The sequence below is a fragment of the Cupriavidus sp. IDO genome (assembly GCF_000812465.1).
In the GTDB taxonomy this organism is placed as follows: Bacteria; Pseudomonadota; Gammaproteobacteria; order Burkholderiales; family Burkholderiaceae; genus Cupriavidus.
Genome location: NZ_JWMA01000106.1, coordinates 1 through 109,402 on the forward strand (window position 1 = coordinate 1; position 109,402 = coordinate 109,402).

Sequence of the window (109,402 nt, forward strand, 5' to 3'; positions counted from 1 at the left end):
GGCGGGAACCATCCGGCAGCGTGATTGCGATCATCTTGCTCTCTCCAGGTGTCCGCCCGCCGGCATTGCGCGCCGTGGCAGGCGAATCGAACTGCATCTTTGTGGCGCCGGCCCCGCACGAGGCGCGGCACCGGCAACGGACTTGGGTCGCCCGCACCGAGCGGGCAGCTTATCAGCAGCCGACCAGGCGACAGACGAAAAAAAACGCGGCCAAGGCCGCGTTTTTCTGTTCAAACCGGATTCAACCGGATCGAAGGCGCACCTCGACTACTGTCGCTGATCAGCGGGAGTAGTTCGCGGTGTCATGACCATGATGCCCTTCCGTTCCTTGTGAGATTGAATCGGATTTGCCGCACTTCGATTTTTATACTGCTTTACTGCAATTCGTTGGTAGGCTCGATTGGACTCGAACCAACGACCCCCACCATGTCAAGGTGGTGCTCTAACCAGCTGAGCTACGAGCCTAGCGAAGCCGCAAGTATAGCATCACTTTCTTTTTGCCTGCAACACCCCTTGCACGTCCTCGATGATCGACAGCGCCCGTTGCAGCTGTGTGGCCTCGGAGACCTCTGCCGTGAACTGCATGCGCGCCACGCCCTTGCTCGACAGCGTCTTCACGCCGGTGACGTTGATCTTCTCGCGCGACAGCACTTCGGAGATATCCCGCAGCAGCCCTTGCCGGTCGATGGCTTCGACGTGGATGTCCACCGGATAGACCGCATCGCTCTTCTTGCCCCACTCGGTCTGGATCACGCGCTCGGGCGCGCGGGCCGAGAGCTGCTGGAAGGTATGGCAGTTGCGGCGGTGAATCGACACCCCACGGCCGCGCGTGACGAAACCGACGATCTCGTCGGGCGGCGCCGGCTTGCAGCAGCGCGACATCTGCGTCATCAGCGAATCCACCCCCACCACCAGCACGCCGCTCTTGGCGCCGCGCGCCACGCTGGTGGCACGGCTCTTCTTGGTGACGGCGTCCTCTTCGCTGACCAGCGCCTGCGCTTCGCCCTCGGGATGGCGCAGCGCGTGCTCGACATGGCGCAGGCTGAACTCTTCCTTGGCGACGGCGGCGAACAGGTCGTCCGGCGTCTTGAAGCCCAGCCGCGTGGCGAGGTCGTCGAGGTTGACGGCGGTCTTGCCCTCGCGCTGCAGCGTCTTGTCGATCAGGGCCCGGCCCTGGGCGATGGTTTCCTGCGAGTCGAGCGCGTTGAACCATGCCCTCACCTTGGCTCGCGCACGGCTGCTGGCGAGGTAGCCCAATTCCGTGTTGAGCCAGTCGCGCGACGGACCGCCCTGCTTGACCGCGATGATCTCGACGGTCTGACCATTCTTCAGCGGCGTATTGAGCGGCACCATGGTGCCGTCCACGCGCGCGCCGCGGCAGCGATGGCCGAGGTCGCTGTGCAGGTAGTAGGCAAAGTCCACCGGCGTTGCGCCCTGCGGCAGCGCCACCACGCGCGCCTGCGGCGTCAGCACGTAGATGTGGTCATCGATCGCCGCATGCTTGAGCTGCTCCCACGGCGACTCGTCGTGCGCCACGCTGTGGTCCGCATCGTCCTTCCACGCCAGCAGCTGGCGCAGCCACGCAATCTTCTCGTCATAGCGCTCGCTGGCCGAGAACTGCCCCGCGTAGCCCTTGGAGCCGGCCTCCTTGTAGCGCCAGTGCGCCGCCACGCCGTACTCGGCGAAGTGGTGCATTTCGTGGGTACGGATCTGCACCTCGAAGGCACGCCCGTCGTCGCCGATCACCACCGTGTGCAGCGATTTGTAGCCGTTGGACTTGGGCCGCGAGATGTAGTCGTCGAACTCGCGCGGAATCGGCTGCCAGATGTGGTGCACGATGCCGAGCACCGTGTAGCAGTCCTTGATGTCGTCCACGATCACACGGAACGCCCGCACGTCGTACAGGTCGGCAAAATCCAGCTCCTTGCCGCGCATCTTCTTCCAGATGCTGTAGATGTGCTTGGGCCGTCCGCTGACTTCGGCATGGATCCCGGCGGCAGACAGCTCCGATTGCAGGCGGGAAATCGCGCTGGCGATATAGCCTTCGCGCTCGATCCGCTTTTCGTCGAGCAGCCGCGCGATGCGCTTGTAGGTATCGGGCTGCTCGAAGCGGAAGGCCAGGTCCTCCAGCTCCCACTTCATCTGCCAGATACCGAGGCGGTTCGCCAGCGGCGCGTAGATGTCGAGCGTTTCGCGCGCGATGCCGGGCAGCGGCTCGCGCTTGGCCTGCGCCAGCCAGCGCAGCGACTGCAGGCGCGAAGCCAGCCGCACCAGCACCACGCGGATATCCTGCGCAAACGCCAGCAGCATCTTGCGCAGCGCTTCCACCTGCTCGTGGCGGGCCTGCGCCTCGTTCTTGGAAGGCTCCGGCGTGTCGGCATGGCCGCCGGCGATGGCGCCGATGCGCAGCAACTGCCGGACACCCTTCACCAGCCGCGCCACGTCCTCGCCGAAGCTCGCCTCGATGTCGGGCTCCGAGTCCGGCACGAACTCGGCCAGCGGAAACAGGCAGGCCGCCGCGCGCGCGGCATCGTCCACGCGCAGGCCATCCAGGATGCGCAGCATCCCTTCGGCGTGCGAGAGCACGCTCTCCCCGGTGGGCAGCGCGGCATCGGCGGCGCGCTCGCGCACGTATGCCAGCGCGCGGTCGACCAGATCGGCATCGGGAATGCCGGCGATCCGCCCAGTTACGTCGGTCGACGTCACCATGTCACAACGCCCTTCTCAGTTGAGCGCAGCGGTCACCACCACTTCGATCAGGTAATCGGGATTGGCCAGGCGCGCTTCGACGGTGGCGCGCGGCGGCGTGTTGCCTTGCGGCACCCAGGCGTCCCACACCTCGTTCATCTCGCCGATCTGGTCCACGTTGGTCAGGAAGATCTGGCACGACAGGATGCGCGTCTTGTCGCTGCCGGCCTCGGCCAGCAGGCGATCGATATGACCGAGCACTTCGCGGGTTTGGCCGCGGATATCGGCCTTGGGATCCGCCTCGGGCACCTGACCGGCGAGGTAGACCACGCCGTTGTAGACCGCGTATTCGGAAAGGCGCTTGCCCACGTGGGCGCGCTTCAGTTCATTGGTACTCATGACAATGCTTCTATAACCGGTTAAGGCACAGCCGCCGCAGCCCTCTGCCGCTCACACACCGCCCAGGAAGAACTGGCGGGCAATGGCAATCTGCGCCGGATCGACAAACGTCGGAGCATGCCCGACGTCGGGAATCTCCACGGAACTTACATGCTTGCCCCGCGCGACCATTTCAGCCACGGTATCGCGCAGCAGCAGATCGGACTGGGCCCCGCGCACCACCAGCACCGGTGCCTCGATCGACTCGAACAGGTGCCACAGCGCCGCTTCGCCTGCGACAACCATCTCCGGCGTGGTCTTGCGAAACGGCACCGCCAGCGCGGGATCGTAATGCAAGCCCCATTCCAGGCCCTCGCTGCCTTGCACGGGCTTGAGGATGGCGGCATTCAGTTCGCGCCACTGCTCCGGCGTGTGCCGGCCGAACGATGCACTGATGGTCTGCAGGTACGCCAGCCCTTCCTCGAAGGTCTTGAACCGCACCGGCAGCCCGAGGTAGGCACCAATGCGCTCCACCGCGGACGGCGCAATGCGCGGGCCCACGTCGTTGAGCAGCAGCTTGCGCACCGGCGACTTCGGCAGCCCGGCAAGGCTCATGCCGATCAGGCCGCCCATCGAGGTGCCGAACCAGTCCACCTGCTCCACGTTCAGCCGCGCAATCAGCGTGACCATGTCGGCCACGTACTGCGGCACGACATAGCTGTTCGGGTCGCCGAGCCATTCCGAGCGGCCGCGCCCGGCCACGTCGGGGCACACCACGCGGTATTCGCCGCACAGGGCCTGGGCCACGCTGTCGAAATCGCGGCCGGTGCGGGTCAGGCCGTGCACGCACATCAGCACGCGCGGATTGGCCGGGTCGCCCCACTCGTGATAGGCCATGCGGTGCAGGCCTGCGGAACTGATGCACTGAACGAAGCCGAGGCGCGGACTGGCAGACATCTGAACTCCCTGACGAACCGGCACGCCGGGCAGCGTTACGGTGGATTGAGCAAAGCTGGATTGTACGCCGCAGCGGTTACAATGCCACAGCACGCTTTACGCACTCCCGCCTGCGTTAATCCAGCGTATGCCGCGCCCTCTGCGCGCGGTCTCGCGCATCCTGGCAACGAAGGCGCATCAGACCGGCCGGGCCGTGTCCGGCCAAACCAATCTCTCGACGGAGGCTTACATGCTCAAAGGCAAGACGGCACTGGTGACTGGCTCGACCAGCGGTATCGGACTCGGCATCGCGCAGGCGCTGGCCGCGCAGGGCGCCAACATCATCGTCAACGGTTTTGGTGATGTGGACGCCGCAAAGCAGCAGATCGCGCAGGCCGGCGCAGGCATCAAGGTGGGCTATCACGGCGCCGACATGAGCAAGTCCGCCGAGATCGAGGACATGATGCGCTACGCCGACAGCGATTTCGGCGGCGCCGACATCCTGGTCAACAATGCCGGCATCCAGTTTGTCGCCAATATCGAGGATTTCCCGCCCGAGCGCTGGGACGCCATCATCGCCATCAACCTGACCTCGGCCTTCCACACCACGCGCCTGGCCCTGCCCGGCATGAAGCAGAAGAACTGGGGCCGGATCATCAACGTTGCCTCCACGCACGGCCTGGTGGCTTCCGCGCAGAAGTCGGCCTATGTGGCCGCCAAGCACGGCATCGTCGGCTTCACCAAGGTCACCGCGCTGGAAACCGCGCTGACCGGTGTGACCGCCAACGCAATCTGCCCGGGCTGGGTGCTGACGCCGCTGGTGCAGAAGCAGGTGGAGGCGCGCGCCCAGAAGGAAGGCATTCCGGTCGAGCAAGCCAAGCATGAACTGGTCATCGAAAAGCAGCCCTCCGGCCAGTTCGTGACGCCGGAAGAACTGGGCGCGCTGGCAGTGTTCCTGTCCAGCGAAGCGGCCCGCCAGGTGCGCGGCGCGATCTGGAACATGGACGGCGGCTGGGTGGCGCAGTAAGGGCCTGGGACGCAACGAAAAATGCCCCGCCGGCGCAAACCGGCGGGGCATTGTCTTTTCCGCGAACCGGCAGTCGCTTACAGCAGCGGCGCGCCGGTCTTGCTCTGGATTTCCTCGCGGCTCACGCCCGGGGCGGTTTCGACCAGCTTCAGGCCGGCCTCGGTCACGTCGATCACGCCCAGGTCGGTGATGATGCGGTTGACCACGCCCACGCCGGTCAGCGGCAGGTTGCACGCCTTGAGGATCTTGATGTCCTCGGTGCCGTCCTTCTTCTTGGCGGTGTGTTCCATCAGGACCACCACACGGCCGACGCCGGCCACCAGGTCCATCGCGCCGCCCATGCCCTTGACCATCTTGCCCGGGATCATCCAGTTGGCCAGGTCACCCTTTTCGCTGACCTGCATCGCGCCCAGGATGGCCAGGTTGATGTGGCCGCCGCGGATCATCGCGAACGAATCCGCCGACGAGAAGATCGACGAACCCGGCAGCGTCGTCACGGTCTGCTTGCCGGCGTTGATCATGTCGGCGTCGACTTCGGCCTCAGTCGGGAAAGGGCCGATGCCCAGCAAGCCGTTTTCCGACTGCAGCCACACTTCCATGCCTTCCGGCACCCAGTTGGCCACCAGCGTCGGCAGGCCGATGCCCAGGTTGACGTAGAAACCGTCCTGCAGCTCGGCCGCGGCGCGCGCGGCCATTTCGTCACGTGTCCATGCCATGATGATTCTCCTTAGCTGGCCGCGCGCACGGTGCGCTGCTCGATGCGTTTCTCGGGATTGGCGTTCAGCACCAGGCGCTTCACGAAGATGCCGGCCAGGTGGATTTCGTCCGGGTCCAGTTCCCCGGTCTCGACGATCTGCTCGACCTCGGCGATGGTGACCTTGCCGGCCATGGCGCACATCGGATTGAAGTTGCGGGCCGTGCGGCGGAAGATCAGGTTGCCGGACTTGTCGGCCTTCCAGGCCTTGACCAGCGCCACGTCAGCGGTCAGAGAACGCTCCATCACGTAATTCTGGCCGTCGAATTCGCGGATTTCCTTGCCTTCGGCCACGATGGTGCCCACACCAGTCTTGGTGAAGAAGGCCGGGATGCCCGAGCCGCCGGCGCGCAGCTTCTCGGCCAGCGTGCCCTGCGGGGTGAATTCGAGCTCGAGTTCGCCCGCCAGGTACTGGCGCTCGAATTCCTTGTTCTCGCCCACGTAGGACGAGATCATTTTCTTGATCTGGCGCGTGGCCAGCAGCTGGCCCAGGCCGAAGCCGTCGACGCCGGCGTTGTTGGAAATGCAGGTGAGCTGTTTGGCGCCGCTGTCGCGCAGCGCGGCGATCAGCGCCTCGGGGATGCCGCACAGGCCGAAACCGCCAACGGCGATCGTCTGGCCGTCGCGGACGACGCCTGCAAGCGCTTCTGCGGCGCTGGCGTAGACCTTGTTCATGCTTCGCTCCTTCCTCGGTAGTTCCCTGTCGCTCTTCCCGCCGCCGGGTGTGCGGCGGGCGACGCAAGGAAATTGTAACGGTACAATCGGCGGCAGGCGCCGCTCTCTCGTCCGACCGACAGCATACGCAAGCCGGGGCGGCTACGCCATTACGTAAAAATACATAAGTGAGATGCCTGCCATCGACTACCAGACCGCTTTCCAGCTCGCCCCCGTGGGGCTGGTGCTGTCACGCGAACGCATGATCGAGGACTGCAACGACGAGGTCTGCCGCATCTTCGGCACCACGCGGCAGGCGCTGATCGGCGAATCGTTCCAGGTGCTCTACCCCACCGCCGACGAATTCGAGCGCACCGGCGCGCGCATCGCGCCGATCATGAACAAGCGCGGCATGTACTCGGACGAACGGATCATGAAGCGAGCCGGCGGCGAACTGTTCTGGTGCCACGTCACTGGCCGCGCGCTGGACCGGTCGCAGCCGCTCGGTGCCGGCATCTGGACGTTCGAGGATCTGTCGCAGAAGCGCCAGGTCACTGCGGAGCTGACGGCGCGCGAGCGCGATATCGCGGCGCAGCTGGTGGAAGGGAAAACCAGCAAGCAGATCGGCAAGCTGCTGGCGATCAGCCCGCGCACGGTCGACATATACCGGGCGCGGCTGATGAAGAAGTACGGGGCGAGTACGTCGGTCGACCTGGTGCAGCGGCTGGTCAACCACTGAACCTCGCAAGGCGTCAGCCCTCGATGATTGCGCGGATCTCCGGCGGCACCGGCACTGACTTCTCCTGCGTATAGTCGCACCACACCACCTTGGCGCCGCCTTCGGCCCAGACCACGTCGGGCAGGTCGGTGCGGCGGATTTCCATGCGGGTCTCGAAGCTGGTGCGGCCGAGTTGTCCGGCATACACGCGGCACTCGATGTCGCCCGGATAGCGCAGCTGGCGCAAAAACGTCATATGGGCATTGATGATGACCGGGCCCTGCCCGCGCGCATCCTTGCCGCCACGGCCGAGCGACGCAAACCACTCAATGCGCGCCTGCTCCAGGTACTGGAAATAGACGGTGTTGTTGACATGGCCCATGGCATCCATGTCGCCCCAACGGATCGGCATGAGTACCGTATAGACGTGCTTCATCGCAGCCTCCAAAGCATCAGGCCCGCCCAAACCGGCGGGCCTGTTTCTTGACTCAGCGCTTGGCGATCGCGCCTTCGGCCTTGGTCACCAGTTCGGTGCCGATCTGCTTCTTCCACTTGTCGTAGACCTTGGTGGTCGCCTTGCGGAAGGTGTCGTGCTCGGCAGGCGTCAGGTGCGTGACCTTCACGCCATGCGCCTCCATGTCCTTCCAGGCGGGCGCGCCCGGCTCGGCCAGACCCTTGCGGGCCAGGGCGATTTCTTGCTTGCCGGCGTCGATGGCGGCCTGCTTCACGATCTCGCGGTCGGCCGGCGTCCAGCTTTCCCAGATCTGCTTGTTGACCACGAAGATCAGCGGGTCAGCCACATAGCCCCAGGTGGTGACGAACTTCTGGCCCACCGTGTACAGCTTGGCGGCGGCGAACACCGACTGCGGGTTCTCCTGGCCGTCGACGGCGCCGGAGGCCATGGCCGGCTGCGCATCCGCCCAGCTCATCTGCGTCGGGTTGGCGCCCAGTGCGTTGAAGGTCTCGATGTAGAGCGGCGAGCCGACTACGCGCAGCTTCATGCCCTTGAGGTCTTCCGGCTTGCGGATTTCGCGCTTGGAGTTCGACACCTCGCGGAAGCCGTTCTCGCCCCAGGCCAGCGGCACCACGCCAGCCTTTTCCAGCGTCGTGAAGATCGACTTGCCGACCTCGCCCTGCGTCAGGGCATCCAGCGCCTTGTAGTCGGGCATCAGGAACGGCAGCGAGAACAGGTTCAGTTCCCTGACCTGCGGCGACCAGTTGATGGTCGAACCGACCGCCATGTCGATCACGCCCTGGCGGATCGCCGAGAATTCGCGGGTCTGGTCACCGGCCACCAGCGAGGTGCCCGGATAGAGCTTGATATTGATGCGGCCGTTGGTGCGCTGCTTCACCAGGTCGGCCCAGATCTCGCCGCCCTTGCCCCACGGGAAGGCCGGGCCGAGCACCAGCGACATCTTGTACTCGGGCTTGTAGGTCTGGGCCATCACGCCGGCGGGGGCGAAGGCGGAAGCGGCAATGGCGGCTGCCGTGGCAAGCATCAGGGCACGACGTTTCATGGAAGTCATCTCCTCTCGGGAATCGTAAGTTCTTGTTTGTGAATGCGGGAAATCAGTAGCCAAGGTAGTCCGGCAGCCAGGTCGCCAGCGGCGGATAGGCCAGCACCATCAGCATGGCGACAAACATCGCCAGCAGCATCCAGATCACCCAGGGCACGGTCTCTTCCATGCGCACGCGGGCGATCCGGCACGACACCATCAGGTTCACGGCCAGCGGCGGCGTGAACTGACCGAGCGCCACCTTCAGCGTCAGCACTACGCCGAACCACACCGGGTTCCAGTGGAAGGCGTTGGCGATCGGCAGCAGCAGCGGCACGAAGATAAGGAAGATCGAAATGCCGTCGAGGAACATGCCTACTGTCATCAGCAACAGCACGATAAGCGCCAGCACGCCATACTCGCCCAGCCCGGAATTGGCGATAGCATGGGCAAGCGGGTCGATCACGCCGAGCGTGGACAGTGCATAGGCAAAGATGCCGGCCAGCGCCACCACCAGCAGGATCACCGCCGAGGTCTCGGCCGCTTCCTGGAAGATCGTGAACAGGTCGCGCATGCCGATGCTGCGGTAGATCACCATGCCGACGAACAGGCCGTACACCACCGCCACCACGGCGGCTTCGGTCGGCGTGAACCAGCCGGCGCGCATGCCGCCCAGGATCAGGAACGGCGCCACCAGGCCCCAGGCCGCTTCGCGCAGGCTCTTCCAGAACGGCGGACGCGGCAAGGCAGCCTCGATCGCGCCCATATTGTGCTTGCGCGCCAGCCAGACCGCCGGGACGATCAGCGCCACGCCGGCCAGGATCCCCGGAATCATGCCCGCGGCGAACAGCGCCGGCACCGATGCGCCGGGCACCAGCACGCTGTAGATGATGAACGCGACCGAAGGCGGGATCAGGATGTCGGTGGCAGCCGCTGCGCCGACCACGGCGGCGCTGTACGAGCCCGGATAGCCGGCACGCGACATCGCCGCGATCATCACGCCGCCCACCGCCGCCGCATTGGCGGGGCCGGAGCCGGAAATGCCGCCCAGGAACATCGCTACCAGGATCGCCACCAGCGGCAGCATGCCGGGACCGCGGCCGACGATGGCGATGGCAAATGTCACCAGCCGCTGCGCCACGCCCGAGCGGTCGAAGATCGATCCGACCAGTACGAACATCGGGATCGCCAGCAGCGGGTACTTGGCCAGCCCCGCGTAGAAATTCTGCGGTACGGCCAGCAGGCCGAACATCTGGGTATCGAGATTGGACAGGCCGATCGCGACCAGGCCGCCCAGGCCCAGCGACACGCCGATGGGCACGCCCAGCAGCATCAGGCCAATGAAGACCACGAACAGGATGATGGCAACCAGGGTCATTGCGCCTGCTCCGCCGTCTTGCCCGACTTGCCCGCATGCAGCCCCCTGAGCGCGCGCATGTTGCGCACCATCAGCCCGAACGCGCGCAGCGCGATGGCCGCCGACAGCACCGGCAGCCAGACCGAATACCACCAGCTCGGCACGCCGATCCCCGGCGAGGTCTCGCCAAATGTGTATTCATCCCACGTAATACGCGCGCCCAGCACCGCCAGCGCAATGAACATCACCGCCACGCCCAGCGCCGACAGGATCGCCAGGCGCTTCTGCCTGGCCTCGCTGCCACGCTCGAAGAAGAACTCGATGCGGATATTGCGGTCGCGCGCCACCGCGGCGCTGCCGGCAACCAGCGCCAGCACGATCATCAGGAAGACCGAGAACTCCTCGGTCCAGGCAAACGATTCGTCGGTGAAATAGCGGACCACCACGTTGGCGAAGGTGATGCCGACCAGCAGCACCATCACGATCACGCCAATCCAGTCCTCGATGCGGGGCGAAACCCGGAATTCGGCGTCCTGCGCCTCGTCGCCAGCCTGCGGGATCACCACCGACTCGACGACGTGTTGCGGCACGGCGTTGCGCCGTGCCTCTTGTTCTTGCTCCATCTCCCCGGCCTCCGGTCCGGGCCGCTCGGGCCAAAGGGCCGCCGCGGCGTTTTTGTTTTGTATGTAAAGACTTAATCAGAAGACATGCGGATTATGCCAAGACTAGGGCACAGCGCATCAAATTTTCTTTGCCGGGACTGGAAGCCACGCTCGAATGCCCGCCCAAGGGGACCGGATACGCCCTGGCAAGCGACGGTAACGCCCTGCCGCGCGCTTCTGGCGCGCAGGCGGACGCAAGCGGCATGGCGCCGCTGGCACAGCTCAGACCATGCCGTCGTCGGCCGTGATGACTGCGCCGTTGATGAACTGCGACTGGTCGGATGCCAGCAGCAACAGCAGCCCATCAATATCCTCCGGCTTGCCCAGGCGCTTGCGTGGCAGCATCTGGATCAGCTTCTGGCCGGCGTCGGTATCCCAGTGGTGGTGGTTGATGTCGGTATCGATATAGCCCGGGCAGATCGCATTGACGTTGATGCCGTGGCGCGCCCATTCCAGCGCCATGGCCTTGGTCATGTGCACCACGGCGGCCTTGCTCATGCAGTACACGCCGATCTGCGACAGCACCTTGAGTCCGGCCACCGAGGCGATATTGACGATGCGCGCCTGCGGCAGCGGATTGCCGTTCTTCTCGGCGCCCTTGGCGCGCGCGATCATGCGCTTGGCCACTTCCTGCGCGACGAAGAAGGCGCCGCGGGTGTTGGTATCGAAGACGAAATCGAAGTCCTCGGCGGTCACCTCGGTCAGCTTCTGCGTGGTCGAGACGCCCGAGTTGTTGACCAGGATATCGATGGCGCCGGCCTCGGTTTCCGCGTGCGCAACCGCTGCGCGGATGCTGTCCGGGTCGGTCACGTCAAGCCGCACGACATGCGCGCTGCCCCCGTCTGCCTCGATCGCGGCGCGCAACTCCTTGAGGCGCTCGGTACGGCGCGAAGCCAGTACGACCTTGGCGCCGGCCGCGGCCAGCACGGTTGCAAAACGCGAGCCCAGCCCGCTCGAGGCACCGGTCACCAGCGCGACCTTGCCTTCCAGATTGATCGACAAACCCATGATTACCTCTTGTGCGGGAGGCCCTCCAGCCTAACGGAGAGCAGAAGGCAGCATATTAGAAAAAAGAACGACCGTTCCAAAAAAATCCTTGCCTGAGGGTGACGAGTCCCGGACAATGCCGGAGATTCTAAGAACTTGGCCCGCAAAGGGAAAGAGGGAAAACGAGCGCTCCAGCGCCTTTTCCGACCTTCCCCGGCACTCTCCGCCACCTGCACCGGTTCCGCAAGAACGATCACCGCATTTCCCACAATTGCAAGCAAGCTGCCAAGAAATAGAGGGCTAGAGACAATGGATCAGCAACAACTCCTGGAGCAGTTCGGGCCACGCGAGGCCATGGAATATGACGTGGTCATCGTCGGCGGCGGCCCCGCCGGCCTGGCAACGGCCATCCGCCTGAAGCAACTCGCGCAGGAGAAAGGCGCCGACGTCAACGTGTGCGTGCTGGAAAAGGGCTCTGAGCCCGGGGCACACATCCTGTCGGGCGCCATCATGGATCCGCGCGCCCTCAATGAACTGTTGCCGAACTGGCAGGAACTGGGCGCGCCGCTGAACCAGCCGGTTACCGAGGACAAGTTCCTGTTCCTCAACGAAACCGGCTCCAGGGGCACCCCGCCCGCGCTGCTGCCGGAATGCTTCCACAACGAAGGCAACTACATCGTCAGCCTGTCCAACTTCGTGCGCTGGCTGGGCCAGCAGGCCGAAGCGCTGGGCGTGGAGATCTTCCCCGGCTTCCCGGCCGCCGAAGTGCTCTACAACGAAGACGGCTCGGTCAAGGGCGTGGCGACCGGCAACATGGGCATCAACAAGGAAGGCGAGCCCACCGAGAACTTCCAGCTTGGCATGGAGCTGCACGCCAAGTACACGATCTTCGCCGAAGGCGCGCGCGGCCACCTGGGCAAGCAGCTGATTGAGAAGTTCGGCCTGGATGCCGGCAAGGACCCGCAAAGCTACGGCATCGGCCTGAAGGAACTGTGGGAAATCGACCCGGCCAGGCACAAGCCCGGCCTGGTGGTACACACCGCCGGCTGGCCGCTCGACCCGGCCACCTACGGCGGCTCGTTCCTGTACCACATGGAAGACAACAAGGTGGCGGTGGGCTTCGTGGTCGGTCTCGACTACACCAACCCGTGGCTGTCGCCGTTCGAGGAATTCCAGCGCTTCAAGACCCACCCCGAGATCCGCCAGTATTTCGAGGGCGGCAAGCGCATCAGCTATGGCGCGCGCGCCATCACCGCGGGCGGCCTGCTGTCGCTGCCCAAGACCGTGTTCCCGGGCGGCGCGCTGGTCGGCTGCGACGCCGGCTACCTGAACGCCTCGCGCATCAAGGGCAGCCACGCCGCCATCAAGACCGGCATGCTGGCCGCCGAGGCCGCCTATGACGCGCTGCAGGCCGGCCGTCAGCACGACGAGCTGGCCGCCTACCCGGCCGCGTTCGAGCAGAGCTGGCTGCACAAGGAACTGCTGCAGGCCAAGAACTTCAAGCAGTGGTTCAAGAAGGGCCGCACCACGGCCACGCTGATGACCGGCATCGAGCAGTGGCTGCTGCCCAAGCTGGGCATCCGCAACCCGCCCTGGACCATCCATCGCGTGAAGCCGGACCACGTGTACCTGAAGCCGGCCGCCGAGTGCGAGAAGATCGCCTACCCGAAGCCGGACGGCAAGCTGACGTTCGACCGCCTCAGCTCGGTCTTCATCAGCAACACCAACCACGAAGAAAACCAGCCCGCCCACCTGACGCTGAAGGACGCGAGCGTGCCGGTCAATATCAACTGGGAAAAGTACGCCGGCCCCGAAAGCCGCTACTGCCCGGCCGGCGTGTACGAGTTCGTGCAGAACGAGGAAGGCAAGGAGCGCCTGCAGATCAACGCGCAGAACTGCGTGCATTGCAAGACCTGCGACATCAAGGACCCGACGCAGAACATCGTGTGGGTCACGCCGGAAGGTGGCGGTGGCCCGAACTATGTGGGCATGTAAGACCTGACTGCCAGCGGATGGCATAAAAAAACGGCACCGTTAATCCGGTGCCGTTTTTCTTTTGGGCAGCCGCCCGCCGCTTAATGGCTCACCGGCTTTGGCGCGTAGGGATCGGGCGTCGCCATTGGGATCAGCGGATAGTGTTTCAGGCTGGCATTGAAGCCACCGATACTCTTGTTTTGCTGAGCCGCAGCATGCCAGCGGCTGCTACACCGATAACCGCGCGTTCGACAGCAACTGCTCGTAGACGAACAGCTGCAACAGTGTCAGCTCGCGTTCGCCCAGCACATCGAAAGCCACGCCAAACGAGGGAAAATTGGAGTCTTCCTGGCCGGCGGCACTTGGCGCGACGCGCACCCAGCCGTCGAGGGTGACCTCGCTGTCGAACGATGCGGTACGCATTTTGAAGCGCAGCTGCACGCGGCTGCCGGGGGCTGGTGCGGGCGCCGTGGTCTGCACCAGTGCGCCGCCGGTACTGATATCGGACAGCAGCGCCAGCCGCGCCACGGCGGTGTCGTCGTCCTGCGCTTCCGTGCCCCCCGCCACCTCTGCCTCCGGCTGGGTCAGGTATGCCGCCAGCCGCGTCTGCACGCGCTCGGCCTTGCGCACTGGCGTGCGCTGCTGCGACACCGGCGCCGACAGCACCAGATAGCGGAACGGACTGCGGCAGACCGCCGTGATCGTCGACGTGAAACTGTGAATGGCCTGTCCCGAAAAGCCGCGCAGCAGCAGCGTATCGCCGGCCTGTATGGGCAGGTCGCGGCCGGCAAGCTGCGGCCACGTGACGAACATCCCGTGCTCGACAAAGCCGATCAGGCGGCTGGCGGCAGCACGCGACGCATCGCCCTCGTGCTTGATATGCAGCAGGGTGCCGACCTGCAGGCCAACCGGGCCGGCGGGCGCGCACTGGTCGTCGCAGGCATCGGCGCCGTCATCTTCCCGGCAGACGGCGCCATGGTGGAACACCAGTGCCAGGTCCCGCGCGTCGGGAATGACATTGCCACTGCCGAGCATCAGGTTGCCGTCGCCGTCGAGCAGCGACCAGGGCAGCGGGTGCCCGACTGGAAGATCGTTGGGAGTGAGCTGGATCATGGCTGTTTGCATAGGACCTCGGCGTGGCAACCAGGCGGACGTGGCAGGCTCACGACGGACTGGCGGGGAGTATCCGCCACCTGCATTCGGTTCTTATCGGCTGGCTTGCGCGGAAATTGAGCAAAAAACGATGGAATGTGGTCGCGATGTGTAGCACGCAGCCCTTGCGGCTATCTTGACGAACCGCAACACAACAGCCAGAATGCACCAAAGCTGTCTGACAGCTTGACATATATACCCAGATGAACACCCTGCCTCGCCCCGCCTCGCTCGCCAGCCGCATTGCCCAGGCATTGCATGAGCACATCATCGCCGGCCGCTATGGCGCTGGCGCGCGCCTGCCCGCCGAGGCAAGCCTGGCCGACTCATTTGGCGTGAGCCGCCCGATCGTGCGCGAAGCGATTGCCCAGCTGAAGGCCGACGGCGTGGTGATCACGCGCAAGGGTTCAGGCGCCTACGTCTCGGAAACGCCCGGCGGGCAAGCCTGGCGTGTTGCCAGTGCCCCGGACGGCGGGCCAAGCCTGGCCCAGCTGTTCGAGTTGCGCATGGTGGTCGAGAGCGCCTGCGCCGAAATGGCGGCAATGCGCCGGACCGAGGCCGACCTGCAAGCCATCCGGGCGACGCTGACGGCCATGCAGCAGCAAGCGCAGGACTTCGCCAGCGCGGCCGCGGCGGACATCGCGTTCCACCATGCCATCGCGCAGGCGGCGCATAACCCCTGCTTTACCGGACTGACGGATTTCGTCGGCCAGCAACTGCTGGCGGCACGGCAGCGCGCCTGGGAGAACTCCGCGCGGCTCTCGGCGGCCAATGGCACCGCGCGTGCGGCCGACACCGAGCACGCAGTCCTGGTGGAAGCCATCGCCACCGGCGATGCCATTGCGGCGCGAGAGGCCGCGCGACGCCATCTCGCAGCCGCGGCTGCGCGCATGGGCCTCGCGCTGGCCTGAACAATCATCAACCAAAAGAAGAGAAGGCAATGGAGAACGTGGATTGCGTGGTCATCGGCGCCGGTGTGGTCGGACTGGCGGTGGCGCGGGAACTGGCCCTGCAGGGCCGCGAAGTCATCATCCTGGAGGCCGAGAACGCCTTCGGCACCATCACCAGCGCACGCAACAGCGAAGTCATCCACGCCGGCATCTACTACCCGGCCGGCTCGCTCAAGGCGGAACTGTGCGTGCGCGGCAAGGCGAAGCTGTATGACTACTGCGCGTCGCACCATATCGCCCACCAGCGCTGCGGCAAGCTGATCGTGGCGACCAGCGAGGCGCAGGTGGCCACGCTCGACGGCATCCGCGCCAAGGCGGCTGCCAACGGTGTCGATGACCTGCAATTCCTGACCCGCGCCGAAGCCCAGGCGCTTGAGCCAAATCTCCAGTGCCACGCCGCCCTGCTTTCTCCATCGACCGGCATTGTCGACAGCCACGGACTGATGACCGCCCTGCTGGGCGACGCCGAGAACGCAGGCGCCATGCTGGCCGTGCAGTCCCCGGTGCTGAATGGCGCGGTGACGCCTGAAGGCATCCGGCTGGAGGTTGGCAATGAGGATGGCGGCAGCACCACGCTGCTTGCAAAGACCGTGGTGAATTCCGCGGGCCTGACGGCGCCGGAACTGGCGCGCCGCATCGACGGCATGCCCGAGGCACATATCCCGCCCCAGTACTACGCCAAGGGCTGCTACTTCACGCTGGCCGGGCGCGCACCGTTCTCGCGGCTGGTGTACCCCGTGCCGGAAGCGGCCGGGCTAGGCGTGCACCTGACGATCGACCTGGGCGGACAGGCGCGCTTCGGTCCCAACGTGCGCTGGATCGACGACATCGAGTACAGCGTCGATCCGGCCGATGCCGATGGTTTCTATGAAGAAGTTCGCCGCTACTGGCCCGGACTGGCCGACGGCGCGCTGCAGCCCGGCTATGCCGGCATCCGCCCGAAGATCAGCGGGCCGCACGAGGTTGCGGCGGATTTCCGCATCGACGGCCCGGCCCTCCACGGCGTGCCGGGGCTGGTTCACCTGTTCGGCATCGAATCGCCGGGGCTGACTTCGTCGCTGGCGATCGCGGAGCTTGTCGCTGCCGCGCTGTCCTGAGCGGCGCCGGGCGCGGGCCGCTCGCCGCGGAAACTCATGATGGCGCAAACGGCGCCGGCCGCCGCGGCGGCAGAGGCCAGTCCGAAGGTATGGGCCGGCGCCAGCGCATTCCAGGTCCAGCCCATCACCAGCCCGCCCAGCGTGCCGCCCACGCCATAGGAAATGCCCGTGTAGAGCGCCTGTCCGCGCCCCTGCAGTGGGCCGGCAAACCAGTGCTGTAGCCGCTTCAGGCTGGCACTGTGATGTGCGGCAAAGGTCGCCGCATGCAGCACCTGCACCAGCGCCATCAGCCACACGAGCCGCGGGAAGTAGCCGGTCAGCCCGAAACGCAGCGCCGCCAGCACGAAGGTGCCGGCCAGGATGGTCCGCAACGTGTAGCGTGCGAACAGCAGGCCCTGGTAGTAGAAGAAGACAATTTCCGCCACCACGCCGATCGTCCACATCACGCCGATCGAGAACTTGCTGTAGCCCAGCCGCTCCAGGTACAGCGAATAGAAGACGTACAGCGCGGCATGCGCAAACATCATCAGGAAGGCTGATGCCAGGAACCACGCCACATCGGGCCGGCGCACCAGCGGCAGCGCGCGCGGCGGGTGCACGCGCGGGCCTTCGTCAGGTGCGTCGCGCATGCTGTGGACCACCAGGGCGAGGATTGCCAGCATTGCGCTCGCCAGCCACGGGAAAGCCAGCATGCCGGCATGCTCGAACAGGGCCCCGCCGCCAAGCACCGCGGCGATAAAGCCGGCCGAGCCGAACATGCGGATGCGGCCGTAGCTGTGGTCGAAGGCGCCGTAGCGGCGCAAGGTTGAGATCGTCAGCGCATCGCCGAGCGGCGACATGGCGCTGGTGATCAGGCTGAGCATGAGCATCATCGCCATCATGCCGCTGTAGCTGTCGACGCCCGGCACCATCAGGAAGGCAAACAGCGAAGTCAGCGCGCTCAGGCGCAGGATGCGCACGCGCGTGTGCAGCACATCGGAAAGCCAGCCCCACAGATAGGGGCCGACGATGCGGGCAACCTGGAAGCTGGCCATCAGCACGCCGATCTGCACCGGCGAGAAACCGCGGCCCGCAAAATAGAGGCTTACATACGGCGAGATGACGCCAACATAGCCGTAGTAGCCGAGATAGAACAGGCCAAAGCGGCCGTATTCAGGCCGGGAAGCGCGCGGCGCGCCGGCCTCCGGGGCGAGGCCCAACTCAGCGCGGCTGAGCGCCTGCCTGCGCCGGGATGCGCGGCGTATCCACCTTCACGTCGCCGCATTGCGCGCGATGGCGCAGCGCGTGGTCCATCAGCACCAGCGCGAGCATGGCTTCGGCGATCGGCGTGGCGCGGATGCCCACGCACGGATCGTGACGGCCGAAGGTCTCCACCGTGGCGGCATTGCCGGCCTTGTCGATGGACTCGCGCGGCGTGCGGATGCTGGAAGTCGGCTTGATCGCCAGCGACACCGTGACGTCCTGGCCGGTGGAAATGCCACCCAGCACGCCGCCGGCGTTGTTGGTACGGAAGCCGTCGGCGGTCAGCTCGTCCCCATGCACGCTGCCGCGCTGCGCGACGCTGGCGAAGCCTGCGCCGATCTCCACGCCCTTGACGGCATTGATGCCCATCATCGCGTGGGCGATATCGGCATCGAGCCTGTCGTACAGCGGCTCGCCCAGCCCGACCGGCACGCCGCTGGCCACCACGTCAATGCGCGCGCCGACCGAATCGCCGTCGCGGCGCAGCGCGTCCATATAGGTTTCCAGTTCGGGAACGATGTCGGCATTCGGCGCGAAGAACGGGTTCTCCGGCACATGCGACCAGTCGATAAACGGCACTTCGATTTCACCGAGCTGCGACATGTAGCCACGGATCTCGGTGCCGTATTGCTCGCGCAGCCACTTCTTCGCCACCGCCGCGGCCGCCACCACCGGCGCCGTCAGCCGCGCCGACGAGCGGCCGCCGCCGCGATGGTCGCGGATGCCGTACTTTTGCCAGTAAGTGTAGTCGGCGTGGCCCGGCCGGAAGGTCTCGACGATATTGCCGTAGTCCTTGCTGCGCTGGTCGGTGTTGCGGATCATGAGGCAGATCGGCGTGCCGGTGGTCTTGCCCTCGAACACGCCGGACAGGATTTCGACCTGGTCGGCTTCCTGGCGCTGCGTCACGTGGCGCGAGGTGCCGGGCTTGCGGCGGTCCAGGTCGATCTGGATATCGGCTTCGGTCAGCGCCATGCCCGGCGGGCAGCCATCCACCACCGCGCCGATGGCGGGGCCGTGCGATTCGCCGAAGGTAGTGACAGTGAAGAGCAGGCCAAGGGTATTGCCGGACATGATGGAAACCGCACAGGAATTGGGGACGGCCTCCATTGTAAGGCCAATGCCCGCCCAGAGGGCCGCCCGGCGCGGTCAGGCGGCTTGTGCCTGCGCCGCCATGTCCGGATAGAATTCGGCCCGCATCCGCTCCATATACGCCACCAGGTTGGCATGGCCTTCCGCCGCGGTGCGGATCGGGGTGTCGAATACGGGGCACAGCAGGCTGCCGCCGAAGGCAAACAGCGTCGCGTCGGCCCCGCACGGCTTGTCGCCCATGAGGTAGCGCTTGTCGCCCAGGATGTCGCAGACCGAAGTCACGCCCTTGTTGGCGAGCGCCACCAGCTCCTCCTCGTTGTGCCGGCCAAGGCCCTGCCCCCACAGGGTCTTCTTCACCTTGTAGCGCACCAGCCGCTCGGCCAGCCCGCGCACCGGCGCCGGCACGCCGCGGAAGAACTGCGCCGGGCCCTTCTCGAAATTGCCCGGATCAAGCCAGCGCACCCGCGCCACTGCCCAGTACAGGTGGTCCTCCATCAGCTTCTCGGCGGCCCAGGCGATGCCGCGCTCGGCGGGAGTCAGGCCCGCATCGAAGTCGATGTGGTAGGTCTTCTCGATATGCCAGCGGATCATGGTGGAATCCGCCACGATCCGTCCCATGTCGTCCAGGTACGGCAGCTTGCCCTTGGGCGCGCGCCGCAGGCTGCCGCGCCGGGTCTGGTATGGCAGGCCCGCCAGCTTGAGCAGCATCTCCGCCTTGGTGACGAACGGGCTGGCATCGGGCAGCCCGAAGGCCGCGCCAAACGTATATAGCGTAATCATGAAGTCCGCCTCCTAGCGCCAGTCGCCACGCAACGTGCACACCATCTGCTGCAGCCCTTCCGGCGTGGCCTGCTCGGGTGGCACCGGCTCGCCGACCACCAGCTCCAGCCGGTTGAGGATGCCGCGCCGGAACGGCCGCGACATGGCCGCCCCGCCCTTGCGCGAGAAGAAGCTGCCCCACAGCCCGCGCAGGGCCATCGGCACCACGGGCACGGGCGTGCGCCGGATGATCTGCTGCACGCCCTGCTTGAACGGGTTGATCTCGCCGTTCTCGGTGATCTTGCCTTCCGGGAAGATGCAGACAAGGTCGCCGTCGCGCAGCGCGTCCGCCACGCTGTCGTAGGCTCGCTCGAGCATGGCCGGATCTTCGTGCGCGGGCGCGATCGGAATCGCCTTGGCCTGGCGGAAGAACCACGACAGGAACGGCACCTTGAAGATACGGTGATCCATCACGAAACGCACCGGCCGCGGGCTGGCGGCCATCAGCACCACCGCATCGGCAAAGCTGACGTGGTTGCACACCAGCACCGCGGCGCCCTCGGCCGGAATCCGCTCGGCATTGATGCGGCGCAGCCGGTAGACCGTATGCACCAGAATCCACGCGATAAAGCGCAGCAGGAACTCCGGCACCAGCGAATAGATATAGATCGCGACGAATGCATTCAGCAATCCGACGACCAGAAACAACTGCGGAATGGTATAGCCGGCCTGCGTCAGCGCCACACCCAGCAGCGAAGCTCCAATCATGAAGAAGCTGTTCAGGATGTTGTTGGCCGCGATAATGCGCGCCCGGTGAGTGGGCGCGCTGCGGCTCTGGATCAGTGCGTAGAGCGGCACGCTGTAGAACCCGCCGAACATCGCCAGCAGGAACAGGTCGGCCAGCACGCGCCAGTGGCGCGGCTCCGTGACGAAGGCGCCGACACCGCTCAGCCCGGCCGCGCTCTGGCCGTGGCTGGCAAGGTACAGGTCGACGGCGAATACCGTCATGCCGATCGAGCCGAACGGCACCAGGCCGATTTCCACGTGGCGGCCGGACAAGCGCTCGCACAGCAGCGAGCCCGTGCCAATGCCCAGCGAGAACACTGCCAGCAACAGCGTCACGACGTTCTGGTCGCCGCCCAGCACGTCCTTGGCAAAGCTGAAGAACGAGGTCAGGAAGGTCGCGCCGAGGAACCACAGCCACGAGATGCCCAGCAGGCTGAGAAACACCGTGCGGTTCTCGCGCGCCAGCATCAGGTTGCGCCAGGTCTCGGAGAACGGATTCCAGTTGATGCGCAGATCCGGCTGGGGCGCGGGCGACACCGGCACGCGCGACGACACCAGCCGCCCCGCCACCGCCAGCACGACGCAGGCCACACCGACATACAGCGGACCGACCACCTTGCCGCCGAGCGTCAGCCCCGCCAGCTCGCCGCCCAGCAGCGTGCCGAGCAGGATGGCGACGAAGGTGCCCATTTCGACCAGCCCGTTGCCGCCCACCAGTTCGGTTTCATCGAGGTGCTGCGGAAGGTAGGCGAACTTGACCGGCCCGAACAGCGTGGAATGCAGCCCCATCATGAAGGTGCCCAGGTACAGCAGCGTGGCGCTGTGCCAGGCAAACCCCGCCAGGCCGAGCACCATGATGACGATTTCCAGCGTCTTGACCAGCCGGATCAGGCGCGACTTCTCGATCTTGTCGGCGATCTGCCCGCTGGTGGCAGAAAACAGCAGGAACGGCGCGATGAAGATGGCCGAGATCAGGAAAGCGGCGCTCCTGGCGTCCACGCCCTCGAACAGCGCCGTGTGGTATGTCACCAGCGAGGTGAAGGCGACCTTGAAGACGTTGTCGTTCATCGCCCCCAGGAACTGGGTCCAGAAAAACGGGGCGAAACGGCGCGCGCCGAGCAGGCGGAACTGGCTGTGTTGGCTCATGTAGGCAGGCTTGCAGGTCCAGGAACCCGGCATTCTGCCGGAGTGACGTCCCGGCCGCCATCATGCCATCTCCGCCCGGCCACGCGGAAGCATTCGAGGAATCTGTCCAGAGGAGGCGGCCCGGCGCCGCCCGGGATGCTCAGTCGGCCCGCTCTTCCGGCCAGTCGCGGATATAGGCCTTGAGCATCTTGTTCTCGAAGCTCTGCTCTTCCACTACCGCCTTGGCGACGTCGTAGAACGAGATCACGCCCATCAGGGTGCGGTTGTCGAGCACCGGCAGGTAGCGGGTGTGACGCTCAAGCATCATGCGGCGCACCTCGTTGACGTCGGTCTCCATGGTGCAGGTCAACGGCGCGTCGTCCATCACCTTGCGGATCCCGACGGTGCCCAGCGTGCCGCCGCTGCGCGAGAGCGTTTCAATGATCTCGCGGAAGGTCAGCATGCCGACCAGGTCGCCGTATTCCATCACCACCAGGGAGCCGATGTCGTGCTCGGCCATGGTATTGACTGCCAGCAGCAATGACGTATCCGGCGTCACGGTGTAGAGCGTATTGCCCTTGATCTGCAGGATGTCGCTGACTTTCATGATGGTCTCCGCTACCAGTACTGAAGGCACCGCTTCCGGATCACTATGAATCCGGGGGGCGCGATGCCAATGTCTAATCGTTCTGTGGCTCTCAGGGTGTGCGGGCAGCGCATGCCCGTGCGCCGATGCTAGCCCAAACCGCCCGCAGAAGTAAAGCACAGGCCGGTTTCCGGCCATGCCGGCCCCGCCGCGGGGCACGCGATGCTACGATGCTGGCCGGAGACAACTCTTAGCTGAAATGCCATGTCCGGTACCCGTTTCGACACGTTGGCGCTGCATGCCGGCGCCGCGCCCGACCCCGCCACCGGGGCACGGGCCACGCCTATCCACCTGACCACCTCCTTCGTCTTCCGCGACAGCGAGCACGCCGCTTCGCTGTTCAACATGGAACGCGCCGGCCACGTCTACTCGCGCATTTCGAACCCGACGGTTGCAGTCCTGGAAGAGCGCGTCGCCGCCCTAGAGAACGGCGCGGGCGCGATCGCCACGGCCTCCGGGCAGGCCGCGCTGCACCTGGCGGTCGCCACGCTGATGGGTGCCGGCTCGCACATTGTCGCCTCCTCGGCCCTGTACGGCGGCTCGCATAATCTGCTGCATTACACGCTGCGCCGCTTCGGCATTGAGACCACCTTCGTCAAGGCGCGCGACATCGATGCCTGGCGCGCCGCGATCCGGCCGAATACCCGGCTGCTGTTCGGCGAGACGCTCGGCAACCCCGGCCTGGACGTGCTCGATATCCCGACGCTGGCCCAGCTTGGCCAGGAAAGCGGCATTCCGCTGCTGGTCGATTCGACTTTCACCACGCCTTACCTGCTGCGCCCGTTCGACCACGGCGCCGGCCTGCTCTATCACTCGGCCACCAAGTTCCTGGGCGGTCACGGCACCACCATCGGCGGCGTCCTGGTGGAAGGCGGCACCTTCGACTTCGAGGCTTCGGGGCGCTTCCCGGAACTGTCAGAGCCGTATGAAGGCTTCCACAACATGGTGTTCACCGAAGAAAGCACAGTCGCGCCCTTCTTGCTGCGCGCCCGCCGCGAAGGCCTGCGCGACTTCGGCGCCTGCATGAACCCGATGGCCGCCTGGCAACTGCTGCAGGGCGTGGAAACGCTGCCGCTGCGCATGAGCCGCCATGTCGAGAACACGCGGCGCGTGGTGCAGTTCCTCGTCTCGCATCCGATGGTGGAGTCGGTGTCCTATCCCGAGCTGGAGTCCCACCCCGACTACGAGCTGGCCAAGCGCCTGCTGCCGCGCGGCTGCGGCGCCGTGTTCAGCTTCAACCTGAAGGGCAACCGCGCCGCCGGTCAGCGCTTTATCGAGAGCCTGTCGCTGTTCTCGCACCTGGCCAATGTGGGCGATGCGCGCTCGCTGGTGATCCACCCGGCTTCGACCACGCACTTCCGCATGGACGCGGCGGCGCTGCAGTCGGCCGGCATCACCGAAGGCACCATCCGCCTGTCGATCGGCCTGGAAGATGCCGATGACCTGATCGACGACCTCAAGCGCGGCCTGAAGGCCGCTGAAAAGGCCATGAGCGGCAAGGGAGGGCAAGCCTGATGGAACTGAATCTCGCAAGCCAGCCGGCCTACGCCTATACCGGCGGCAAACCCTTCGATCCCGCCCTGCCCTGCGCCGTGTTCGTGCACGGCGCGCAGAACGACCACAGCGTCTGGGGCCTGCAGACGCGCTGGTTTGCCAACCACGGCTTCTCGGTGCTGGCGGTGGACCTGCCGGGCCACAACCGCAGCAAGGGCGCCCCGCTCGCTACGGTCGAGGAAATGGCCGACTGGGTCATGGCACTCGTGGCGGCCGCCGGCGTGAAGGCGCCGGCGCTGGTGTTCGGCCACAGCATGGGCTCGCTGATCGCACTGGAATGCGCGGCACGGCATCCGCAGGCGGTGCGCGCCATTGCGATGCTGGCAACCGGCTATCCGATGAAAGTATCGGACGCGCTGCTCGATGCCTCGCTCAATCACGAGGACCAGGCCATCGCCATGGTCAACACCTGGTCGCTGTCGAGCCTGGCGAACAAGCCTTCCTCGCCCGGTCCCGGCGCCTGGATGCACGGCGGCAGCCAGCGGCTGATGGAGCGCGTTTCGCGCAACAACCCGTCGGCCCATGTGTTCCACAACGACTTCTCCGCCTGCAACGCCTACGCGCACGGCGAGGAAGCCGCCACGGCCCTGGCCTGTCCGGCCCTGTTCATCAGCGGCACCAAGGACATGATGACCTCGCCGAAGGCCGCGCAGGCGCTGGCCGCCAAAATGGCCAATGCCAGCACGGTGACGGTGCCTTGTGGGCACGCCTTGATGGGCGAGCGGCCGGATGAAGTGCTGGACGCACTGGCGGCCTTTGCGCGCAAGGTGGTGGCGACACGCTGACTGCCCTCACCCGCGGGTGGCCTCCGGGAGTCCCGGCGGCCACCCGCGAACCGTGCCCGCGGTCTACACTGCAGACATAAAAGGACACGGAGACAGTCATGGCCCAGGCCCACGCACGCGAGTTCGAGAACTTCGCGGCCTTCTATCCCTACTACCTGAGCGAACACCAGAACCGGACCTGCCGGCGCCTGCATTTCGCCGGCTCGACGGTGGCGCTGCTGTGCCTGCTGGCGCTGGTGCTGACCGGCAATGCCTGGTGGCTGCTGGGTGCGGCGGTGGCTGGCTACGCGTTCGCGTGGGTGGGTCACTTCGGCTTCGAGAAGAACCGCCCTGCCACCTTCCGGCACCCGTTCTACAGCCTGATGGGAGACTGGGTCATGTACGCCGATATCTGGCGCGGCAGGATTCCATTCTGATCCGCCACCGGCACGGCCTCAGACCTGGCCGTGCCAGCCGGGCGGCACCACCTCCAGCGGGCGGCGCTGCGGCGCGTCGGGCGACGGTGCTTCGGCCGCGGGCGCAGGGATTGCCCCCTGGCGGAAGACCGCTTCCAGCGGCTGATCGAGTTGCGGATTGTCCAGTATCGTCCTGAGCCCTTCCGCCCCTTGCAGCTGCTGCGCCAGCGCTGTGCGCGGCAGGCGCGGCAGGTTCAGCACCAACCGGTCGTACAGCATGCGCAGCGTCACCTGCGACGGATCGCACAGCAATGCCCAGTGCGCCTGGCCGCGCTCCTGCTGCAGCTTCCCGATCAGGTGCATCGCCTTGAGCTTGCCCAGCAGGCCGGCAAGGTAGTCGGCTTCCAGCCTCAGCCTGCGGCTCAGATCCAGTTCGCCAACGCTGCGCGGCACTTCATCGCGCGCCTTGTACAGCAGGAGCAGCACGCCCAGCGCATCGAAAAACTCGCTGCCGGCAAAGGTGCGGCGCCGCCAGTGGCCCTGGCGGACCACTGGCAGGTTCGCGGCAATGGTCGCGCCCAGCAGCGTCACCAGCCAGCTCAGGTAGATCCAGAGCAGGAAGATCGGCAACGCCGCAAACGTGCCGTAGACCGCCGTATAGGTCGGGATATGCGTGACGAAATAGCCGAAGCCGCGCTTGGCGAATTCGAATGCGATCGCCGCCACCAGTCCTGCGACGATGGCATCGCGCCATTCCACGTAGGCATTCGGCACCGCGGTGTAGAGGAACGCGAACGCCAGCGCTGACAGCAGCACCGGCGCCACGCTGACCAGCAGGCCAACGCCGATCGGCATATTGCCCACATAGCCGGCCGAGATCGAAATCAGGTAGGAACTGATCGACAGGCTGGCGCCGATCAGCACCGGGCCGAAGGTCAGCACCGCCCAGAACACCAACACGCGTTGTGCCAGCGGACGGCGCTGCTTGACACGCCAGATCGCATTGAGCGCGTCTTCCACCGTCAGCATGGTCAGCACCGATGTCACCATCAGCCCTCCCAGGCCCATCGCCGTCAGACCGCGCGCACTCTTGGAGAACTGCCCGAGATAGCGCGAGATGGAATCGCTGACATTGCCCGGAATCAGGTTCTGGAACAGGAAGGTCTCGATGGCGTTGCGGAAGTCGCGAAACACCGGGAATGCAGCCAGCAGCGCGAACGCCACCGTCAGCACCGGCACCACGGCAAGCACCGTCGTGAAGGTCAGGCTGGCCGAAACCTGGGGCAGGCGGTCTTCGCCGGCGCGGCGCAGGGCATAGCGCGCCAGTGCGCGCACTTTCTGCAGATTCCACTCCCTGCGCAGGCGGGCGACGCGGGTTCCAATCATGCGGGGACAATCTCCTGGGCGATCATGACGAAATAACCATGCCCCGCCGCCGTGCATCCGTTGGCACACGCCTGCGGCAACCGGAGCGACCCCGGCGCGGGGGCACAACTATAATACGCGCATTGTTTCCGGCGCCACGGCGCAAGCCCGGGCGACTGCCCCCTCCATGACCGACATCCTCGTCCTCTACTACAGCCGCCACGGCAGCACCCGCAAACTCGCCGAACTGATCGCCACCGGCATCGACAGCGTTCCCGGCGCCCAGGCCCGCCTGCGTACCGTCCCGCCGGTTTCCACCGTCTGCGAAGCCACTGCGTCCGATATCCCGGCCGACGGTCCGCCGTACGCCGAGCTGCGCGACCTGGAGGAATGCGCCGGCCTGGCCCTGGGCAGCCCCACCCGCTTCGGCAATATGGCGGCGCCGATGAAGTACTTTCTCGACGGCACCGTTGCCCAGTGGCTGTCCGGTGCGCTCACCGGCAAGCCTGCCTGCGTGTTCACCGCTACCGGCGGCCTCCACGGCGGCCAGGAAACCACGTTGCTGTCGATGATGCTGCCGCTGCTGCACCACGGCATGCTGATCATGGGCCTGCCCTACTCCGAAAAGGGGCTGATGACCACCACGGCAGGCGGCACCCCATACGGCCCGAGCCATCATGCCCACGTCGACAACCGTGGCCCGGTTACCGAGGACGAAGCCGCCCTGGCCCTGGCAATGGGCAAGCGCCTGGCGGAAACCGCGCTGCGCCTGTCTGGAGCGCGGGCATGAGCGCCGCGCCGGCAGTCGCCAACGACAGCGCACTGCACAGCCCGCTGCTGTACCGCCTGAGCGTTGGCAGCCTGATCGCGCTGATGCTGCTGTGCATTGCGTGGGAGTGGTTCCTGGCGCCGCTGCGGCCCGGCGGTTCGTGGCTGATCATCAAGTTCCTGCCACTGCTGCTGCCTTTGCGCGGCGTGCTGACGCGCAACCGCTACACCATGCAGTGGTCCTCGATGCTGATCCTGCTGTTCTTTACCGAAGGCATCGTGCGCGCGACCAGCGACCTCGCGCCGTCGTCCACGCTGGGCTGGATCGAAGTGGCGCTGACCGTGCTGTTCTTTCTCAGCACCATCCTCTACCTGCGGCCCTACAAGCGGCGTGCCAGGGCGATGAAGTCCAACTCGCCCGAACGATAGCCCGCCCGCCCCGCCACCTGCCACGAACGCCATGACTGCCTCGACGTACGACTCCTTCCTCGATCTCTGCCGCGCCGCACTGGGCCCGCAGCATGTGCTTACCGCCGCCGACGACAAGGCGCCCTACCTGACCGACTGGCGCAAGCGCTATACCGGCGACGCCCTCGCCGTGCTGCGCCCCGGAAGCACCGAAGAGGTCGCCGCAGTAGTGCACGCCTGCCATGCGCGCAAGGTCGCGGTGGTGCCGCAAGGCGGCAATACCGGCTTGTGCGGGGGGGCCACGCCAGGCGCTGAGGCGGCATCGGTCGTGATCTCGCTGCAACGGCTGAACCGCGTCCGGCAGGTCGATCCGCTCAACAACACCATCACCGTGGAAGCCGGCGTGATCCTGCAACGGCTGCAGGAAGTCGCCCACGAGCATGGCCGCCTGTTCCCGCTGAGCCTGGCCGCCGAAGGCAGCTGCACGATTGGCGGCAACCTCTCCACCAATGCCGGCGGCACTGCCGTGCTGCGCTATGGCAATACGCGCGAGCTGTGCCTGGGGCTGGAAGTCGTCACACCCTCGGGCGAGGTCTGGAACGGCCTGCGCGGACTGCGCAAGGACAACACCGGCTACGACCTGCGCGACCTCTTCATCGGCGCCGAAGGCACGCTCGGCATCATCACCGCCGCCGTGATGAAGCTGTACCCCGTTCCGCGCGCCCGCATCACCGCGCTGGCGGCGCTGCAGAGCCCGCGCGCCGCGCTGGCGCTGCTCGCGATCGCGCAGTCGCACGCCGGCGCGATGCTGACCGGCTTCGAGCTGATGTCCGCGCTGAGCATGACGCTTGTCACCACGCACTATCCGCAGCTGCGCTACCCGTTCACGCAGACGCATCCCCAGTTCGTGCTGATGGAGCTGTCCGACAGCGAAAGCGAGGACCACGCCCGCGCCATCTTCGAAAAATTGATGGAATCCGCCTTCGACGCCGGCGTCGTCACCGATGCCGTGGTCGCGGAATCCGGGCAGCAATCGCAGGACTTCTGGAACCTGCGCGAACACATTCCGCTCGCGCAGGTGGAAGACGGCAAGAACATCAAGCACGATATCGCCGTGCCGATCTCGCGCGTGGCCGACTTCATCGAGACGACCGACGCGCTGCTGCAGGATGCCTTCCCGGGCGCACGCATGGTGACCTTCGGGCACCTGGGCGACGGCAACCTGCACTACAACGTCTCGCCTCCCGCCGGCGTCGATCACGACGACTTCATGCGCAACCAGGACGCCGTCAACCGCATCGTCCACGACAGCGTGCACGCCCATGGCGGCTCGATCTCGGCCGAGCACGGGCTCGGACAGCTCAAGCGCGAGGAGAACCGGCTGTACAAGAGCGAGGTCGAGCTGACCATGATGCGAGCCATCAAGCAGGCACTCGATCCGCTGGGACTGATGAACCCCGGGAAGGTGGTCTGAGCCACCGTTCACGAGGCTCATTACCTTGACGATTTGCACTACCTCGCGCGCAGTATCTCCAATCGCCTTTTCAGGCAGGCGCCGCCTTTCCGGCCTGTAGGTCAATCTGCCGCCGCATCTCATCGGCCAGTGGATGCAACCCGCTGGTGGACGCGGATGCGACCAGGCTGTAGCCCAGCCCCTGGTCTGCCCATGAGTACCCCGCAACGCCGGCCTGTTCGTGCGCTTTCATGGGCATGTCCCGTTCGACCTGCATGGGGCGTACCAGCATGGCCAGGCGCGTCCCGTGTCCGTCGTCATACATGAAGAGGCCGGCCGGCCCATGCTCGGTTGCCACAAGGCGGCCACCCATGTAGTGATAGCCGGCCTTGCTGAGATCCGGCAGGGAGATCGGACGCCGCAGGCGCGCGGATACCCAGCTGACCAGCGCGGCGCTGTCATTCGCGCTGATCTCCACTGGTCGGGTCGTGTCAGAGGCAAAGACCTGGTAACTGGCCGTTGCTTCGCGCGCCAGCGCAGCGATGCCGCCGGGCGCCGGCTCGGTTGCGCCGCGACCGATCCAGCCGCCCATGCCGCCTATGCAGAGGGCGACAAGGACGGAAGCTGCCAATCGCCAGGGGGCGCCGGACCGCGTGTGGCGAGCCTCGAGCATGTGGCGCAGGTTCAGCTCCGGCGCAACGGGCTCGTGGACGATCGGGGCAAGGGCCGCACGCAACTGTTCGCGCTGCGCGATATAGCCCTCGATGCGACGAGCGACGTCCGGATGATGCCGCATGTAGGCTTCGATCTCGCGTCGACGTGTGTCGTCCAGCGCGTTGTCCACATAAGCCAGCAGGTCTTCTTCCTGCACGGGCCGATTCTCGCTCATTTGACCCTCCGCAATGCCGACGTCGGGGCTGCCGCTGGCACACCGGCGTCCATGCTTCTCAGAAGCTTTTCCCGCGCGCGCGACAGGCGCGACATCACGGTGCCAATGGGGATTTCCAGCACGCGGGCAGCATCCGCGTATGACATGTCTTCTACCGAGACCAGCAACAGGACGCTGCGCTGCTCGGCAGGCAGGGCGTCGAGTGCGCTCATGAGGTCACGGTAGTGCAGCGCGTCCTCCTGCGTGGCGCGCGCGACCATCTGGTATTCGGCAACGTCGTCAATGGCGACGTGTACGCTCTGGGTACCGGCACGCTTGCGCAAGGCAGTCATGGCCAGATTGTGCAGGATGGCAAAGACCCAGCTACGCGTGTCGTCGTTGCTGCGGCGGCTGTTCCAGTAGGTAATGACTCTCTCGAGGCAGTCCTGCACAAGATCGTCGGCGGCGCTCGTGTCACGCAGCAGGGCGCGCGAATAGCGGCGCAGCGCCGGGATCATCGGCTCGACCTGGAGCAACATGTCCTTCACTGCAATGTCCTTTCCGATACCTGCAGCCAACAGGAGGCAATGCGGCGTCCGCGCGTCACGCCTTGCAGCCTGCCGCGCGGGCGATCCATCGATTACAAGGCCTGCACCTGGACCGGAGCCGCTGGCTTGCCGTTCTCAGACGGGGCGATGACAAGGTAGCGCCGCGCTTCGGCGCTCGCAATCCCTTGCACGATCTGCCGGATGGGGCCGATCGCATTGACGATGGCCGAGCCCGCCGGGTTAGTCATGAAGGTGGCGAGGGGCTCGAGCGTGCCGGTACCGTCTGCGCGGCTGCTTAGCGCAAGCACATAAGGCTGTTTGGGTTGCAGCCCGGTAACGGATGCCTGCAGCACCTGGACCAGGCCCTGATCAAACAGCGTAACACTCGTTGGGGGGTTGTCGGTCACGACTGGCTTGCCATCAGCGACATGCACCAGCTTCAGCTGTGTGGTTTGTCCCGCCACACCCAGCGGCTGAAGGCCCTGGGTGCCCGTCCCGTCGGGAACAGCATTGGGAACATAGGTAATGGCTTGTGGTGCCTGACCAATCGGCACATTGGCAATCAGCTTGTTGGTGGCTGTGTCAATGGCGGCAAGGCTATCCGCATTCTCAAGGCCTACGTAGACGCGGGTTCCGTCGCCGGAGGGCCACACTCCATGCGGCAGGCTTCCTACCGGGATCGTCGCGACCTGCGAGAAATCATCCGTACGGAAGACCTTGACCTGATTCAAGCCTCCGATGGTGATGTAAGCAAACGTGCCGGCTGCGGTGTGCGCAAAGTTCACATGGTTGGTAATGGGGCCGGTATCGAGGGTCTTGATCAGGCGGAACGGGGGCCGGGCCTCGAAAACCTGGGCCTTGCCGATGTCCTTGAGGGTGAACCACACCTGCTTTCCGTCAGGCGTGGCAGCGATATTGGGACAGAAGGGGCTTTCCTGCTTCACGCGGCCCACGACCTTGTGGTCGGCAACGGTGACGACGGCTGTTTCCGGGTTGAACGACGAACAGATGTAGCCGTACTTGCCATCTGGCGAGAAGATCTGCATGCCTGGACCGGCGGCAACCGTGATGCGCGTCTTCTCCTGGAAGGTCCTGGCGTCAATGACGGAAATATAGTCCTCGCCGCGCACCGTTACCCAGACTTCCTTGCCATCCGGGGTGTAGAACGCCTCATGGGGTGACCGCCCCACGTAAGTCACGTGCTTGACCGCATTACTGGCCGTGTCGATAAAGGACACTGAGTTTGACCCGATGGACACAACCGCCAGCGTACGGTGGTCGGGCGAAAAGCCCAGGCCATGGACCAGGACCTGTCCGCGGTACAGCGGGCTGAAGTTGCCCGGCGCGGGATCGCCCAGGCGGATGACGCCGAGCAGCTTGTTGTCAGCGGGATCCGTGACCGAAACAGTATTCGAGAACTGCTCGGCGGCATAGATGCGATCCCGGTGGCTGACGGGCACATCCGCGGCGCTCAACGCGCCTGGCGCTTGCCCGGCGAACGTGGGCCCGGCCACGCCGAGAAGGAGCGTGAGGTACAGGGCGTTTCTGAACGGGTTTCGATTCATGGTTTGGCCTTGCTATCAGGGCGTGTGCGCGGAATGGCTGTGGGAGACCGGTTGCGGGAGGGATTGACCGGAGCTGGTCGCCTGAGTCGGCGCCGGCTCTGACGGAGAGAGTGGCTGCCCGAGCGCGAGGCGCATCGCGGCGATTTCCTGCAATTGCTCTACGACGATTTCCTGTGCAATGCGTCTGAGTTGCACGTTCTTCCCATAGCGAAGTTCGGCCATTGCCATGTCGATGGCACCCTGGTGGTGCGGGATCATCATGGCCGCGAAATCTTCGTCGATGTTCCCGCCGGGCTTGACAGCCATGCCATCCATCATCTTTGTCATGGCGGCTTCGTTCTCCGCCATGAACTTCTCTTCGTCCGATCCGGTTTGTGTCGCGGCTGCGGCTGATGCAGAAGACAGTGGCGCCATCAAAGCCAGTGCGACCCAGGCCAGAGCCCGCAATCGGCATGAGCGGTGGAAGATCGTCATCTTTTCCTCATCGTCGAGCGCCCCAAAACGAGGGCCGTTGCAAGGTAGACGAGTTGGGGCCACCGCATATTCCGGCGCGGATGAAATTTTCTTCGTGACTTGAAGAGTTGCGCCGTCGGCACTTCCGTTGCCCGGCGGAGACGGCCACGCCGGGCCACAGCCTTCACGGACGCCTTATTGACAGTTGGCCGGGATTCGCAAAGAACCGCCGCACCTCTGCTAATCAGCTGATTTGAAAAGAAAATCAATCGATAGATATGGGGCGGCGGCCTGTACCGGGAGCAAGAATGACGCATTTGACATGACAATTTCGTCATTATCTCAACGCCGATTTGTCAGTATCGCTCCTGCATAGTCGTGCCGAATCATTGTTCGGACAACGCTTGCCACGCCATATCGGGAGGATGCACATGACCGGCCACTACCCTCCCAACCCGCGAGGCAGCCGCCTGCGGCTTGGTTTGCTGGCGCTCATCGCTGCTTCCGGCGTCTGTCATGCGCAACCCGCAGTCACAGCGAGGGATCCTGCTCTCAGTACGCCAGCGCCTTCCCTTGCCAGCTGTGTCTCGTGCCATGGCGTCCTGGGAGCCGGCACGGCAACTGGTGCACCAAGGATCGCGGGAATGAATCCGGAGTATCTTGCGCATGCACTGTCTATGTTCAGGGCGGGAACCCGTGCGAGTGCTGTCATGCAAAGCGTTGCGCACGACCTCTCCGACAGCGAGATACGCAGCCTCGCGGTGTTCTTTTCAACCAAGCATCCTCCGCGCGTAGAGGGTGAGCACCCTCCTCCGCCCGATCTGGTGATGGCCGGCAAGCGACTGGCCGAGCTGGGCGCGGCTCTGGACGTTCCCGCTTGCTTCACCTGTCATGCGGCCGATGGAAAAGGCAACGGCGTGCGCTATCCGAGCATTGCCGGTGAACCGGCCGCATTTGTCATCAACCGGCTCCATGAGTTCCAGGCCCGCGCGAAGGCGGGAACACCGGCGCCGGGGACAATGACGGCGGTGGCGGCCACGCTGAACGAGCGGCAGATTGAAGAAGCTGCGGCTTACCTGTCGGTGATGGATCCCTGAGGCGACGGGCACGTGCCAGAGGCATCGGCCAGGATCGGGAAGCTCTTTCCACATCTGGTGGAAGTAGCCTCCCCTTGCAAACCGCCCGTGAGAGACTCGCCTTTCGGATGCTAAGCGTTTTTGCGCATCCCGGCTTCGGTCAATGCGCAAAGTGCAACGGCAGACCAGTCGTGCTCAGCGCCAATGCCTTGCGAGCGCACAGCAAGAAAGCGATCGTGAACGAGGCTCGCAAGCGGGAGCGGCACACCGAGCGCTTCGGCGGCCGCCAGCATCAGGCGATTGTCCTTCTGGCCTAGCGGCAGCGAAAAGCCAGCCGGCTGGAACTGCTGCGACGCGATCATCGAACCATAGATCTTGTAGGGCGGCGCGTTGAAGTTCGCGTTGGTCAGGAGATCGACGAAGTGCATCGGGTCGATTCCCGCCTTGCCCGCCACCGCGCAGGCCTCGCCCAGCGTCTCGATGATCACGGACAGCATGAAGTTGCCGATCAGCTTCACGAGATTCGCCTGCGACGGATCCGCCCCAACGATACCGACGGACTGCCCCAGCTGCTCCAGTAGGGGCACAGCAACTTTCAAGTGCTCGTCCGCGCCTGCGGCCATGATGAAGAGCTTGCGCGCCGCCGCTGCGTCGGGCCGGCCAAACACGGGCGCCGAGACGAAGCCCACCCCGGCTTCACGATGCCGGACGGTGAGAGCCTGTGCGGTATCGACGCCGATCGTACTGAGCGAGACATGCACCGCGCCCGGTCTGAGTCCCGCGAGAATTCCGGAATCGCCTAGCGTGACCGATGTCAGCGCGGCATCGTCGGCGACCATTGAGAAGACAACGTCAGCCAGATGTGCAGCCTCGGCCGGGCTCGCCGCGACCGTGGCCCCTGCCCTGCGCAGGGGTTCGGAACGCGCGCGGCTCCGGTTGAACACTTGCACCTGATGCCCAGACTCGAACAGGTTCATGGCAATCGCGGCGCCCATGGCGCCAAGCCCGACAAATCCAATCTGCATGATGAAACTCCGAATAACGAATAATGTTGACAAGGCGGCACCCGGACAATGCCGCAGTGACGGGCGAGGTGGCGCGACCGCGTTGCCCGTACTAGCGCAGCGCCGGCGCCATGAATTCCGGACCGACCGGATCGGTCACATGCTGTGCGAGCAAGATATCGATGTCCTCCTTGTCCTGCGCGCTCAGCTTCCATCCGAACGCGTCGCCGATGCCGCGCAACTGGTCCGAGCGACGCGCGCCCCACAGCGCAATCGTCGGGCCCTGGTCGAGGATCCAGCGGATCGCCAATGCCAGCACCGACTTGCCGTGGCGCTCGCGGGCAAACGCCGAGAGCGCCTCGACGGCCGCCAGGTACTGCGCGAAGCGGGGCTGCCGGAATTTCGGGTCCGCATTGCGCAGGTCATCGCCACCGAACGTGGTGGACCCATTCATCCGCCCGGACAGCAGGCCCCGGCACAGCGCGCCGTAGGCCAGTACGGCAAGCCCTTGCTCGCGCGCGTATGGCAGTACGTCAGCTTCGATCGCGCGCTCGAACAGGTTGTAAGGGGGCTGGACTGCCGCGAGCCGTGTCGCCACAGAGAACGCGTCCATCTGCCGTGGAGAATAGTTGCTGACGCCGACGGCCAGGACCTTTCCTTCGACGCGAAGTTTCTCCAGCTCGGCCGCGGTGTCTTCAAAGGGCACCAGCGTGTCCGGCCAGTGCACCTGATACAGGTCAATGTAGTCGGTGCGCAAGCGGCGCAGTGAATCCTCGATTTCCTGTCGGATGCGCGCCGGTGTGGCGTTGCGCCGCACGCCGCCATCGCTCCATTCGAGCGCGACCTTGGTGGCGATTACCGCTTGCTGGCGCCTGCCAGCCAGCGCCTTGCCGACCACTTCTTCGGAATGGCCGAAGCCATACACCGGTGCGGTGTCGATCAGATTGATGCCATGGTCAAGCGCGCTGCGGATCGTCGCCACGGAGGCGCTGTCATCGGTTCCGCCCCACATCCAGCCGCCTATCGCCCATGTGCCCAGCGCAACGCGCGATACGGCAACCGGGATACCTTCAATTCGTATCGTCTCGACATTCATGCTCAGTGACTCCAATAGGTGGGTGCCTGCGAGCGTTGGGCTGCACGTTTGGGCTGCAATCGGCCAACGCTCGAAGCGTACAATCTAGCTCATATATCGTTGAATTGAATTCAACGAATCATTGAGACACGCCACGCCACCTGTCTGCCATGCCCGCTTTCACCCGCACCGAGCTTGCCGATCTCAATGTGTTTGTCACCATCTGCCGCCGCCGCAGTTTCCGGCAAGCGGCTGTCGAACTGGGGGTGTCGACGTCCGCGCTAAGCCACGCCATGCGCAATCTCGAAGCGCGGCTGGGCGTCAAGCTGCTCAATCGCACCAGCCGCTCGGTGGTGCCGACCGCGGCTGGCAGCGCGCTGGCGGAGCAGCTCGGCAAGGGATTTGAGACCATCGGCACGGCCATCGATCAGCTCGATCGCTACCGCACTTCGCCGGTCGGCCGCCTGCGTATCAACGTGCCGCGCGACGCGTCCCGCCTGCTGATCGGTCCGGTCCTGCCCGCATTCACCGACGCGTACCCGGAGATCCAGCTCGACATCACCGTCGACGATCGACTGATCGACATCATTGCGGACGGTTACGACGCTGGCATCCGCTACGGTGACACGGTCGCAGGCGACATGATTGCCGTGCCGCTGACGCCACCATTGCGCTGGGTGATCGTGGGGTCTCCAGCATATCTGGCGCGGCACGGACGGCCGGCGAAGCCAGACGACCTGATGCACCACGCGTGCATCCGCATCCGCATCGGCGACAACTCGCTGTATCGGTGGGAGCTCGGCAACGGACGCCGCGCACTCGAACTCGACGTCCCTGGCCCGGTCAGCGCCAACGAGACGGATACCGCCGTCGTGGCCGCGCTGAATGGCGTCGGGCTCGCATACTGTCTCGAGCGCCGCGTGGCCGACGACATTGCCGCCGGCCGGCTTGAAGTGGTCCTGCCGAAATGGGCGGTCGCCGGTCCGCCGATGGTGATGTACTACCCAAGCCGGCGGCAGACGCTGCCCGGCCTGCGGCAACTGATCGACATGATCCGCGCGGCCAACACCTGACCGGCGACGGGCGCAAGTGCGCTCCATGACACGCTGGATTTTCCTCCTTTACTAATCGTCTAGTTCTAGATAATATATCCAAATGACGAAACGAACCAAGGAGCAGCAAGCGCTGCTCGATCAACTCAAGCAAGTAGCGCAGGGCCTCGGCGAGACCCTGGCGCCGTTTTGCGAGGTCGTTGTCCACGACCTCCTCGATCCCAGGCACGCCATCCTGGCGATCCATAACAACCTGTCGGGTCGCCAGCCTGGCGACCCGGCTACGGAACTCGGCCTGGCCCGCATCGCCGATCCGCAATACCAGCAAGTCATCGCCAACTATGCAAACCAGTTCGCCGATGGCCGCCAGGCCAAGAGCACATCGATCGGCATCAAGGATTCCAGTGGGCAATACATCGCGGCCCTGTGCCTGAACGTCGATCTCTCCCTGTTTCGTGGCTTGCAGACCATGTTGGGACAGTTCGGCACGGTCGGCGCGGCCGCGGGTGTTACCGAGTCGCTCGATCCGATCGGCGCGGATGGTATCCGGGATCGCATTGACCAGTTCGCGGCGCGGCTCGCCACCACCCCACGTTCGCTCAAGGCAACGGACCGGCGCGCGCTGATGCGCGAGCTCAAGGAATCGGGTTGCATGGAGGTGCGCCGGGCCATGGAGGTCGTGGCGATGCATCTGGGCGTATCGCGAGCAACGGTGTACAGCGATGCCAAGTGACGCCCGCCTGCTCCTGCTCGACAAGGACGAGGTGCAGGCCTTGCTGCTGCCCGACGACGTCCTGGAAGCCGTGCGCGAGGCTTTCGTGCTGCATAGCCAGGGCGAGGGCCGCGTGTTCCCGGTGGTGCGCGAGCCCCTGGTAACCGGCGGCGTCTTCGGCATCAAGTCGGGGGATGTGCAGGCACAAGGCCTGCTGGGCTTCAAGGCCGCGGGATTCTGGCCCAACAACCGTCAGCTTGGTGGTGAACCGCACCAGGCCACCATCATGCTGATCGACCCCGCTACCGGGCGGCCCGTCTGCCTCCTGGACGGCAACGCGGTCACGACCATGCGCACCGGCGCCGCGGGTGGCCTGGGGCTGCAGCAGCTTGCACGGGCGGACAGTACCCGCTTGTGCGTGTTCGGCACCGGTGTCCAGGCTCGCGTGCAGCTCAGCTTCGCGCTGCGGTTGTTGCCAGCACTTGGCGAGGTCCGCTATGCCACGGTGGACGGCAAGCGTGACGCTGCTTTCGAGGCGCAGTTCGCGCACCGTTGCGACATCTCGCCAGCTCGCGACCGCAATGCTGCAGTGTCCGAGAGCGACATCGTGATCACCGCAACGCCAGGAGCGGGCGCCTTGTTCGAAACGCAGGCGGTACAGCCAGGTACACACCTGAATTGTGTCGGCGCCGACACCAAGGGCAAGCGCGAGCTGCCCGAGGGCCTGCTGCAGCGAGTGCGCCTGTTCGTCGACGACCAGGTACAGGCACGCCAGATCGGTGAAACCCAATGGGCCTCCGATACGCCATGCATTGAACTGGGCGACCTGCTGACGGGCAAGGCGCGTGCGGACCGGCAACCGACCGACATCACGGTATTCGACATGACCGGTCTCGCCCTGCAGGACCTGACCGTCGCCCGCCTGCTCCACCAGAGGGCTGGCACGACCGGCGTGGGCTCCAGCATCCCGTGGTCGTGGTAAACGCTTTATTAACGCTTTAATCGATGTTTGCATTATGTAGGAGCCGCTTACTTTTCACGATGTCACCGTAGCCGCTGCGCGGCTTCGGCGCCTTGCCCGCGGCACGCCAGTGATGCGCTACCGGACGGTCAAGGACCTCAATTCCTTCCCATTTGTCCGGAGTTGGTTTCATGCGCCTCATCCCTGCCCTCACAGCGCTCGCATTAAGTGCTGCCTGTAGCTTCACTTCCGCCGCCCGGGCGGCCGACAACCCGTGGCCCCAAAAGCCGGTTACCGTCATCGTCGCCTCCGCCGCCGGCGGATCGGCCGACGTGCTGACCCGCGTTGTGCTGACCCACCTGGCAAGAGAAACCAACGCCAACTTTGTCGTCGACAACCGCCCGGGCGCCGCCGGCAACATCGGCATGGCGCAGGTCAAGCGCGCTGCGCCGGACGGGTACACGCTGGGCTATGGCAACATCAACACCCTCGCCATCAATCCGGCCCTGTTCACCAAGCTTCCCTATGATGTGCGGCAGGATTTCGTGCCCGTGGGCCGCATGTTCTCCATCTATAACCTGCTGCTGGTCCGTGCAGACTCCCCGATCAAGAACGTGGCCGAGCTGCTTGCACAGGCCAGAAAATCTCCGGGCAAGCTTTCCTACGCCGCTGCGGGCACCGGCAGCAGCGGTCATATGGGCGGCGAACTGCTCAAGAAGATGGCCGGCATCGACGTGTTGTTCATTCCGTACAACGGAGACCCGGCATCCCTGACCGATCTCGCCGGTGGCCGGCTCGACTACACCATTACCAATGCATCGGTGGCATGGCCACTGGTCAAGAGCGGGAAGCTGCGCGCGCTGGCAATCACCAGCCGCGAGCGCGTCGCGCTGTATCCGAACGTGCCGACGCTCAATGAGTCGGGCCTGAAGGGCTATGAAAACGTATCGTGGGGTGGTCTGGTGTTTCCCAAGGGCACGCCGCAGCCGATCGTCGACAAGCTCAGCACGGCCCTGGAAAAGGTGCTGAAGACCGATAGCCTGCGCCAGGACCTGGCCAATGCCAACGCCGTCGCCGCCACCGGCAACCGCGCGGAATTCCTCCAGTTCATCGCCAGCGAGCAGAAGAAATGGGCCGACCTGATCGAAACCGCGAAGATCCCGAAGCAGAACTGAGCTTTCCCTCGACCATGTCAAATCCCCGCATCGCGATTCTCGGTTTTGCCATTGAATCGAACCGTTTTGCTCCAGTGTCCACGCGCGCCGACTTCGTGTCGCGGGCTTATCTTGCCGGCAATGCGCTGCTGTCGGATGCCCGCGCCCCCGCCCCCGCCATGACGCCGGAGATCCCTGCCTTTGTCCGTCGCATGGATGCCGGCGGCAAGTGGACGCCCGTCCCGATCCTGTTCGCCAATGCAGAGTCGGGCGGCCCGGTCGACCACGCCTTCTTCATGGAGACGCTCGCCACCTTTGAACGGGAACTACGGGCCGCGCTGCCGCTCGATGCCGTCTATATCTGCGAGCACGGTGCCGCCATCACCACCGAAGAGGACGATCCCGACGGCCTGGTCTTCGAAATGGTGAGAGCCATCGTCGGACCGTCGGTGCCGATCGTCGCCACTGTCGACCTGCACGCGAACGTGTCCGATCGCATGGTCGACGCAGTGGATACGCTGATTTCCTATCGCCGCAATCCGCATACCGACATGGCTGAACGCGGTACCGATGCGGCTGACATACTGGTCGAGCTGATGCAAGGCGTGCGGTTTTGCGTCGCGCATGTGCGCATGCCGGTTTGTGCGCCCCCGACGCAGCTATTGACCGCGCCCGGAACCGGACCATACGCCGACATGATCGCGCAAGCGGAGGCACTGGTCGACCCGCGCATCGTCAATATTTCGGTGGTAGGTGGCTTTGCCTTCGGCGACACCCCGAAGAATGGCATGACGGTCATCGTCACGACCCGCGGTGATGCGGACTTCGCCAGGCAGACCGCCCGCGATCTGGTAATGCCGGCGTGGACCGGCCGCGCAGCGTTCACGCCTAAGTTGACATCGCTTGACGAGGCGGTCGCGCTGGCCAAGGCCACTGGCGATGACCACGCGCTGCCGCCCGTATTGCTGGCCGATGTCGCAGATAACCCCGGCGGCGGCGGGCGCGGCAATACCCCTTTCCTGCTGCAGGCGTTGTTGCGCGCCGGCGTGCGCGATGCCGTGCTCGGTGTGGTCACCGATCCTGAGCTCAGCGCGCAGGCCCATGCCCTCGGCGCGGGCGCCGAGTTTACCGCCCACTTCAATCGCGGCGAGCGCACCGCATACTCCGATGCCTTCAGCGCACCCGCCACGGTACTGCGGTTGCACGCGGGCCAGGGCGTGGGGCGACGCGGGCAGTTGGCCGGGTGCAGCTATAACCTTGGCCCGTCGGCTCTGCTGCGGGTGGGAGGCGTGAAGGTGGTGGTGATCACCAATCGCCATCAATGCCACGAGCCCGCTTTCCTGGAGATGTTTGGCATCGATATCGCCGCTGCCCGCACGGTGGTGGTGAAATCGCGCGGCCATTTCCGCGCGGCGTTCGATGAGTTCTTTGACCCCGGGCAGATTTTCAGTGTCGATGCCCCGGGGCTGACGTCGCCGGTATTGTCCCGCTTCGACTTCAAACGCCTGCCCCGCCCGGTGGTCCCGCTCGATGCCATGACCGGCTGGACGCCGCACATCCGGCTGCTGCGCAAGCACAGCGCGCTCCAGTGAACCCATTGCCGATCCCCCCTGACATGACCACCTCCCTCGACTCCCTCGATACCCCGGCGGCCGTCATCGACCTCGCACGCATGCAACACAACATCGACCGCATGCAGCAGCGCATGAACGCGTTGGGCGTGCGCTTCCGCCCGCACGTCAAGACTTCCAAATGTACGCCAGTCGTGCGCGCCCAGCTTGCTGCCGGCGCGCAAGGCATCACGGTGTCCACGCTGAAGGAAGCCGAATACTTCTTTGCTGAAGGCATCACCGACATCGTCTATGCGGTTGGCATGGCGGCGCATCGGCTGCCGCTGGCGCTGGCGCTGCGCCAGCGCGGGTGCGACCTGAAAGTGCTGACCGACAGCGTCGCTTCGGCGCAGACGATTGCGGCGTTCGGCCGCGCCAACGGCGAGGTGTTCGATGTGCTGATCGAAGTCGACACGGACGGGCACCGCTCAGGGATCCGGCCCGACGATCCCGCGCTGCTGGAGGTGGGCCGTGCGCTGCACGACGGCGGCATGCGCCTTGCGGGCGTGCTGACCCACGCCGGTTCGAGCTACGAACTGAACACGCCCGAGGCACTGACCGCACTCGCCGAGCAGGAACGCGCCGGGTGCGTCGGCGCCGCCGAGCGTCTGCGCGCCGCGGGCCTGCCTTGCCCGGTGGTCAGCATTGGCTCCACGCCAACAGCGCTTGCCGCTGCGCAGCTCGATGGTGTCACCGAAGTACGCGCCGGCGTCTATGTGCTCTTCGACTTGGTGATGCATAACGTCGGCGTCTGCACCACCGACGACATCGCGCTGAGCGTGCTGACCACGGTGATCGGCCATCAGGCTGACAAGGGCTGGGCGATCGTGGACGCAGGCTGGATGGCGATGAGCCGCGATCGCGGCACCCAGAAGCAGCAGCGGGACTATGGCTACGGGCAGGTCTGCACCATCGACGGCACGGTGCTCCCCGGGTATGTGCTGAGCCAGGCCAACCAGGAGCACGGGATCGTGTCATGCGAGTCCGCGCCGGACCTGGACATTGTCGAGCGCTTCCCTCTGGGCACGCGGCTGCGCATCCTTCCGAACCATGCCTGTGCCACGGGTGCGCAGTTTCCCGAGTATCAGGCCCTTTCCGGTGACGGCCAGCTGGCCGGCTGGGCGCGCTTCCATGGCTGGTGAGGCGAGCCAGTACTCCCGCGTGGGTCTGCCGGAAGCATGCGGCGCTCTTCTACAATGGCGAGCATCGGTCCGCAGCTACGGACGTCCATTGAAGAAGCTCCATGCCAGCAGACAAGAAGAAAGCCCCCAGGAAGCCCGCCGCCGGCACGCCGCAGAATGCGCTGAGCGCCATCGTGACGCGCATCGCCAGCATCCGCGACACGCTGGGGGCCACCGGCCAGCGTATTGTGGACTTCATCGCCAGCCATCCCGCGGAGGTGGTCCATATGTCGGTCAGTGAAGTGGCCGATCGCACCGGCGCCAGCGAGGGCAGCGTGGTGGGCGTATGCAAGACGCTCGGCGCGACAGGCTTTCAGCAACTGAAGATCGCGCTCGCGCAGGAGATCGTGCGGCCGGTACAGCTGATCCACGAAGACCTGGAGCCCAGCGACAACGCGGCCACGGTGGTGCGCAAGATTTTCCAGAGCAACGTGCAGACCCTGCACGAGACGCAGTCGGCGCTCGATGTCGGCGCGCTCGAGCGTGCGGTGCGCATCCTGAAGAAGGCAAAGCGCATCGAGATCTACGGCATCGGCAGCGCAGCCCCCATCGCGGAGGATGCGCACTACCGAATGCTCCGGATCGGCCTCAACGCGAAAGCCGTGGTCGATTCGCATGTGCAGGTCATCAGCGCATCGCTGACCGGACCGGATGTCGCGGTATTGACGATTTCCCATTCCGGCAGCACGCATGAGACCGTAACGGCGACGCGGCTGGCCAAGGAAGCCGGCGCGCACACCATCTGCATCACCAACTTTGGCAAATCGCCGATCCAGGCCTTCTCCGACGTGCTGCTGCTGACCATGGCGCGCGAAACGCAGTTCCGCACGGAAGCCATGACCAGCCGCCTGGCGCAGCTGGCGATCATCGATGTGTTGATCGCCTGCCTGTCCCTGACCGACTACGAGCACGCGGTCAAGACGATTCGCCACACCTTCGAGATACTGTCGCTCAAGCGCTATTGAGGCGGAAGTCCAGGGCCTTCCGGCCGGAACACCATGTGTCAAGCAGTTGCGCCGGGGTCTCCGCCTCAGCGCCAGGCCCCGTGCCAAGGAGCAGAAATGACATGCCCAGCGCGATAGCGCCCATGGCATCGGTCGCCGGATTGTCGCCGATCATCAGTGCCTGCGCCGGTCTTGCCCGCAAGCGCCGCAGCCCTTCCCGGAACAGGACGGCAGAAGGCTTGCCGATGATGCACTCAGGCCGCACCCCGGCACAGGCTGTCAGCGCAGCCAGCAGCGTACCGGTTTCCGGTACGCAGGTGCCGTTGTCGCCGGGATGGCTGAGATCGGGATTGGTGACGACCAGCCGGGCGCCGGCGCGCAGCACGTTCACCGCCAGCGAAAGCTTGCGGTAGTCGAAGCGCGGGTCGCGCGCGAGCAGCACCACGTCAGGGTCTTGCTCCACCAGCCGGCAGCCTGTCCGCTTCGCATAGCGGCGCAGGGTGGGGCTGCCCAGCAACAGCACGCGCGCATCGGGAAAGGTGCGCCGCAGCCAGTTCACCGTCATTTCGCCGGCGAGCACCAGCTGCGCAGGCGCCACCGCCAGGCCCATGCGGTGCAGCTTGCGCGACAGGCCAATCGACGTGTCGGTCGAGTTGTTGGACACGATGGCGTAACGGCCCTGCAATGCCTCAAGCAGTGCGGCCGCACCCGGCAATGCCGCCCCGTTGCGGATCAGCGTGCCGTCGAGGTCGAGGATGTAACGCCATGGCGCGGCGCGCCAGGGTGGCAGCTTGGGCTCCGGAATGCCGACAACCTCGGCCGCACGTTGGTCGGAAAGACTTTGCCTGGTAGGCGTCATGCATGCATCCACGTGTGTTGAACTTTGCTCATTCTACAATCTCAATTCGATTGAGCATTGTTCATTTAACTGTCATGTGGCATGACTAGGATTCGTGTTGCTCCACCCCCAACCATGCGACACGGAACCCACCATGAAAACTCTGCGCACAAGATGTCTGGCTGCCATGGCCGGCGTTGTGATGACCATCGCGCTCGCCGGCTGTGGCGGCGGCGAGGACTCCGCCTCCACGGGAACGCAAGAGCAGTTGGCATCGGCGCAAGCGAATGCCAATGCGAATGCTAAAAAGCCGGCGGACTCGCTGCACTGCGCCCCCTGATACCCCGCCTGTCTCTCCCTTCGCCACCGCCCACAGGTCAGCCACATGAAATCCAACGACAGACGTAATTTCCTCCGCACCGCCACCCAGGCGGTCGGCGCCGCCGCCGCGCTCACGGTGCTGCCGCCCAGCATCCGCCGCGCGCTCGCCGTGCCCGCCGCGGTAGAGACCGGCACCATCAAGGACGTCAAGCACATCGTCATCCTGATGCAGGAGAACCGTGCCTTCAATCACTACTTCGGCACCATGAGCGGGGTACGCGGCTTCGGCGACCGCTTCCCGATTCCGCTCGAAAGCGGCAAACCCGTCTGGTACCAGTCGGATGGCACCAAGGAGATCCCGCCGTTCCACCTGGACAAGCAGACCATGAACGCGCTGCTGATGCCGAGCACGCCGCACTCTTACTCGGATGCGCAGGCTGCCTGGAACCAGGGCAAGTTCGGCATGTGGCCCAAGTACAAGAAGCCGTACTCGATGGGCTACTACAAGCGTGAGGACATTCCCTTCCAGTTTGCGCTGGCCGAAGCCTTCACGATCTGCGACGCCTATCACTGCTCGATCACCACCGGCACGGACCCCAACCGCATCGTTTTCTTCTCGGGTTCCAACTTCAATCCGGACCTGCGCGCGAGCGGCATCAACTGCACCGATACAGACTCCGAGCCGAACAACCTGCGCTGCTGGATCAAGGGCGCGCTGCCGACGCCGGGGTACACCTATGCCGGCTCGTCCTTCCGCTGGCCAACGATTCCCGATGTCCTGCAAAAGGCCGGGATCAGCTGGCGCATCTACCAGAACCCGAACGACAACTGGACTGGCGCGATGCACGGTGGCCTGGCGTTCGACAGTTTCCGCTCGGCGCAGCCAGACTCGCCGATGTACAAGCAGGGCATGAGCCTGTGGACCATCGAGGACCTGCAGCGCGACGTGAAGAACGACACGCTGCCCGAGGTCGTGTGGGTGCTGCCCACGCAGCTGCAGTCGGAACACCCGGGCGCACCGTCAAGCCCGCAGCACGGCGGCAACTTCACCGCCCAGGTGCTGAACGCACTGACGTCGAACCCGGACGTCTGGAGCAAGACCGTGTTCTTCCAGACCTTCGACGAAAACGACGGGCTGTTCGATCACGTGCCCCCGCCCGCCGTGCCCTCCTACAACGTGGACGGCACGCTTGCAGGCAAATCCACGCTGCCGCTGGAGGGCGAGTACTTCTCCGATCCGGCACGCAAGTACCTGCACCCCGAGGACACCATCAGTGGCAGCGTGCGCCCGTGGGGGTTGGGACCGCGCGTGCCAATGTACGTGGTATCGCCATGGAGCAAGGGCGGCTGGGTGAATTCGCAGACGTTCGACCATACCTCGGTGGGGCGCTTCCTCGAACAGCGCTTCGGCATCACCATTCCCGGCATCAGCCCATGGCACCGCGCCGTCTCTGGCGACCTCACCTCGGCTTTCGACTTCGCCACGCCTGACGACCCGAAGTTCCCGGCGCTGCCGGACACCAGCGACTACGCGACCATCGAAGCCCAGCAGAAATCCATGCCGGCGCCGATGCCGCCCGCCACGCCGCAGCCGCTGTTCCAGGAGAGCGGAACCCGCTTCTCGCGCGCCCTGCCCTACGAGCTGCACACCAGCGCGCGCGTCGACAGTGCCGGCCGCAGCGTGACGCTGCTGTTCGCCAACAGCGGCGCGCAGGGCGCGGTGTTCCACGTCTACGACAAGCTGCACCTGGACCGCATTCCGCGGCGCTACACCGTGGAAGCGGACAAGTCCTTGTCGGACACGTGGGATGTCGTCGCGGACAACGGCAAGTACGACCTGTGGGTGCTCGGGCCGAATGGCTTCGTCCGGCATTTCGCCGGGACCGTGGCCGGCAGCGGTGCGCAGCCCGAGTGCCAGGTCTGCTACGACCCGCAGAACGGACAGTTGTACCTGCACATGCGCAACAGCGGCAACGCGGCATGCGCCGTGACCGTGAAGGCCAACGCATATCGGAACGACGGGCCATGGACGCTGACCGTACCCGCGGGCGGCGAGGTCGTGGAGGAGCGCTGGTCGCTGGAGAGGAGTGCCAGATGGTACGACTTCAGCATCGAGCGCGCGGACGACGCGAGCTACCTGCGGCGCTTCGCCGGCCGTCTTGAAACCGGCAAGGACAGCGTCAGCGATCCGGCCATGGCCATGCCAGGAGCCTGACCGCTGTCGCTTAGCGCACGCTTGAATGACTGGGCGGGTGGCCTGCACGGATGCAGGCCACTTCGCATTCGCCGCCATCGAAGGCGGCCATACCGCCTACCACGGGGAAGAACCCTAACATCATGAACCGCAAATGCCGCATCAGCGCCCTCACCTACACACTGGCGCGCAGCCTGTAACGATTCTCGCGTAACCGCGAGCCTGCACGCCGCATGGCTTCGTGCCTCAGGCACGTGCACGCCGGACCGCGCTGGCCGCCAGCAGCACCGTCAGCCCCACCGCTAACAACGGGCCTGCACTGTCTGCAGCGACGGCGTGCATTGCCTCCATCTCCCACGAAGCCATCACCCAGGCCACCACGCCGATGGCCAGCCAGCGGTCATCCACAACCAGTCCCATCACTTCCTCGGCCACCATCGCGAGGCGACCCCGCGCGCGCGGACGTGTGCCGGCGGCTGCATTCGGCAGCGCCGGACCGGTCTTGCGCAGACGCCTGCAGAGCTGAACCATTGCCAGCGCAACGACGACAAAGACGCCGATCAGTGCCAGGATTGCCCAGTCTTCACCCGGCCACGACAGGCCGATGCCCTCGCCTGCCCAGAAGGTGCCGAAAGCAGCGAGCATCACACCGACGCCGAACTTGAGGGAATTTTCCGGGACATTCGCCAGAGGTCGATGCAGCCACACGCCGAGCGCCACCACCACAAGCAACGCAAGGCCAGCACCAATGGACGCGGGAAGGATCAGGCGCCCGCTCGCGCCAATCGCAATGACGATGAACACCACCTCAATCCCTTCGAGCATCACGATCTTGAAGGCGGTCGCGAATGCCACCGCATCGATCGCCCTGCCGGATGGTCCCGCTTTCCGGCGCAAGGCTTCGGTTTGCGCGGTGAACGCCTGACCTTCATCGTGCATCGGCAAGATGCCCGCCGCCCGCAGCACCGCCTTGCGCAACCAGCGCATGCCGAACAGCAGCAATAGTGTGCCAACCACCAGTTGCGCCACCGGCAGCGGAATCCTGGCGAGCGCGGGGCCGGCTACTGCAACCAATAGCATCAGGGCGCCCAGCGAAGCTGCAGTCCCCAGCAGCGCCGAGCGCCAACCGCGGACGGCGCCAACCGCCAGCACGATGGTGAGTGCCTCCACGAACTCGACCAGCGAGGCCATGAATGCTGCAAGTATCGAAGGTCCTGCCGAAGTCAACTCATGCATGTCCCGCTCCAGTTCTTCAGGGTGACAGGCTTCGCTCGCTGGCGTGCGGTGCCCTCCAGCGAAGCAATTCCAGACAGAAGGCCGCATTTTTTTGCGGTGGTGCTGCGCCGGGACGCGCTCCGGCCGGCTTCCCTCGCATGCGACGGCGCCGATTCTAGTCAGTGCGGGGGCGTGCAAAGCTGTCAATTCGATTACGGATTTGTCATTCGCCCTTTTTCCCGGACATTAACAACTGTTAATGAACCGCCAACCCAGCCTTAATTCGCGATCGCGCAGAGTGCAACCACCCGCTCTTCACAAACTACTGGGATGGAGCCTTGATGCATTCGCACAAAACACTTCGGCGCAGTGCCTGCCTGGCAGTCACGCTGGCAGTCCTCGCGCTCGCGGGCTGCGGTCCCGCAAAGCAAGCGAGTCCAAAGTCGGCGACTCCGGAAGTCACGGTGGTCACCGCCAAGCGGACCAGCGTCCCGGTCTCGGTGGAACTCCCTGGCCGCACCTCCGCCTATCTCATTGCACAGGTCCGAGCCCGTGTTGACGGCATCGTGCAAAAGCGCAGCTTCCAGGAAGGCGCGGACGTCAAGGCGAACCAAGCGCTCTACCAGATCGATCCGGCCCAGTATCGCGCCGCTCTGAACAGCGCAGAAGCGACGTTGCAAAAAGCGGAAGCGAACCTGGCCATGACGACCGCGCAGGCGGATCGCTACAAGGTGCTCATTACCGGCAACGCCGTCAGCAAACAGGCTTACGACAACGCGGTTGCTGCCCAGAAGCAGGCCGCCGCCGATGTCGCCGCCGGCAAGGCCGCAGTGGAGATGGCAAGGCTCAACCTGGGATATACCGACGTCGTATCGCCCATTGCCGGTCGCAGCGGCATTTCGCAGGTCACCCAGGGCGCCTATGTGCAAGGCAGCGCGGCAACGCTGCTGACCACGATCCAGCAGATCGATCCGATCTACGTAGACCTCAACCAGGCAAGCGTCGCTGGCTTGCAGCTTCGGCGCGACGTCGCCAGCGGACAGGTAAAGCTGCACGGCCTGGACCAGGCCAGGGTGACGCTCACGCTGGAGGACGGTACGCAGTATCCGCTGGCCGGCAAGCTCGAGTTCAGCGGCATTACGGTCGATCCGGCCACCGGCTCGGTGACAGTGCGCGCGGTATTCCCGAATCCGAACAATGTCCTGCTCCCCGGCATGTTCGTGCGCGCCCGCCTCGAGCAAGGTGTGAATGACAACGCGTTCCTGGTGCCGGTCCCGAGCGTCGGTCATAACCCGCAGGGGCAGGCAACCGCGCTGGTTGTCGGCCCTGACAACAAGGTTGTCCAACGCACGATCCAGGCACAAAGCACGCTCGGCGACAAGTGGATTGTCACCGGTGGCCTGAATGATGGCGAACGGATCATCGTGGCCGGCGGCCAGAAAGTGCAACCCGGGATGCTGGTGCAGGCAGTCGACGCGCAAGCTCAGACCGCGCAGGCCGCGGCAAATGCGAGTACCGGCGGCGCGTCTGCAACACGCCAGAGTCCTGTGCTCGCGCGGGCAAGATAACGGCGGAACCAGACATGGCACGATTCTTCATCGACCGCCCCATCTTCGCGATCGTCCTCTCCCTGCTCATTATGCTGGCGGGAGGACTGGCCATCCAGTCCCTGCCGATCGAGCAGTTTCCGCCAGTGGCGCCGCCGTCGGTCCAGATCAGCACCACGTATCCGGGCGCTTCCGCGACGACCGTGCAAAACACGGTCGTCCAGGTGATCGAACAGCAGATGAGCGGGATCGATAACCTGCTCTATATGTCCTCGTCCAGCGACGATACCGGCCAGTCGACCACGACGCTCACGTTCGCCAGCGGCACCGACCCGAACATCGCCCAGGTGCAGGTGCAGAACAAGCTGCAGCTGGCTGTGCCGTTGCTGCCGGCCCAGGTCCAGCAGTCGGGTGTGCGCGTCACCAAGTCGACCAACGCCTTCCTGATGGTGATCGGCTTTGTGTCGGCTGACCACAGCATGAACAAATTCGACATCGCCAACTACGTGGTCTCGAATGTCCAGGATCCGATCAGCCGGATCAATGGCGTCGGCAACATGAACGTGTTCGGTACGCAGTACGCGATGCGGATCTGGCTCGACCCGAACAAGCTCAACAGCTACGCCCTCACCCCGAATGACATCACTGCGGCGCTGCAAAGCCAGAATGTGCAGATCTCCGGCGGCCAGCTCGGCGGAACGCCGGCCGTGCAGGGCCAGCAGCTGAGCGCAACCATCACTGAAGCGACGCTGCTGCGCACGAGCGAGGACTTCGGCAAGATACTGCTGAAGGTGCTGCCTGACGGTTCGCAGGTAAGGTTGCGTGACGTCGCCCGCATCAATCTCGGTGCGGAGAGCTTCAATGTCGACAACAAGTACAGTGGCCAGCCCGCCTCCGGCATTGGCATCCAGCTCGCGCCGGGCGGCAACGCGCTGGTCACCGCCGCCGCGATACGCGCCCGCATCAAGGAGCTGGAACCGTATTTCCCGCATGGGCTGAAGGTGGTCTACCCGAACGACGTCACGCCCTTCGTCAAGATCTCGATCGAAGAAGTGATCAAGACCCTGCTGGAAGGCATCGTCCTGGTGTTCCTGGTGATGTACCTGTTCCTGCAAAACTTCCGCGCCACGCTGATTCCCTCGATCACGGTGCCGGTGGTCTTGCTGGGAACGTTCGGCGTGATGTCGGCGCTTGGCTTCACCATCAATACGCTGTCAATGTTCGGCCTGGTGCTGGCCATCGGCCTGCTGGTGGACGATGCCATCGTGGTGGTCGAGAACGTCGAGCGCGTGATGCACGAAGAAGGACTGTCCCCGCTTGAGGCGACCCGCAAGGCGATGGGGCAGATCAGCAGTGCGCTGATCGGCGTGGCGATGGTGCTATGCGCCGTGTTCGTGCCGGTGGCGTTCTCCAGCGGGACGGTCGGCGGGATCTACCGCCAGTTCTCGCTCACGATCGTTTCATCGATGCTGCTGTCGGTGTTCGTTGCGCTCTCGCTCACGCCCGCCTTGTGCGCCACGCTCCTGAAGCCGCCGCGCGAGGATCATAGCGAGAAGAAGGGATTCTTTGGCTGGTTCAACCGCACCTTCGACAAGGGCCGGGACAAGTATGTGCATGGGGTACGGCACGTCGCGGCCCGCTCTGGACGCTGGCTGATCATCTACGCGGCGATCGTGGCTGCCGTGGGCATCATGTTTGTCAAGCTGCCGACCTCGTTCCTGCCGAACGAGGACCAGGGCTTCATGTTCGTGCAGGTCCAGACACCGCCGGGTGCCACGCAAGCGCGCACCGGCGCGGTACTCGACGAGGTCAGCAATTACCTGCTCAAGGACGAAGCGGCGATGGTCGACGCCACCTTCATGGTAAATGGCTTCAACAATGCCGGCCGCGGCCAGAGCCAGGGCCAGTTGTTCGTCCGCTTCAAGGACTGGAGCCAGCGGAACAGTCCCGACCTGTCCGCCAAGGCCCTTTCCGAGCGCATCATCAAGCGCTATGCCGCCTACAAGGATGCCGTCATTTTTCCCGTCAGCCCACCGCCGATCCGGGGCCTCGGCGTTGCTGCCGGCTTTGACTTCGAGCTCGAGGACCGCGGCGGGCTCGGTCATGAGGCGCTGGCCAGGGCGCGCGACCAGCTCCTCGCGCTGGCCAGGCAGGATCCGGATCTTGCACAGGTGCGCTTCAACGGGCAACAGGACAACCCCACTTTCAAGGTCAATATCGATCGCGAGAAAGCCGCCGCGCTCGGCGTCAGCCTCAGCGACGTCGACCAGACCTTCTCGACTGCCTGGGGCTCGCGCTATGTCAACAATTTCCTCGATACCGACGGACGCATCAAGAAGGTATATGTGCAGGCCGATGCGCCATATCGCATGAATCCCGACGACATCAATCTGCTCTATGTGCGCAACAGCGTCGGCACCATGGTGCCCTTCTCCGCCTTCGCGACGTCTGCATGGACCTACGGTCCGCCCGTCCTGCAGCGCTATAACGGCGTCGAAGCCATGGAGATCCAGGGCCAGTCTACGCCGGGCAAGAGCTCCGGACAGGCAATGCTGGCGATGGAGCGGCTGGCGAAGCAACTTCCCCCGGGTATCGCCTTCGAGTGGACGGGTACTTCGCTGGAGCAGCAGCAATCGAGCTCGCAGGCTCCCCTGCTGTACGGGTTGTCGATCCTGGTGGTATTCCTGAGCCTGGCCGCCTTGTATGAGAGCTGGTCGATCCCGGTCTCCGTCATCATGGTGGTGCCGCTCGGCATCCTGGGCGCGCTCGGTGCAACGTCATTGATGGGCCTGTCCAACGATGTGTACTTCCAGGTCGGGCTGCTCACCACTATCGGCCTGTCGGCAAAGAACGCCATCCTTGTCGTCGAATTTGCGCGCGAGCGTCACGCCCAGGGCCTCACAGCGCTCCAGGCGGCGATTGAATCGGCACACATGCGCATGCGGCCGATCGTGATGACCTCCATGGCGTTCATGCTTGGCGTGCTGCCGCTCGCACTGGCACGTGGAGCCGGCTCCGCCAGCCAGAACGCGATCGGCACCGGGGTGATAGGCGGGATGTTGACCGCCACCTTTGTTGCCACGTTCCTGATCCCGATGTTTTATGTCGTGGTCAGCAACAAGCTTGGCAAACAGAAGAAGCCGGCCGAGCCGGCAGCACCCGCGATGGCAGCGGCTGACCACAGCACCGGAGGACACTGACATGAAGCGATACCGATACGCCGCCAGTGCACTGCTCCTGACCCTTGCCGCCGGCTGCTCGCTGCAGCCCGTGTACCAGCGACCGGCAGCACCGGTGTCGGCGGCGTTTCCGGCGGGCGAGGCCTACCAGACCGCGTCAGCCGGGACTGGCAGCGCCACGCTGCCGGCTACGGAGATCGGCTGGCGCGACTTCTTTGCCGATCCTCGCCTGCAGCGGCTGGTTGAACTCGCATTGCAGAACAACCGGGATTTGCGCGTCGCGGCGCTGAACGTCGAGAAAGTCCAGGCGCAATACCGCATCCAGCATGCTGAAATGTTTCCACAGGTGAACGCCGGCGCGAGCGCTTCGGCCACCGGCATTTCAGACAGCAGTTCCGCCACCGGCGCGAAGACCGCTCGCAACTATTCCGTGGGTGTTTCAGCGTCGTGGGAGATTGATTTCTTCGGCCGCCTGCGAAGCCTCTCGGATGCGGCGTTCGAGCAGTACCTGGCAAGTGCCTACGCGCGCCAGGCGGCCGAGATCCTGCTGGTGTCCGAGATCGCGGATCAGTACCTCACCACGCTCGCTTATGACGAGCAACTCGCGGTGACGCAGAGCACCCTGGAGACCGCGCAGGCAGCATACAAGATCGTGAAATTGCAATTCGACACAGGCACCGCGTCCGAACTGGACCTGCGACTGTCGGAGACCACCGTTGAGCAGGCACAGGCAACCTACGCCGCCCAGGTCCGGTTGCGCGCACAGGCCGAGAATGCGCTGGTATTACTGGTCGGCCAGCCGCTGCCGCCCGACCTGCCTCCGCCCGTCAGGCTCGGCGCCCAGCCGATCCTCACCGACATTCCGGCCGGGCTGCCCTCGGATCTGCTGCAACGCCGCCCCGACATCCTGCAGGCCGAGGCGGCCCTGCGCTCGGAGAATGCGGACATCGGCGCCGCGCGTGCGGCCTTCTTTCCGCGCATCTCGCTGACCGGCACCCTCGGCACGGCCAGCGCGGCACTCGGTGGCTTGTTTGCCGGCGGGTCCAGCGCATGGTCCTTCATCCCCTCCCTGGTCATGCCGATTTTCACCGCTGGCGCGAACCAGGCCAACCTGGATGTCGCGACGGTCCAGAAGGACATCGGCATCGCACAATACGAGAAGGCGGTCCAGACCGCTTTCCGGGAGGTTGCCGACGGGCTGGCGGCGCGCGGCACCTATGACAATCAGCTGGCAGCGCAGCAGCGCTACACCGATACCCAGCAGCGCCGGCTGGAGTTGGCCAACATGCTCTACTCGAGCGGCACCGACAGTTATCTGAGCGTGCTGACCGCTCAGACCGACTTGTACAACGCGCAGCTGGCGCTGGTCACGACCCGCCTGAACCGCCTGACCAGTCTTGTCGACCTGTACCGCTCGCTGGGCGGCGGCTGGATCCAGCGCACCGGCGATGCACCGCGGCAAGCGGGAAGTGCCTCATAATTCCCGGAATCGTGAGGACGATCGGTCAGATCACCGCGGGCTGGCAACCAGATCACGCTGTGGCTAATATTCCATCAGGCCATGCTTGGAAACCGGATATTGCGCGGGCGAGGTCCCTCGCAATCACAATGGCGAAGCCCGAATTATCATGAAACTACTGATCGTCGAGGACAATGAGCGCGTCGCGCAATTCCTCCGGAAGGGATTGAGCGAAGCGGGACACACCGCGGATCACGCCGACAATGGACGCGACGGCATGTTCCTCGCTGCAAGCGAGCCTTATGACGCGATCATCATGGATCGGATGTTGCCCGGCGGCATCGACGGCCTGACGATCATCGAGGCGTTGCGCAGGACCGGAAGCAAGGTCCCTATCCTGATCCTGAGCGCCCTCGCCGATGTGGACGACCGCATCCGGGGTCTCAAGAGCGGCGGTGACGACTACCTTGTCAAGCCCTTTGCCTTTGGCGAACTGCTGGCACGCCTCGATGCCCTCCTGCGGCGTTCGCAGGCGGGTCGGGCCGAGACCACGCTCACGCTGGGCGACCTCTCCATGGACCTGCTTTCCCATAAGGTGACGCGGGCGGGCAAGGCCGTCGCGCTCCAACCGCGTGAATTCAAGCTGCTCGAATACCTGATGCGCCACGCCAACCAGGTAGTGACACGAACCATGCTGCTTGAAAACGTGTGGGACTATCATTTTGACCCGCAGACCAATGTCATCGACGTTCACGTCAGCAAGCTGCGGCAGAAGATCGATGACGGCAGCGGACGTCAATTGCTGCGGACCGTTCGCAACGCCGGCTACATGCTGACGGCAGATGATTAAGCACTTGCGCTTTTCAGCGCTGAACGTAGGGCTTGGCTATGTTGCCGTGAGCCTGGTCGTGCTCACCCTGTTTGCCACGCCGCTCTTATACGCCTGGCACAACACCATCGAGCAGAGTCGCACCGAAAGGCTGCAGTCCGAAGCGCGGAACATGGCAGATCTCTTTGCCAGCCACGGAGCCGATGCGCTGGCCACGGCCATTGAATCCCGCGTCGGCGGGCAACTTGAGGACGCCGAAATCACGATCCTCCTGTTCACGGATCCGGCATTGGCGAAGCTTGCCGGCAATTTGCCGGCATGGCCCCGCGAGGTTCCCCTATCGACCGGCATGCACGCAGCGTCGATCGATGTACGCAAGGGGGTGGTAAGAGCCGTATTGATCCACCAGGTACTTCCCGGGGGCTATCACCTGTTATTGGGGCGGGACGTCGGCCGCTTTGAAAAGCTCGAAGCGCTGTTCATGTCCGCACTGGCGGGCGCGGCCGGCATGGTCCTGCTGCTCGGCGTCGCGGGCGGGCTACTGGTCCGTCGCACGCTGCTCTCAAAGGTGCACGACATCAACCAGGCAGCCGCGGCCATCATGCAGGGAAATCTCGCACATCGGTTGCCTGCTTATGGCGGTGAAAGCGAACTCAATACGCTGGTAGAGACCCAGAACCGCATGCTCGACCAGATCGAGCACCTGTTCGAGGGCATCCGGAACGTGTCCAATGCGATCGCGCATGACCTGCGCACGCCGCTGGCGGAATTGCGTTCCCGCCTGGAAGAGTTGTCGGTGACCCGGCCTCGCCCGGAACAGACCTTCGCCGAGATCGACAGCGCCATCGCCGACGTAGACCGCGTCATGGGCATCTTCAATGCGCTGCTGCGGCTGGCGGAGATTGATTCCGGCACGCGCCGCTCCGGATTCATCGCGGTCGATGCCGCCGCGGTGGCAGGAGAAGCCGCCGAATTCTACCAACCCGTGGCGGAGCTCCAGGGGGTCGCCCTGTCTTTCGCGTCGTCCGGGGCGCTCCCGCTGGCTGGCGATCCGCTGTTGCTAGCGCAGGCGGTCGGGAATCTTATCGACAACGCGCTCAAGTATGCCCAGAAGCGTGGGACGGTCACGGTCGATGCGTCACGCCGCGCTGACGGGACGGTCGTCATCTCAGTGTCGGATGATGGGCCGGGCATCCCCGATGAAGAGAAGCACAAAGTGCTCGAACGCTTCTACCGCGGCGACGCAAGTCGCAGTACACCGGGTGTGGGATTGGGGCTCAGCCTCGTGGCCGCCGTGGCGAAGCTGCATGGCGGCGCCCTTGAACTGACCGACAATCACCCGGGGTTGAGGGCAACGCTGGTCCTCGCTTCTTAAAGAGCTTCAGCGACGGCGCGGGCACGCAACCGAAGGCAGAGCCACGGCCGCGCACCGGTTCATGATATCGGGCGGCGGATCGCCTCGTCCTGGTCCACGCCCAGCTTTCGAGCGATGGCGTCAGATCCCGCCCGGCGAATTCGGCTCATCACCGTCGTGCGCACGAACAATGCATGCTCGAAGGGCACATCGCCCTCCCCGCGCTCGTTGTCATCGTAGTCGCGGTCCAGAAATATATAGGACTCCGCCTGGAGCTCATTGAAGACGCCACTGTCACGCTTTGAGAATGGGTTCTCAGTCGTTGCGCGCCAGACCCGGGGTGGAAGCAGGCATCTTGCGCGCGAGGGCCGCCTGCTCGAAACCATAGGCATATCGGATGAGTTGAGGTTCGCTCCACGGGCGACCGAGAAACTCCAGGCCGACAGGCACGCCGCGCGGGGCCTCCTCGGTGGGAGAAGAGAATCCGGCAGGAACCACAACGGCCGGGAATCCGGTCAACGAAGCCAGAATGCCGTTGCGTTCTCTTTGGTCATACTCTCCGATCGGCACGGGCAAGCGCTTCTGATGCGGATAGATCATGGCATCGAGATGGTTCTCCGCCATCAGGTTGGCAACCCGGATCTTGAGCGCGTCGATCTTTACCAGCCGGTCCTTGTAATCAGGCTCATTCAGGCCATTCTCGATGCCTTTGGCGGATTGCAGGAATTTACTCAGGCTCGGATGCGTTTTCCCACTGGCGACGATGTCGTCCAGTGAATGTGCGGGAGCATTGCTTCCGGCATCCCTCAGGTACTGGTTCATGACGCTCTTGTATTCGTATTTCTGAACATCAAGCTGACCGTTCAGCTTGTCGGTATCCAGCTCGGGAGTCGAGACCGGTACGATGACCGCTCCTTTCTTCTTCAGAACGTCAATCGCATGCGCCATGACGCGATTGACTTCCTCATGATCCGTCCCAGTCCCGAACAGGGATTGCATCACACCGATCCGTACGCCTTTCAGCCCGTCTTTATCCAGGTATGCCGTATAGGTCCCGGGGATATGGCCCCAGCTCATTGCGGTCACCGGATCGGTTTGATCGTACCCCGCCATGACGTCCAGCATGCGGGCGGCATCAGCCACCGAACGGGTGATCGGGCCGGCCTCGTCCTGCGTGAAGGAAACCGGCACAATTCCCGAGCGGCTGACCAGTCCAAGCGTAGGCCGGATAGACACGAGGCTATTGTTGGATGCCGGGGAACGCAGAGAATTTGCCGTATCCGAGCCGGTGCCAATGGTGGCGAAATTGGCAGCCAGCGCCGCTCCGGTGCCGCCGCTCGATCCGCCCGGTGTTAATTTGAGGTCGTAGGGATTCTTCGTCTGTCCGCCCAGCGAACTGACCGTCACCCCGCCCAGCGCAAATTCCTGAAGATTGGTCTTGCCGAGAATCACGGCACCACTTCTCTTCAGGCGGCCCACCACGAATGCGTCTTCGGTGGGGCGCGAACCCGCCAGCGAAGCCGAGCCTGCGGTGGTCGGCATGTCGGCAGTGTTGTAATTGTCCTTCAGCACCGTTGGAATGCACTGCAGCGATTTCAATTTTCCGCTGCGACGGAATGCGCGATCCATTTCATCTGCCTGGGCAAGCGCATCGGGATTTATGTATAGCATGGCATTCAATGCAGGACCTTGCTTGTCATATGCCTGAATCCTGTCCAGATATTGCTTGACCAGCCCATGGCAGCTCAAACTTCCGTTCTTCATCGCTTGATGAATGTCAGCGACGGAGGACTCCATAATATTGAAAGATTTTTCGGCAGAATATGCCGTGAATGGCAGGATTCCGGAAAGCAACGCGATCGCATTTGCCGCGAATCGGATCCCGAGAGAATATCTTTTTAAGCGCATAGATAAGGTCAGATGGTTCTGAAGAATACAGCCCGCCAATCGAGGCTGGCATGGTGAAGACTTTTGATCGTTATGAAAGAGATATCAGGGTCGCCAGCCATTTGTTATCCGAGATAACGTCGCCGTGCCGGCTTGAGAACAACGATCGCGAGCAATGCAGTCGCAATGTCCAGGGTGATGGCAACACCAAACACGGGCATCCAGCTACCGAGCTTTTCGTGCATCAGCGCAGCGAGCGGCCCGCCCAGGATCGACCCGATGCCCTGTGAGATATAGAGCCAGCCGTAATTGGTGGTGGCGTAGCGCGTGCCAAAGGTATCGGTCAGCGTGGAGGGAAAGAGCGAGAATATTTCACCCCAACCCAGGAACACCACGCCGGACAGCAGCACGAACAGCACGGCATTCTCGCGCGTCAGCAGCCACAGTCCCATCGCCACGCCTTCCAGCGCGAAAGCGAAGCACATGGTGTTCTCGCGGCCCCAGCGGTCGGATACCCAGCCAAACAGCGGGCGCGTCAGTCCATTGGTGAAGCGGTCGAGCGTCAGCGCCAGCGGCAGCGCGGCCATGCCGAGCACTGTCACGCCGGCAACGCCGAAGTCCTTCGCGAAAGTCGCCATCTGCGATGTCACCATCAACCCTGAGGTGGACACCATTGTCATCATGGCAAAGAGCAGCCAGAACAGCGGCGTGCGCAGCATCTCGCGGGTTGGGACGTCAGCGGCGGCCTTTGCACCGGTGCGCCTCGCAGTATGTTCGGGCAGCACCACGCCCTGCGGCGAACGAAGACCCTGCGAGGCGATGAAGCCGATCACGGCAAAGAGCAGGCCGAACTGCCACAACGTGGCCTCCAGTCCCCTCTGGGCCAGTGCCGAGGCGATCGGGAAGGTCGTGGCGATGGCACCCATGCCGTATCCCGCTGCGACCATGCCCACGGCAAGCCCGCGCCGGTCCGGGAACCAGCGCACCATCTGCCCGACGACCCCGACGTAGACAATGCCCGTGCCCAGCCCGCCCACGACGCCATAGCTCAGGTACAGCAGACCCACACTGTGCACCTGCGCCGCAAGCACCCAGCTCAGTCCCGACAGCACCGTGCCAAGCGCAATCAGCCGGCGCGGCCCGGAACGCTCAATCAGCGCCCCCTGGAACGGCGAAAAGAACGTCTGCAGCACGATCAGCAGCGAGAACGTGACCTGCAGCTCCGACAGGGGAACCCCAAGCTTTGCGGCCAGCGGCTTAGTGAACAGCGTCCAGACATACTGCGGACTGGAAATTGCCATCATGCACAGCATGCCAAGCGCCAGCTGTATCCAGCGCACGTGCGCCGCCGGCAAGGCCGCGGCACCACTCACTGATGCGTTCTCTGCAACGGTATTCATCTGACTACTCCTTCAAACCAGCTTCGGGGGATCGGATAACGGAACTGCGTACAAGACCGGCCGTTGGCGCGCAAACACATTGCGCAAGCGGCATACGCCGGATTACCAGCTGGCCACGGCGCCGTCGCCGCGGGGATCGGCCCCACCTTCGTAGAGCCCGTTGGGGTGCAGCACGATGGCGCCGGCATGGCCCATGGTTTCGTCATACGGCTGCAAGATCTCGATGTCGTGGCCGAGTGCGCGCAGGGCGTCGCAGGTTGGCTGCGGAAAGCGCGCCTCGAGCTTGAGAGTGTCGGTGGTCTGGCCCCAGGTGCGGCCCAGCAGCCAGCGGGGTGCGTCGATCGCGGCCTGGGGGTTCATGCCGAAATGCACGATGCGCGAGAACACCGCGCTCTGCGATTGCGGCTGACCATCGCCGCCCATGTTTCCGTAGACCAGCGTACGGCCGTCGGCCAGGCGCGCCAGGGCCGGGTTCAGCGTGTGGAACGGTTTGCGCCCCGGCATCAGCGGGTTGCGCGCGGCAGGGTCCAGCGAGAAGCTGCAGCCGCGGTTCTGCCAGTTGATGCCAGAGGCAGGCAGCACGACGCCGCTGCCGAACTCGTGATAGATGCTCTGGATAAAGCTGACCGCGACGCCCTCGGCATCGACCACGCCCATCCAGACCGTATCCGCTGGCCCCATGCCCTCTCCCCACGGCAGCGCCCGGTCGGGCCGGATACGCGCGGCAGCAGCATCGAGCCAGGCTGGCGCAAGCAGGTCCCGTGGATCCACGTCCATGTACGCGGGATCGGTGATATGGCGGTCGCGGGCCAGAAAGGCCTGTTTGGTTGCCTCGACGCAGGCATGGACGTAGGGCGCGCCGGTCGATGCCATGGCGCGGGCTGGCAGCAGATCGAGCAGGCGGTCTAGCTGGCCCAGGATCTGCAGCGACACCAACCCCTGGGTGGGCGGCGGCATGTTGTAGACGCGGCCGCGCGAGTGCGCCAGTACCAGCGGTGTCTTCCATACGGCGCGGTGTTCCGCGAGGTCCTGCAGGCTTAGCGGACTGCCGACGGCGGCCAGGTCCTGCGCAATGCTGCGGGCCAGGTCGCCCCGGTAGAAATCGTCGAGCCCCGCTTCCACCAGTTGCTCCAGCGTGGCAGCCAGGCGTGGCTGGCAAAAGCGTGCACCGGCAAGCGGCGGCGCGCCGCCTGCCAGGAAGGTTTCGGCAAACCCGGTTATTCCAGAGAGCTCATGGGCCCTCGCTGCAACGCAGGCCGCCTGGCTATGCGTGACCGGAACGCCGTGGCGGGCATAGCCGATGGCGTCGGCAAGCAGCCGTGACAGCGGCATGCGCCCGCCCAGCGTCTCGCGCGACCAGGTGCGCGCGGCATGCCAGCCGGCCACCGTCCCGGCCACCGTGTTGGCCGCCATCCCGCCGCGGAACGGGATCGTTGCGAAACCCGCTTCACGGTAGCGCTCGATGCTGGCGGCCTCTGCCGCCGCGCCGCACGCTTCGAGGCCGCGGGGCGCCTCATTCGGCCGCGCGATCAGCCAGAAGCTGTCGCCGCCGATGCTGTTCATATGCGGGTACGCAACCGCGATCGTGGCCGCCGCCGCGATCATCGCTTCGACGGCGTTTCCGCCTTCGCGCAGGATCGCCAGCGCACTCTGCGAAGCCAGCGCGTGCGGCGCCACCGCCATGCCGCGGCTGCCGCGAATCGGGTTCCGATGAAACGTCATGATGTGCTCCGAAAATTATGTATACATAAAATTCACGAAACACAACGCAAGGCCTGTGCCACGCCATGCCTTGCCACCGGTGGCGGCAGGCAATGCCGCGCCGGTCAAGGCATTGCCGGCGATAGCGGGGAATTCCCCAACTGGGGAAGGAAACGGAAGCGGGGAAGATTATGGCGCCGACGGCACCATATCAGTGCTTACCCGAAGCGCCTGCGACGCGGCGGTGCGCCGGTGGAGAACGGGCGCTCGAGGTTGGTGCGGGCTTGTTCCAGCCGTTCGGTGGTCAGGCGGCTGACCTCGACGCGCCCTTCTTCGATATGGCCGGTCAACAACTCGACCGCCCGCGCGCCATCGCAGGCCAGCAGCGCCGTGAGGATATTGGCGTGCTCCTCATACGTGAGGGCGATGCGCTCGCCGTAGGCGAAATCGAGCCGCCGGATGATCCTGATGCGGTCCGTGACCTGTTGATGCACCGCGGCTGCCTCCGGGTTGCCCGCGGCACAGACAATGGCCTGGTGGAACGCCTCGTCCAGGTCGGCAACCTGGTTGCCGTCAGTCAGGCGTTCGGCAGGCGGGACTTGCCACGTGGCTGCCAGCACCTCCAGGCACGCGCGATCCACGCGCGGCGAGACCGGCTGCTGGCACAGGCGCATGGCAGCGTGGGTTTCCAGCAACGTGCGCAGGTCATAAAGTGCCTCGAAGCGTGCCAGGTCGATCGGCACCACCTCCCAGCCGTTGCGGAAGTGCCCGCGCACCAGTCCTTCGGACTGCAGGCGCAGCAGCGCCTCGCGTACCGGCGTGCGGGAAATGCCAAACCGCTCCGCGACATCATTCTCGGAAAAGCGGTCGCCAGGCAACAGCCGGAAGGCAAAGATGTCGTCCCGCAGGCTGAAGTAAGCACGTTGCGAACGGGACGATTCGCCGGCTATTGCCGCGCCGCCCTGGCGCTCCTGTGCCTCTGGCGGAGAGCCTGGACAGCCGGAGTCTGCTTGGGTAGCTGAAGAAGGGCCTGGCGGGGGCGTCGAGCGGCGCATCGGACTGATATCGAAATGGGCATCGCTTTGGCGGGCGCGGAGCGAGACGCGTGGCGTGCGCGAAAGCATACCACCGATTTGCGGGCATCCCGAAGACGTTGAAAACGGGCCGGACAGCGCCGGGCCTCGGCCTGTGCCTGCACGAGCAGCAGGCGCCATCAAAGAAGCGGACAAGGCGGCCAAGGCACTGCTGCCGTTGTTCCCGATCATGCTCGCGCTGAACTTGTTGATCGCCATCCTGCAAGTGCGCTCTATCTCGGCCACTAAGAGACGCTATCCTTTCCGCCGGCGGGCACGAAGCGCCGCTGCCGCATCCATTTAGTGACGACCCATTTCTCGCCCGCCTGCACTGGCGCCCCCGCATGCAGTGTCCTGCCGTCGAGTTGGCCGGCCGCATCGCAGTACTCAAAATACACCGCATTGCCCTTGCGCGGCGAAACCGCGAAGCCGATCTCGGGAAACGTGGTCTCGCCGCCGGCGTCGACATCGTTGAGATACACGACCAGCGTGCTGACCCGTTGCCCGCTGCGCGCCAGCGAAGCCTGGTTGGCCGCGTTGGTCGGCATCAGGAAATCGTAGTGCGGCGTGCTTTGCGCGCCCACGCCATAGCGCAGCACCTGCAAGCCTTCGCCGTTCTCCACCGGCAGCCGCATCAGCGCGGAGATGCGCTGGTCGATGCGCGCCACCAGCGCGTTTTCCTGCAGCCGGAAGAACATGCCGTGGCTGGTGCGCTCGTCGCTAACCACGGTAAAACCTGTCGACGGATCGACGGTAGTCGAGGGGGCCAGGCGCGGCTGCGCCATCGCGACCAGCGCGTCGCATTCGTCATGGCTCAGCACGCCTTCGAGCACTGCGACCGCCGGCTTGTCCATGCGCGACAGCACGCGCACGTCGCGATCGGCGGCGCCGAGCACCGTGCCTCGTCCCAGTCGCGCCAGGCGCACGCCGGGAGCCGCCGGCTTGACGCGGGACACCGTAATGCTGTCCCGCGGCAAGGGTGCGCCCTCGCGGTACGCGCGCGCGAAGGCAGCCACCAGCTCGCGCGCGACCAGCCGATCGTAGCCCTGCGAGGCCAAGGCCTGCACCATTTTGTCGGGCGCGCCGCCGTGCTGCAGCCCCTGCGTGATCCAGTCGCGCAGCGCGGGAGGGAAGTTGATGATCGCGAGCGTGGTCTCTGACATGGCGGGCAGGCTCCGCTCAGCTGAGATCGTCGTTCGGGACCCAGCCATCCGTCGTCAGGTGGAAGCCTTCGCGCAACTGCATCGTCCCGGCCCCTTCAATCACGCGCGCGGCCATCGGGAATGCGCGCAATGCTTCCGGCGTTCGCATCCACGGCGCGGCATCGAGCTTGTAGGTGAACATCACCGCCGTCTGGGTCTTACCATCGAACGTTTGCGGCGGCTCCCAGCCGATCACCTTGTCGAGCGTCAGCTTCGCCACGCATAAGTCGCCGGGATGCGTGACCTTCCCACCGTCGGGGGTAGAGACCTGGACCGGCTGGCGCAGATAGAATTTCGAGCCCTCCGAAGAGAGGGCGTACTGCCGCACTTTCTTCTTCTCGGTGCCGTCCCCGTTCTTGACCTCGACCATCACGTCCTTCGCGGTGACCACGCCGAGCTTTTCGAGCACTGGCATTTGTACCGCGTCGCGCTCGGTGATCGGGCCATCCTTGTACTCGACGCTTACCGGCCAGTCGTACTTCGCCAGGCACAGGTTGCCCTTGTGCGAGAGATAGCTGTTCAGTGCAGCGGTAAAGGTTGCATGATCGGCCTTTGCCGCATGCTCAGCCGGCTTCGCCTTGTTGCATCCGGCCAGTGCCGCGGCAAAGCCCAGCATGCACAGCGCGCGCGCCATGTTCTGTTTTCTGGTCAAGCAGTACATCATGAAGAGGGTCCATTCAGTTGATCGGGTTGCAGGAGCGGCACCACGCCGCCCCGCCCGGAGTGCGGGCCTGTGCGTTGCCGCGAGGTGGCGAGGATTGCGTCAATTGACACAGGCGCCACTGGCCGGTGGGTTGGCCGGCGGCTTGTACCCGTCGGTCAGCGTGCCGAGAAAGCACACGAGGTCCTGGACGTCCTGTTCGGACATTGGCGTCGGCGAACCGGGGGCGCGCCCGTCGAGCGGCATCTGCGGGTCGATGTTGCCGGCGTAGGCTGCTGGCAGGTCGTTGAATTTCTGCACGGTGCCGCCGACGTACTGGGTCGTGATCAGCCCATAGGTCGGGAAGCTGGCATCTGGCATGGCTTTCGGGGTACCGCCGAGGGTCGGATACCAGAGCTCCGGATTGGTGTCCCGCGTGTTATAGAAGCGTACCAGCTGCGTCAGCGAATGGATCACACCGTTGTGGAAGAACGCCTGGCGTGTCGCCGAATTACGCACTGTCGGCGCCTTGAACATACCGCAGAACGCATTGGGCGCGCCGGGTGAGGCAGGCAAGTGGTCGGTCCGGAGCGGACCGCAGACACCCATGTCGAAATAGGTCGCAGAGGCGTTCGCCGGAATCTCCAGGTTGCGCGGCACGCCGATCGCCTCATACGAGAAATCGGTGAACAGCGCACTGCTGCCGTTGAAACCCGCACCCTGGTAGTGGCACGAGGCGCAGTTGCCCCGGTTCGCGTCGGTGAACACGGCAAGGCCACGCAGCTCGGCAGCCGTCAGTTGCCCACCGGTCTTGTTGCCTGCCCACAAGTCGAACTTGCTGCTGTATGGGTGGAAACTGGGGTCCTCCAACTGATACGCCTGCAGCGCAGCGACGATGTTGCTGAACGCGGTGTTCGTGTCGCTGAAGCCATTGTCGCCGTACGCCTGCAGATAGAGCGGCGCGTACGAGGCCGCCTTCACCTTCGTGACCACGTCGGCGGGAGAAGCATTGTCCATCTCGACGGGATCGAGCAGAGGTAGCTTTGCCTGGTCGGAAAGCGTGGCCGCACGGCCATCCCATGTCAAGCCGCCACCCGGCCCGGGCACGCTGATGCCATCTGGATTGTCGAGCAGATCGGAGTACGGTGGTGTGTTGTCCTTGTAACGCAACGATGGCGCCGCGCGCACACCGGGCGACGTCAGGCCGGGTCCGCCGAGCTGGACGGCGAGACTGTTAGGCGGGCCGTATGCGTAGTTCGGGTCGTGACACGTCGCGCACGACATCTTGCCGGAACCCGACAATGTACGGTCGAAAAAAAGCTGTTTGCCAAGCTGGGCTGCAAGGCTGAGTGCCGGCGAGTCCAGGCTGCTGCTGCCGGAACTGCCAGAGACGGTCGACGGGTCGTTGCTAGCGGCTGATGCGCTGCCCGCATCGTCGCCACCGCAGGCGCCCAGTGTCAGCGAAAGCATGCACATGGCAACAGCCAAGAGCTTGCGCATGGTGATTTCCTCTTGCGAAGACCATCGGCACCCGCGTTTTCCAGGTGTGCCGCGAAAGTCAAGGTGGAGTGCTGGAACACGAACAACGGCGACGGCTGGCTCTGCCTGCCGCCGCCGTTTCCCCACGGGCCGATCCTGTGGCAGGGCAGTGACTGTCGCCGTGCCGCATCCGCGGGGGCGCTGCGCCTTACTTGATCGCCCAGATGTTGGTCTGATTGCTGTCCGGGCCTACTTGCGCAGTCGTGGTCACGTCGGAAGACTGCTTGGCGGTATAGGTCGCCGGGATCGCGTACGCATGGTTCATCGGACGGACAGAGTCGAAATGCGTATCGGCGCTACCCGCGTACTCCGGCAAGTTCAGGATGTTCTGCGCAATGAACTTCTCGGTGTACTTCGAGCGGTTCATGTACGAGCCATCGACCTGCGGATCGGCGATCTGGAACATGTCCTGCAGCGTGCGCACGAAGGAAAAGTGACTGTAGGCGTCGCTGTCGGCAATGCCCTTGGGCGCGTCGGGCTGGTTGGTCAACACGGCATAGACCGACTCGCCATGGCCGCGATTGCCAAGCGTGTAGTTGGAAATCGACGAATCGGCCGAAAACGTGCCGTCCGCATTCTGCGTCAACGGCTTGGCCAGCGTCCCGTTTGAAGGATTCCAGCCACAGCATGAATTGAAACCGGAGGTTGCCGTGCCTTCGTCGAACATCAGCACGATGGCGACCTTCTTCTGGCGGTTTGCCCAAAGTGGCGACGCCTGGATCCTGGTCACGAGCTTCTGCACGTAGTTGTCGCCACGGGTGATGATCGCGCTGCCGCTGCAGTCGCTCGCCGTGACTGTGCCGTCTGCTGTCTTCACCGTGATGCCGTGCATGTCATCGCACTGGTCTGGTATCACGAAGTTCAGGTTGCCGACGTTGCCGCTTTGCAAGTCTGCACCGAGCTGGTCGATCACATAGTTGCTCGGGATCGTGTAGTCGGTGCTGTTCTTCAGCGCAGCGTCCCACTGCCCACCGCCGAGCGTGCGGTTGCTGTACTTCCACTCCGGTGCGCTGCGCACGTTCTGGTACGCCATGCCCGGATGGTGCTTGGTCTTGTACAGGCCCGCCGGCATCGGCAGCACAGCCGTCGAACTGCCGATCTGCGCGGTGTTGCCGTTGAGCGTGCCGGGGGGATAGACATTGTCGGGCGCGGTGACCGCGGCATCTGTGACGCTGTCGGTGCGGAAGTCCTGCCCCGGGTTCATCGATTCGCTATAGGTACGCCACGTCATGCCGGCGGCCGCGATCGCGTTGAACAGGTTCGGGTGGCCGACGATGTTGTGGTTCACGTTCGGCGTCGAGGTGCAGGTGGCAGTGAACGGCGACTTGGCGAGGCCTGGCTGCGTGTTGTCCGGCATTGGCGTGTCCTGCGGTGCGTTCGCGCCGGTCGCGTTGCAGTTCCACTGGTTGTCGTCCGTGATGCCCCAGTCATCAGCGCCGCCGAGCGCCGTGTAGTTCGGCTCGCTCGGGTTGCCGGTCGCGAAGTAGCTGGTGAACCGGTTGCCGGACGTCAGGAATGCATTGATGTGGGGCGCGTTTGGCGAATTCAGGATCGTCTTCGTGCCTTTGTTTTCCAGCATCACGATGAAGATGCTGTCGTAACGCGGGATGCCCTCGAGGTTGAAGGCGGCCTGTTGCGCCTGCAGGAACGTGATCGGCTTGCGGGTGTCCGCGGTTGTTGCCGTGGCTGCCGTCACATTGCCAATTCCCGTCAGTTCGGGGTCCCCGCCCGCAACGGCCAGCGCATCCGGATAAAGATCACCCCGATCGAACTTCTTCGTCGCGTACGTAAATCGGTTGGCGAGCTGGTTGGCTTCAGTCAGCAGCGCCGACTGCGCCGTCCCCGACGTCGAACCGATGTCCGCCAGCACCGCATCGATGCTGACGCCGAGGCGCTGGGCCAGGTTGGCCTTCTCAACCGCATAGCTTGTGCCGTTCGCTTCAACGAGGCGCTCCACCTCGCTCGACAACGGGCTGATCACGACACCCCCGCCGATCTGCTCATTCACCTGATCCAGCGAGGCGCGCAGCACCATCCGGCTCGTGACGGCCGCGCCCGTCCCCGTGTTCACGGCCGAGGTACCGATATCGGCGATCAACGAAGCGGGGCCGCTGACGTTCAGCTTGAAGGCGCCATGCGCGTCGGTGGTAGCCGGATTCTCCGCGCTCTCACACTTGCCGTTTTCATTGGCGTCAGCGCAGACCAGAGCGCCCTGATAGTACCCGGGCTTCAGCGTGGGCTCGGTCGCGCTGCCGGGGATGAAGCCGCTGGTCGCGACGACGCCGGCAATCGACTGCGTGCCCTCGCCCGGGGCCGCGCTAGTGCCAGCGCTGGTGCTGCCGTCTCCGCCGCATGCCGTCAGCACACAGGCCGATGCGACCGCGGTTAAAACAAGAATACTGCGAGGTGATTGGAACGTTGCCATTCCTGCTCCAGGATGTGTGGACCGGCCCTTTTGATCAAGGCGGTCGGAATAATTTGGGGGATGTGATCTTGGGTGACGCGCGATTAGTATTAGATGACGACATGACAGATCCGTGACGACGTGCTATTGATATAGAAGAATATTATTATATTTTATTACAATATTGATTAAATTATGTTCCTGTTTATGGATGTAGCAACATTTGGAATGATCTCGAATTTAGCCTATACCTTTGTTTAAGGATGTATTGACGGTTGGAGAGAGTGTGCGAGCGCGAATTGCGCTGCGGCAGCTGGCGGGTTGTGCTGTCATCCCGCCTCACCATCAACGGGGTGGCGGCGGGACTGCGCAATAGCGGCCGAGGCGGAGGCGATGCGCGGTCAGTCAGTCAATGCGGGGCAATGACCTGGAGGAGCGGCGCGCAGCTCCCGTTCAAAGATAGCGAGCGTCTCGAGGAAGACACCATGCCGGGGCGATTCTCGCTCAACAGTACGCCTTCAATCGATATCCTCAAGCCGTCCCGTAAATTCGACAAGACAACCAAAACCGCCGTGGAACAGAGCTTCGTGCTCATCCTCACGGACACCGGATGCCAGCACGCTAGCTCCGTATCGCTCCGCATCATCCTCGGGTACATAGCCAAGAAAGCGTACGTTGGCGTTGTCCCAACGATTTCTGGCATTGGCGGACACGCCATATGCGATCAGGAAGTGGTACTTCGGAGCATCTATCGCCCGGCGCGTCAACTGCACCATGTCTCGATGACTGATCCAAGAGAAAAGGTGGCGTTCCACGGTGGGTTGGTCGTCTGGACGGAATGACCCGATACGCAGACACGCCACTGACAGGCCATATTTGTCCGCGTAGAGACGGCCAAGCGCCTCGCCAAATACTTTGGACAGGCCATAGCGGCTGTCCGGTCGCGGCATCACTTGGTCGTCGATCATCCGATCACGGCGATGAAAGCCAACAGCATGGTTCGAGCTGGCAAAAATCACGCGTTTGACGCCAGCCATGCGGGCCGCCTCGAACACGTTGTAGCAGCCTTCAATGTTCAGGCGGCGAATACGATCCCATGTGTCCTCATCGGGAATACCGGCCAGGTGAACGACACAATCGATTCCTTGCATCGCTTGCGTAAGCTGTTCGATGTCGGCAACGTCAGCCGTCACGACTTCCTCGCCGGCAGCTGCAGGCGCCTGGGATGCGACATCGGCAAGCCGTATCAGCTCGTAATGCCCTTGCAACCCTTTGCGCAGTGCACGGCCGATGTGACCGGCAGCACCGGTAATCAAAACCCGCTTCATGTACATCTCCTTAATGGCGTGTGGTCGGCCTGCTTCCGCAAGCAGGCACTTCTAACGGGAAGGATGGACGGCCGCCATCCTCGCTGAGGCATCGTGAACCCCGGCTATGCAGCGGACCTGCTCACCGCCGGTTGGCTCTGTGTGGCCTGGCCATTGATCACGAACACCATGGCCAGTACGCCCACCAGGTCGATCGTTGCGCCAAGCGCGAAGGCACTGCCGTAGCCTCCGAAGTACTGAACCGCGAAGCCGGTTACGGTGGGGCCGATGATGCCGGATATATTGCCCATGAGGTGCACAAAGCCACTGACGCCGCCCAGATGCTTCCCCGGAACGAGTTCGTGCATCAGGGCCCAGCAAGACTGCGAGGCGGCGGTCAGAAACAGCACTGCAGCCGCCACCAGAGCCACTGCCGTCGCTGTCTGAGTAGCGAAACTCACTACGAGCATGGCGACTGCCGACAAGGCAAGCGGCACGACCGCAGAGAGCTTGCGTGCATTCAGCGGATTCTTCATGCGCTTGTAGATGAAATCGCCCACGAGGCCGCCGCCGAAATAGCCGATTGCGCCGCACGCCCAGGGAATCGTGCTCAGCATGCTCATCTGTTTCAGGTCGAGGTGCAGGGCATTGGTGAAATAGCTCGGCAGCCACGATACGAAAATGAACAGTGTGTAGTTCACGGCAAACAAGCCGGTGCCCAGCGCCAGTACGCTGGGCTTGAACAGATGCTCGCGCAGCGTCGTTCCGCGGTCGCCGTCATCGGCTGGGTGCGCGGCAGTGCGGCTCTCTTCGATCAGACGCAATTCTTCTGCGCCCACACGGCGGTTTTGTGCCGGGCTATCGGTAACGAAAAAGCGCCAGAACACGATCCAGATCAAGCCAATCAGCGCAATCACGACAAATGAAATACGCCACCCGAAAGCGATTGCCACCAGTCCCACAATCGGGCCGGCGATGGCACTGCCGAGCGTTTGCCCCGAGAAGGAAAAGCCGATCATCCGGCCGGTTTCACTACGCGGGAACCAATTGGTAATGGTCCGGTTGGTGGTCGAATTCATCGGCCCTTCCCCGAAACCAAATAACGCACGCGTCAGAAGCAGGCTCGTGAAGCCGGTCACGCTGGCGGTGAGTCCACACACCAGTGACCAGCCGCCCATCGCCCAGGAAAAGACGCGTTTTGGCCCATAGCGGTCGGCAAGATGTCCGCCGACAAAGGCAAAGATGGAATAGCCAAAAAAGAAGCTGCTAAAGACAATGCCGAGCTCCGACGGGGAAATGTCCAGCTCTTTGCTAATAATCGGGGCAACGACACCCAGCGCTGCGCGATCCATGTAGTTGATCATACCGGCCGAAAATAGCAAACCGGCTACTACATATCGATACTTTCCAGACATCATTGCCTCCAAAAACCTATACTATTTATAAGTACAATTACAACCATTAGTTGCGAATTAAATGACTGAGCTCTTCGAGCAGCTGAAGAGGAAGAAAAAGTGAGTACGGCAAGACTGAGATTCAGCCGCCGACGGCGCCTTGCGTGTTCACATACAAGGCATAGATCGACTGGCAAGAAGCCATAAAGAGGCGATTGCGCATCAGTCCACCAAAACAGAGATTGGCACAGCGTTCCGGAAGTGCAATGCGCCCGATGAGTTTTCCCTCGGGCGACACGCACATGACGCCATCAAGATCGTCGCTGCCCATGCCCCAGCCACACCAGAGGTTTCCGTGAACATCGCAGCGCATGCCGTCGATTGTTCCCATGCCAGCATCGAGCAGGATCCTTCCGTTGGCGATACGCGTGCCACCGTCGACGACGTCATAGGCCCAAATCTTGCGCCCTGGCGTTCCCCTCGATTCGATCACGTACAAGATGCGCTCATCGGCAGAGAAGCACAAACCGTTGGGCCCCTTCAGCTCCGTTGTCATGACGGTCGGCAAGCCCGACTCATCGATGCGGTAGACCGAATGAGGCAGTTCCTGGGCGGCAGCGCGACCTTCGTAGTTGCCCTGTATTCCCATGGGCGGATCGGTGAACCAGATGGAGCCGTCGGACTTGACGACGACGTCGTTGGGCGAATTGAGGCGCTTTCCCTCAAAGCTGTCGATCAGCACCGTGAGACTGCCGTCATATTCGGTGCGCACCACGCGGCGCCCGCCGTGCTCGCACGTGATCAACCGCCCTTGCCGGTCGCGCGTGTTGCCATTGGCGTAGCCGGACGGTTGCCGGTACACGCTGACCGCGCCAGTCTCCTCTTCCCACTTCATCATCCGGTTATTCGGAATGTCGCTCCACAACAGGAAGCGGCCATCGCCGAACCAGACTGGCCCTTCCGCCCAGCGGAATCCAGTTGCGATCCGCTCCACTGCGGCGTAGGCGATCCGGTATTTCTCGAACTCCGGATCCAGCACCTGGACGCGAGGATCGGGGTATCGTTCACTTGGTTGCCACATGACGTACTTTCCTTCTAGCTGTTCGCGCATACCGCAAATCAGCTCATGATGCCGATATGCCAGGGCACGAATTCGTTGTCCCCGAGCCCTAGCAGTTCGCTCTTCGACGCCTTGCCCGAAGCGGTACGCAGCATCAACTGGAAGATCTCTTCGCCGACCTGCTCAATGGTTTTCTCGCCGTCGAGAATCGTGCCGCAATTCAGGTCCATGTCTTCCTCCAGGCGGCGATACATCGGGGAATTGGTGGCCAGCTTGAGGCTGGGTACAGGCTTGGCGCCGAACATCGAGCCGCGTCCGGTGGTAAAGGCGATCAGGTTGGCGCCGCCGGCGATCTGGCCGGTGGCCGAGACCGGGTCGTAGCCCGGCGTGTCCATGAATACCAGCCCGTGCTGCGTGACCGGCTCGGCGTAACGGTACACCTCCATCAGCGGACCTGTGCCGCCCTTCATCGACGAGCCCAGCGACTTCTCAAAGATATTGGCCAGGCCGCCCATCTGGTTGCCCGGGCTGACGGCGCCGTTGATCTGCACATCGCGTCCGACGGAATAGTCCTCCTTCCACCAGCGCACGCGTTCCAGCAGCTTATCGCCGACGGCGCGGCTGACGGCACGGCGCGTCAGCGTGTGCTCCACCCCGTAGATTTCCGGCGTCTCCGACAGGATGGCCGTGCCGCCGTGGCGCACCAGCAGATCAACGGCCGCGCCCAGCGCCGGATTGGCGGTGATGGACGAGAACCCGTCCGAGCCGCCGCACTGCAGGCCCACGGTCAGGTGGCTGGCCGGCACCGGACGGCGCTCCACGCGATTGACCAGCGGCAGCAATTCCGTGACCGCGGCAATGCCGGCCTCAATGGTCTTGCGCGTACCGCCGCTTTCCTGCATGACGAAGGCGCGCAACAAAAGGCCGGGTTGCAGAGACTGCGTGTCGAGCAGGCCGTTGAGCTGGTTTCGTTCGCAGCCCAGCCCCACGATCAGCGCGGCGCCCAGGTTGGCGTGGCGCGCATAACCGGCCATGGTCCGGCGCAGCAGATCCATCGGCTCGCCGGTCATCTCCATGCCGCAGCCCAGCGAGTGACTGAACGCCACCACGCCATCGACGTTGGGGAAGTCTGCCAGCCGCTCGGGCGTGAACCACTCCGCGATCTTGCGTACGACGGTGGCCGAGCAATTCACCGTGGAGAGGATGCCGAGATAGTTGCGCGTACCCACCCGGCCGTCGGCGCGCACGATACCGTCGAAGCTCGCCTGCCGGCCGGCTTCGACCGGGACCACGGGCTGGTAATCGCGGCCGAAGGCGTAGTCCCGCTCGTACTCCTGGAAGCTGACATTGTGCGAATGCACGTAGCTGCCCGGCTGGATGTCAACCGCGGCAAAGCCGATGCAGACGTTGTACTTCAGGATCGGCTCACCGGCCTTGATAAAGCGGGCAGCGATCTTGTGGCCGGCGGGCACCTGGCTGCGCACGCCCCAGGTTTCCCCCGGCACTTGCGCGCCGATGGCCACGTTCATACGGGCTACCAACACGTTGTCCGCAGGATGCAGGCGGATGCAAGGTCCGATGATGCTCTTCTTCTGGGTTTCCATACTACGTTTCCTGGATTGCGGAATCGGATAAAGGCCTGGCGGCGCTCACTCAGGCTGGATGCCGGCGCTCTTCACCACGCTGGCCCACCTGGGGACTTCGGTGGCCATGAACTTGCCAAACTGTTCGGGGCTGGTGCCGAGGATAGTGAGGCCCTGCTCGGCGAACTTGGCGCGCAGCCCCGGATCCTTCAGGGCTACGCTGACTTCGTCGCTGATCTTGCTGGCAATGGCCCTGGGCGTCTTCGCAGGCACGAACAAGCCATACCAGGTCAGCACCTCGAAGCGGTTCAGCCCCGCCTCCGACAGCGTTGGCACCTGCGGCAGCGCCTGGGCGCGCGTGAGACTGGACACCGCGATTGCCTTGAGCTTGCCGCTCTTGATGAACGGCGCAGCCACCGGCACGTTGGCAAACATCACCGGCACTGTGCCCGCCATCACGTCGGTCAGGGCCGCCGACTCACCCTTGTATGGCACGTGCGTCAGGCTGATGCCACTCATTGAATCGAACAGTGCACCGGCAATGTGCTGCGGGCCGCCAGCGCCCGACGAGGCATAGCTGCTCAGCTTGCCGGCGCGCGCGAGCGCGATCACGTCCTGTGCCGTACTGGCCGGCACCGACGGATGCACCACCATCACCAGCGGCATCGACACCACTTGCGTCACCGGCATGAAGTCTCTTAGCGGGTCGAAGGGCAGCTTTGCATACATGCTCGGCGCGATAACCATGGTCGACTGCGACGCCAGCATGATCGAATAACCGTCGGCGGCCGACTGGGCCAGGTTGGCCGCCGCAATGGTGCCGGTGGCGCCGGGCCGGTTATCGACGATCACGGTTTGGCCCGTTTGCCTGGCGAGCTGGGTGCCGAGCTGGCGGGCCACGATGTCGGCGCCGCCACCGGGGGCGAAGCCCACCACGATGCGGATAGTCTTGGCCGGATAGGCGTCGGCCGCTCCTGAAGGCGAGGCGCAGAGTGTTGCGACGATACCGGCAATCGCTGCGCAAAGCACAATGCGGCGGCGCTCATCGTTGAGCCGGCGGCGGAAGGGCGTGGTTGGCAAGGCTGTCTCCTGGTTGTTATGTCCTGCTTTCAGCACTCGCCCATCGCAGATCTTTGTCCACGGAATGGGCCGATGCTCCTGTTATCGATTCAGGCCGCGTTGTCTCTTGCGGAATCCTGATCTGATTTGAGACAGATTCTAGAAACTGGCAGAATGCAAAAACAGCATTGAGCGCCTTGTTCAATCAATAGAATTTTTTTGTTATGGACACCCGCTACCTGCAGAGCTTCGTCGCCGTGGTCGAGTACGGTTCGTTCGCGGAAGCGGCGCGTCGCCTGGGCCTCACGCCAGCCGCCATTGCAGCGCGGGTCCAGGCGCTGGAGGACGCGCTCGATACCCCGCTGGTTCAGCGCGCGGGCCGCACGGTGCTGCCAACCCAAGGGGGCCTGCGCATCCTGCCCAAGGCGCGCGCGGTGGTGCGCGACGTGCGCGACCTGAGCGCGGTGGCGCATGACGACACCCTGGTGGGAGAACTTCGGCTGGGCGTGTCGACTTCCTCGTTAACCGGCCTGTTGCCGCCGATACTGGAAGGGCTCTACGCGGCGCATCCGCAGCTGAAGATTTACGTGGAGCCAGGCGCGTCTTCACACCTGTACCGCCGCATCGTTTCGGGTGAACTGGACGCCGGCATCATCGTGGCACCGCAATTCACGATTCCCAAGGCATTCGCCTGGCAAGTGCTGGTTGAAGAACCGTTCATCGTGCTGGCATCGCAGGCCATGGCCGGCCGCAGCGCGCATGACCTGCTCGCCAGCGAGCCGTTCATTCGCTACGACCGCGGCGTTTGGGGCGGCATGGTGGCAGACCGCTACTTGCAGGAGCACAACATCGTGCCGCAGGAGCGACTGGAGATCGATGCGCTCAATGCCATCGCCACCATGGTCCACCAGGGCATCGGCGTCTCGCTGGTGCCGGACTGGACGCCGCCGTGGCCCGAGGGCCTGAACGTTGCGCGGATCCCGCTGCCCGGGCGGGCGCCGGTGCGCAAGGTGGGGTTCCTGTGGTCGCCACACGGAGCGCACGCTGCCCTGTCGCAGGCATTCCTGGAGTTCGGGCTGGCCTCGCGCCGGGCGGGGGCACGCTAGCCGCGCGGCCGCCGCAATGCCGGTGCGGGCGCGCGTTGGCGCCCGCAGCATTTAGCGGTCCGCGCCTTCGCCTTCCGTCCAGGCCTTGTACCGCGCCTTGTTCTCCTCGTTGGGCGGATACAAGCCGGGCAACGGCATGCCGCGCTCCACTTCCTGCATGATCCAGCCCTCCAGGCGCTCTTGTTCGACCGAGGCGGCAATCACTTCCTCCAGCATGGCGGCGGGAATCAGCACCGCGCCGTCCTGGTCCACCACGATGACATCGTTGGGGAACACTGCAACCCCGCCGCAGTCGATGGGTTGCTGCCAGCCAACGAAGGTCAGGCCGGCGACCGACGGCGGTGCGGCTGTGCCCTGGCACCACACCGGCAGTCCCGTGCCCAGCACGCCCGCCACATCGCGCACCACGCCGTCGGTGACCAGCCCGGCCACGCCGCGCTTGCGCAGGCGCGCGCACAGGATATCGCCGAAGATGCCAGCATCGGTCACACCCAACGCGCCCACCACCGCAATGCAGCCGGCCGGCATGTCCTCGATGGCCGCGCGCGTGGAAATCGGCGAGCCCCAGGAGGCCGGCGTCGCGAGGTCTTCGCGCGCGGGCACAAAGCGCAGGGTGAAAGCGCGGCCCACCAGGCGCGGCTGACCGGGTGCCAGCGGCTGCGTGCCGCGCAGCCAAACATTGCGCAGGCCATGTTTGAGCAGCACGGTGGTCAGGGTTGCGGTGGTCACGCCTTGCAGAGCCTTGATCACACTTTCGTCGAGGGGAAGCGATGTGGTCGCCATGATGTTTCCTTGTTGCATTGGGTTTGGGATTTAATCTGCCAGTGCCGCGCGCGCGTCATGCCTTGCCAGACGCCGCAGCAGCTGCTCCACCTCGTGCCGGGCCATCGCCGACATGCCCGCCGCTGGCTTGCGCTGCGCCGCGGAGGTGAGGATTCCGCGCCGCATCATCACGTACTTGCGCACGGCCAGGCCGACGCCGGGCTGCTGCTCATACCGCAGCAGCGGCAGGTGGGCGTCGAAGAGGTCGTGCGCGGCCTCGCGCTCGCCCTGGGCCGCCAAGCGCACCATGTCGCAGAGCATATCCGGGAAAGAGTAGCCGGTATTGGCGCCATCGGCACCGCGCTCCAGTTCATAGTCCAGGAACAGCCCGTTGTTCCCGCACAGGATGGAGATGGGCCGCATTGAACCCTCCTTCTCGAAAGCGCGCAGGGCCGAGATCTTTTCCAGGCCGGGCCAGTCTTCGTGCTTGAGCATGACGCACGAAGACAACTCGCCAACGATGCGGCGGATCACGCCTGCAGTCATCTGCACCGAGAACGTCAACGGATAGTCCTGCAGCACGAACGGCACGTCGGCGCCGATCGCGTCCACGGCCTGCTGGTAGTAGCCGACGATCTGGTCATCGGTGCGCAGCGTGTTGGGCGGCGCGATCATGACGCCGGCCGCACCCAGGTCCATCACCTCGCGCGTCAGCGCGCGCATGCCGGCGAAACCCGGCGCCGAGACCCCGACCACCACCGGCAGTCCGCCCGCGCGCCGGATCACGCGCGCGGCCACGTCGATCGACTCGGCGTGCTCGAGCTTGGCCGCTTCGCCGAGCTGGCCGAGCACGGTCACGCCGGTCGCGCCACAGCCGAGATAGAAGTCCATCAGACGATCGATCGAACTTACGTCGATCGATCCGTCGCCCAGGAATGGCGTGGGCGCGATGGGGAAGACGCCCTTGGCGTCAGCGGTCAACAGCATCTTTGGCTCTCCGGCGATGGCAGGTGATGGGGCGGGTTCGGTCTTGCCGAGGCGCGGGCGACAGTCCCGCGCCCCAGCCTCAGATACTCTGGATGAGGCCACCGTCGATGCGGACGGTGGAGCCGGTGATATAGCCGGCGCGGTCGCTGGCCAGGAACGTCACCGCATCGGCATATTCCTCCGGGCGACCGTAGCGGCCCACCGCGATGGCGGCGGTGCTTTCGGCCGACACCTCCTCCACCGGGCGCTGCTCGCGGCCGGCCTTGGCTTCGTCCAGGAAGCGGATGCGGTCGGTGGCGATGCGCCCCGGCAGCACGATATTGACCGTCACGCCGTCTCGGCCGACTTCACGCGCGAGGGTCTTGGACCAGCCCACCAGGGACAGCCGCAACGCATTGGAAATGCCCAGGTTCGGAATCGGCGCGACCACGCCGGACGAGGTACTGGTGACGATGCGCCCCCACTGCCTGGCCCGCATGCCGGGCAGCACCCGGTCGGTAATCGCGATCACCGACAGCACCATGCTTTCGAAGTGCTTGCGCCACAGTGCCGTTTCCTGGCCAAACGCAGTGGTCGGCGGCGGGCCGCCGGTATTGTTGACCAGGATATCGACCTGGCCAAACTCGGCCTCGATGGCGGCGACATGGGTCTCGATCGACGCCAGGTCCGCAAGATCCCAGGTGCGCGCAAGCGCCGTGCCCCCCTTGGCGACGATCGTGGCCGCGGTGCGGCTTGCCGCTTCCTCATTGACATCGGCGACCACGACCTTCGCACCCTCCGCCGCCAGCGCCAGCGCGATGGCACTGCCCAGGCCGCCGCCGCCGCCCAGCACCAGTCCTACCTTGCCTTCGATTCCTAATTGCATGAATACCTCGCTTGAATAATTTGAAACGCCGGGATTGAAAAATTACGTTCGCCGCGCGCCTGATGCCGGTCAGCGGTTGAGCTGCCGCGCCGGCGGCAGACCGGCGCTCACGCCACCGCCACCGGAGTCAGTGCCGCTCGCCCTGCCAGCACAGCTTGCGCGTTATCCAGCATCAGCCGCAGCATCACCGCGCGCGTTTCCCGGGTGGCCGTACCCGCGTGCGGAGACAGCAACACGTTGGGCAGCGCGGTCAGCGGCGAATCGGCCAGCGGCTCGGACTCGAACACATCGAGCGCCGCGCCCCGGATCGTGCCGGCGCGCAGGGCCTCGCACAGTGCCGCCTCGTCGACCACGCTGCCGCGCGCCAGATTGAGCAGGTAGCCGTCTGGCCCCAGCGCAGCCAGTAACGCGGCGTCGACCAGGTGGCGATTCTGCTCGGTCGCGCGGCAGGTGAGGATCAGGATGTCGACCGAAGCGGCGAGCGCGAGCGGGCTATCGCAATAGCGGTATGGCAGGCTTGCGCGCTGCGTGCCGGTGTAGGCCAGCTCCACACCGAAGGGCGCCAGCCGCTGCGCAACGCCCATGCCGATGCGGCCGAGTCCGACGATGCCGATTCGCTTGCCGGCCAGGCTGGTGGTGAGCGGGAAGTCGTCCTCGCGCCAGGCGCCGCCGCGCACATGGCGGTCGGCGGCGGGAATCCGGCGCAGCAGCGCCAGCAACAGGCCGATGCCGAGTTCGCAGACGGCCGCGTCCAGCACCCCGGGCGTGTTGGTGACCACGATGCCGCGCCTGGCGGCATGGGCGACGGGGATGCCGTCGTAGCCCACGCCGGAAGTCGCTATCACCCGCAGCGCAGGCAGGCGGTCGATCACCGCCGCGGGCACCTGGTAATTGCTGCGCGTGACGATGGCGCGCACCGCGCCGCGCAAGGCGCCGTCAGCCGCAATCTCGGCCTCGGAGACGCAGCGGAATTCGGCGTCGATCGCGTCTTGCTGCGCAGCTTCGAAGACGCCGATGCGCAGCACCGGCTCACGTGTATCGCTTGACATGTCCACCCCTTCTTACTCAGGCGCCTTGCCGCGCGTTTCGGGCGCGCGCAGGAAGTCAAAGTCGACGCCCTGGTCGGCCTGCGTCACGGTCTGCAGGAACAACTTCAGGTAGCCGCGCGGCGCGCTCGGTTCAACCACGGGGGAGGCCGCGCGGCGGCGCGCCAGTTCCTCGTCCGATACCAGCAGGGCCAGCTCGCGGCGGCTCACGCTCAGGCGGATGCGGTCGCCAGTCTGCACCAGCGCCAGCGGCCCGCCCACGGCGGCTTCTGGGGTCACGTGCAGCACCACCGTACCGAACGCGGTGCCGCTCATACGTCCGTCGGAAATCCGCACCATGTCCTTGACGCCGGCCCGCGCCAGCTTGCGCGGGATCGGGATATAGCCGGCCTCGGGCATGCCAGGCGCGCCCTTGGGGCCGATGTTTTTCAGCACCAGGATGTCATTGGCGCTCACGTCGAGGTCGTCCAGGTCGATGCGCTCGATCAGGTCCTGCGCGTTCTCGAACACCACCACGCGGCCCTCGTGCTCCATCAGCTCCGCGTTCGCCGCGGATTGCTTGATGATTGCGCCGCCAGGCGCCAGGTTGCCGGCGAGCACGGCGATGCCGCCTTGCGGGTAGATCGGGTTGTCGATGCTGCGCACCACATCCTGGGCGAAGCCCGGGCCGGCATTGTCTATCTCCTCGCCCAGCGTGCGGCCGGTAACGGTCAGCGCATCGAGGCGCAGCAGCGGGCGCAGTTCACGCAGCAAGGTGGCCATCCCGCCGGCCTTGTGGAAGTCCTCCATATAGTGCTGGCCGGTGGGCTTCAGGTCGAGCAGCACCGGGGTTTCGCGGCCCATGCGGTCAAGCGCCTGCATATCGATATCCAGGCCCATGCGGCCCGCGATGGCCGCCAGGTGCACGATGCCGTTGGTCGAGCCGCCAATGGCCAGCAGCACGCGCATGGCATTCTCGAACGCGGCCGGCGTCAGGATGCTGTCGATCGTCAGGCGCTCGCGTGCCATCGCCACGGCGCGTGCACCGGTCTCCTCGGCAATGCGGATGCGATCGGCAGTCACGGCCGGCGGCGTGGCACTGCCTGGAAGGCTCATGCCCAGGGCTTCGGCCAGGCAGGCCATGGTGCTGGCGGTGCCCATCACCGAGCAGGTGCCGACGCTGGCCACCAGCTGGTTATTGACCTGCGAGGCTTCCTCCGCGTCGATTTCCCCGGCGCGGAACTTGCCCCAATAGCGGCGGCAATCAGTGCAGGCACCCACCCGCTCGCTGCGGTGCGAACCCGTCAGCATCGCGCCGGTAACCAGCTGGATCGCGGGCACGCCGGCAGAAGCCGCGCCCATCAGCTGCGCCGGCACGGTCTTGTCGCAGCCGCCGATCAGCACCACCGCATCCATCGGCTGGGCGCGGATCATTTCCTCCGTATCCATCGACATCAGGTTGCGCAGATACATGCTGGTCGGCGCGGCAAAGCTCTCGTGGATGGAGATGGTCGGAAATTCCATCGGCAGCCCGCCGGCAAGCATGATGCCGCGCTTCACCGCTTCGATCAGCTGCGGAATGTTGCCATGGCACGGGTTGAATGCGCTGCCGGTATCGGCAATGCCAATCACTGGGCGGTCGAGCGCCGCATCGGTATAGCCCGAGCCCTTGATGAACGCCTTGCGCAGGAACAGCGAGAACCCAAGGTCGCCATAGTTGGTCAGTCCCTTGCGCAGGCCTGTTTCCCTGGAGGAAGCGTCCGGTCCTTTGGGTTTATTTGTGGTCATGGTTCGTGGTCGGTTCAGCTATCGGAGTTGATATGGGCGTCGGTGATGACCTTCTCCCAGCGTGTGACTTCGGTGCGCAAGCGCTCGGCCGATTTTTCAGGGGTGGTTGGCGGCAAGGCATAGACACCCTGCTTCAGAAACTGTGCCTTGACGTCGGGCATTGCCAGAATCCTGGCCAGCGCCGCATTCAGAAGCTCGACCACCGGCGCGGGCGTGCCGGCCGGTGCCAGCACGCCGAAGGTGGAGCTGACGTCCAGGGTGGGCATGCCGCTCTCTGCGGCAGCGGGCACGTCCGGCAGCATCGAGATACGCTTGGGTGCCGCCACGGCAAGCGCGCGCAACTGGCCTGCCTTGATGAACGGCTGCGCGGCCGGCACCGTCTCCACCATCATGTTGACCTGCCCGCCCACCAGGTCTGTCATGGCGGGACCGCTGCCTTTATACGGCACATGGGTCATGTTGATATTTGCATCTTTCTTGAAGATCTCAGCCGCCATGCGCTGCGGCGCGCCGGCACCAGAAGAGGCGTAGTTAAGCTTGCCGGGATTGGCCTTGCCGTACCTGATCAGTTCCTGGAGCGTCTTGACCGGCACCTTCGGATTGACCACCACCACCAGTGGCACCGAGCCAACGACCATCACCGGGGCGAAATCCTTGATGATGTCGTAACGCAAGTGCCCTTTTTCCAGGGTGGCCATGGTTGCATGGGACGTCAGTGCGCCCATCAGCAACGTATAGCCGTCTGGCGCGCTGCGGGCGACCACTTCCGCGCCAATATTCCCGCCCGCGCCTCCCCGGTTGTCAACGACCACTTGCTGGCCCAGCATGTCGCCCAGCCGGGTGGCAACGATGCGGCCGATCACGTCCGTGGCGCCGCCCGGCGGATAAGGCACGACCAGCCGGATCGGCTTGTCCGGATAGGCCGCGAACGCGGCCGGGGCACTGGTGATAGCGGTCATGGCGGTGAGAGCCAGCAGCCCTGCCCGCAGCAGGGTGCGACGAGTCGCATTGATGATAGGGAAATCCATGTCGTCTCCGGTCTCTTGTTGTCAGCGCACCCACAGCCGGGGATGCGTCATGCACGGAGTTTGACGAAGACGGAAGGCGAAAAAAAGCGATCCCCAGACCGATTAACCAAAAGATTATTTTGGTTCCGCGGCCCACAGCGCGGGCCAGAGGTGCGCCGGCGTGCTCGGCGACTATGCTCGCTCCCGCCGTAGCACTTGGCCGGGCCGCGCGCCGCTGGACTTGCCATCGCGCCACACGACGCTGCCATTGACAAGCACAGTATCAATGCCTAGGGCCGGTGCGATCGGCTTGGCAAATGACGCTCCCTCAGCAACTGTTTCGGGATTGAGAACGGTCAAGTCTGCGAAGGCCCCCTCCCGCACAACCCCACGGTCGGCGAGTCCGAAATTCCTGGCGGTCAGTCCGGTCATCTTATGGATCGCGGTCTCAAGCGAAAACAGGCCCAGCGACCGGCCGTAGTGGCCAAGAACACGTGGGAAGCTTCCCCAAAGACGCGGATGCGGAGAGTCGTCGTGGGGCAAGCCGTCCGAGCCGATCATCGTCTGGTCGAAGGCCAGTATGCGCTGCACATCCCGGTCGTCCATCATGTAGTAGATCGCACCGGCGGGGGACAGCCGGTCGACAACCTCTTCCTGTGTGCCACCGAGTTCGGCCATGATGTCGACCAGATCCTTGCCGGCATACTGGGGCAGGGGTTTTGACCATGTCACGGTCACCCGGGTCGCATTACGTGCGCGATGCGCGGACAGAATGGTGGACGACGCCGGATAAGGATAGCAGTCGAGGCAAACCTCTTGCTTTTCCATGTGTTCAGCAATGAACTTCAGCGTTTCTGCGGAGCGGCCATAATTATTGACGCCGACCAGCTTATGATGCGAGATGACGACCGGTACACCGACTTCGCGACCGATGCGGAAGGTCTCGGTCAATGATTGAATGATGTGGTCGCCCTCGTTTCGCATATGCGTGCAATAGACTCCGCCGTACTCGCGTAGCGGCTCGCATATTTCAATGACTTCTTCCGTTGGCGCCGCAATCGAAGGTTCGTAGAACAGCCCCGTTGACACGCCAATCGCGCCGGCGCGCATGGCTTCATCGACCAGTGCGCGCATGGCTGCGATTTCGTCCGGATTTGCCGGAAGGGAAAGATCGTTCATTGTCGCGACACGCAATGTCGTATGGCCAACCAGCATGGCGCAATTCGTTGCCGCGGGCTGAGCGCGCAACGCTTCCAGATACTCTGCAAAGTTGGCGAACCGAAACCACGGTCCGCTGTCATCGAGCAAGTTAAGCGGCGGGGTGACCGGATCGGGAATCTGCCGCGGCATCGGCGCCAGCGAAACGCCGCAATTGCCGCCGATCACGGTAGTGATGCCCTGGCTGACCTTAGGAGCCATGTCCCCGCCAGAGAGCAGCAGGCGGTCGTCATGCGTGTGCGCATCGATAAAACCAGGCGCCACCACAAGGCCAGACGCATCGATTTCCGTGGCTGCGCTGGCCCCCTGCAAATCGCCGATGCGCACAATACGGTCACCTTTGATACCCACCTCGCCTGCATAACGTGGAGCTCCCGTTCCGTCGACAATCGAGGCATTGCGGATCAAGACATCATAACGCTCACTCATCGGGTACTCCTTGGCATCGTCTTCATCAATTGTTTCGGAACCAGGCTGTGTGGTGATGCATCTCGTCGCGGGATCGGCGACACGATAAATGCATGTCGAAGTCGTACTCGCCGATCATCAGCATGGCAGTCAGAGCAGAGCGCCGCGCGCCGCAATCGGCCAGAGGGCCTCAACTTTGTCGCCGCGCACGCACACCAGTTCGTCGTAGAGATTGACGGTAGGGTCGCAGTGGCCCGGCACGAGCATCAGCACGTCCCCCAGCGACACTGCGCTGGCATTGGCAGTAGCCAGGACGCCATGTTCGTCGGCAGCCTTCACATAGCGCAGGTCGGGCCGCTGCCAGACTCCGGGCATGCCCGAATCCACGCTCGACGCCTTCAGGCCGGCATCCACGATCGCGCGCTGCGGATCCGTTCGGCTCATCACCGTCGTGCGCACGAACAATGCGTGCTCGAAGGGCACATCGCCCTCCCCGCGCTCGTTGTCACCGTAGTCGCGGTCCAGGAATATGTAGGATCCCGCCTGGAGTTCATTGAAGATGCCACTGTCACGTTCATGCAAGAACGTACCGGTGCCCGCGCCCGTGACACGCTCGACAGCGACGCCGCAGGCCTCGATGGCGTCGCGCGTCATGCGCGCAGCCTCGATAGCGTCATTAATGGCCGCTTTGCGTTGCTGCGGCGACCGCAGATGCTGGGCCGGCCCGTGGTAGCACTGCAGCCCGGCGAAGCGCAGGCCCGTGCTGCCAGCAATCTGCAGGGCAAGTTGCACGGCTTCGTCGCCCGGCGCCACACCGCAGCGGTTGGCGCCGACATTGACCTCGATGTAGACGTCGAGGGTGACGGCATGCGCCTGCGCCGATGCGCCCAGCGCCTGCACCTGCTGCGGATGATCGGCCAGCACCCCGATACGCGCCTTGCGTGCCAGCGGTGCAAGGTGGCGCAGCTTGGTGTCGCCTATCACCTGGTTCGTGACCAGGATGTCGCCAACTCCCGCTTCCACGAACACGGCAGCCTCGCTGACCTTCTGGCAGCAGATGCCCACAGCGCCCAATGCGATCTGCCGCAAGGCGATCTCCGGACACTTGTGGCTCTTCGCGTGGGCACGCAGACGCACGTTTCGGCCGCGCAATGCGTCAGCCATTCGCTTGAGATTTCGCTCGAATGCATCCAGGTCGAGTACGAGCGCGGGTGTATCGATATCAGCGACGGGGTCGCCGGCTTGAGCTGCTTTCCAGGGACTCACGGGGATTTCCTTTAATCGATCTTGGCACCGGAGAATTTCACGATCTTTGCCCACTTGGCCGTCTCGCGGCGGGAGAGTTCCAGGAACTCCTCAGGCGTGCTGGGCGCGATTTCCGCTCCCAGCATCTTGAATCGCTCTCGCACGGCGGGGCTGTCCAGAGCAATGCGAATCTCGCGGTTGAGGCGGGTAACGATGTCTTTGGGCATGTGGGCCGGGCCGACGATGCCTCCCCACGCCGACACCTCGAATCCGGGCACGGATTCGGCGATTGCGGGAACGTCCGGATATGCAGCCAGGCGCTGCGCCGAGGAGACGCCAAGCGCCCGCGCCTTGCCCGCCTTGGCCATCGGTGCGGAAACCGGCGTGTTGATCATCATGAGCTGTATGCCGCCGCCGATCAGGTCCGTGACGGCCGAAGTCGCCGCGCGATAGGGCACATGCAGCATGTTGACGCCCGTCATCGCCTTGAAGAGTTCGACGCCCAGATGCGCCGTGGTGCCGTTGCCATCCGATCCAAAGGCCAGCTTGCCCGGATTCTTTTTCGCATAGGCGATCAGTTCGGGAATGGTCCTGACCGGCAAACTGTCGTTGACGATCATCATGTTAGACAGGCGCAGCGTGTTCGCGATCAGCGTCAGGTCCCTTTCGACGTCGTATGGCACCGATGGCAGCAGCGATTTGTTGGTCGCCAGCGAGACGATATTGCCGTAAGCCAGCGTGTAGCCGTCGGGCGCGGACTTCACCAGCTCCATGGTGCCGATCACATAGGAACCACCAGGCTTGTTGTCAATCACGATGGACACGCCCAATTGCTGTGCCAGCTGTGGAGCAAGGGCCCGCATTAACGCATCCGGAGCACCACCGGGGGCCGACGGCACAATCAGCCTGATCGGTTTGTCCGGATAAGCCGCGAACGCGGAAACCGGCAACGCTGCATACAGCGCTAACACAAACTTCACCAAAAAACGTCGGGGACTCATTGGGCCATCTCCTGTATGTGATTTGCGTTTTCGAGTCATTCCATCCGCTGCACCTGCGCTTCGCAGTTCCATGGTTATGGTTTGTGTTCTAGACAAAATATACAGAACTGGATAGAATGTCAACCCAAGCAGGAAGTACGGAACAACTCGCGCCAGCCCCTTGCCCCAGAGCAAGGCGCAGCCGGAGGCCAATATGGATTGCGGCCTGCAGACCACGGCGCTTCGCCGTTGGTTCATAAGGTCCCACGTCGCCAGGCTGGTCACTGCGGACACTCAGATGACGCCCCAATAGGAAAGAGGCCCTTACGCATGGATCCGGTAATTTTGGTCGTGGCACTGGGAGCCATTGTTGCTGGCTTCGTACAAGGGCTTTCTGGCTTCGCCTTTGGTCTCACTGCAATGTCGTTCTGGGCGTGGTCGCTGGATCCCAGGCTGGCCGCGTCAATGGCGGTTTTTGGGGCGCTGACGGGGCAGATCATTGCCGTGGTAACCATGCGCAGAGGATTCAAACTGGGCAGGCTATTGCCTTTCCTGATCGGCGGCCTGGCTGGCATACCCGTTGGGGTCGCGATTCTCCCGTCGCTCGACCTTCAACTCTTCAAGGCCTTCCTCGGTACGTTCCTGGTGCTGTGGTGCCCGACGATGCTTGCCGTACGAAACCTGCCGAAGATCACGGCGGGCGGGAGGTTGGCCGACGGGATCGTGGGCGGCGTCGGCGGGATCATGGGTGGCATCGGCGGCTTTACCGGCACGATTCCCACACTGTGGTGCTCGTTGCGGGGATTCGACAAGGATGAACAGCGTGCGATCATTCAGAACTTCAATCTCGCCTTGCTGCTTGTGACCATGGCCATCTACGTGGAAAAGGGCATCGTGACACGTGCCATGCTGCCGATGCTCGCAATCGTCGGGCCAGCGATGCTGATTCCCACTATCCTGGGCGCCCGGTTGTATGCCGGGATTTCGGAAGCGACCTTCCGCAAGATTGTGTTGAGCCTGCTCGCGGCATCCGGGGTCGCGTTGCTGACATCGTCGGTCCCGCATTTGCTTCAGCGTTTGGCGTAGGGCTTTTGTCGCAGTCACGGCGAGGCCGTGGCATTCGCGTGCCGGGATGGATGTCAGCCGAACTCGCAGGCTGACAGCACCCCGGCCCGCCTCCCATCTGGCCTTTGGCAATCATGTGCATGAGTTCGATGCCAGCCAAAAGAATGCTCGCGCAGCGAAAGTTCCTGAAGCCCAGCATCGGTCGAGTGAGGCGCCTGACGGCTCGGTGGTCCTGCTCGACGATCGATCAAAATCCGACCGGGTAGCCATCCTTGCGGTGATCGCATGCCGCTACATAGCCGCCATTTTCCAGGCGCAGAGCCGCCTGGGCGCTGCCGAACTCGGTATCAAAGCGTTTGGCAACCGTGATCGGATGCCCGCGTGAGATCAGTCCTTCAGTCACCGCTTGCGGCATATTCCACTCGACGGTAACGCCATGGTTGTCGTCAAGTACGCGCCAGCGCGGCGCATCGCTGGCCGCCTGCGGATTCAGCCCCTGATCGACCATGCGGGAGACCATCTGCAAATGACCCTGCGCCTGCATGGATCCGCCCATGAGGCCAAAGCTCATCAGCGGCCGGCCGTTTTGCATCAGGAACCCGGGGATGATGGTGTGGAATGGACGTTTTCCAGGCGCTACCTCGTTGGTATGGCCGTGGCGCAAGTTGAAGCCCCAGCCGCGATTTTGCAAGGCGATGCCGGTATTGGGCACGACCACGCCCGAACCAAAGCCCTTGAAGTTGGATTGAATAAACGAAACCATCATGCCGTTGCGATCCGCCGTGGTCAGGTAGACGGTGCCGCCGCCAAGCGGCTTGCCGATGCGGGCCGGCGCTGCCCGCTCGGGGTCGATCAACCTGGCGCGTTTTGCCAGATATGCCGGGTTGAGCAGGTCGGCCGCTGTGACTTCCGTCATGTGATCCACGTCGCCGACGTATTCATGCAAGTCGGCAAAGGCCAGTTTCATTGCCTCGATCTTCAGATGCATCGCCAGCGCGCTATCCTGATCCATGCTCTTCAGATCGAAATGCTCAAGCATGCCCAACGCCATTTGCGCCGCAATGCCTTGACCGTTAGGCCCGATCTCGTACAGTTCAACATCCCGGTAGCGGCTGCTGATCGGCTCGATCCAGTCCGCCTGATGCGCGGCGAGGTCGGCTTCCGTGATCGCGCCGCCGGTATTGCGCGCGTGGTCGGCAATCGCACGGGCCAGTTCGCCATGGTAGAAATCGTCGCCCTTGGTGCGCGCGATGCGCTCGAGTGCATGTGCCTGTCCCGGGCAAATGAAGCGCTCGCCCTGGAGCGGCGCCCGGCCTTTGGGGGCAAACGCTTCACGGTAGCCCGGCTGATCGATCAGTTCGCCGACCTGTTTTTGCCACTGATTGTGGACATTGTGCGAAACCAGGTAGCCTTCACGCGCATAGCGCAGCGCCGGTTCGAACAGGTCTTCGAACGGCAGGCTGCCAAAGCGCTCCCACACGGCGCGCCACGCTGAAACAGTGCCTGGCACGGTTACCGAGTCCCAGCCCCGCTTCGGCATCTCCTTGTATTTTGAAAAATACTCGCGCGTCCATGCGGCCGGTGCCCGGCCCGATCCGTTCAAACCGTGCAATGTGTTGCCATCCCAGATCAGCGCAAACGCGTCGCCGCCGATACCGTTGTTGCACGGCTCGACCACAGCCAGGGCGATTGCCGTGGCAAGCGCCGCATCGACTGCATTGCCGCCGCGCAGCAGCATCTGCAAGCCGGCCGCGGAGGCAAGCGGCTGCGAAGTCGTCACGACGTTGTCGGCGACCAGCGGCAAACGCTGCGACGTGTAGGGGAAGGTCCAGAAAGCGCCTTGATTCGATTGCATGTTGTCTTGATGTAAATAGCAGCCGACGCGAAGTCTGGCGGCGGCAAGCCGTTCAGCTAAGTCTGGCGGTTGAAAAAAAGTCGGCGCAATTAGGCGCTTTTCTCCGGGCAATTGGCATTGCGGGCAACGCGAAAAGACATCGACCCATATCAATCCGCGACGATGTTCTGTCGCTTGGCGAGCGTCCTCCACCGCTCCACGTCCTGCGCGATGGTGGTGGCGAACTGGGCCGGCGTGACGGGCCTGGCTTCGGCACCCTCTTGCAGAATCGCAGCCTTGATTTCGGGCTTGGACAAGACAGCATTGACGGCGGCGTTCAGTTGGTTGACGATCGCCGGCGGCGTGCCGGCCGGGGCCAGCAGGCCCCACCAGAGTTCGAACTCGTACCCCGGCACCGCGCTGGACATGGGCATGAGTTCCGGCGCGATCGGGCTCGGCTTGAGGCTGGTAATGCCAATGGCGCGCACCTTGCCGGCGCGGACCATCGGCAGCAGCGACGGGCCGGTGGAGATCAGCAACTGCGTCTGATTGCCCATCAGGTCGGTCAAGGCGGGGGGCATGCCGCGATACGGGATATGCGTGATGAGCAGGTTGCCGGCCATGGCCTTGAGCAGCTCGGTGCCGAACTGGTTGACGCCGCCAGGGCCGGACGAGGCGTAGTTGTACTTGCCTGGATTGGCGCGGATCGCGGCGATCAGTTCCTGCGGTGTCCTGGCGGGGAATGCGTTGTTGACGGCGACGATGAATGGCCCTCGCGCAAACATCGCCACCGGCGCGAAGCTTTTGACCGCATCGAACGGTAGCTTGGCCTGCACCGCGGCATTGGTTGTCATGCTGGACGACACGGCGACCAGCGTGTACCCGTCCGGGGCGGACTTGGCGACCATGCCGGTGCCGGTATTGCCGCTGGCGCCGGGGCGGTTGTCGATGACGACGGCTTGCTTGAGCTCCTCGCCGATGCCCTTGGCGACGATGCGCGCGAAGATGTCGTTGGAGCCGCCGGGCGGATAGGGCACGACGATGGTGATGGGCTTGTCCGGATACCCGCCCCGCGCGAAGACCGTGCCGGACACCAGACCGGCAATTAGCGTGGCGGCGAACGCCACGCTACGGGAAACGGATGCGGATGCTGATTTCAAAATGCCTCCATCTATGTCCTTGTTTGTCCCACGCGGGGCAGCCTGATCCCGGCTACGTCAGGCGGCCCACGCGTTCTGGACAATATATGCAATAGTAGATATTTTGTCCAGCATCGGATTGTTCGTCACGCCGGGCGGCGGATCGCGTACTTGTGACGACCGTGCGATCCAGCCGGATCAGGCCTTGAGCTGGTCCCGGATCGGCAGCGTGCGGATGCGCTTGCCGGTGGCGGCGAAGACTGCGTTGCACAGCGCCGGCGCAATGGTCGGCGTCGCCGGCTCGCCGACCCCGCCGAGCGGCACGTCGAAGCGGCTTGGCAGCAGGTGCACATGGATCTCCCGCGGTGCGGCCGGCGCGCGCAATACCTCGTACTGGTGGAAATTGTCCTGCTGGGGACGCCCGTTCCTGAAAGTGATTTCGCCGCTGGTAGCCAGGCTGAGGCCCATGATGCAAGCGCCTTCGACTTGCGAGCGGATGCGATCCGGGTTCACCTGGGGACCGCAATCGACCGCAACGTCGATGCGCGGTACGCTGATGCTGCCGTCCTGGCCGACCACCACTTCCACCACCGCGGCCACGTAGGTCACGAAGCTGTAGCAGACCGCCAGGCCCAGGCCGCGGCCCGACGGCAGCTTGCGCCCCCAGCCCGCTTCGCGCGTCGCTACTTCGATGGTCTTGCGCAGCCTGCCCGTATCCAGCGGATACTGCTGCGGCGACTCGCCATAGTTCCAGGTGTCGCCCATCTGGCCAGGGTCGATGCGGCGATCCCGGCCCAGCAGCGCCAGCAGGTAGTCGCGATGATCCTGGCCCGCCGCCGCCGCCAGTTCAGCGGCAAATGACTGCACGGCAAAGGCATGCGGAATATTGGACACGGAGCGGAACCAGCCGATGCGGGTATGCGCCGCCACCTCGGGGTTCTCCACCCGGAGGTTGGGGATGTCGAAGGGCACATTGATCGCGGACATGCCCAGCTCCACCGCCGATTCCGACCTGGCACCGGCGGTGAACGTGGAGCTGATCGATGACGCCGCGGTCCGGTGCAGCCACGCGAGCGCCTTGCCGTCCGGGCCCAGCGCGGCCTCCAGATGCTCCACAGAAACAGTGTGGAAGTAGTCGTGGTGGAGATCGTCGTCGCGCGTCCAGGTCACCTTGACCGGCTTGCCGCCCATTGCCCTGGATAACAGCGCGGCCTCCGCGACAAAATCGGGCTTGGATTTGCGGCCAAAGCCGCCGCCCAGCAGCGTCACGTGGACGGTCACGTTCTCAGGCCTGAGACCGAGAGCCTTGGCCACGGTCTCGCGCGTGGCCTGGGGCGCCTGCACCGGCGCCCACACCTCGCACGACCCGTTGCTCACCTTTGCGGTAGCGACCGGCGGTTCCATCGATGCGTGCGCGATATGCGGCAGGTAGTATTGCGCCGTGATCCGCTTGCCGCTGGCGGCCAGCGCCGCCATCGCGTCGCCCTGGTTTCTCACCACCCTGCCCGGCCGGTTGGCCGCCGCTTCCATGCTGGCCCTGAAGGCGACCGAATCGTAGCCGGCGTTGGGGCCGTCCTCCCACTGGATCTTCAGCGCTTCGCGGCCCTTGATGGCGGCCCAGGTATTGGTGGCAATCACCGCCACCCCGCCCAACGGATTGAACAGGGCCGGCGCCGGGCTGCCGGCAAGCGGCACGACCTTGACCACGCCCGGCACCTTTTCGGCCCGTGCCGCGTCGAAGCTGGCCACCTTGCCGCCAAAGACCGGCGGACGGGCGATCACGGCGTAGAGCAGACCGTCCATGCGCACGTCGATGCCGTACTGCGCGCGGCCGGTGGCGATATTGCGGCCATCGATATTGCGCGTGCTGTCCTTGCCGATATAGCGGAAGGCGGCGGGATCCTTGAGCCTGAGACTCGCGGCCGGAGGCACGGGCAGGCGGGCCGCGTCGCGCGCCAGCGCGCCGTAGCCCAGCTTCCTGCCGCTCGCGGCATGCACCACCTCATGGTTGCGCGCCTGCACTTCGCTCACCGGGACGCCCCAGCGCGCGGCGGCTGCGGCTTCAAGCATCTGCCGCGCACTGGCGCCGACGCGCCGCATCGGCTCGAAGAAATGCCGGATGCTGCGTGAGCCGTCGGTGTTCTGGTTGCCATAGCGCGCTTCGTCGCCCAGGGCCTGCTCCACCGCCACGCGGGCCCAGTCGGCTTCCAGTTCGTCGGCCACCACCATCGGCAGGCTGGTGCGCACGCCCTGCCCCATCTCGGAGCGATGGCACACGACCGTGACGCGACCATCCTCGCCGATCTGCACGAAGACCAGTGGATCATCCACCGCGCCACCCGGCATCCCGTCGCGGCCGTACTTCCTGGCCTCCTGCGCCAGCACGATCCCGTCCAGGCCGACGGTCAGTGCCAGTCCTGTCATCACGCCCATGCCCTTGAGCCATCGGCGCCGACCTGCCGACGCGGGCGCGCCGGTGGTGGCGTCCTGCGCCGTTGCCAGCGCCATTGCCAGATCAATACCGCTCATCCCGCTCATTGGTGCCTGGTTCATTTGGCACCCCCCTTGCCTGCCACGTTCGACTTCGCCACATGCTGGATGGCGGCGCGGATGCGCGTGTAGGTGCCGCAGCGGCAGATATTGCCGCTCATGGCGCCGTCGATATCGGCTTCGCTGGGATGCGGGTTGGCCTTCAGCAGCGCCGTGGCGGACATCAGCTGGCCGGCCTGGCAGTAGCCGCACTGTGCCACGCCGAACTGTTCCCACGCCGCTTGCAGCGCCTGCCCGACCTTGTCGGCCGCCAGGCCCTCGATGGTGGTTAGCTTCCTGCCAGCCGCCGCGGAAACGGGCGTGACACAGGAGCGGATCGGTTGCCCGTCCAGGTGCATTGTGCAGGCACCGCACAGCGCCATGCCGCAACCGAACTTGGTGCCGGTCATTCCGAGGTGGTCGCGCACGGCCCACAGCAGCGGCGCTTCGTCGGGCAAATCGATCTTCTGGGGCTTACCGTTGATGGTGATTGTTCTCATGTTTTCCTGCGGGGCGTGCCAGTGGGAACGGACGGCCTTTACAAGGCCGAACACGGCAAATGCAATGGAGATTCTGGTGCGCTCGCGGCGCACATGGAATGAAATCCTTGGGAATTCATAATTCCAGGCGTCGGAATTCCTCTTTGTGCCTGGAAGACGGCCAGGGCGGCAGCGATGCCGCGATGGCCCATGCGCGCCGCCTACGCTCCGCCGGACGCTCTGCGCCTGCCACCCTGTCCGCTGCCGGGAAACAGGTCGGGATCGGTGAAATACGCAACCAGTGCATCGAACACCAGCCGCACGCGCTTGGGTACCGGCGCGCGCCGCGGACGGAAAACGTAGAGGCCCCATGGCTGCGGCGTGTGTTTTTCCAGCACGCTGACAAGCCGGCCCGCGCGGAGGTATGCGCCAGCAAGGTAGTCCGGCAACTGGCCATAACCGAGTCCGGACAGCACCGCGCTGAGCTCGGTCTCCGGATCGTCGGTGAGGAACGCCGGGGCGCGGGGAATGAACTGCTCACCCTGCGCGAAGTACCAGGGCCAGGGTCTGCGGGTGCTGCCCGCCACCAGGCCGGTGGTGGGCAGCCCGTGGAGATCGGCGGGCACCGCAGGCCTGCCGGCGCGCGCCACCAGCTCCGGCGTCGCTACCACATGGAACGAAATCCGCCCCATCATGCGGGCGACGAAGCGTTGGTCGCGAAACATGCCGAGACGCACGCCGATGTCGATTTCCTCGTCCACCACGTCGGCAACCTGGTCCGACAGCCTCAGGTCGAGCATGAGGCCCGGATGATCGAGGGCAATCTGCCGCAGTGCCGGCAGCAGGTGTTCGCGCCCAAGCGTGTATGGGGCCGTGATTCGCACAGCGCCGCTCAGCTCGGTCGCGGCGCGGGCCGAAGGCTGGGCGAACAGGCCGTCAACATCCCTCAATGTCTGGCGTGCCCGTTCGGCCAGCCGCTCCCCAGCGGCGGTGATTCGCACACTACGCGTATTGCGGTGAAACAGGGGCTCGCCCACCAGGTCTTCCAGTTCCTTCACCGCGCGCGTGATGGTCTGGGGCGAGGTGCTCAGACGAGCTGCCGCCGTCTTGAAGGAAGGCGATTCCGCGGTCACGCAGAAAATCCTGAGCATTTCGAGTCGATTCAGCATGCACCCTCGGCGATACCGGCCGGCAACTTCGCGTGTCGGCAGGCGCGCATATTGCAAATAGTGGAGTATAAGTTCGGACGACGCGATTCTTCATCGGGGCGAGTGGGCCTGGGTTGCCGCGCGCAAGCAGTCCGTCGGCGCGGCTCCATGCGTGGATCGTCTGCCAGCGTGATCGCCCCGCAACCTCGATACCGGCGCGCTTAGTCTTTATTTATGCCATGCGCTCTGCTACGGGATCTGCGTGGGAGCATCAATGGCGCCCTGGTTGCAGTTGCGCGCTGAGTCAGCCCCTCGTCAGTCCACTTCGCCGCGGATGTCGTGTCGCAGGCGTGCGGTTCGCGAGCGGAACAGGTCGCCTGCGGCGGCATGAGCGTGTTATGCGCCGTTGTAGAAAGAGCTGTGTAGGTCATCCATTCCCGATTGGCCAGCGGCTGCGGGCGCAGCTGCCTGCAAATGGCGCTGCACCTGCGGTTGCATGCTTGCCGAAGCACCGTTGAGCGCGGCGGCATCCTGCGCTTGCACCTTGGCTTCGGCCGCCTGGATGTCTTCGGGATAGGTCGCGTCGTCGCCGCGGCCCGGTATGTAGCCGGCCTGTTCCAGCCGGATCAGATCGGCGCGTACCTCGGCACGGGTAATTGGTGCCTGCACGCTTTGCGCGAAGGTCAGCGCCGGGGCTGCGAGGGCGCAGGAAACAAGTACGGTTCGAACGATTGCTTTCATGATGCGATACCTCTTTCAGTTGGAATGCCTCCGGTAGCACCGGAGCCGCCGCGCTTTCATCGACATGATGAAAATGCTGTCGTCAGTATTGGTTCCGTCCGCTGACCGCAGACTGACCATTCCATTACCATCGCATTACGTTCGTTCTCACACGCCCAGCCGCTTACGATGCCGGGGACTGCTCCTCAGGCGCGCGCACGCGGGACCGCGCTGCCCCCCTGCCGATCACACAGCGCGTGTCGCAGCCACAGCCTTGATTTCGACGAAGAGCGACGGCCTGGCCAGGGCGGCCACGCCGAGGATGGTCCAGGCGGGAGCGTCTTCCCGGATGTAACGGTCCTTGATCTCGCGGAACGCCGCGAGCTGCTTGTCGACATCGACGTGATAGCTGACCAGCTCGACAAGATCCTCAAAGCCGAGCCCGGCCGCCTGCAGGATCGCCCCCAGCCGCTGAAATGCGAGATCGATCTGCTCCTCCACGCTGGCGGGCACCGTCCCGTCAGCTCGGATGCCGATCTGGCCGGCAATGAACAACAGCCCACCCGCCGCAACGGCCGGGGCATAGTTGAACGTCTTGAAAACGTCGGTGCTGCCGAGAACCGGGTGTGGATTCGAAAGGACAACAGTTGTCTTGGAAGATGGCATGGTGACTGTCTTGAGAAAGAAGGGATGCCGTGCGGGCCGGCCGGCGAGGCATTCAGCGACCCGCGCCGGACCTGGTCCTGCTCTCTCTGACAAACAATGTCGATGCCCGCCTCATGCAGCACTGGCGTGCGCCCGCGCGAATCCCGGCGCACGGCACCGGCGACAATTTCGCTGGTGCCGGGCCCCGGTTCGTCAGACGTTCTCCGTCAGGAGAACAACCTTTCCCCGGACATGCTTTGCCAGGCTCTTGGCCATCGCCTGGCTTGCGTCCCCGAGGGAATAGACCGAATCGACGGTAGTCCGGAGCTTGCCCGATTCATACAAGGCTGCCATCTCGGAAAGCTGCTTGCCATCCGGGCGAGTGGCGAACCACTTGCCTTCTATTCCTCTGTCGCCACCATGCCTGGTGTCCGGTTGGCTGACAGTCGAAACAAGGACCCCGCCGGACCTGAGCACTGGCCATGACCTGTCTTGCGTATCCCCTCCAACAAGATCCAGGACCACGTCTGCATCCGACACCCGCCTCGCAAAATCCTCGGCGCTGTAGTCGATCACTTCGGCGGCACCAAGACTGCGCACATAGTCGAAATTCGCGCTTGACGCTGTACCGATCACCTCGGCGCCTGCCAGGGCCGCCAACTGAACGGCGATGCTCCCCACTCCCCCGGCAGCGGCATGAATCAGAACCTTGTGCCCGGCACGAAGGCCACCTTGCTCGAACAGGGCTTGCCAGGCCGTGAGCGCGACGGTCGAGATTCCGCCCGCCTGCGCATACGTAACGTTCCCTGGCTTGCGGGCAAGCCGCTCCGCGTTGACCACGGCGCGTGTCGCATAGCCACCGACAATTCCGATATAGCCCATGACTTCGTCACCCGGCGCGAACGCCGTCACGTTGCGTCCTACGGCGGCCACGGTCCCTGCGGCATCCACGCCAGGCGTAAATGGCAGCGGCAACGGGATCATGTTCCGCATCGCGCCGGACACAATCTTCCAGTCAATGGGATTCACGGACGTAGCGGCGATGTCGATCAGGACTTCATTGTCGGCCGGGCGTGGATCGTCCACCTCGCGGAGCACCAAAGCTTCCGGGCCGCCGAATGCGTCAACTTGAATGGCCTTCATGAAATGCTCCTTGCAGGAATTGCCGCGATTTCGGCGTCCATCGCCACTGCAGCCTGGACCGGGTTGAAGTACTCGCGCAGGTGCGCAATCTTTCCATCTCTGGCGGTCAGGAAGACGACGTACTCCTGCTCATAGGCGCGTCCTGTCGATCGGATCCGCCCTGTTGCCCTTACCACGCCGATGGACTCCCGAGGGTCCGCCAGCGCGGAGATCCGCGCTTCGTCAAAGCGAAAATCGGACACCTCGCTGATAAACCACAAGGCATGCCTGACAGCGGCTTCCCTGCCGGCCAACCGGCCCGGGTGACCGAGGCTCGGTGCATATGGCAGCTCCCATACGACGTCGTCGGTGATCAGGCTCTTCCATTGCTGGTGGTCATCCACCAGCAAACTGAAATGCTGCTCGAGCAGCATCGCTGCGTTCTTCATGATGTTCCCCTATGGAATCGGCGGGCATGTACGAACGATAGACCAGCTATTCCGCCTTTATTAGGTGGTATAGACTTGATCCATTTTCAATCAAACGTTGAAGATTGCGATGGAGACCCTGGCCAACCTGGAAAGCTTCGTGAAGAGCGCGGAGCATGGCAGCTTCTCGGAGGCGGCACGGCGGCTCGCGCTGACGCCTGCCGCAGTCAGCCGCAATGTCGCAATGCTCGAGCGCAACCTCGGCGTCCGGCTGCTCCAGCGCTCCACCCGGCGACTGACGCTGACGGAAGCCGGAGAGCGCTTTCTGCAGTCGATCGGCAGCAGTCTTGACGCGTTGCAGGCCGCCATTGCCGAAACCACTTCGGGAGCCTCCGAACCCGCCGGCATACTCAAGGTGAGCCTGAGCCCGACCTTTGGCGCGGGACATATCCTTCCGCTTCTTCCGGAGTTCCTGAGCCGGTATCCGCGGATTCGCCCGGAGTGGCATTTCGATACTCGCCAGGTGAACCTGGTTCGGGAGGGTTATGACCTGGCCATTGGCGGCGGCTTCGAGCTTGCGCCGGGTATCGTGGCCAGAGCGCTGGCGCCAGTCCACATCATTGCCGTGGCATCGCCCGGCTATTTGCACGGCCGCAAGGCTCCGGCCACACCCTCCGACCTCGCCGGACTGCAAGGCATCGCCATGCGATCGCCGGATACCGGCCGCATTCGGCAATGGACCATGCGTGACGGACGCGGCAAGGAGGTGGCGGCGTTGATGTCTGAGAACATCGTCGTGAACGATCTGGCAGCAGTGCGCGAAGCTGCCCGACTTGGACTCGGCGTAGCGCTGTTGGCGGTCCCTGACGTGCTGGCAGACCTGGAGACCGGAGTCCTTGTCCGGCTGCTTCCGCGCTGGCACTCGGATGCGGGCGAGATATCTCTGTACTACGCCTCGCGGACCTTATTACCGGCCAAGACACGGGTCTTTATCGACTTTGTGACTGAGCGGTTCAGACGAGAGAGACTCGCCGACCGCTTCTCGGCCACCCACAGCAGACATTGAGCTTTGCTAGCGGTGCTATGACCCAGTAGTGGAAGCAGGTTGTCCGGACGACGCGACACACCGTCCCTGGCGCAGCTTGAGTCCGGCATGAGCAAGCAACAGCCGAAACACCTCCAGCCGTTCGTTCCCCGTCTCGGCAAGCTTGTCGCAGACGTGCACGTGCGCCGCCATGTCACTATGTTCGCGCAGGGCCTCCTTGCACTCCCGCTCCGAGATTTCCAGGTGGACGCCGCTCAGTATCGCCTTCCCCTCGCCCACAGACGCACTTACGATCACTGGGGGTTCAGCCTCGATCTCCGTGTACACGGCCAGGATCCGTGCCGCCGGACTTGCCGGGTCGGCGAAATCGAAGCGGCAGCCGCCGTGATAGTGGACGCGAGGCGTCAATGGCACGGCGGACAGGCAATCCGTGGTTCGGATGCCAGTCGCGGCGGCAGTCCTCGGCGTGGCGTCGTAGGGGATGCCACCGGTAAGCTCGGGCAATGAGCCAACGGCGACCGCGTCGACGAAGCCCAGCTCGCGCGTGCCACAGATCGCGCCGCGCATCCCGGCATGGAATGCGAGCTCCCTGCAAGCGTAGTACGCGCCCGCGCAGACGCCGAGGTAGACCCCGCCCTCCTCCACGAATCGCCGGATACGCCGGTTCGGCGCCCCGTTAAGCGCTTCGCAGTAGGGCAAATCGGCTCCGCCCGGCATGACGAACAGCACCGCGTCATCGAAGAGAGTCGGGTCCCGCCTGACGTCGTCGGCCATTACCGCCTGGAATTCGTGAGCAGCGGGCACCAGTTGCTGGGCGATCGCCCGCATCAGGTGTGAACCGCCGACCGTTCCGACATCGATGTAAGTCAGGATCTTTGGCTTCTGCATGGTGGTCGCCGTCGATGAAGCGTTTCGCCACGGATGATGATTTTGATCGCCCGACGCGCCGATTGCAGCGGTCGCGGTCTCAGGCAGGACAGCTCGATAGCATACGCCTTGAGTGGTCCCGCGGGTGGGCCAGTCCTTTCCACTTTTTACGAGCGATTGAGGAAGCAAGTTGCCACTGGCGCCCACGGAAATGCTGGCGGGGAAAGGAAATCCTAACTTGACGCTAGGAGTGTTCGAGAGCAATACGTTCGGCAGCTGCCGCGTTCGTGATCGCGGCCCTGTCCAGCGGCCCCATGGGCTCGGCGTCAATTTCGATCCGGCCCGAGATTGCCAACGCCGGTGCGCGCGCCTTCCCGTCTCCATGTTCCGCCGGCCGGAATGGGCCGGTTGCCATCAACGACCGACCCGAAATGGATGACGGTCTCAGGCTAACGGCAATGCTATTGGAGCAACGATTGCTTGCATATGTCCTTGACCGCAATGTATCGTTGCCATAGACAGAACGACCAGCTGACTTTGGAGCCCGGACCCATGGACCAGATCTCGGATCTCAATGATCTTCGGCTGTTTGCCGAGGTGGTCGAGCGTGGAAGCTTTACCGCGGCCGCCCGCGGTCTTGGGCTCCAGACCTCGAAGCTGAGCCGGCGCGTTCGCGCCCTGGAGGAGGAACTTGGGGTCCGCCTGCTCAATCGCACCAGCCGCAGCCTGTCATTGACAGAAACCGGGCGACAATTTCACCAGCACTGCCTGGCACTGGTGGCGGAATCCAGGGCCGCCAAGGAGATCGTGGATCAGACCCGGACCCAACCACAGGGCACCGTCCGGATAAGCTGCCCGGTAGCACTACTGAGTTCGGGCATCGCGGAGATCATTTCGCAATACATCCGGGACAACCCCCAGGTCCAGGTGCTGGTCGATGCAACCAACCGGCACGTGGATGTCATCGAGGAAGGCCTGGACTTCGCCATTCGGGTCAGGCTTCCGCCGCTGGAGGACTCCGGCCTCGCGGTCCGGCAGTTGGGATTGTCGACCTTCGTTCTGGTTGCCAGCCCGAATCTGGTCGAGCGTTATGCAGCCCCGACTTCGATGGATGCCTTGAAAGACTGGCCGACCCTGTCCATGGCCAACAACAGCGAGCGGTATGTCTGGAACCTGGTCGACGCCGGAGGGCAACTGGTCTCGTTGGTACATCAGCCTCGACTAGCGACCGACGACATCGACAGCCTGCGCACTGCCGCGACGCTGGGTGTAGGCGTGGCCATGCTACCCAGGGAGTTCGTGGACGACGATTTGCGGTCCGGACGGCTGCGCCAATTGTTGCCGGACCTCGCGTCAAAGCCGGGTCTTGTGCACGCGATCTTCCCGACGCGACGAGGAATGGTGCCGGCCGTGCGCCACCTGCTCGATGCGCTCGTTGCCGGATACGAAAAACTGAACCGGAAGCCGTAGCCCGCCAGGACCTTCACGTACGACATTGCGGCACGCGGGCCAGTGGAGCCTTCGTGAAGCCAGCTCATTGACGTCGTCCGGCTCAGGCGCCATTCAGCGAGATGCCATCTTCAGCGCCGGCCTTTGTGGCCCGGGCTCGCTCAACATAGGGGGCGAAGATTCAGCCCGATTGGGTTCACGCCGAATGGGGCATTCCCGTCCCCTAGTAAGTTCCATCTTCCCAGGAAGATTGCGCAACGTATCTTCCATGTCAACACTGTGCGATCCTCGATTACCCTGAGGCTGGGGATCCGTCGTCTGCCGATCGTCGTTTGGAAACCGGACTACCTCACATCGACGTGCCCTCGGCGGCTCTCACCACCCTCCAAGGCGCTTATCGGTATTTTCCCTACCTCGACAATTTCCCGCTCACTTACTAATCTTCCATGGAAGATGTTATAGGGAAGTTGCTGCCACGCATCGTCACTGTGGGCTTCCTTAGAAGCGGGTCGATCTTGTCCGGACACCGCAGCAGCGCCTCTGGTGTCCGCATAGCCAGGTCGCCGCAGCGATTGTGCGTTGTCACAGAACTCGGCAGCGGGAGGCGTCAGCAATGTCCCGTTTGAAGGCATGCCGGGTCAGTGCAGGTTTCGCCCCGGAATTGAGTTGGCCAGGGTCAGTTGTTCCATACCGTTGGGCCCTGGACTACAAGCTTTTTTTTGAAAGAGGTAGCAATGACGGACGTTTCCGAGTTCGCCTGGCACGACGAATTTGCGCTTGGGCACCAGTCCATGGACGACATGCATCACGAGTTTGTCGCGTGCGTGCATGCGCTGCTGACAGCTAGCGACGGCCATCTCAGGCACGCGCTTGATGATTTCGCCGACCACGCCCGCCGTCATTTTGGTGAAGAGGACGCTTCCATGCGGGAAACGACCTATGGCTCGGCAGGCTGCCATATCGACGAGCATTCTGCCGTGCTGAAGTCGATTGACGAGGTACGGGAGAGGCTGGACAAGGGACATACCCAGGTTGTCCGCGCCTTTGCGCGCGCGCTGATGGATTGGTTTCCTGAACATGTGCGCGTCATGGACCAGGGTCTCGCGCGCTGGCTAACCCAGCGCCGCCTGGGAGCTTCTCCGATAGTCATCCAGCGTCGACGGCACGCTACCGCCGCCACGCTCTGATTCGCTTACCTGAGAATCTCCCTCAGAAAATATTGAGACAAATATGGACTCCCTGCTGCAAGTAAAGGTCGTCACCAAGACGTTACTGGCCGAAGGCATCACCGGCTACGAGCTCGCTCCCGTATCTGACGACCAACTGCCTACGTTCGACGCCGGCGCACACATTGACGTGCATGTGCCCGGAGGGCTGGTACGGCAATATTCCCTGTATGAGCTGCCCGCGGAACAATCGCGCTATCGGATCGGTGTTCTGCGCGACCCGCAATCCCGTGGCGGCTCCGTAAAACTGGCCGACGATATTCGCGAAGGTGACACGCTCGCCATCAGCGCGCCGCGCAATCATTTTCCGCTACATAGCGGCCCAGCCACCGCTGTTCTTTTCGCGGGGGGGATTGGTATCACGCCTATCCTCTGCATGGCCCAGCAGCTCGCCCGTGAAGGCCGGCAGTTCGAGATGCACTATTGCGGCCGGACACTGTCGCGCATGGCCTTCCTCGACAGGCTGAATTCGGCGCAGTTCCGAGATCAGGTGCATGTGCACGCGGATGATGAAGCGCCGGCGCAGCAACTGAATGCCCGCTCCGCAATCGGTGCACCCTCCGCAGAAAGGCATTTGTACGTATGTGGGCCCACCGGCTTCATGGATCACATCCTGGCAACGGCGCGCGAGCTCGGCTGGGACGAGGAACACCTGCACCGGGAGTACTTCTCGGCAGCGCCGATCGACCATACAGCTGACGCCCCGTTCGAAGTGCAGATCCGGAGCAGCGGCCAGGTCATCCGGGTTTCCGCCGAGCAGAGTGCCGCGCAGGCACTACTGGAAGCAGGGTTCGACTTGCCTTTGTCCTGCGAGCAAGGCGTATGCGGCACCTGCATGACAAAGGTGCTCTCCGGCGTTCCGGATCATCGCGATCTCTACCTTACGGAGGGCGAGCACGCACGCAACGACTGCTTCATGCCTTGCTGCTCGCGCGCAAAAACTCCACGACTGGTGCTGGATCTTTGATATCCACGTTCCCATTCCCAAAGCAAGCTGAAGACAGGAGACCAATATGTTGACACAGCAGGACAACGAGCTGATTTGCAGGACTGGCCCGGATACGGCCATGGGCAACGCGATGCGCCGTTTCTGGTTGCCGGTGATGCAATCATCCGACATGCCTCTGCCAGACGGAGATCCGCAGACCATTGAAGTACTGGGACAAAGGTACGTAGTGTGGCGCGACCAACAAGGCCGCCCTGGCCTCTATGCAGAGGGCTGCCTGCATCGGGGCGCTTCCATGCAGTTGGCGCGTGCCGAGGGCGATGGACTGCGCTGCATCTATCACGGCTGGAAGTTTGCGGTGGATGGGACGGTGCTCGACACTCCCAATGTTACCGATCCCAGGTTCAAGGACCGCATCAAGGGCAGAACCTATCCCGTACGTGAGGCGGGAGGCCTGCTCTGGGCGTATCTTGGCCCACAAGGCGAAGAGCCGCCCTTCCCTCATTGGGCGTTCATGGATCAGCCGGACGCCCACCGCATCAACGCACGCGCGATCGTCAACTGCAATTTTGTCCAGGTCATGGAGGGGTTGGTCGACTCGTCGCATCTGACCGTACTTCACGGTTCCGCGCTTGCCCGAACCAACGATTCCGACCTCGACTATGCGAAGAAGACCTCGCATATGCAATTCGACGCGTCGCCAAAGATCGAAGCGGATGAGACGGACTTTGGCTTCCACTATGTGGCGATCCGTGAGACCGATGGCAAGCGTATTGCCCGCGTCACGGCGTTCGTCACACCGTGCTTCATCGCCAACGCGAACGGAGATGTATGGCTGGCCATCGTCCCCATCGACGATGAACGCTGCAACTTCTATCACGTGTGGTGGGACGCGGAAAAGCCCATCGGCGAAGAGCCGTTGCGCAGTGCGCAGCTCACATTCGTGGGCCTGGACGAGCCTACCCTGCGCAAATATGGCATGACGGCCGACACCTGCGATTCGCCGGCAGCGATGTCCGTCGCCAATGGCTTCGGTCAGGACCGCGCGCGGCAGCGCAACGGCCATTTCACCGGACTCGACAGCATCACGCAGGAAGACGCCGCCTGCAGCATTTCCAGCGGCCCCATCCGTGACCGCTCGCTAGAGATGCTGTCCACCGCCGATCTCGCCATCAGCCGTCTGCAACGCACCCTGCTTGCATGTGCTCGCGCGGAACGCGATCGGAAGGAGATACCGGCGCTTCGCGCAGAAGGGGGCCGCGCTATCGGGGTTTCCGCCGAAATCGCCGAGGACGAGGACTGGCGCCGACTGGTCCCTCATCACCCGATCGTTTCATCCGGGGCCGCTCGCGCCTAGCCCATCCAATATCAGCATCAAAGACAGGAGTTCGATATGTTGAGTCATGAAGACAACGACGTGCTTTGCCGTGTCGGCCCCGGCACGCCTGGCGGCACCCTGATGCGGCGCTTCTGGCATCCGGTGTGCACCTCCGCCCAGCTGCCGCATCCGGACTGCCCCCCGCTGCGTGTGCGCCTGCTTGGCGAGGACTATGTTGCGTTTCGGGACACGCAAGGACAGGTCGGCTTTCTTGAAGAACTCTGTATGCATCGGGGTGCGTCCCTTGCACTCGGCCGGGTCGAAGAAGGCGGTATCCGCTGCCTCTATCACGGCTGGAAGTTCAACGCGCTCGGAGACGTGCTGGAAACACCGAACCATGCGGACCCCAAGTACGCTGCGCGCATGAAGGCACCCGCCTTCTCCGTGCACGAGGAAGGTGGCATCGTCTGGGCGTACGTCGGCCCGAAGGAACTGCAGCCGGCGTTCTCGCGCTACGCATTCATGGATGCCGAATCGGATCACCGCGTCGTCCTGCGCGTCAACGTTGCCTGCAACTACCTGCAACTGGTTGAAGGCGGAGAGGACAGCTCGCATGTTGGCGTGCTGCATACCAACATGGCGCGCCCGGGCTGGAAGGATGAGGAATTCACGCGCAACCCGGACGTGGTCAACCCCGCTGCGCTGGCTTCGAACGATCTGGAACCCGCGCTGAAGATTGAGGAGACCGCATTCGGCTTCCACTATGTGGCATTGCGCAAGACCGATGACCCGAAAATCCGCAATGCGCGCGTGGTCCCGTTCATCGTACCGTATGGCCGCATCATTCCCGCCCCGGCATTCCAGTTCACCGTCCTCGAGGTCCCGGAGGACGACACGCACACAAGCACCTACCTCATCGTCCACGGCGATTCGCCGGTCACTGAAGAGAAGATCATCGAACTGCTGGGCCTCGACGACCCACGCTACTACGATCGCAAGCACAGCGCCTTCAAGGCGACCTGGGCGGATATGTTTGGCCAGGACCGCGTGCTCATGAAGGAAAACTGGACCGGCTTGCGAGGCGTGGAGGTAGAGGACGCGACCATCGCGCTGTCTCAAGGTCCCCTGTATGACCGTTCGCGCGAGCATCTGGTACCTGCCGACCAGGCGGTCGTGCGCGTGCGCCGCGTGCTCCTGGAATCGGTCAAGCGCGCCATGCAGAACCAACAGCCCGCCGCGCTCGGCCTCGACCTGACCAGCGTGAGCGCTTGCGACGCGCAACTCGAAGAAGGTACGGCCTGGCAAGACCTGTTGCCGTCCCACCGCCAAACGGAGACCGCGTAAGGAAAATACCGTGATGAGAAATAGCAACCACAGCAGTACTCCGGACTATCTATCCCTCCTGCGGCTCGACGGCCGTGGTTTCGTGGTGCTCGGGGCTGGCCAGGGTATTGGCGAACAGACGGTCCACGCACTCGCCCAGGCCGGTGCGCGCGTGCTGTGCGTCGATCGGGACGAACAACTCGCCCAAAGCATTGCCGAGCAGGTAGGCGGCATCCCCTGCACAGCCGACGCGACGTCGCGCTCAGACATGCAGCGCGTGTTCGACACGGCGCGCCAACACTTCGGCCGCATCCACGGCGTGGTCGACATCATTGGTGTCGCGGGGGTCAAGCCGCTGGTCGAGTTTGACGACGCCGCATGGGACCAGCAGTTCGACATTGTTGTTCGCCATGCCTACCTGGCGATTCAGATCGGTGCCGAGATCATGAAGGCCGATGGCGGCGGGACTTTCGCATTTGTCGGCTCGCTCGCGGGCGAACGCGTGGTGCCGAATGAAGTTGCCTATGCGGCCTCTAAGGCGGCACTGCACCATCTTGTCCGTTCCGCGGCCGTAGAGTATGCACGGCACAACATACGCATCAATGCAGTGTCTCCAGGCTTTGTCCGCACACCGCGACTGAACCAGCGCCTGGACGAAGCGACCTGGACAGCCGTCGGACAGGCGATTCCCCTCGGACGCGCAGCCACGCCAGCGGAAATCGCGAGTCATCTGCTGTTCCTGGCCTCCGATCTGAGCGCCCACATGGCCGGCGAGATCATCAATGTCGATGGTGGCCTGGGCGTCATGGCCGCAGTGCCGAAGATTACGTTCGCTCCCTCGGCAACTCCGACTCCCTGAGCAAGATGAAACCCGGTTCTACTCAAGATCAGATCCACCCATCTCTTCGGGCGATGGCCGCTGCCGCCGCGGCGAAGCCAGGCATGGCCGACGTAAGCCCAGAGGAAGCACGCGCGGGAATCGCCGCGCGCACCAGGGAGCGTGCGCACGGCCCCCAGATCGACAAGGTCTTTGATTTCCTCATTCCTGGGCACGGCGGCAGGATTCCTCTGCGCATCTACCTTCCGGAGAACGCCGGTGGCGTGGTGATGGCCTTCCATGGCGGCGGATGGCTGATGGGAAACGTTGACAGCTTCGACGCCGTATGCCGGCACCTGGCCAACGACTCGGGGCTGGCGGTGGTCAATGTCGACTATCGGCTTGCGCCCGAGCATCCCTTCCCGGCGGCACTGGAAGATGCGTGGGCGGCGACCTGCTGGGTAGCCACCCACGGCCATGAACTTGGGCTCCGCACTGCCCGGATGACAGTGTTCGGCGAGTCGGCAGGCGGCAATCTTGCTGCAGTGGTCTGCCTGCTCGCCCGGGATCAGGCGAACCCTCGCATTCTCGCCCAGGCACTCGTTTATCCCGCCACGGATGGCCGTCTGCAAGCAGACTCACTGTCGACCTATGCGGAAGGCTTCATGCAGCGCAAGGTCGACGTTGAGTATGCGTTCCACACGTATGCACTCAATCACGGCGTATCACCGTCTGCCTGGAAGCTTTCGCCGCTGCTTGCCGATAGCCATGCGGGCCTGCCACCTGCCCTCGTCATCACCGCAGAGTGCGACGCCGTGCGCGATGACGGCGAAGCTTACGCGGCGAAGCTGGCTGAGGCAGGTGTTTCCGCGACGTGCGTACGCTACCAGGGCATGTTGCACACTTTCTATAGCATGCGTGGCCTGCTCGATTCTGCAGCGGTAGCTCAGTGCCAGGTGGCCTGCATGCTGCGTGCAGCGGTCAATAACCCATAGTCGCGGCGACGGTGGAGCGCCAACCGCACGCCCACTCCTTCGAAGACCAGCGTTCTCTGGCTCGCGGCAGTCTGCCAACGAACGTTTGCCTGATCTCTTCGATGGGTGGGCTTGCGGGAATCTCTACCACGGCCTGGATTGTCACGAGGTTGGCGATCGCGAAGTTTGCAGCGGAACCTCGGCAAGAGTGGAATGTTTCACTTCATAGGGAGATCTCACGTATGAAAGCCATTCATTTTGAGCGTCAGGACGATGTCGGCCACATCGTTCTTGCAAATCCACCTTCGAATCTGATTGCCACGAATTTCTCTGACTGCCTGCGGGACGCGGTTCACGAGGCCAGCGAGACCGATATTCGTGCACTGTTGATTCGAGCAGAAGGCCCCAACTTCAGCCAGGGGGGTGATGTCCTTGACTTCATTGATAAGGACTTCAACGCGTGGCGCACATTCATTTCAGAGATCCACCATGCTTACCGATCCATCGAGGCGCTGCAGATACCAACCATTGCCGCAGTACGCGGCGCGGCCCTTGGCGGCGCATTCGAGCTGGCGCTGGCCTGCGACTTTATCGTCGCCGCGGAGAACGCAACCTTCCGATGCATTGAAGCCTCGGTGGGTTCCGCCCCGGTAGCAGGTGCTGTGCAACGACTAGCGGAGCGAGCGGGCCGAGCCTTTGCAGCCCGTTACGCAATGCTGAGCGAGCCAATGTCGGGGGCCGAAGCGGGGAGGCTCGGTGTAGCTGCATTCGTGGTTCCGGAGGGCGAAGTCGAGGATTTCGCAGATGGCCTCGCACGCAAGCTGTCTACCGGCCCCACCTGCTCCTATGCAGCGATTCGCGCATTGCTGAAAGCCTGGTCCGGCGGTGGTGTGCCAGGCGCAGACTCGTTGCTTCTGGATATCACGATGGGTCTTCACACCACGGAAGACGCGCGGATGGGACGAACCGCTCGTGCAGAGGCGTTTAAGCGAGGTGAAGAGCCGGCTCCGGTCAGGTTCATTGGCCGCTGAACGATACGGGACCCCAAAGGCGTCCAAATCAATGTGACCTGGGCATTCTTTTGCCGCCTCTCTCGTGGCACCCATTGGCCATTGCAGACATTGCAGGACGCGGTAGCGGCAGTTTGGCCTTCCCGGCTCGGCTGAGCATTTCCGTCCAATGCCCAGCGAGCCAGCCTGCGACTTTCCTGGAAGATGGTTTAGCGTGGTGCTTGCTCGATTCCGGGATTTCCTGGTATCCGCGCCGGCGCATCGCCTGATCCTGCGCTCCGGTCCTGCGCTCCTTGTAGTAGCGGCTTTCTTGCCTTTTTGGAAATTGCGTACAATGAGGCACGGCCGCATCTTCTGGCGGCAGCCATGACTTCGTCCAGGGAAGCAAATCGATGAGTAACGACGCCGCAAAGCCAGCCGCATCTACGCGCATGCGCAAGAAACAGGCGTCAGTTTCGCCTCCAGACTCGACTAGAAAGCCGCGCTTGTCAGGTAGTAGTCACATCGATCTCATCACGCTGCAATGGCAGCATGAGCGGAGCGATCTCGATCTTTCCAATTTCCTGCTGGCTATCTACTTCATGCGTCTTGGTACGCTGGTGGAACGAGCCTTTGATCAGATGTGTCAGCGCCTATGGAACATCAGCGGGTCCGACATGCGCGTGCTCCTGGCCCTGCGCAGAGGAGGCCCGCCGTATGCCAAGCGCCCCACGGATCTTTATCGCGCCCTGATTGTCACCTCGGGAGCAATTACCAAGAAAATTGACAGGCTCGTCAGTCACGGCATGGTGGAGCGTATGGCCGACCCCGGTCACGCCGGCGGCTTCATCGTTCATCTCACCCGGAAGGGACTTGAGACTGTCGAGCAGGCAGTGGAGAAGCTAGCAAAAGAATCGTCGATCGCCCCGGCCATGGCGCACTTCTCAGACACCGAACGTGTCGCCGGTAACGAGTTCTGCCTTCGGACACTGGCGTTGATGGAAGACCTGGTGCTTCCCGCCGTAGAAAATGAAGAGGACAGTGCCCCAGCAGCGTCTTCGTCAAAACGCGCCCGACAGCCTCGGCACGGCCGTTGATGGTCAAGCGATGTGCGCCACCCTGGATCGCTGGGGCCTCGCTTGACGCTACTTGTGGAGTCCCTTGCACGCTATAAGAAGGCCTAACAAAATGACTTCCTGAGGTGTCGCCAACAGATGATGCAACAGGCGATCTTCAGGAATGCTTCATGGATGGTGACGAGGCGTTCGAAACGGACGCGCAATCGCTTGAAATTGTGTAGCCAGGCAATCGTTCGTTCGACAACCCAGCGGGTTTTGCCAAGACCGCTGCCGTGC

General features: G+C 64.1%; 97 protein-coding genes, 1 tRNA gene and 1 pseudogene. 39 read left to right on the top strand and 60 right to left on the bottom strand.

Annotated features, from left to right (window positions below; translation table 11 throughout):
* The coding region (locus RM96_RS40230; RefSeq protein ID WP_238587409.1) for a hypothetical protein at window positions 1–293 on the top strand (293 nt) is incomplete at its 5' end.
* Window positions 294–388: 95 nt separating this feature from the next.
* Here the strand turns inward: RM96_RS40230 and RM96_RS26000 are convergent.
* The 4 genes from RM96_RS26000 to RM96_RS26015 all read right to left on the bottom strand — a co-directional run bounded on the left by RM96_RS26000 (window position 389) and on the right by RM96_RS26015 (window position 4,023).
* A tRNA-Val gene (locus tag RM96_RS26000) sits at window positions 389–465 on the bottom strand.
* Window positions 466–486: 21 nt separating this feature from the next.
* The gene (locus tag RM96_RS26005; RefSeq protein ID WP_039014616.1) at window positions 487–2,709 is read right to left on the bottom strand and encodes a RelA/SpoT family protein; all 2,223 of its coding nucleotides are present in this window, start codon (window positions 2,707–2,709) and stop codon (window positions 487–489) included.
* A 15-nt stretch (window positions 2,710–2,724) separates the two neighbouring features.
* Window positions 2,725–3,087: a RidA family protein gene (locus tag RM96_RS26010; protein ID WP_039014617.1), complete on the bottom strand. Its 363-nt coding sequence runs from the start codon at window positions 3,085–3,087 to the stop codon at window positions 2,725–2,727.
* Between the two features lie 51 nt (window positions 3,088–3,138).
* Complete coding sequence (locus RM96_RS26015) at window positions 3,139–4,023, bottom strand: alpha/beta fold hydrolase (RefSeq protein WP_039014618.1); 885 nt, start codon at window positions 4,021–4,023, stop codon at window positions 3,139–3,141.
* Window positions 4,024–4,252: 229 nt separating this feature from the next.
* On the opposite strand from RM96_RS26015, the gene RM96_RS26020 reads away from it, so the two are divergent.
* Window positions 4,253–5,029 (top strand): 3-hydroxybutyrate dehydrogenase, encoded by a 777-nt coding sequence (locus tag RM96_RS26020; RefSeq protein ID WP_039014690.1) that lies wholly within the window; start codon window positions 4,253–4,255, stop codon window positions 5,027–5,029.
* A gap of 77 nt (window positions 5,030–5,106) precedes the next feature.
* Here RM96_RS26020 and RM96_RS26025 read toward each other — a convergent pair whose 3' ends face one another.
* The gene (locus RM96_RS26025) at window positions 5,107–5,745 is read right to left on the bottom strand and encodes a CoA transferase subunit B (RefSeq protein ID WP_039014619.1); all 639 of its coding nucleotides are present in this window, start codon (window positions 5,743–5,745) and stop codon (window positions 5,107–5,109) included.
* Window positions 5,746–5,756: 11 nt separating this feature from the next.
* Window positions 5,757–6,458, bottom strand: a complete 702-nt coding sequence (locus RM96_RS26030; protein ID WP_039014620.1) for a CoA transferase subunit A — start codon at window positions 6,456–6,458, stop codon at window positions 5,757–5,759.
* A 172-nt stretch (window positions 6,459–6,630) separates the two neighbouring features.
* Between RM96_RS26030 and RM96_RS26035 the strand changes: the two genes are divergently transcribed.
* Entirely contained in the window at window positions 6,631–7,176 is a 546-nt protein-coding gene (locus RM96_RS26035; protein ID WP_039014621.1) for a PAS and helix-turn-helix domain-containing protein, read from the top strand.
* Window positions 7,177–7,189: 13 nt separating this feature from the next.
* On the opposite strand, the gene RM96_RS26040 is transcribed toward RM96_RS26035, so the two are convergent.
* The 5 genes from RM96_RS26040 to RM96_RS26060 all read right to left on the bottom strand — a co-directional run bounded on the left by RM96_RS26040 (window position 7,190) and on the right by RM96_RS26060 (window position 11,678).
* Window positions 7,190–7,591, bottom strand: a complete 402-nt coding sequence (locus RM96_RS26040; protein ID WP_039014622.1) for an acyl-CoA thioesterase — start codon at window positions 7,589–7,591, stop codon at window positions 7,190–7,192.
* 52 nt (window positions 7,592–7,643) lie between these two features.
* A complete protein-coding gene (locus RM96_RS26045; protein WP_039014623.1) occupies window positions 7,644–8,672 on the bottom strand; it encodes a DctP family TRAP transporter solute-binding subunit in 1,029 nt (342 codons plus the stop codon).
* A 52-nt stretch (window positions 8,673–8,724) separates the two neighbouring features.
* The gene (locus RM96_RS26050) at window positions 8,725–10,029 is read right to left on the bottom strand and encodes a TRAP transporter large permease (protein ID WP_193752521.1); all 1,305 of its coding nucleotides are present in this window, start codon (window positions 10,027–10,029) and stop codon (window positions 8,725–8,727) included.
* On the bottom strand, window positions 10,026–10,631 hold the full coding sequence (locus RM96_RS26055; RefSeq protein WP_039014624.1) for a TRAP transporter small permease: 606 nt from the start codon (window positions 10,629–10,631) through the stop codon (window positions 10,026–10,028). The genes RM96_RS26050 and RM96_RS26055 overlap by 4 nt, the downstream gene beginning before the upstream one ends.
* A 261-nt stretch (window positions 10,632–10,892) precedes the next feature.
* Complete coding sequence (locus tag RM96_RS26060) at window positions 10,893–11,678, bottom strand: SDR family oxidoreductase (RefSeq protein WP_039014625.1); 786 nt, start codon at window positions 11,676–11,678, stop codon at window positions 10,893–10,895.
* A 288-nt stretch (window positions 11,679–11,966) separates the two neighbouring features.
* On the opposite strand from RM96_RS26060, the gene RM96_RS26065 reads away from it, so the two are divergent.
* On the top strand, window positions 11,967–13,652 hold the full coding sequence (locus RM96_RS26065) for an electron transfer flavoprotein-ubiquinone oxidoreductase (RefSeq protein WP_039014626.1): 1,686 nt from the start codon (window positions 11,967–11,969) through the stop codon (window positions 13,650–13,652).
* A gap of 207 nt (window positions 13,653–13,859) precedes the next feature.
* Here RM96_RS26065 and RM96_RS26070 read toward each other — a convergent pair whose 3' ends face one another.
* Window positions 13,860–14,744, bottom strand: a complete 885-nt coding sequence (locus RM96_RS26070; RefSeq protein ID WP_039014627.1) for a flagellar brake protein — start codon at window positions 14,742–14,744, stop codon at window positions 13,860–13,862.
* A 242-nt stretch (window positions 14,745–14,986) separates the two neighbouring features.
* Here RM96_RS26070 and RM96_RS26075 point away from each other — a divergent pair, with 242 nt between their 5' ends.
* Window positions 14,987–15,694, top strand: coding sequence for a FadR/GntR family transcriptional regulator (locus RM96_RS26075; protein WP_039014628.1), 708 nt, complete (start codon window positions 14,987–14,989; stop codon window positions 15,692–15,694).
* A 29-nt stretch (window positions 15,695–15,723) separates the two neighbouring features.
* Window positions 15,724–16,830, top strand: a complete 1,107-nt coding sequence (locus RM96_RS26080; RefSeq protein WP_039014629.1) for an NAD(P)/FAD-dependent oxidoreductase — start codon at window positions 15,724–15,726, stop codon at window positions 16,828–16,830.
* Here the strand turns inward: RM96_RS26080 and RM96_RS26085 are convergent.
* The 5 genes from RM96_RS26085 to RM96_RS26105 form a co-directional block, all read right to left on the bottom strand.
* Entirely contained in the window at window positions 16,752–18,029 is a 1,278-nt protein-coding gene (locus RM96_RS26085; protein ID WP_039014630.1) for an MFS transporter, read from the bottom strand. The genes RM96_RS26080 and RM96_RS26085 overlap by 79 nt on opposite strands.
* A gap of 1 nt (window position 18,030) precedes the next feature.
* Window positions 18,031–19,143 carry a chorismate synthase gene (gene aroC / locus RM96_RS26090; protein ID WP_039014631.1) on the bottom strand — a complete coding sequence of 371 codons (1,113 nt, stop codon included), beginning with the start codon at window positions 19,141–19,143 and terminating at the stop codon, window positions 18,031–18,033.
* A 75-nt stretch (window positions 19,144–19,218) separates the two neighbouring features.
* Entirely contained in the window at window positions 19,219–19,941 is a 723-nt protein-coding gene (locus RM96_RS26095) for a glutathione S-transferase C-terminal domain-containing protein (RefSeq protein WP_039014632.1), read from the bottom strand.
* 12 nt (window positions 19,942–19,953) lie between these two features.
* Entirely contained in the window at window positions 19,954–21,852 is a 1,899-nt protein-coding gene (locus RM96_RS26100; protein ID WP_039014692.1) for an MFS transporter, read from the bottom strand.
* A 139-nt stretch (window positions 21,853–21,991) separates the two neighbouring features.
* A complete protein-coding gene (locus RM96_RS26105; RefSeq protein WP_039014633.1) occupies window positions 21,992–22,438 on the bottom strand; it encodes a CBS domain-containing protein in 447 nt (148 codons plus the stop codon).
* Between the two features lie 243 nt (window positions 22,439–22,681).
* Here RM96_RS26105 and RM96_RS26110 point away from each other — a divergent pair, with 243 nt between their 5' ends.
* The 3 genes from RM96_RS26110 (at window position 22,682) to RM96_RS26120 (ending at window position 25,232) form a co-directional block, all read left to right on the top strand.
* The gene (locus tag RM96_RS26110; protein ID WP_039014634.1) at window positions 22,682–23,992 is read left to right on the top strand and encodes an O-acetylhomoserine aminocarboxypropyltransferase; all 1,311 of its coding nucleotides are present in this window, start codon (window positions 22,682–22,684) and stop codon (window positions 23,990–23,992) included.
* The gene (locus RM96_RS26115) at window positions 23,992–24,816 is read left to right on the top strand and encodes an alpha/beta fold hydrolase (protein ID WP_039014635.1); all 825 of its coding nucleotides are present in this window, start codon (window positions 23,992–23,994) and stop codon (window positions 24,814–24,816) included. The genes RM96_RS26110 and RM96_RS26115 overlap by 1 nt, the downstream gene beginning before the upstream one ends.
* Window positions 24,817–24,914: 98 nt before the next feature.
* Window positions 24,915–25,232 carry an Mpo1-like protein gene (locus RM96_RS26120; RefSeq protein WP_039014636.1) on the top strand — a complete coding sequence of 106 codons (318 nt, stop codon included), beginning with the start codon at window positions 24,915–24,917 and terminating at the stop codon, window positions 25,230–25,232.
* An 18-nt stretch (window positions 25,233–25,250) separates the two neighbouring features.
* Here RM96_RS26120 and RM96_RS26125 read toward each other — a convergent pair whose 3' ends face one another.
* Window positions 25,251–26,597 (bottom strand): YihY family inner membrane protein, encoded by a 1,347-nt coding sequence (locus tag RM96_RS26125; RefSeq protein ID WP_039014637.1) that lies wholly within the window; start codon window positions 26,595–26,597, stop codon window positions 25,251–25,253.
* Between the two features lie 166 nt (window positions 26,598–26,763).
* Here RM96_RS26125 and wrbA point away from each other — a divergent pair, with 166 nt between their 5' ends.
* The 3 genes from wrbA to RM96_RS26140 are packed head-to-tail and all read left to right on the top strand — an operon-like array spanning window position 26,764 to window position 29,226.
* Entirely contained in the window at window positions 26,764–27,366 is a 603-nt protein-coding gene (gene wrbA, locus RM96_RS26130; RefSeq protein WP_039014638.1) for an NAD(P)H:quinone oxidoreductase, read from the top strand.
* Entirely contained in the window at window positions 27,363–27,773 is a 411-nt protein-coding gene (locus RM96_RS26135) for a DUF2069 domain-containing protein (RefSeq protein ID WP_039014639.1), read from the top strand. The genes wrbA and RM96_RS26135 overlap by 4 nt, the downstream gene beginning before the upstream one ends.
* A 31-nt stretch (window positions 27,774–27,804) precedes the next feature.
* Window positions 27,805–29,226, top strand: coding sequence for an FAD-binding oxidoreductase (locus RM96_RS26140; protein ID WP_039014640.1), 1,422 nt, complete (start codon window positions 27,805–27,807; stop codon window positions 29,224–29,226).
* Window positions 29,227–29,296: 70 nt separating this feature from the next.
* Here RM96_RS26140 and RM96_RS26145 read toward each other — a convergent pair whose 3' ends face one another.
* From RM96_RS26145 to RM96_RS26160, 4 genes are all read right to left on the bottom strand, one after another.
* A complete protein-coding gene (locus tag RM96_RS26145; RefSeq protein WP_039014641.1) occupies window positions 29,297–30,094 on the bottom strand; it encodes an anti-sigma factor family protein in 798 nt (265 codons plus the stop codon).
* The gene (locus RM96_RS26150) at window positions 30,091–30,612 is read right to left on the bottom strand and encodes a sigma-70 family RNA polymerase sigma factor (protein ID WP_039014642.1); all 522 of its coding nucleotides are present in this window, start codon (window positions 30,610–30,612) and stop codon (window positions 30,091–30,093) included. The genes RM96_RS26145 and RM96_RS26150 overlap by 4 nt, the downstream gene beginning before the upstream one ends.
* Before the next feature lie 101 nt (window positions 30,613–30,713).
* On the bottom strand, window positions 30,714–32,186 hold the full coding sequence (locus RM96_RS26155; RefSeq protein ID WP_039014643.1) for a YncE family protein: 1,473 nt from the start codon (window positions 32,184–32,186) through the stop codon (window positions 30,714–30,716).
* A gap of 15 nt (window positions 32,187–32,201) precedes the next feature.
* Window positions 32,202–32,660, bottom strand: a complete 459-nt coding sequence (locus RM96_RS26160; protein WP_052279745.1) for a DUF305 domain-containing protein — start codon at window positions 32,658–32,660, stop codon at window positions 32,202–32,204.
* A 410-nt stretch (window positions 32,661–33,070) separates the two neighbouring features.
* On the opposite strand from RM96_RS26160, the gene RM96_RS37640 reads away from it, so the two are divergent.
* Window positions 33,071–33,736 (top strand): c-type cytochrome, encoded by a 666-nt coding sequence (locus RM96_RS37640; protein WP_238587410.1) that lies wholly within the window; start codon window positions 33,071–33,073, stop codon window positions 33,734–33,736.
* 110 nt (window positions 33,737–33,846) lie between these two features.
* Here RM96_RS37640 and RM96_RS26170 read toward each other — a convergent pair whose 3' ends face one another.
* Complete coding sequence (locus tag RM96_RS26170; protein ID WP_039014644.1) at window positions 33,847–34,740, bottom strand: NAD(P)-dependent oxidoreductase; 894 nt, start codon at window positions 34,738–34,740, stop codon at window positions 33,847–33,849.
* 91 nt (window positions 34,741–34,831) lie between these two features.
* Window positions 34,832–35,815, bottom strand: coding sequence for an aldo/keto reductase (locus RM96_RS26175; RefSeq protein WP_039014645.1), 984 nt, complete (start codon window positions 35,813–35,815; stop codon window positions 34,832–34,834).
* 149 nt (window positions 35,816–35,964) lie between these two features.
* Here RM96_RS26175 and RM96_RS26180 point away from each other — a divergent pair, with 149 nt between their 5' ends.
* From RM96_RS26180 to RM96_RS26210, 7 genes are all read left to right on the top strand, one after another.
* Window positions 35,965–36,867, top strand: a complete 903-nt coding sequence (locus RM96_RS26180) for a LysR family transcriptional regulator (RefSeq protein ID WP_039014646.1) — start codon at window positions 35,965–35,967, stop codon at window positions 36,865–36,867.
* An 82-nt stretch (window positions 36,868–36,949) separates the two neighbouring features.
* Window positions 36,950–37,579 carry a helix-turn-helix transcriptional regulator gene (locus RM96_RS26185; protein ID WP_039014647.1) on the top strand — a complete coding sequence of 210 codons (630 nt, stop codon included), beginning with the start codon at window positions 36,950–36,952 and terminating at the stop codon, window positions 37,577–37,579.
* Complete coding sequence (locus RM96_RS26190; RefSeq protein ID WP_039014648.1) at window positions 37,569–38,540, top strand: ornithine cyclodeaminase family protein; 972 nt, start codon at window positions 37,569–37,571, stop codon at window positions 38,538–38,540. Before RM96_RS26185 ends, RM96_RS26190 begins: the two co-directional genes overlap by 11 nt.
* A gap of 170 nt (window positions 38,541–38,710) precedes the next feature.
* Complete coding sequence (locus RM96_RS26195) at window positions 38,711–39,694, top strand: Bug family tripartite tricarboxylate transporter substrate binding protein (RefSeq protein ID WP_039014649.1); 984 nt, start codon at window positions 38,711–38,713, stop codon at window positions 39,692–39,694.
* The gene (locus tag RM96_RS26200; RefSeq protein WP_238587412.1) at window positions 39,649–41,265 is read left to right on the top strand and encodes a M81 family metallopeptidase; all 1,617 of its coding nucleotides are present in this window, start codon (window positions 39,649–39,651) and stop codon (window positions 41,263–41,265) included. The genes RM96_RS26195 and RM96_RS26200 overlap by 46 nt, the downstream gene beginning before the upstream one ends.
* A gap of 23 nt (window positions 41,266–41,288) precedes the next feature.
* Window positions 41,289–42,425: a DSD1 family PLP-dependent enzyme gene (locus tag RM96_RS26205; protein WP_039014651.1), complete on the top strand. Its 1,137-nt coding sequence runs from the start codon at window positions 41,289–41,291 to the stop codon at window positions 42,423–42,425.
* A 170-nt stretch (window positions 42,426–42,595) separates the two neighbouring features.
* Window positions 42,596–43,429 carry a MurR/RpiR family transcriptional regulator gene (locus RM96_RS26210; protein ID WP_039014695.1) on the top strand — a complete coding sequence of 278 codons (834 nt, stop codon included), beginning with the start codon at window positions 42,596–42,598 and terminating at the stop codon, window positions 43,427–43,429.
* Here the strand turns inward: RM96_RS26210 and RM96_RS26215 are convergent.
* Window positions 43,416–44,267 carry an HAD-IIA family hydrolase gene (locus RM96_RS26215; protein WP_082016711.1) on the bottom strand — a complete coding sequence of 284 codons (852 nt, stop codon included), beginning with the start codon at window positions 44,265–44,267 and terminating at the stop codon, window positions 43,416–43,418. The genes RM96_RS26210 and RM96_RS26215 overlap by 14 nt on opposite strands.
* A 133-nt stretch (window positions 44,268–44,400) precedes the next feature.
* Here RM96_RS26215 and RM96_RS38900 point away from each other — a divergent pair, with 133 nt between their 5' ends.
* Window positions 44,401–44,586 carry a hypothetical protein gene (locus RM96_RS38900; protein ID WP_152624210.1) on the top strand — a complete coding sequence of 62 codons (186 nt, stop codon included), beginning with the start codon at window positions 44,401–44,403 and terminating at the stop codon, window positions 44,584–44,586.
* 45 nt (window positions 44,587–44,631) lie between these two features.
* Complete coding sequence (locus RM96_RS26220; protein WP_039014652.1) at window positions 44,632–46,782, top strand: phosphocholine-specific phospholipase C; 2,151 nt, start codon at window positions 44,632–44,634, stop codon at window positions 46,780–46,782.
* Window positions 46,783–47,007: 225 nt separating this feature from the next.
* Here the strand turns inward: RM96_RS26220 and RM96_RS26225 are convergent, their stop codons facing one another.
* Complete coding sequence (locus RM96_RS26225; RefSeq protein ID WP_082016712.1) at window positions 47,008–47,997, bottom strand: COG4280 domain-containing protein; 990 nt, start codon at window positions 47,995–47,997, stop codon at window positions 47,008–47,010.
* Between the two features lie 320 nt (window positions 47,998–48,317).
* Between RM96_RS26225 and RM96_RS26230 the strand changes: the two genes are divergently transcribed.
* The 5 genes from RM96_RS26230 (at window position 48,318) to RM96_RS26250 (ending at window position 56,365) form a co-directional block, all read left to right on the top strand.
* Entirely contained in the window at window positions 48,318–49,544 is a 1,227-nt protein-coding gene (locus RM96_RS26230) for an efflux RND transporter periplasmic adaptor subunit (RefSeq protein WP_052279748.1), read from the top strand.
* Between the two features lie 14 nt (window positions 49,545–49,558).
* Window positions 49,559–52,723, top strand: a complete 3,165-nt coding sequence (locus tag RM96_RS26235) for an efflux RND transporter permease subunit (RefSeq protein ID WP_039014653.1) — start codon at window positions 49,559–49,561, stop codon at window positions 52,721–52,723.
* A 1-nt stretch (window position 52,724) separates the two neighbouring features.
* Window positions 52,725–54,182 (top strand): efflux transporter outer membrane subunit, encoded by a 1,458-nt coding sequence (locus RM96_RS26240; RefSeq protein WP_052279749.1) that lies wholly within the window; start codon window positions 52,725–52,727, stop codon window positions 54,180–54,182.
* A 148-nt stretch (window positions 54,183–54,330) separates the two neighbouring features.
* Window positions 54,331–55,011 carry a winged helix-turn-helix domain-containing protein gene (locus tag RM96_RS26245; protein WP_039014654.1) on the top strand — a complete coding sequence of 227 codons (681 nt, stop codon included), beginning with the start codon at window positions 54,331–54,333 and terminating at the stop codon, window positions 55,009–55,011.
* A gap of 46 nt (window positions 55,012–55,057) precedes the next feature.
* Entirely contained in the window at window positions 55,058–56,365 is a 1,308-nt protein-coding gene (locus tag RM96_RS26250) for a sensor histidine kinase (RefSeq protein ID WP_238587413.1), read from the top strand.
* 294 nt (window positions 56,366–56,659) lie between these two features.
* Here RM96_RS26250 and RM96_RS26255 read toward each other — a convergent pair whose 3' ends face one another.
* From RM96_RS26255 to RM96_RS26315, 13 genes are all read right to left on the bottom strand, one after another.
* Window positions 56,660–58,198 carry an amidase family protein gene (locus tag RM96_RS26255; protein ID WP_238587414.1) on the bottom strand — a complete coding sequence of 513 codons (1,539 nt, stop codon included), beginning with the start codon at window positions 58,196–58,198 and terminating at the stop codon, window positions 56,660–56,662.
* 158 nt (window positions 58,199–58,356) lie between these two features.
* Window positions 58,357–59,631, bottom strand: a complete 1,275-nt coding sequence (gene oxlT, locus RM96_RS26260; RefSeq protein ID WP_039014656.1) for an oxalate/formate MFS antiporter — start codon at window positions 59,629–59,631, stop codon at window positions 58,357–58,359.
* 102 nt (window positions 59,632–59,733) lie between these two features.
* Complete coding sequence (locus RM96_RS26265; RefSeq protein WP_039014701.1) at window positions 59,734–61,314, bottom strand: gamma-glutamyltransferase family protein; 1,581 nt, start codon at window positions 61,312–61,314, stop codon at window positions 59,734–59,736.
* Between the two features lie 236 nt (window positions 61,315–61,550).
* Window positions 61,551–62,456 (bottom strand): GntR family transcriptional regulator, encoded by a 906-nt coding sequence (locus RM96_RS26270; protein ID WP_338011433.1) that lies wholly within the window; start codon window positions 62,454–62,456, stop codon window positions 61,551–61,553.
* A 194-nt stretch (window positions 62,457–62,650) separates the two neighbouring features.
* Window positions 62,651–63,568: a 2OG-Fe(II) oxygenase gene (locus tag RM96_RS26275; RefSeq protein ID WP_039014657.1), complete on the bottom strand. Its 918-nt coding sequence runs from the start codon at window positions 63,566–63,568 to the stop codon at window positions 62,651–62,653.
* Window positions 63,569–63,584: 16 nt separating this feature from the next.
* Window positions 63,585–64,268: a hypothetical protein gene (locus tag RM96_RS26280; protein WP_443112275.1), complete on the bottom strand. Its 684-nt coding sequence runs from the start codon at window positions 64,266–64,268 to the stop codon at window positions 63,585–63,587.
* A gap of 102 nt (window positions 64,269–64,370) precedes the next feature.
* Complete coding sequence (locus RM96_RS26285; protein ID WP_039014659.1) at window positions 64,371–65,747, bottom strand: cytochrome-c peroxidase; 1,377 nt, start codon at window positions 65,745–65,747, stop codon at window positions 64,371–64,373.
* Window positions 65,748–65,934: 187 nt separating this feature from the next.
* Complete coding sequence (locus tag RM96_RS26290) at window positions 65,935–68,211, bottom strand: alkaline phosphatase family protein (protein ID WP_039014660.1); 2,277 nt, start codon at window positions 68,209–68,211, stop codon at window positions 65,935–65,937.
* Window positions 68,212–68,708: 497 nt separating this feature from the next.
* Window positions 68,709–69,518, bottom strand: a complete 810-nt coding sequence (locus RM96_RS26295; RefSeq protein ID WP_039014661.1) for an NAD-dependent epimerase/dehydratase family protein — start codon at window positions 69,516–69,518, stop codon at window positions 68,709–68,711.
* A 104-nt stretch (window positions 69,519–69,622) separates the two neighbouring features.
* On the bottom strand, window positions 69,623–70,915 hold the full coding sequence (locus RM96_RS26300) for an MFS transporter (protein WP_039014662.1): 1,293 nt from the start codon (window positions 70,913–70,915) through the stop codon (window positions 69,623–69,625).
* A gap of 118 nt (window positions 70,916–71,033) precedes the next feature.
* On the bottom strand, window positions 71,034–71,972 hold the full coding sequence (locus RM96_RS26305) for an SMP-30/gluconolactonase/LRE family protein (protein WP_082016714.1): 939 nt from the start codon (window positions 71,970–71,972) through the stop codon (window positions 71,034–71,036).
* A 38-nt stretch (window positions 71,973–72,010) separates the two neighbouring features.
* The gene (locus RM96_RS26310; protein ID WP_039014664.1) at window positions 72,011–73,555 is read right to left on the bottom strand and encodes a UxaA family hydrolase; all 1,545 of its coding nucleotides are present in this window, start codon (window positions 73,553–73,555) and stop codon (window positions 72,011–72,013) included.
* Between the two features lie 45 nt (window positions 73,556–73,600).
* Complete coding sequence (locus tag RM96_RS26315; protein WP_039014665.1) at window positions 73,601–74,614, bottom strand: Bug family tripartite tricarboxylate transporter substrate binding protein; 1,014 nt, start codon at window positions 74,612–74,614, stop codon at window positions 73,601–73,603.
* A gap of 203 nt (window positions 74,615–74,817) precedes the next feature.
* Here RM96_RS26315 and RM96_RS26320 point away from each other — a divergent pair, with 203 nt between their 5' ends.
* Window positions 74,818–75,699: a LysR family transcriptional regulator gene (locus RM96_RS26320; protein ID WP_039014666.1), complete on the top strand. Its 882-nt coding sequence runs from the start codon at window positions 74,818–74,820 to the stop codon at window positions 75,697–75,699.
* A 51-nt stretch (window positions 75,700–75,750) separates the two neighbouring features.
* Here RM96_RS26320 and RM96_RS26325 read toward each other — a convergent pair whose 3' ends face one another.
* The 9 genes from RM96_RS26325 to RM96_RS26365 all read right to left on the bottom strand — a co-directional run bounded on the left by RM96_RS26325 (window position 75,751) and on the right by RM96_RS26365 (window position 86,005).
* Window positions 75,751–76,482, bottom strand: coding sequence for a ribonuclease activity regulator RraA (locus RM96_RS26325; protein WP_039014667.1), 732 nt, complete (start codon window positions 76,480–76,482; stop codon window positions 75,751–75,753).
* A gap of 30 nt (window positions 76,483–76,512) precedes the next feature.
* On the bottom strand, window positions 76,513–77,448 hold the full coding sequence (locus tag RM96_RS26330) for a dihydrodipicolinate synthase family protein (protein WP_039014668.1): 936 nt from the start codon (window positions 77,446–77,448) through the stop codon (window positions 76,513–76,515).
* 79 nt (window positions 77,449–77,527) lie between these two features.
* On the bottom strand, window positions 77,528–78,313 hold the full coding sequence (locus tag RM96_RS26335; RefSeq protein ID WP_039014669.1) for an SDR family oxidoreductase: 786 nt from the start codon (window positions 78,311–78,313) through the stop codon (window positions 77,528–77,530).
* Between the two features lie 107 nt (window positions 78,314–78,420).
* Window positions 78,421–79,362 (bottom strand): NAD(P)-dependent oxidoreductase, encoded by a 942-nt coding sequence (locus tag RM96_RS26340; RefSeq protein ID WP_039014670.1) that lies wholly within the window; start codon window positions 79,360–79,362, stop codon window positions 78,421–78,423.
* A gap of 12 nt (window positions 79,363–79,374) precedes the next feature.
* The gene (locus tag RM96_RS26345) at window positions 79,375–81,126 is read right to left on the bottom strand and encodes an IlvD/Edd family dehydratase (protein ID WP_039014671.1); all 1,752 of its coding nucleotides are present in this window, start codon (window positions 81,124–81,126) and stop codon (window positions 79,375–79,377) included.
* 14 nt (window positions 81,127–81,140) lie between these two features.
* Window positions 81,141–82,154 (bottom strand): Bug family tripartite tricarboxylate transporter substrate binding protein, encoded by a 1,014-nt coding sequence (locus RM96_RS26350; RefSeq protein WP_039014672.1) that lies wholly within the window; start codon window positions 82,152–82,154, stop codon window positions 81,141–81,143.
* Between the two features lie 171 nt (window positions 82,155–82,325).
* Window positions 82,326–83,780: an N-acyl-D-amino-acid deacylase family protein gene (locus RM96_RS26355; RefSeq protein WP_039014673.1), complete on the bottom strand. Its 1,455-nt coding sequence runs from the start codon at window positions 83,778–83,780 to the stop codon at window positions 82,326–82,328.
* 129 nt (window positions 83,781–83,909) lie between these two features.
* Entirely contained in the window at window positions 83,910–85,025 is a 1,116-nt protein-coding gene (locus tag RM96_RS26360; protein ID WP_039014674.1) for a DSD1 family PLP-dependent enzyme, read from the bottom strand.
* An 11-nt stretch (window positions 85,026–85,036) separates the two neighbouring features.
* Window positions 85,037–86,005, bottom strand: coding sequence for a Bug family tripartite tricarboxylate transporter substrate binding protein (locus tag RM96_RS26365; RefSeq protein ID WP_039014675.1), 969 nt, complete (start codon window positions 86,003–86,005; stop codon window positions 85,037–85,039).
* Window positions 86,006–86,314: 309 nt separating this feature from the next.
* Between RM96_RS26365 and RM96_RS26370 the strand changes: the two genes are divergently transcribed.
* Entirely contained in the window at window positions 86,315–87,070 is a 756-nt protein-coding gene (locus tag RM96_RS26370) for a sulfite exporter TauE/SafE family protein (RefSeq protein ID WP_039014676.1), read from the top strand.
* A 94-nt stretch (window positions 87,071–87,164) separates the two neighbouring features.
* Here the strand turns inward: RM96_RS26370 and RM96_RS37645 are convergent.
* From RM96_RS37645 to RM96_RS26415, 10 genes and pseudogenes are all read right to left on the bottom strand, one after another.
* Window positions 87,165–87,296: pseudogene (locus RM96_RS37645) on the bottom strand (DDE-type integrase/transposase/recombinase); the annotation flags it as partial.
* Window positions 87,297–88,904: a gamma-glutamyltransferase gene (gene ggt, locus RM96_RS26375; protein ID WP_039014677.1), complete on the bottom strand. Its 1,608-nt coding sequence runs from the start codon at window positions 88,902–88,904 to the stop codon at window positions 87,297–87,299.
* A gap of 149 nt (window positions 88,905–89,053) precedes the next feature.
* Window positions 89,054–90,010 carry a tripartite tricarboxylate transporter substrate binding protein gene (locus RM96_RS26380; RefSeq protein WP_193752525.1) on the bottom strand — a complete coding sequence of 319 codons (957 nt, stop codon included), beginning with the start codon at window positions 90,008–90,010 and terminating at the stop codon, window positions 89,054–89,056.
* Window positions 90,011–90,220: 210 nt separating this feature from the next.
* A complete protein-coding gene (locus tag RM96_RS26385; RefSeq protein ID WP_152624213.1) occupies window positions 90,221–92,530 on the bottom strand; it encodes a xanthine dehydrogenase family protein molybdopterin-binding subunit in 2,310 nt (769 codons plus the stop codon).
* Between the two features lie 41 nt (window positions 92,531–92,571).
* Window positions 92,572–93,051 carry a (2Fe-2S)-binding protein gene (locus RM96_RS26390; RefSeq protein ID WP_039014703.1) on the bottom strand — a complete coding sequence of 160 codons (480 nt, stop codon included), beginning with the start codon at window positions 93,049–93,051 and terminating at the stop codon, window positions 92,572–92,574.
* Between the two features lie 200 nt (window positions 93,052–93,251).
* Window positions 93,252–94,199, bottom strand: a complete 948-nt coding sequence (locus RM96_RS26395; RefSeq protein ID WP_052279751.1) for a LysR family transcriptional regulator — start codon at window positions 94,197–94,199, stop codon at window positions 93,252–93,254.
* A gap of 375 nt (window positions 94,200–94,574) precedes the next feature.
* The gene (locus RM96_RS26400; RefSeq protein WP_039014680.1) at window positions 94,575–94,919 is read right to left on the bottom strand and encodes a DUF4148 domain-containing protein; all 345 of its coding nucleotides are present in this window, start codon (window positions 94,917–94,919) and stop codon (window positions 94,575–94,577) included.
* Between the two features lie 225 nt (window positions 94,920–95,144).
* Window positions 95,145–95,564, bottom strand: coding sequence for a RidA family protein (locus tag RM96_RS26405; RefSeq protein ID WP_039014681.1), 420 nt, complete (start codon window positions 95,562–95,564; stop codon window positions 95,145–95,147).
* 192 nt (window positions 95,565–95,756) lie between these two features.
* Window positions 95,757–96,686, bottom strand: coding sequence for an NADP-dependent oxidoreductase (locus RM96_RS26410; RefSeq protein WP_039014682.1), 930 nt, complete (start codon window positions 96,684–96,686; stop codon window positions 95,757–95,759).
* Complete coding sequence (locus RM96_RS26415) at window positions 96,683–97,114, bottom strand: nuclear transport factor 2 family protein (protein WP_039014683.1); 432 nt, start codon at window positions 97,112–97,114, stop codon at window positions 96,683–96,685. The genes RM96_RS26410 and RM96_RS26415 overlap by 4 nt, the downstream gene beginning before the upstream one ends.
* A 109-nt stretch (window positions 97,115–97,223) precedes the next feature.
* On the opposite strand from RM96_RS26415, the gene RM96_RS26420 reads away from it, so the two are divergent.
* Entirely contained in the window at window positions 97,224–98,159 is a 936-nt protein-coding gene (locus RM96_RS26420) for a LysR family transcriptional regulator (protein WP_039014684.1), read from the top strand.
* A gap of 15 nt (window positions 98,160–98,174) precedes the next feature.
* On the opposite strand, the gene RM96_RS26425 is transcribed toward RM96_RS26420, so the two are convergent.
* The gene (locus RM96_RS26425; protein WP_052279752.1) at window positions 98,175–99,026 is read right to left on the bottom strand and encodes a BPL-N domain-containing protein; all 852 of its coding nucleotides are present in this window, start codon (window positions 99,024–99,026) and stop codon (window positions 98,175–98,177) included.
* A 531-nt stretch (window positions 99,027–99,557) separates the two neighbouring features.
* Between RM96_RS26425 and RM96_RS26430 the strand changes: the two genes are divergently transcribed.
* The 9 genes from RM96_RS26430 (at window position 99,558) to RM96_RS26470 (ending at window position 109,144) form a co-directional block, all read left to right on the top strand.
* Window positions 99,558–100,475 carry a LysR substrate-binding domain-containing protein gene (locus tag RM96_RS26430; protein ID WP_039014685.1) on the top strand — a complete coding sequence of 306 codons (918 nt, stop codon included), beginning with the start codon at window positions 99,558–99,560 and terminating at the stop codon, window positions 100,473–100,475.
* A 713-nt stretch (window positions 100,476–101,188) separates the two neighbouring features.
* Window positions 101,189–101,641 (top strand): bacteriohemerythrin, encoded by a 453-nt coding sequence (locus tag RM96_RS26435; protein ID WP_039014686.1) that lies wholly within the window; start codon window positions 101,189–101,191, stop codon window positions 101,639–101,641.
* Between the two features lie 43 nt (window positions 101,642–101,684).
* Window positions 101,685–102,647 carry a PDR/VanB family oxidoreductase gene (locus tag RM96_RS26440; RefSeq protein ID WP_082016715.1) on the top strand — a complete coding sequence of 321 codons (963 nt, stop codon included), beginning with the start codon at window positions 101,685–101,687 and terminating at the stop codon, window positions 102,645–102,647.
* A gap of 46 nt (window positions 102,648–102,693) precedes the next feature.
* Window positions 102,694–103,983: a Rieske 2Fe-2S domain-containing protein gene (locus tag RM96_RS26445; protein ID WP_039014687.1), complete on the top strand. Its 1,290-nt coding sequence runs from the start codon at window positions 102,694–102,696 to the stop codon at window positions 103,981–103,983.
* A gap of 36 nt (window positions 103,984–104,019) precedes the next feature.
* Window positions 104,020–105,288 (top strand): Rieske 2Fe-2S domain-containing protein, encoded by a 1,269-nt coding sequence (locus tag RM96_RS26450; RefSeq protein ID WP_039014688.1) that lies wholly within the window; start codon window positions 104,020–104,022, stop codon window positions 105,286–105,288.
* Window positions 105,289–105,301: 13 nt separating this feature from the next.
* A complete protein-coding gene (locus RM96_RS26455) occupies window positions 105,302–106,126 on the top strand; it encodes an SDR family NAD(P)-dependent oxidoreductase (protein ID WP_052279753.1) in 825 nt (274 codons plus the stop codon).
* Window positions 106,127–106,131: 5 nt separating this feature from the next.
* Window positions 106,132–107,079 carry an alpha/beta hydrolase gene (locus tag RM96_RS26460; protein ID WP_238587417.1) on the top strand — a complete coding sequence of 316 codons (948 nt, stop codon included), beginning with the start codon at window positions 106,132–106,134 and terminating at the stop codon, window positions 107,077–107,079.
* 221 nt (window positions 107,080–107,300) lie between these two features.
* On the top strand, window positions 107,301–108,089 hold the full coding sequence (locus tag RM96_RS26465; RefSeq protein WP_039014689.1) for an enoyl-CoA hydratase/isomerase family protein: 789 nt from the start codon (window positions 107,301–107,303) through the stop codon (window positions 108,087–108,089).
* Between the two features lie 371 nt (window positions 108,090–108,460).
* On the top strand, window positions 108,461–109,144 hold the full coding sequence (locus tag RM96_RS26470; RefSeq protein ID WP_238587418.1) for a MarR family winged helix-turn-helix transcriptional regulator: 684 nt from the start codon (window positions 108,461–108,463) through the stop codon (window positions 109,142–109,144).
* Window positions 109,145–109,227: 83 nt separating this feature from the next.
* Here RM96_RS26470 and RM96_RS37650 read toward each other — a convergent pair.
* Window positions 109,228–109,402: transposase (locus RM96_RS37650; protein ID WP_152624212.1), on the bottom strand; the 175-nt coding region annotated here is incomplete at its 5' end.

Excerpts from the sequence above, each read along its gene's own strand:
- RM96_RS26005 (WP_039014616.1), bottom strand. The coding sequence starts at position 2,709 with ATGGTGACGTCGACCGACGTAACTGGGCGGATCGCCGGCATTCCCGAT.
- RM96_RS26010 (WP_039014617.1), bottom strand. The coding sequence starts at position 3,087 with ATGAGTACCAATGAACTGAAGCGCGCCCACGTGGGCAAGCGCCTTTCC.
- RM96_RS26015 (WP_039014618.1), bottom strand. The coding sequence starts at position 4,023 with ATGTCTGCCAGTCCGCGCCTCGGCTTCGTTCAGTGCATCAGTTCCGCA.
- RM96_RS26020 (WP_039014690.1), top strand. The coding sequence starts at position 4,253 with ATGCTCAAAGGCAAGACGGCACTGGTGACTGGCTCGACCAGCGGTATC.
- RM96_RS26025 (WP_039014619.1), bottom strand. The coding sequence starts at position 5,745 with ATGGCATGGACACGTGACGAAATGGCCGCGCGCGCCGCGGCCGAGCTG.
- RM96_RS26030 (WP_039014620.1), bottom strand. The coding sequence starts at position 6,458 with ATGAACAAGGTCTACGCCAGCGCCGCAGAAGCGCTTGCAGGCGTCGTC.
- RM96_RS26035 (WP_039014621.1), top strand. The coding sequence starts at position 6,631 with ATGCCTGCCATCGACTACCAGACCGCTTTCCAGCTCGCCCCCGTGGGG.
- RM96_RS26040 (WP_039014622.1), bottom strand. The coding sequence starts at position 7,591 with ATGAAGCACGTCTATACGGTACTCATGCCGATCCGTTGGGGCGACATG.
- RM96_RS26045 (WP_039014623.1), bottom strand. The coding sequence starts at position 8,672 with ATGAAACGTCGTGCCCTGATGCTTGCCACGGCAGCCGCCATTGCCGCT.
- RM96_RS26050 (WP_193752521.1), bottom strand. The coding sequence starts at position 10,029 with ATGACCCTGGTTGCCATCATCCTGTTCGTGGTCTTCATTGGCCTGATG.
- RM96_RS26055 (WP_039014624.1), bottom strand. The coding sequence starts at position 10,631 with ATGGAGCAAGAACAAGAGGCACGGCGCAACGCCGTGCCGCAACACGTC.
- RM96_RS26060 (WP_039014625.1), bottom strand. The coding sequence starts at position 11,678 with ATGGGTTTGTCGATCAATCTGGAAGGCAAGGTCGCGCTGGTGACCGGT.
- RM96_RS26065 (WP_039014626.1), top strand. The coding sequence starts at position 11,967 with ATGGATCAGCAACAACTCCTGGAGCAGTTCGGGCCACGCGAGGCCATG.
- RM96_RS26070 (WP_039014627.1), bottom strand. The coding sequence starts at position 14,744 with ATGATCCAGCTCACTCCCAACGATCTTCCAGTCGGGCACCCGCTGCCC.
- RM96_RS26075 (WP_039014628.1), top strand. The coding sequence starts at position 14,987 with ATGAACACCCTGCCTCGCCCCGCCTCGCTCGCCAGCCGCATTGCCCAG.
- RM96_RS26080 (WP_039014629.1), top strand. The coding sequence starts at position 15,724 with ATGGAGAACGTGGATTGCGTGGTCATCGGCGCCGGTGTGGTCGGACTG.
- aroC (WP_039014631.1), bottom strand. The coding sequence starts at position 19,143 with ATGTCCGGCAATACCCTTGGCCTGCTCTTCACTGTCACTACCTTCGGC.
- RM96_RS26095 (WP_039014632.1), bottom strand. The coding sequence starts at position 19,941 with ATGATTACGCTATATACGTTTGGCGCGGCCTTCGGGCTGCCCGATGCC.
- RM96_RS26100 (WP_039014692.1), bottom strand. The coding sequence starts at position 21,852 with ATGAGCCAACACAGCCAGTTCCGCCTGCTCGGCGCGCGCCGTTTCGCC.
- RM96_RS26105 (WP_039014633.1), bottom strand. The coding sequence starts at position 22,438 with ATGAAAGTCAGCGACATCCTGCAGATCAAGGGCAATACGCTCTACACC.
- RM96_RS26110 (WP_039014634.1), top strand. The coding sequence starts at position 22,682 with ATGTCCGGTACCCGTTTCGACACGTTGGCGCTGCATGCCGGCGCCGCG.
- RM96_RS26115 (WP_039014635.1), top strand. The coding sequence starts at position 23,992 with ATGGAACTGAATCTCGCAAGCCAGCCGGCCTACGCCTATACCGGCGGC.
- RM96_RS26120 (WP_039014636.1), top strand. The coding sequence starts at position 24,915 with ATGGCCCAGGCCCACGCACGCGAGTTCGAGAACTTCGCGGCCTTCTAT.
- RM96_RS26125 (WP_039014637.1), bottom strand. The coding sequence starts at position 26,597 with ATGATTGGAACCCGCGTCGCCCGCCTGCGCAGGGAGTGGAATCTGCAG.
- wrbA (WP_039014638.1), top strand. The coding sequence starts at position 26,764 with ATGACCGACATCCTCGTCCTCTACTACAGCCGCCACGGCAGCACCCGC.
- RM96_RS26135 (WP_039014639.1), top strand. The coding sequence starts at position 27,363 with ATGAGCGCCGCGCCGGCAGTCGCCAACGACAGCGCACTGCACAGCCCG.
- RM96_RS26140 (WP_039014640.1), top strand. The coding sequence starts at position 27,805 with ATGACTGCCTCGACGTACGACTCCTTCCTCGATCTCTGCCGCGCCGCA.
- RM96_RS26145 (WP_039014641.1), bottom strand. The coding sequence starts at position 30,094 with ATGAGCGAGAATCGGCCCGTGCAGGAAGAAGACCTGCTGGCTTATGTG.
- RM96_RS26150 (WP_039014642.1), bottom strand. The coding sequence starts at position 30,612 with ATGTTGCTCCAGGTCGAGCCGATGATCCCGGCGCTGCGCCGCTATTCG.
- RM96_RS26155 (WP_039014643.1), bottom strand. The coding sequence starts at position 32,186 with ATGAATCGAAACCCGTTCAGAAACGCCCTGTACCTCACGCTCCTTCTC.
- RM96_RS26160 (WP_052279745.1), bottom strand. The coding sequence starts at position 32,660 with ATGACGATCTTCCACCGCTCATGCCGATTGCGGGCTCTGGCCTGGGTC.
- RM96_RS37640 (WP_238587410.1), top strand. The coding sequence starts at position 33,071 with ATGACCGGCCACTACCCTCCCAACCCGCGAGGCAGCCGCCTGCGGCTT.
- RM96_RS26170 (WP_039014644.1), bottom strand. The coding sequence starts at position 34,740 with ATGCAGATTGGATTTGTCGGGCTTGGCGCCATGGGCGCCGCGATTGCC.
- RM96_RS26175 (WP_039014645.1), bottom strand. The coding sequence starts at position 35,815 with ATGAATGTCGAGACGATACGAATTGAAGGTATCCCGGTTGCCGTATCG.
- RM96_RS26180 (WP_039014646.1), top strand. The coding sequence starts at position 35,965 with ATGCCCGCTTTCACCCGCACCGAGCTTGCCGATCTCAATGTGTTTGTC.
- RM96_RS26185 (WP_039014647.1), top strand. The coding sequence starts at position 36,950 with ATGACGAAACGAACCAAGGAGCAGCAAGCGCTGCTCGATCAACTCAAG.
- RM96_RS26190 (WP_039014648.1), top strand. The coding sequence starts at position 37,569 with ATGCCAAGTGACGCCCGCCTGCTCCTGCTCGACAAGGACGAGGTGCAG.
- RM96_RS26195 (WP_039014649.1), top strand. The coding sequence starts at position 38,711 with ATGCGCCTCATCCCTGCCCTCACAGCGCTCGCATTAAGTGCTGCCTGT.
- RM96_RS26200 (WP_238587412.1), top strand. The coding sequence starts at position 39,649 with ATGGGCCGACCTGATCGAAACCGCGAAGATCCCGAAGCAGAACTGAGC.
- RM96_RS26205 (WP_039014651.1), top strand. The coding sequence starts at position 41,289 with ATGACCACCTCCCTCGACTCCCTCGATACCCCGGCGGCCGTCATCGAC.
- RM96_RS26215 (WP_082016711.1), bottom strand. The coding sequence starts at position 44,267 with ATGACGCCTACCAGGCAAAGTCTTTCCGACCAACGTGCGGCCGAGGTT.
- RM96_RS38900 (WP_152624210.1), top strand. The coding sequence starts at position 44,401 with ATGAAAACTCTGCGCACAAGATGTCTGGCTGCCATGGCCGGCGTTGTG.
- RM96_RS26220 (WP_039014652.1), top strand. The coding sequence starts at position 44,632 with ATGAAATCCAACGACAGACGTAATTTCCTCCGCACCGCCACCCAGGCG.
- RM96_RS26225 (WP_082016712.1), bottom strand. The coding sequence starts at position 47,997 with ATGCATGAGTTGACTTCGGCAGGACCTTCGATACTTGCAGCATTCATG.
- RM96_RS26230 (WP_052279748.1), top strand. The coding sequence starts at position 48,318 with ATGCATTCGCACAAAACACTTCGGCGCAGTGCCTGCCTGGCAGTCACG.
- RM96_RS26235 (WP_039014653.1), top strand. The coding sequence starts at position 49,559 with ATGGCACGATTCTTCATCGACCGCCCCATCTTCGCGATCGTCCTCTCC.
- RM96_RS26240 (WP_052279749.1), top strand. The coding sequence starts at position 52,725 with ATGAAGCGATACCGATACGCCGCCAGTGCACTGCTCCTGACCCTTGCC.
- RM96_RS26245 (WP_039014654.1), top strand. The coding sequence starts at position 54,331 with ATGAAACTACTGATCGTCGAGGACAATGAGCGCGTCGCGCAATTCCTC.
- oxlT (WP_039014656.1), bottom strand. The coding sequence starts at position 59,631 with ATGAATACCGTTGCAGAGAACGCATCAGTGAGTGGTGCCGCGGCCTTG.
- RM96_RS26265 (WP_039014701.1), bottom strand. The coding sequence starts at position 61,314 with ATGGCGGTGGCGCCGCACGCGCTGGCTTCGCAGAGTGCGCTGGCGATC.
- RM96_RS26270 (WP_338011433.1), bottom strand. The coding sequence starts at position 62,456 with ATGCTTTCGCGCACGCCACGCGTCTCGCTCCGCGCCCGCCAAAGCGAT.
- RM96_RS26275 (WP_039014657.1), bottom strand. The coding sequence starts at position 63,568 with ATGTCAGAGACCACGCTCGCGATCATCAACTTCCCTCCCGCGCTGCGC.
- RM96_RS26280 (WP_443112275.1), bottom strand. The coding sequence starts at position 64,268 with ATGTACTGCTTGACCAGAAAACAGAACATGGCGCGCGCGCTGTGCATG.
- RM96_RS26285 (WP_039014659.1), bottom strand. The coding sequence starts at position 65,747 with ATGCGCAAGCTCTTGGCTGTTGCCATGTGCATGCTTTCGCTGACACTG.
- RM96_RS26290 (WP_039014660.1), bottom strand. The coding sequence starts at position 68,211 with ATGGCAACGTTCCAATCACCTCGCAGTATTCTTGTTTTAACCGCGGTC.
- RM96_RS26295 (WP_039014661.1), bottom strand. The coding sequence starts at position 69,518 with ATGAAGCGGGTTTTGATTACCGGTGCTGCCGGTCACATCGGCCGTGCA.
- RM96_RS26300 (WP_039014662.1), bottom strand. The coding sequence starts at position 70,915 with ATGATGTCTGGAAAGTATCGATATGTAGTAGCCGGTTTGCTATTTTCG.
- RM96_RS26305 (WP_082016714.1), bottom strand. The coding sequence starts at position 71,972 with ATGTGGCAACCAAGTGAACGATACCCCGATCCTCGCGTCCAGGTGCTG.
- RM96_RS26310 (WP_039014664.1), bottom strand. The coding sequence starts at position 73,555 with ATGGAAACCCAGAAGAAGAGCATCATCGGACCTTGCATCCGCCTGCAT.
- RM96_RS26320 (WP_039014666.1), top strand. The coding sequence starts at position 74,818 with ATGGACACCCGCTACCTGCAGAGCTTCGTCGCCGTGGTCGAGTACGGT.
- RM96_RS26325 (WP_039014667.1), bottom strand. The coding sequence starts at position 76,482 with ATGGCGACCACATCGCTTCCCCTCGACGAAAGTGTGATCAAGGCTCTG.
- RM96_RS26330 (WP_039014668.1), bottom strand. The coding sequence starts at position 77,448 with ATGCTGTTGACCGCTGACGCCAAGGGCGTCTTCCCCATCGCGCCCACG.
- RM96_RS26335 (WP_039014669.1), bottom strand. The coding sequence starts at position 78,313 with ATGCAATTAGGAATCGAAGGCAAGGTAGGACTGGTGCTGGGCGGCGGC.
- RM96_RS26340 (WP_039014670.1), bottom strand. The coding sequence starts at position 79,362 with ATGTCAAGCGATACACGTGAGCCGGTGCTGCGCATCGGCGTCTTCGAA.
- RM96_RS26345 (WP_039014671.1), bottom strand. The coding sequence starts at position 81,126 with ATGACCACAAATAAACCCAAAGGACCGGACGCTTCCTCCAGGGAAACA.
- RM96_RS26350 (WP_039014672.1), bottom strand. The coding sequence starts at position 82,154 with ATGGATTTCCCTATCATCAATGCGACTCGTCGCACCCTGCTGCGGGCA.
- RM96_RS26355 (WP_039014673.1), bottom strand. The coding sequence starts at position 83,780 with ATGAGTGAGCGTTATGATGTCTTGATCCGCAATGCCTCGATTGTCGAC.
- RM96_RS26365 (WP_039014675.1), bottom strand. The coding sequence starts at position 86,005 with ATGAGTCCCCGACGTTTTTTGGTGAAGTTTGTGTTAGCGCTGTATGCA.
- RM96_RS26370 (WP_039014676.1), top strand. The coding sequence starts at position 86,315 with ATGGATCCGGTAATTTTGGTCGTGGCACTGGGAGCCATTGTTGCTGGC.
- ggt (WP_039014677.1), bottom strand. The coding sequence starts at position 88,904 with ATGCAATCGAATCAAGGCGCTTTCTGGACCTTCCCCTACACGTCGCAG.
- RM96_RS26385 (WP_152624213.1), bottom strand. The coding sequence starts at position 92,530 with ATGGCGCTGGCAACGGCGCAGGACGCCACCACCGGCGCGCCCGCGTCG.
- RM96_RS26390 (WP_039014703.1), bottom strand. The coding sequence starts at position 93,051 with ATGAGAACAATCACCATCAACGGTAAGCCCCAGAAGATCGATTTGCCC.
- RM96_RS26395 (WP_052279751.1), bottom strand. The coding sequence starts at position 94,199 with ATGCTGAATCGACTCGAAATGCTCAGGATTTTCTGCGTGACCGCGGAA.
- RM96_RS26400 (WP_039014680.1), bottom strand. The coding sequence starts at position 94,919 with ATGAAAGCAATCGTTCGAACCGTACTTGTTTCCTGCGCCCTCGCAGCC.
- RM96_RS26405 (WP_039014681.1), bottom strand. The coding sequence starts at position 95,564 with ATGCCATCTTCCAAGACAACTGTTGTCCTTTCGAATCCACACCCGGTT.
- RM96_RS26410 (WP_039014682.1), bottom strand. The coding sequence starts at position 96,686 with ATGAAGGCCATTCAAGTTGACGCATTCGGCGGCCCGGAAGCTTTGGTG.
- RM96_RS26415 (WP_039014683.1), bottom strand. The coding sequence starts at position 97,114 with ATGAAGAACGCAGCGATGCTGCTCGAGCAGCATTTCAGTTTGCTGGTG.
- RM96_RS26420 (WP_039014684.1), top strand. The coding sequence starts at position 97,224 with ATGGAGACCCTGGCCAACCTGGAAAGCTTCGTGAAGAGCGCGGAGCAT.
- RM96_RS26425 (WP_052279752.1), bottom strand. The coding sequence starts at position 99,026 with ATGCAGAAGCCAAAGATCCTGACTTACATCGATGTCGGAACGGTCGGC.
- RM96_RS26430 (WP_039014685.1), top strand. The coding sequence starts at position 99,558 with ATGGACCAGATCTCGGATCTCAATGATCTTCGGCTGTTTGCCGAGGTG.
- RM96_RS26435 (WP_039014686.1), top strand. The coding sequence starts at position 101,189 with ATGACGGACGTTTCCGAGTTCGCCTGGCACGACGAATTTGCGCTTGGG.
- RM96_RS26440 (WP_082016715.1), top strand. The coding sequence starts at position 101,685 with ATGGACTCCCTGCTGCAAGTAAAGGTCGTCACCAAGACGTTACTGGCC.
- RM96_RS26445 (WP_039014687.1), top strand. The coding sequence starts at position 102,694 with ATGTTGACACAGCAGGACAACGAGCTGATTTGCAGGACTGGCCCGGAT.
- RM96_RS26450 (WP_039014688.1), top strand. The coding sequence starts at position 104,020 with ATGTTGAGTCATGAAGACAACGACGTGCTTTGCCGTGTCGGCCCCGGC.
- RM96_RS26455 (WP_052279753.1), top strand. The coding sequence starts at position 105,302 with ATGAGAAATAGCAACCACAGCAGTACTCCGGACTATCTATCCCTCCTG.
- RM96_RS26460 (WP_238587417.1), top strand. The coding sequence starts at position 106,132 with ATGAAACCCGGTTCTACTCAAGATCAGATCCACCCATCTCTTCGGGCG.
- RM96_RS26465 (WP_039014689.1), top strand. The coding sequence starts at position 107,301 with ATGAAAGCCATTCATTTTGAGCGTCAGGACGATGTCGGCCACATCGTT.
- RM96_RS26470 (WP_238587418.1), top strand. The coding sequence starts at position 108,461 with ATGAGTAACGACGCCGCAAAGCCAGCCGCATCTACGCGCATGCGCAAG.